We start from the raw sequence: 81035 nt of genomic DNA, 5'->3' as shown, positions 1-81035 counted from the left end.
CTTATCTAGATACTTTATGTCCCGGACTCATTTTGTGGTTATTTTACCTTAAAGAAAAATATTTAAAATCCAAAATATAATTGCTGCTAAAATAGCAGAAATTGGCAATGTAATAATCCATGTAATAATCATACGTTGAGCTGTATTCCACTTTACACCTTTTGCACGATTTGATGCACCTACACCTAAAATTGATGACGATACAACATGTGTTGTAGATAATGGAAAGTGTAATGATGAAGCAACGAAAATCGTTAATGCTGAAGATAAATCAGCAGCCGCCCCATTAGCAGGTCGTATTTTCATTATATTTCCGCCTACTGTTTTAATAATTTTCCAACCACCAATTGCAGTTCCTAGACCCATTGCTGTGGCACAAGCAATTTTAACCCATAATACTGGTTCTACATTCGATGGATCTTGTAAATTCGCTACAATCAAAGCAAGAGTAATAATACCCATTGATTTTTGAGCATCATTTGTACCATGTGAAAACGATTGAAGCGCTGCAGTAAACATTTGGAAAAAGCGGAAATTACGATTTGCTCTCGTAAGATTCGCATTTTTAAAAATAATTTTAACAATTGTATACATGATAAAACCAACACAAAATGCGATAATTGGTGAAATAATTAATACAATGATAATCTTAGTAAAACCTTGGTAATGTAATACTGTAAACCCCTGTGCAGCTATTGCAGCTCCAGCAATAGCGCCGATTAAGGCATGAGATGAAGAACTTGGTATACCATATAACCAAGTAACCAAATTCCAAACAATAGCAGCGATAATAGCCGCTAATACTACTACTAGACCATTTTGTAATTTAAATGGATCTACGATATCTTTAGTAATTGTTCCAGCTACCCCTGTAAAAGTAAGTGCACCTATAAAGTTCATAATTGCCGCTAGAAGAATAGCTGTTCTTGGTGTCAATGCACGTGTAGAAACCGCAGTAGCAATTGCATTTGCTGTATCATGAAAGCCATTGATAAAGTCAAAGACTAAAGAAAATGCAACGATAGCTATAGTGATGACTAATACATATTCCATAATTTAAAACTCCCTTAGCTATTTTTCATGATAATTGTTTCAAAGTTGTTAGCAACAGCTTGACATTTATCAGCGATATTTTCTAAGCTTTCGTAAATATCTTTAATTTTAATTAAAGTGATTGGATCGGTTTCACTATTAAAGATATGTTTAATTGATTGTCTTAATATACCATCACAATTTGTTTCAAATTCTTTAATATTAATTGAATGAATTCTCATGTGAGATAATTTTTTATCAACAAGTAAACCAACTGCTAATTTCATTTCAGCGACAGCTTTTTGAATATTGTCAACAAATTCAGCCATATATTCATCAGTATATTCAATTGAATACATTTCAAACATTCCAGATGTTTCTTCCATTGCATCAAGTACATCATCGATTGCATTACACAATGATAGAATGTCTTCTCGTTCAATAGGAGTGATAAATGTTTGATTTAAGTCGCTAATGACTTTGTGCATAAGTTCGTCACCATGTGACTCGTACGTTTTAATGTTATCAGAATAAGCTTTTAAATCTAAATGGGTATTAAAATCCATTTTCCCGAATTCTACAGCTGCACGGTCCAGATTAAATACCATTTCTTCTAATTGAACCATAAACTTATCCTTTTTCTTAGTGAACATTATAATGCCTCCATTTTAGCGATTGCTATCAATCACACGTTTATTATTTAATTTAAGACAATTTAAAAATGAGCTACATTTACAATAGCTTATTTTAAAACATTATTTAGAAAGCTTTTGTAAAATTTATGTAAATATAATGTTATACCAGTTACGATACACTTCTACTTAACGCCTAAGTTGTCTCTAATTGAAAATATCATAAATTTTTCATCTCTACAATAAATTTACAAATTCTTTACAAACTCGAAATATTCTCTCTTAAATTGAGTGATTGATCGTTCGCTTAGAATGATTATAAGCAATAAATGCAAACATACTATATACGATTGTATAAATAATCATAACGATAAAAATGGACGTTTGATTTGTAAATCCTATAAATTTCATAAATACAAGTGCTGCAAAATATGCATGAAGTAAAGCAATAGCTAAAGGTAGTCCAAAGTTAAACGCCACTTTCAATTTTAGACCTCTATCCATATCTTTTTGAGTAAAACCTAATTTACGTAATATTGAATAATTTTCTAATTCATCTTCAGTTTCATCAATTTGTTTAATATAGATAATACATCCAGTTGCTATAAGAAATGCAATACCTAAAAAAGAACTTATAAATAATAAAATTCCTGTTAAACTTGAAATTTCGCTTGCTATCTGACTTCTAGTTTTTAAATTCTGATTCATGTGATTGATAGTCTTTTCTAATCTAGGTATATCTTTTGTATGTTTTAAATCAAAACCATGTTGAGAAATGATGTCCTTATTTTTAACATGTTGTTTTATAAATTGATAATCCTCGTTATTAAGCACGAGTGTCGGTCCACCTAAATCTATACTCTCTTTAAAATAAACTTTATGAATCACTTTTCGCAGTTGAACTTTAGTATGATGTCGTTTCGTACCAATCAGTGTTGTCCCGTGTGGTCGATGTTTAGTTAATTCAGGAATAACATCTTCTGGGATAATTAAATCTGCTTGTCCTTTTTTCAAAGAAACATTTGAAAAGTAATCTTCACTTGTTACAGTCACCGAATAAGGTCTAGCTGCATTTACATCAAATAGATAATCTTTATATAAATGCGTGTACACTACTTGCTTATAATTATAGTTATATGCAATATGCTGTTGCTCTAATTGATATTTTAACTTTTCAGACAAGATGTCGTTGTTCGTTGTTACTTCATAAGGTGATTCTAATGAAATTTCTTTACTTAAAGATCCTCGACTAATTGCTGCAAAACATAGGACCGATACGGTAATAGCAGAAATAATAGAAATGATTGTTAAAGAGAAAGCATTCTTTCTAATCCTAAACATTAATGAAGAAGTGAAAATAACATCATTTACAGTTACATTTCCACTTTTAAATGATTTAATTATTTTTAATATAAGAGACACTGAACTTCTGAAAAAGAAATAAGCTCCGATCACAGTTAAAAATAAAATAATAAAAGGTAATACGATATCATCTAATAATTCAACAAATCGTGTGGATAAATAATATCCTGCCAAAATGAAAACAATACCTAAAATTCCTAGAATAATTTCTCCAAATGTAATATGTTTACCTGTTTCATCTATATATTCTTCAGACTCCATTAATTGCGTAACAGAATATTTATTTAAGAAAATGATAGCTTGAAGAATAATTAAAATATATGCAATGATTAAAATAAATAAGGTTTGAATTATAGCGTCTACACTAAAAACAAGCGAAACCGAGGTATGTATACCTAATAATTTCAATATAATCATAAGTAAAATTTTAGACCCAACAATCCCTATTATCACACCTAAAACTGCAGTGATTAAGAAAATAAACAATTGTTCTAACATAAACATATAAATAATACTTACTTTATTTAACCCCATAATCTGTAATAGTCCCAATTCGTAACTTCGTCTTTTAATAAAAAGAATATTGGTATACATAATAAAGACAACGATGATTATAAATAGAAAATAACTTCCTATTTTAGAACCCTCTCTAATCATAGATAAAGACTCATGTATATGGAGATGATGAACATATTTAATCGTAATAAAACTAAAATATAAAACGGTACTAATGACTAATGAAAACATATAAATAGCATAGTGCTTGATATTTCTTAGGAAATTTCTCCAAATAATATAGCTAAAACTCATAAATCTTGCCACCTAATATACTTTGGGCTCTTAATATTTCTTCATAAAATAATTGTTTATTATCTTGTCCTTGATAAATTTCAGTAAATATTAAGCCATCTTTCAACATTACAACACGATTAGAAAAACTTGCTGCAAGTGGATCGTGTGTAACCATAATAATAGTTACATCATAGATTTTATTTATTTTTTCAAAACGTGTGAGTAAATCCCTAGTGTTCTTAGAGTCTAAAGCGCCTGTTGGTTCATCCGCAAAAATGATTTTAGGATATGTAATAAATGCACGCGCTGCAGATGTTCGTTGACGTTGTCCCCCTGAAATTTCAGACGGATATTTGTCACTAATATCATATATATTAAGCGCTTCAGTAATTTGTCTATAACGTTTATTCATTTCTTCCTTATTTAATTTAAGTACTGATAAAGGCAACATAATATTTTCTTTTACAGTAAGTGTGTGTAATAAATTATATTCTTGAAAAATAAATCCAATATCTTTTTTTCTAATTTCTGATAGTTCCTTATTTGATAACTTTTCCAATTGTTTTCCATTTAGTATTACAGATCCTTGTGATAAATAATCAATTGAACTTAAAACATTAAGTAATGTTGTTTTACCAGATCCAGAAGGTCCCATAATTGAAACAAACTCTCCAGTTTCAATATTTAAATCAATGCCTCTTAACACTTCTTGTATCGTTTGTTTTGTCCCATATGTTTTAACAATTTGCTTTGCTTGTAATATTGTCAATTTAGAATGTCCCTCACTATCATATATTTTAACGATTGAATGATATAGATGAACCTGAGACGTCACTATAAAGTCCCAGGTTTCACTCAATGTTCTACTCACTTATTACACTAAAATGATATTTCCATAAGCTTAATTTATGTATTTACTTTAAATATTATATAAGTTTTAGTCCAAACTTTTTATAGTAAAGTCCAATATCTCCTTGCGATAAAGCGAACAATTGCACTTATATACTATTTTAACAACGTCTTTATGATAGACTTAATTTCTCTTGTGACATTCTTTCTATGACTTCGTTTTGCATAGGGAACGTTAAAATAAATGTTGTTCCTTCACCCACCGTCGACTCGACCTCTACTTCAATACCTAATGGATGTCTTACACTTTCTACTAAGTATAAACCAATTCCAGAAGAAGTTGTTTCATTACGATTTGCGGTAGAAGTATAGCCTCTTTCAAAAATACGTGGTAAATCTTTAGCACTAATCCCACGCCCATAATCAGTAATTTCTAAAGCGATATGGTCTTTTTTAGCAAACGACCGAATCACAATATCTTTTCCTTGAGAATATTTCAAAGAATTAGATAAAATCTGTCTAATCATCATGCGACACCATTTTATATCTGTAAATACTTCTGGATTCGTGTCAAATTCTAATTCATAGCCAATACCTTTAACTTGACTGATATGCCGCGTAAGTTGAATTTCTTCGATCACTAAACGTTTTAATGGTACTTTTTCGAAATACATATCTCTATTTTTAGATTCAAGACGTGTTAAATAAAGTTGCTTATCTAATAATTCATTCACTCTTGACCATTCATAAAGTAAGGCTTTCTTACGTTCCATATCTTCAACTTGATCAATTAATAATTTCATTGCTGTAACAGGTGTTTTAATATCGTGAACAAATTCAGTTAACGATTGTTCAGACGCTTGTATATGAATTTGTTGTTCAGTAGCTCTTTCTTTTTGAAACAATAATTTACGATATAAATAGTCCACCATTTCCTGTTGAAATGGATTCTCAGCTAATTCTTTATGTTTAATTTCTTCGATTTCCTTATTATTATAAAAATGTTGATATAATTTTACTTCTCTTAAAAAAGTAAAAATAAGAAATATACAAGTTAAACCTATATTTAATAAGACAATGTACGCTACACTTTCAATTGCCATATCATAGTCTATATATGCCATCCCTAAAAACACAAACTGCAAAAATATAATCCAAAATATCCAATTACTTCGTGTTTTAAGAAATAGCCAAAACCATTTCACATTACTCATGTGCCATATATCCTTTACCTACTTTTGTTTCAATTTCTGTTTCCATATCGATCTCAGATAATTTTTTTCGTAATCGATTTACATTGACTGTTAATGTGTTATCACTCACAAACGCTTCATCATCCCATAACGCTGTAATTAATGTATCTCTAGTCACAATTTGATTTTGTTTTTGAATTAACATTTCTAAAATAATCATTTCAGTTTTAGATAAATAAATGATTTTATCGCCTTTTTGAATACTATCTTTTGAAAGATCTACTAGTGCATCTTGCCAATTTAATGTACGTCTTTCTTCTGCGCCAAATTGATATACGCGTCGATAAATTGCTTGTAACTTCGCAATTAGTACGTTGGTATGAAAAGGCTTTTGCATATAATCATCTGCACCTAATTCCATACTCATCACTTGATCCATAGGATTATCACGTGACGATAAAAATAAAATAGGCACATTAGATACTTGTCTAATTTGACGACACCAATAGAATCCGTCATATTTAGGTAATTGCACATCCATTATAACGATTTCTGGTTGAACATTATGATATGTTTCCATTACGTTACTAAAATCATTGACACCATAAACAAAAAAATCCCAATTTTCTAATTCTTTCTTTAGTTGTTGAAAAAGCGTCTGATCATCTTCTACTAATAATATTTGCATGTGTTTTCATCCTATCACTTTGTATATTTCATTTTTTCTCCTGATTGCACACGTCCATTGAAATGCCTAATACGACAATCAATTTCAAACCCTCTCATAATTAAACCTTGTACGGGAGCTTGAAAAAAATAATAGAGTGGCCATAACAATTTAGGAATATAATCATATAGTTGAACAATTACTAAACGCGTTCCTTTAATTTGACGAAATTCCAATTTTCCTTGTTTTTTAGAACGTTTTTTTATAATTGAACCGCCTACTAAATTAAATGTAATTAAACTATTATCATTTACTTCTTTCTTCATTACTAATAGAGGCTTAAACTCATTACGAGTATATATTATATATCGATTTTCTATATATTTCGTGTGTAAAAATGTACCACGTGTATCATTCAGCCATTTAAAAAAATAAGCGACTAATTGTTCTAAAGACCATTTCCTAGGTAATATCATTCTTAATGCTGTCCGTATATCATTATATTTAGACACTTGTAACTCAACATTAATATGAGAGCGTTTGATATAGGTCTCAGTCGTTTCTACAGGAACACCATAGTTTTTTAAACATTGTATTGTCTCATTATCAAAGCGACTACCGCTTACGTACAAAATTTTATTTATTTTTTGTTGTGCTGCTGCTCTTGCAAAATTATCGGCTGCAATGAGATTTAAATCACGTGCAGTTGCTTGAGTAAGCTTGGCAGAATTTTTATTAGGATCTAAATAAAATACTGCAATATTCATACCTGACATTGCTGATTTAACATCTTCATAATTATAAATATCTTTTTTTAGCCATTTTATATTATGATTAAACTCTTTTTTTGTATTTGGATATTTAGATAAAGCAAACAAATTTGCATCATTTTCTATCGCACTGCTAATATTCTTACCTATATAACCACTACCACCCGCTAATAATACATTAGGTTTCATTATTCTGTTACTCCTTTTTAAAATTCTAAATATGTATATTTTTTAAATAATTGGTATAATATATGTTATATTACTATCTCAGGAGGAAGCCGAATGGCTCATATTATTCGTGAAATTAGTATAAAAGATACTGAAGCTTTGACAACATTATTAACTAAAATATATGATGAATCTGATTATACACTTTATAATCCTGGAGAATTTAACCCTAGTGTTTCTTCTATTAGTAATCTTCTAGAGCGTGTTATCACTTCTCCGAGAAATACCATATATGTAGCTGAAGAAGATGATCAACTCGTTGGATGTATATTCGTCACTACTGAAAAATACGAACGTACACAACACGAAGCAATCATTACACTTGGTGTTACTAAATTTTATCAAAAAAAAGGTATTGGACTTGCTTTAATTAATGCTGTTGAAGCTTGGGCTCTTAACCATAATATTAAACGTCTTCAAGCTTCAGTCGTTCCTGAAAATACACACGCACTCATGCTACTTAAAGGCGCTGGATTTAATATTGAAGGCGAACTTAAAAATAAATTACTGATCAACAATCAATATTTTAATAAATATATTATGGCTAAATTACTACTTTAATTACAATATGTATTATACGCTACGTTCAAAATGCAAAAAAGCAATTCGTGTTAATTACACGAATTGCTTTAGACTGTCTATGAGTTATTTAACTTTGTAGGCAGTTTTTTTATGGATTATTTATTTTATTAATTTTAAGCAATGTGGTCTTTGTTATCACTTTTACGTAAATAATATTTAATAAGCACTGCTACCACAATAAATAATCCAACTACGCCCATAATGTTATATAAGAAGTTGATTAAATCTGCAAAACCAACGAAACTTAAAATAAAGGCTGCAATCATCATAATAACAATAAATATATGATATTTTTTACTGTATGGCTCAGTGAAACGTGCAGCAAACGAATAAGTCAATCCTAAAATAGTATTATACATTACTGCTAACATAATCACTGTTAAAACTAATCCAAGCCATGGATGAATTTCGTTCGCCAATTTTAAAGTTGGAATTTGTTCATTTTTAATTTGTGGATATTCTGATTGTAGTGCAAAGTTAATCAGTGCAAGTAAAACAGTATACACTACACCACCAAATAAAGCACCGGCACCAGATACTTGACGTTTAGATGCATCTCCACCAATCGCCACAACCGTACTAAATCCTACAGCAAAAGCTAATCCACCGTACATTAACCCTCTAATAATACCTAAGAATAAACTTGGATGATCTACTGTACTATTAACTTTACTGATAGGGATACTTCCAGCGAATAGATAATATATAGCAATAAGAACTACCATGACAATTAAGAATGGTGTAACGACCCCTAACGCTCTTACGATCTTATTAAAGTCTAATAATAGTGTTAAATAAATAACGACCGTCATAATTAACGCGCCAAGCCATGTAGGTATACCAAAGCTCTCTTCGAACGTTGCGCCTGAACCTGCAATCATTGTTACAGCAATCCCAAATAAGAAAAAGACTAGAATATAATCAAAAATTTTACTGAATTTTTCACCAAATAAATATTGTAATGTTGATTCATGGTTTGTTGCTTCAAAAGCCGTTCCAATTTTAGCGACTTGTCGCCCTATAAATCCTAAAATTAATCCTGATATTAACACGCCAATATATGACCATAAACCATAAGGCGTGAAGAATTGCATTACTTCTTGCCCTGTAGAGAATCCTGCGCCTACTACAATCCCCACATAAGCAAAACCTATTTTTATAGATTCTTTATTCAACCCCATGTATTAATTAACCTCCTTATTTTTGACACATTCAAAATTATAACGTACTAATAATATTATGCAACAGTGCATAAACGTTGCGAGACAACGCTTATCGCTTCTAAATACTAGTGTTAATACCCTTACAAACAATTTAAAAAATTTAATATTTTTAATAATTTGTCACAAAAAATTATATTTGAGTTACTAAGTAAAATATTATTAAAAAAGAGTTAGATAAAATGAATAACTATGGTTATTCATTATCTAACTCTCTTATTTCACTATATTATTTTGAACTTCCAAATTTCTTTAATTCATCAAAATTTACTATAACATTATCCATGCGTTTAGCTGAATCTTTTAACACATTTCTTGCTACATGATTATTAGGATCTAATTTTAAAATTTGTTTAGCTACTTTAAACGCTTCAGAATCTGAAATAATTGGATCAGGTATAGCATATAATAATAGCATTTGAAGCAAACTTTTTATTTCTTTACCATTTGTTAACTGAATAGAAGCATCTGCATGATAATATGCCGCTTCTAAAGCACCTTCCACTTCACTCAAAGGATAGACTAATAATAAAAATGCTAAATCATGTAATTCTGCTGTTTCATTAGCCTTCATCATATCTAATATACAAGTATAAAACATAATGTTTTCTTGTTCATGAGCACAGGATATATATACTTCTTCGAATTCCATAAAATCAATATTGGACATTATATTTTTAATTTCTTCAAATTTACCGTTCAGAACGTAAAATTTAATATCTTCTTGTAGCATAATGTCCACCTACTTTCATCATCAATATCATGCTATTTATTTTACCATATTCATTTTGGATAATCATTTTATAACCTTTTTTTTATATAAAAAAAACATCAAAATTTATCATTACTTATTTAAATGCTGTAGACTTAAATGAAGAACGATTCACTTCTTGAATCGCTTCATTAGCAGTTTTACCAACACTTAAAGACATTGCTGCTGTAAAACTTCCTTCTACAATGGGTGCATTTACTTTGTAAATATGATACTTACCTTTATACATATCAATTGCTAAATCGATATTCATTTCTGATGATCCTAAATCATAAAAACATAATGCATCATCATCTAACTGATTAATCAATTGTTCAATATCATCATATGAAGTTCCAATTTCACCATTTACTCCACCATAAGCAATCACATTTATGTCATTTGTCATTTTATTTAATAAATTTTTAGTTCCCTTAGCTATTTCTTCACTATGACTAATAATAACTATAGTTGTCATCATTTCAACTCCAGTCAATCAATTAAATAACGAATTTGATTTTTTATTAAAGTGAACCTTAATCAACGTGTGTTTTCATTATAAAATAACTTATCTGAAAGCGCGAATATTTGTGTATTAGACAAAATATTAGTCATTGACTGCCTATACATTAAAAATGACTGAGATAGGTATCCAACATCATAATAATTGTAGCTATATTGCTGAAGTTATAATCAATCTTATCTTTTTTCAAGTAAATTGTAAGTGACTAAAAGTGGTTTCCCTGTTCTAGGATCTTTTCCTAATACTGCATCTATATTAAACACACTTTCTAATATCTCTTTAGATAATACTTGGTCAGTAGGTCCATTATCTATAATGTGTCCTTCTTTCATGATTAACAAATAATCCGAAAATCGAATTGCCTGATTGATGTCATGTAAGACCATAACGATCGTACACCCTAATTCTTTATTCAAATGTTGCACCAATTCTAAAATTTCTAACTGATGAGAAATATCTAAGTACGTTGTAGGTTCATCAAGAAAAATAATATCTGTTTTTTGTGCTAAAGCCATTGCTATCCATACACGTTGTCTTTGTCCCCCACTTAAATCATTAATCGATTGATGACGAAATTCTGTAATGCCTGTTACGTTTAATGACCATTCAATTTCATCTTTATCTTTTTTAGATAATCGTCCAAATCCTTTTTGATGAGGAAAACGTCCATATGAAACGAGTTCTTCAACTGTTATACTGTCAGTCACTGTTGGAGTTTGAGGTAAAATTGCAATTTTTTTAGCTACTTCTTTTGTAGATTGATGTTGAATGTTTTGATTATCAAGTAATACTTCTCCTTTTTTCACTTCAATCAGTCTTGAGAGTGCTTTCAATAATGTAGATTTCCCACAACCATTCGGTCCAATAATTGATGTGACTTTACCATCACGTATTTGAACATCTAATTCTTTTATAATTGTCGTATTTCTATATCCTATATCTACTTGAGATGCATTTAAACGATTCATATATAGGCCCTACCTTTGTACAAAAAATATTTACGACATCTATTGATAATCGTTCTCAATTAATTATTGCTATTATACCATTTATACACATTTTTGACTATTCTTTTTACTATGAGACGATTATAAAAAATAACCCTAAAAATCTGAGATATACATAAAACGCCTCAAATTTTTAGGGCCCTTTTTTATTCATCGATTAAAAAACCATTTCCATAAACATCACGCACGTCATGAATAACCAAGAAAGCATTCTTATCTATTTTTTTTATAATTCGTTTGGCACGAGTTACTTGCGTTTTAGCTACAACAACATACAAAACGTCTTTTTCTTCTCTACTATAATAACCATGTCCATTCAATATAGTAAGGCCTCTACCAACTTGTTCATCAATAGCCTTAGCTACCTCTTCAGGTTTGCTAGAAATAATTGTCATTGCTTTTTTTGTATTAAGTCCTTCTATAACATAATCCATTACTTTCGTGCCTATATAAAGTGAAATCACAGTTACCAATGCTTTACTTAACGGTAGTACTGTTAAAGAAATGGCTACTACGATTAAATCAAAAAATAATAATGCGTATGCTGTACTAACATCTAAGTATTTATTAGCTATTCTTGCTAATATTGTTGTTCCAGCTGTAGTGCCACCTGCTAAAACGATTATTCCAATACCTAGTCCAACACTTGTGCCGCCAAATACTGCATTGATGATGACATTACCTGTTTCTACGTGCCATGATTCTGTAAGACTTAAGAAAACAGAAATAAGTACAGTAGCAATAATTGTTAATATCGTACTTTTTTTACTTAAAAATTTATACCCAATAACAATCAATATTGCATTAGCAACGAAGTTAGTGAGCGCTGGTGAAATATGAAAAGCGTAATATAATACAATAGCAATACCTGTGACGCCACCTTCACCTAAATTACCTGATATAATAAATGCATTGACTCCTGCTGAAAAGATAAAAGAGCCTAGTATAACTAAAAGTATATTTTTTATATTTTTGTTCAAAAACACTCACTCCTTTTACGACTATAACGATTAAAATGTTAGCATAGTCTCATCATTCCCTACAATATGCTTTTTAAAAATAAATGTATTAATAAATTTTAAATATCTTAAAATATAAAGATTTAATTTAAATAAGATACATATTCATCTTTAAATCTAATGTACTAATAAAAAATACGTGGAAATTTTCTGAATTTTTCGTTTACTTATAAATATTAGTTTGCTATACTATGTATAACTTCTTAATTACAAGAAGTTATCTCCTTTGTGTTGTTTATAGTAACAAAACAAATTTTGCTCGAAGTACTGTGACAGTACCTAGTCCTTACCGTTACAAGTACATTAATATTCATTTCCCATAAAAACCAAGTATATAAAGTGTCTCCTCACTTTGCATGCTTGGTTTTTATCATGCAATAAAATGAATAATAAAAATAGGAGTGACATAGAATTCTTTTCGAATTCAATGTTCACTCCTAATGGTTGACTATAAAATGATTTAAATTTTAATACCTTACCATGCAAATAAACCAACAAATGCTGCAGTAAGTAGTGAAACTAAAATACCTGATAATAACATCATCGGTACATATTTTGAAACAAAATCTGATGTTTTCTTATCAACTATACCCTTTAATGTACCAACAATCATCCCAATTGTAGAGAAGTTTGCAAATGAAACTAAGAATGTTGATATCACTGCACGACGATGTGCGCTATATGTGTCAATTACTTTTGTAATTTCACCCATAACTACAAATTCGTTTGTAACGATTTTTTTGGACATCTGTTGTGCCACTATCCATGCCTCACCCCATGGTAAGCCAAGCAATAAAGCAAATGGATACATAAAGACGCCTAAGATTTGGTTTAAACCAAAACTACCTTTCATACCCATCCAACTGCCTACTAATCCAGTAATCAAATTAATAAAACGATCTAAAAAATCAGCCAACGCGACAAAACTAATAACAAAAGCGATAATAATTAATACTAATTTACCTGCATTTAATACTGAATCTCCTAAAAATGAGAAGAAAGGTTGACGTTCAATTTTTTCATCATTATTAATGCTATAGATAATATCTTCTTTTTCTTCAACAGTAACAGGATTTAAAATAGAAGCGACAATAATTGCATTAATAATATTTAAAGGAATCGCCGTTAACACTAATTCACCAGGAATCATTTGAACATAGGCACCTACAATAGCTCCAGAAATAGAACTCATTGACATCATTGCAACTGTTAATACACGCATTTCGTTCATACGCTTAAGTTGTTCATTAGAGACTGCAAGCGCCTCTGTATTTCCTAAAAACATCATTTCGATACCAAAGAATGATTCAAATTTAGGTTGACGTGTAATTTTCGCAAGTACAAAACCAATTCCTCCAATAATTTTAGGAAGAATATTAAAATACATAAGAATATCAAATAGTGGAACAACTAATAAAATTGGAAATAATGCACTCACTGCCATATCCATTTGTTTACCACTTGTAAAACTACTGAATGCAAAACCTGTTCCAGTATGAGCTGATTGAATAACCCAAGCAATGGCAGCTGCTAAACCTTCAACAATCGATCTTCCAATTTGGAAATATACAAAGAACCATGCTAAGAATACATTTAAAAGAACTAAGATTAATATAGACTTCCATTGAATATGTTTGCGATCTCTAGAAAATAAAACTGCTATTCCTAAAAACACAAGTAATCCAATGATATTTATTAGTAAAAACATAAGACACCTACCCACATTTTAAAATTAATATGTATCACATTACCCTTAAATAGAACCGTACTATTTTCATAAAATAACAACTAATGTTCTGTAAAAAATACATTTAACATTATACCACGAGAAAATGTTCGTTAAAATAACATATTTAATAAAATAATTGTCTATTTTTCTTTTTTGATGTTATTTATCATAAATACCATTTAAACTTAATACGGTTATATAGAAAAAGAATGGGAAAACGAATTCAAAGTAAATTTTTCCCATTCTTTATGTCATTTGATTTTATGATTCATTTTCATGAATATCAATATGAATATAGTCTGCTATAAATTTAGAAGATTGACCTTTTTCAATTGAACAAAAATCATTATAGAACGCTTCAATTTTATCTTTATATTTTTCTTTATGTGTATCTAAATGTTTTAATTCTTCAGCAAGTTTAAATTCATCTGTAATAATTTCTCCTGGTAAATCTTCCATATAATTCATATAGAAGCCACGAAGACCTTTATCGTATTTTTCGATATCATAAGCAAAGAAAAATTGAGGACGTTTTAAAATACCATAATCAAACATCACTGACGAGTAGTCAGTAATAAGCGCATCAGATATTAAATATAATTCTGAAATATCATTATAATTTGAAACATCAATAGCAAAGTCATCGTATCCAGTTAGATCTAATGCATTTGCAATAAGATAATGCATTCTTAGTAAAATGACATAGTCATCTCCAATTTGCTCTTTTAAATTAGCTAAATTTATTTTCAAATCAAATAAATATTGACCTTTTTTAACGAATTCATCATCTCTCCAAGTTGGCGCATACATAATGACTTTTTTATCTTTTGGTAAATTTAAATCTTTTTTAATTTGTTCTATATACTCAGTATCATTTTGTCTTGTAACTAATACATCATTTCTTGGATAGCCAATTTCCCAAATTCTTTCTTCATTCATCCAAAAAGCAGACTTAAAGATATCCGTAGAATAACGGTTTGGAGATACTAAATAATTCCAACGAGATGCTTCTGTATAAAAATTCTTTTTATAATTTGCTGTTGTTGTTCCTGGCATTCTTACCACTTTCATATCATTTGCTAAACGTTTTAACGGTGTACCGTGCCAAGTTTGAATATACATTTGATTCTCTTTTTTATTTAAATACAATGGTAATCGAGCATTCGAAATCCAGTATTTCGCTTTAGCATAAGCCTCATAATATTCTTTGGATCCTTTTTTCACTTTAGTTGCATTTCCAGGAATAATATTGTTATTAGGCTTAGAAAAGACCCAAATATATTTATATTGTGGATAGTGTTGTTGCATATATTCATATATATACTTTGGACTATCACTGTAATTTTTACCACCAAATGACTCAAATACAATCGTATGTGGATCTACCATATTTTCATTATCAGTAAGTTGATATTTAGCACGTTCTTTCATCTTACTGTTTGTAAGAATACTTTTAAATAAACGTGTTTTTTTACGTAATTCATTCACATATCTTGCATTCTCAATGTCGTCCATAGATAAAAACATGATTTCAAGATTATATAACAACTTACCATCTTTAATGATATTCCATTTTAGTGCTTTTACTACTTTAACTAGAGTGTGTTCTAAAGCAATATATCTTGCTTTAATATCTCTAAGCGAAGGATCAAAACCTTTTTTAATTTCATTTTTCATTCTTTGGACTAAAAATTTCTTAACTTCTTTATTTGTAGTTCTTTGTATAGCATCAAAGAAACTATTTGTATAGTCTTCAAATTTATCAATAAAATCTTGATCACTTAATGTATTACCATTAAATGGATCATATACTTCACCACGATAATAAAACGGAAAATTAACAATTCTAACAAAATGTTCAGCATATTTCAGATACTCTAATACAAATGAATTATCAATAAAAATGCTTAAATCTTCATTAAATTTAATGTCATGTGCTTTAATAATTGCATTTCTAAATAAAATATTACATGCAGTTTCTTTTCGTAAAATTGAATTAGGATATGAATGATGTGATCGATACTGCAAACGTATCTTATCTTTATCTACATATTGAGGACGTTGCATTGTAAATTTGTGTATCGGCGCAATTAATGTATCTAAACCATTGATATGATTTAAATAATATTCAATAGCATATGAGGCTAATTGATCATCCGCATCTAAAAACATCACGTATTGACCTTTTGCTAAGTCTAAAGCGATATTTCTAGCATGTGCATGACCAGTATTTGTTTCAAGTTGAATAAACGTCACATCTTTATCATAAGATGCTAACGTTTTATTTAAGATTTGTGTTGAATGATCCGTAGAACCATCATCTACAATAATGATCTCAAAATCTTGATTCCTTTGAGTTTTTAAGCTATTAATACAATCTTCAATATATTCTTCACTATTAAAATATGTAATAATTATTGATAGTTTATTCAATATCATTCTCTCCAATTTTATTTATGTTTATTCAATTAATTTTTAAGCAATGTGTTTGTGTACTAACTATATCTTATCAGTCTAAGATTTTTTCATCTACACTGTAAAATTATAGATTACTTTATCATCGTGATATTTGGATGTTCGACATCCATTATTTATTTATATTTTGTGTAGTCACAAATTGATGATATTTCTCATGATATTTCATTAATTCGTCATGTGTACCTTCACCTGTCACACGTCCTTGATCAATAAAAATAATTTGACCTGCCTTTTTAATCGTAGACAGACGGTGTGCAATCACTATTGTTGTTCTACCTTTCATCAATACTTCTAAAGCTTCTTGAATTTTTTGTTCACTTTCACTATCAAGATTTGCAGTAGCTTCATCAAGTAACAATATGTCTGGATTTTTCACAAAACTTCTAGCGATATCAATACGTTGTCGTTGCCCCCCGGACAGTTTTAATCCACGTTCGCCCACTAATGTATCGTATCCTTCATCAAATTGCATAATAAAGTCATGACAGTTTGCTAGTTTTGCATATTTAATTAGTTCTTCATCAGAGACATTACGGTTAATACCATATAAGATATTATCTCGAATTGTTCCTGTCATCATAGAGTTTGACTGCATGACATATCCAATTTTGCTACGCCAATTTGTAATTGGAATATCATAAATACTTTCATTGCCATATGTAATATCACCATTATCGATATCATACATACGTTCAATTAAATTAAAAATAGTACTTTTCCCAGAACCTGAAGGACCAACAAAAGCACTAATGTCACCCTGAGGTATACGAAATGATACATGATCAAGAATCGTTTTTACATCATATTTAAATTCTACGTTATTAAATTCAAGTGCTCCATTCTCAATGTTGATATTAGCAATGGGTTTTAACTGTTCCATCGGTTCAACGGGTTCTTGCATAATTTCATAAATACGTTGACTTGCACCTACAGCTTTTTTGTAATCAGTAACGAGTGTAGATAAGTTCATAAGCGGCATAGATAACTGCATCACATAAAAAATCATAGCTATTAAAGCACCTGCTGTAATAGCACCTGTAGCAATTCTAATGGCACCAAATCCTAAAATAATGGCTATCATTAATAACATAATTACACTTGAAATAGGTTGAATAATCGCTACTATTTTTGCTTGTCTTAAACCTAATTTATATATTTCATTTAAGTTATAATGTGCATTATTTAATTCTTTTTGTTCAGTATTAGAAATTTTTACTAAACGCATTTCTGTCAATACACGACCTAATAACCCACTAAAATTGGCAATTTCTGCTTGGGTATGTTTTGAAATTTTTTGCATACGTCTTCCAAGTGGAATCATAATACCCATAAATATTGGAATAGCTATGAAAGTCAGTAAAGTCATTTGCCAGTCCATAATAAACAGCATAATAATAGAACCAATCAATGTGATAATAGCTGGTAGTAATTGTGGTAATTTTTGAGAGATAAAATCGTTAATGACCTTAGTATCATCAGTTAAACGACTCATCAACTGACCACTTTCATTTTTGTCAAAAAATGGCATTTTCAGTTTAATCATGTGCTCCCACAATAATGAACGAATACCATAAATCATTTTTTCTCCAATTTTACTTAAGAGGTAAATACCTAAACCGCTAAGTAATGCATTAATGATAAATATACTTGCAAATAGAACGACAATATTCCAATTAATATTATTAGTAGAAAATTTATCTACTAAGCGACCTGTAAACAGTGGAATCAATAATCCGCTAAGACTTCCTAACGAAGAAATGATAACAGCAGTTATTATTAAACCATAAGGCCAAGACAATCGTTTAAATAGAAAAAATAATGGATTGTGTTGTTTCATAAATAAACCTCTTTAATCATCAATTTGTATTTGTATTTTTGATATTATATTTAGTGTTTATCCTAATTTAAATGTACATTAAAATGTATTTTAACTGGTAATTTGATTGATTGTTCTTAGTATAGCATTTTATTTAAAATGTTTTATTACATAAAAATAGGAGTGCCCTAGAATTCGTTTTGAATTCACTGTTCACTCCCAAAAGGATGAGTCAAATCAAACAAATTATTGTTATCTACTTGATTTAATCAAAGATTGAGACATAGCTAAACTTCTAAGGCGTTTATATATGCCTTCAATACATTATTATTTTGCATCTTTTCCGTATAGCTCTTGTTTAATTTTAGTTGTTGAAATACCCTCCGTGCGTTTTAGGTATACAACTTCACATTTGTCTTTTAGGAAGTCAAATTGACCTTCCCAGTCATGGCCCATAACAAACACATCAACATCATAACGATCAACGTCTGTTTCTTTTTGACCCCATCCATCTTCTGGAATCACTAAATCAACGTAACGAATAGATTCTAACATCATTTTACGTTGTTCAAAATCATAATAAGATTTTTTATTTTTAATTTGGTTAAATTCATCTGTAGATAAAGCTACAATTAAATAATCACCCATTTCACGAGCTCTTCTTAGTAATTCTATATGACCATAATGTAATAAATCATATGTACCATATGTAATGACTCTTCTCATATTTCCTTTCTCCTTTACAAATATTTAACATTAATTAATAATCTTAATTTAGCATAAATATATTTAACATACCATTAATTTTATATTGACCAGACCCTTTCTCATTTACTTATTCATTATACGTTTCAATGATTGCTTTCCACTGAATGCTAATTTTTTAGGCATTACCTGTGCTTGAAAACGTAAAAAACCAGGTCTCCCAATTCCTACATCAATAAGTGTATGTCTCCATAACTCATATGTCTCACGTGTCCAATGAGTCGCACTTTGCTCTACGGCTTGTACTATTCTAAACAACGCTTCTCCAGAATAATTTGTATGTTGCATATCTCTGATATATTGAGTGATTTTGTCTATAATTTGAAGTGTCACTTTACTGTATTTTATTAAATATGCTTGAATGAGATAGCTGACAATTAAGTCATCCATTCGATAACTATAATATGCTTTTTCGTTGACAAGTAATAACATATCCATGACTTCACATCGAACTTTTCTAGCATCTTCTAAGTAAGATATAAACGTATCTGCACGTTGATCTGTAATAGAACCTTCTCGCTCATTGTATCCATATACTATAAAAGGAACTAGTTGGATATCCCTTGCCATTAAATAAGCACGAGTGACAAATGTATGTTCTTCACAAAATACTACATCTTCATCGAATCTTAGTGTATTAAATTTAGCTTTGAATAACTTGCCACCTGGTCCAATAGATTGAAGTATTTCTGGCGCTTCTGCTAAAGAAACTATTGCTTCACGATGAATGTCTTCGTGTGTTGGAATAACTTTCCAGTCGCCATTCAATCCTCTACCGATTTGCCCAATCACAATATCTAGATGCTCATTTTTTTCATAATATTGAATCATTTGATCCATTTTTCCAGGTAAAAATTGATCATCTGCATCTAAGAACATAAACGCATCGATATCATCTGACATTGCAGAAAGACCCATATTTCTACTTTTTGCCGCTCCTTGATTGTCTTGATGATAAACAATGAGATGTTTAACTTCTTTTTGCAATTCAGTTAACACTTGTTTTGTACGATCTGTTGATCCATCGTTAATACAAATAATTTCTACGTCATGTGTTGTATCAATCGATTTAACTGCTTTTCGAATTGTATTTTCAGCATTGTATACTGGAATAATAACCGCTAATTTCATTCTTTCACCAACTTTTCAATAAATTTCAATACGTTTTCTAAGCTTTTTTCACTATTATATTTATGCCAATTTTTAAATAATGGTTTTATTTCTTTTTCATTATATTTAATCTTAGTCACTAATTCATCTATATGTTTCACTTTATAAAATGTTGGAATATCGCGATAAAATTGATTCAATCCACGTACCTCTTCATACTCTTCTTCGTCAAATACATAAAATAATGTAGGCTTATTGAGTAAACTAGCTTCTATTGGTAGAGAGCTATAATCACTAATAATAATATCAGCCATCATTATTAGTTCTGATGTTGGCGCAATATGCTCACTATTAGGGATTGATGGATGAAGTTGATTAATGAGAGTATAGTTGGGTAATTGCTTTTCAAAATATACTTTATCAATTTGACGATTATCCATTTGATTTTCACGATAAGTAGGCACATATAATGCTAATTTATTAGGAATATTATAATATTTTTTTAACTTTTTTTGCTCCGTCTTAAGGTCTAGTTTAAAATATTTGGTTAATCGAGGTAGACCCAACTTAAGCATTTGAGTGCGCTTAGCGTCAAAAGCACTTTCAAAACATTTACTCATCTCTTCTCCACCGACTAAATAATAATCAGTAGCCTTATAAACGCTTTTATATTGTTGAACCATTTTTTTATTATTTAAATCTACTTGATGATCCGTTAAACCAAAATTTTTTAAAGCACCTGAAGCATGCCATGTTTGGATGATGGTCTGTCCTTTTTTCTTATGATACCCTCCGAGCATAAGATAATATGTATCAATCACAATCACTTTTGCTGTACTTATCGTCTTGATATGTCTCACTATATGATTATTTCCTGCAGGAACAAAAGATACATTTTTAAATTGCTTTAGCTTAGCCCATTCTTTTTCTTTAGCAATGACTGTTAATTCATAACCTTTCTGATTTAATTGCTCAATTATTGGCATAACGTCTTCGGGAAATGTCATTAAAATCGCAATATGATTCGATTTTAGTCGTTTAAATCTAAAAATTTGGTTTACGATAGTAATAAGTGTCATATAAATATTTTTTATCACTACTCTTGTCATCATTTAATCCCCTTACTCGTTAATAAAATAATTTATAAAGAAAGAGTAGGACAGAAATACATTGATTTTGTCTCTACTCCTTATCCTTTTCACATACATCTCTATCGACATCGTCGATATTTTATATTTATTCATGATATATATACTAAAGAGCTTGAAATGCAATCTAATACATTTCAGGCTCTCTACTAATAAATGTAAGTATTGATTTATCTAGCACACATTTTATAAGAAATCTGCAAAATGATCTCGATATCTACGATGTAATATAGACCCTAATACAAAGAATACTAAAATAATAATAATATTATAAAGAAGTAATCTCCAATGTTCAATAAAGTACCATTGATGGAATAAAATTGCTGCACGGTAAGACTCAGCTAAAAAGTATACAGGGTTAAATTTCATAATGTCATTAATTACGCTACTAATTCCAGTATCTTTTGGTATCCATAAAATAGGAGACATATAGAATAAAATTCTTAGTAATGCTTGCATAATCATCTGTGTGTCACGAACAATGATTCCAAGTGTTGAAGTAAAAAGTGCTACAGAAGCCACAAAGAAAAATGTTAGTGGTACGTAAATTAACAATTGTACAATATGGATAGACGGCATAATACCATTTCCCATACAAATTGCAATAATAAGTGCTAATAAGCCAATATGGCCATAAAATTTACTTGTTACGATATAAGTTGGAATAATTGATAAAGGAAAATTCATTTTCGCTACTTGGTTAAACTTCATAGATACTGATTTCGTACCTTCAAGAATACCTTGGTTAACAAAGAACCACATGCTAATTCCTACTAGTAACCATAAAATAAATGGAATGCCATGTATCGGTTGATTACTACGAATTCCCATACCGAAGACAAACCAATACACCATAATTTGAAGTGCTGGGTTAAGTAATTCCCAAGCCATACCTAAGTAATTATTTGTATTTGTTATTTTAATTTGAAATTGTGCAAGTCGTTGCACTAAATAAAAGTTTTTTATATGTTCTTTAAAAACAGTTCCTACTGCCGACATTGAAATAAACCACACTTTCAATTGTAAATTCATAATGGCTTTTAATTTCTTTAACTACTGATTAAAATCGTTTTATTATAAAATTTCTAAATCAACGTTTAAAATGATTCATATAAATCCATTATATATTTACGCAACTTATTCGTCGAAAATTTTATTAGGATAGACTTAATTCAGAAAAGAAAGTAAAATTAATATATTGTTTACAAAAAAGATACAAAATCTCATATACACTTTACACTAGGTTAATAAATTTAACAACTATTGAGTGATGTATTATAATCTATATAATAAATCATAAGAAAGGAAAAATCATGAGCGTATCTGTTAACATAAATCATGTGACAAAAGAATATCGAATATATCGCAATAATAAAGAACGTATCAAAGATGCGTTAATTCCTAAAAATAAAAACAAAACCTTCTTTGCTTTAAATGATGTGTCTATTACTGCTTATGAAGGTGATGTGATTGGTTTAGTAGGTATAAATGGTTCAGGAAAATCCACGTTAAGCAATATGATTGGTGGTTCATTATCTCCAAGTTCTGGAAATATAGATCGTCATGGTGAAGTAAGTGTCATCGCCATTAATGCCGGTTTAAATGGGAGACTGACGGGCATTGAAAATATTGAATTTAAAATGCTTTGTATGGGGTTTAAAAAGAAAGAAATTAAAAGACTTATGCCTCAAGTTATTGAATTTAGTGAGCTTGGCGAATTCATTTATCAACCTGTTAAAAACTATTCAAGCGGTATGCGTGCGAAACTTGGTTTCTCTATCAATGTAACGATTAATCCTGACATTTTAGTTATCGATGAAGCACTATCTGTTGGCGATCAAACATTTACTCAAAAATGTTTAGATAAAATATATGAGTTTAAAGAAGCAAATAAAACGATTTTCTTTGTAAGTCATAATATCAGACAAGTGCGTGAATTCTGTACTAAAATCGCTTGGATTGAAGGTGGAAAGCTAAAAGAATTTGGTGAATTAGATACAGTGTTACCTAAATATGAGCAATTTTTAAAAGATTTTAAGAAAAAATCTAAAAAAGATCAAAAAGCATTTAGACAACAACTTGATGAAAAACGGTTTGTTGTAAAGTAAAAGAGGTAGAGACCTAAGCGATTCATAGGCTTAAGTCTCATCCTCTTTTATTTTTTCTTCTTATTCTGCAATTTCCAAACTTTAAACATAAATTTAGGAATACTTTTTATACGACCTATTCGCTTCCAGTCAATAAGTAATCGGTATACCCATTCAATATTTAAATTCCTAAAAAGACGGGGCGCTCTTTTTTTAGTACCACTAAACACTTCTAACGAGCCACCTACCCCCATCATTACTGTATGCTTAAAATTACTTTCATTTTTTTGAATCCATTCTTCTTGTTTTGGAAAGCCCATTCCAACAAACAAATAGTCAGGATTGAAACGTTGAATTCTTTTCACTACAGTTTCATCTGACAGATCAATATACCCATGATGATACTCAAAAGTAACATTAGGATATTTCTGTTGTAATTTATGTTGTGCTTGCGCAACAATTTCATTTTTTGATCCTAACAAGTATACCTTTTGACTTTGCTCGTGTGCAAATTTAATACATTCTTCCATAAGTTCAATACCTGGTACACGTCGCTTTAATGGTTGTTTTAATCTATTAGAAGCTTTAACTACACCTGTACCATCCGCAATGATATAACTTGCACTATTTATAAGCTTTCTATAGGTTACATGTTCAGAAGCATACACTACGATTTCAGGATTAGCAGTTACAATAAACAAGTTATCATTTGTATTATTTTCAAAAAAATGTTTAATATTTTCAACCATATCCAACATTGTCACATTATCGAATTGTACGCCTAATATATCTACTTTATCGTTTTTTTTCTTTTTTGAACTATACATTTACGTTAACTCCCTGCTTTCTTACCCTCTTTATATGTTGTAATGAATTTATAATAACCTCAACTTATTCATCATATATTATTTTTATCATTGTATTCAAAAATACGTCTAAAGTCTAAAGGTCCAGTTTATCTTAATGATTTATAATAGAAGTCATACTATTAACGTGAGGTTGATTATGGATTATTTGCAACAATTTTTAACTACGACTGTTATCTTAAATATTTATTTAGTCATTATTATAGCAATATTTTATATAATTATTCATCAAAATCGACATTGTTCTTTTAGTCAATATTTAGATATTTACTTAAATTATATTCCAGTACTGACTCATGAAATGGGTCACATTCTATTTAATAAGTTAAGTGGGGGGCATGCTAAAGATCTTGTCATTGTTGTACGCCCTAGTGAACGTAAAGAAACGTTACAACAAGGCTATGCAATAACACAATCTAAATCAGTTACTGGACAATGTATTACGACATTAGGTGGATATGTCATGCCACCAATCATGTTAATGATAGGTTTTTGGACCATTCATTTTAACTATCCAAGCTTATTTTTAATCTTATATAGTTTGATATTTGTGTATTACCTTAATTTAACATCTCGAAAATTGTCTCCCATTATCGTTTTAATCATTTTAATTTCATTATTGTATTTTTTATTGCAAGACAATAATCAATTTATGATTTTTTATATCGTAGTCCTCCTATGCCATCTTATCTTAGGTGTCCTATTAGGAGAAGTTTTGCAATCTAGTTGGACAATTATATTATTGACTTTCCAAAGAGTAAAAACACATTGGGATGGTAATACTTTAGCTGAATTGACACATTTACCAACATTATTTTATAGTCTATTTTGGATTATGATTAACGGTTTCTCTTTATATTTAATATACAAATTTATGATTTAAAAACGGCTCATCATATTCAAGTTGAATAGATGACGGTTTGTTTAATTTTTCTCCACAAATATATTCATTGCATTATCATAACTTAGAATCGTCATAGTTGTATTATTATTTATAATCATGACTTTATTGGTTTTATCTTTGGATACTATTTCAATGTTATCTCCAATTGAAATATGCTTACTGGATAGATAAACAAGTAAATCCGTTCTATCGCGAACACGTTTAATGTTTACTATGTCTCCTTCATCATATTCAAGTAATGAGTCATTATACTTTTCTTTATAAATATAATTTCTTGGAATAACTCCTCCATGCGGACAAGTTTCAGGATAATTTAACAGTTTATCTATCCTTTCTAAAAATAAGTCAGAAATTTTATGCTCTAAAATTTCCGCTTCTTGATGTACTTCTTCCCAATTATAATTTAACACTTCAATTAAAAATTGTTCTAATAAACGATGTCTTTTTATAATATCGAGTGTATGAGAGAGACCTTCTTCAGAGAGTTTTACCCCTTTATAATGTTTAGTTTCAACAAATCCAGCTTTTTCTAAACGATTTACCATCTCACTTACAGAAGGTGGTTTTATATCTAAATATTGAGATAGTATTTTATTTGAAACAAAAGCGCTATCACCACCATTAGTTAGAATTGCTTTGAGATAATCCTCTTTTTCTTCAGTTAACATGATTTCACCTCATAAACAGTTTCATCTTATTGTATCACGAATGGTTGAGTAATGTGGTTGTCTTCTATCATCTTACAATAAGAGGAATACATCTTAAATTTCAATTTTAAACCTTCCATTTATACTAAAAAAAACCTAAGACATAGCGAGGTATCTTAGGTTTAGTATTAATTATTATTAAATTAATCAGTTAAACTGTCTACAATAACCATTTCATCATAGTTAATTGCCTCACGTAATTTTAAAGCTGTCGCTTCTGTAATCTCTTCATCACTAATAAGTTCAGTTAAAATACGACGTTGCTCTCTTAAAGCATTCAACTTAATTTTAGTAATTGAATCTTCAGAACGTGTGTTAAAGAAGTTAGATGGTGATAAGTTGTCTATTCTCATTAAATATCCATCACATATCATACCCACTTCTAATTTATTATCTTCATTTGCCTCTTTAACAAGTCGGCTTACAACATTATAATGGACTCTTTTATTGATTTTAGAAAGTTCCATTAAGTTTTCAGTAACACTTAATGATGAAGCTGCATTTGTACGTGTACGAATATGACGTTTCAAAAGTAATCCTCTAATTCCAACAATAATACGACGACTGAGTGAAGCTTGTCTATAAACTTGTGTACGTTCAGCAAATCGCATATAGTTTTCTAACATGCTTTCCGTAATTTCGCCTTCATCTGCTAATTTTTCAAGCGTTTTTGTTTCTACGTTAAAAGCAATTCGTTGTAAACGTTCCAGCTCTTTTGAATTCTCGTCATCTTTTTCTACTGATTTTAGGAAAGTTAATTTATCATGATATTCTTTAATAACATTTCCATATCGATAGCTTGTTTCAAATGAGGAACGTTTGTTTAAATAATCAATCACGTGTTCTAAAATATAAATTCTTGCTTCTTTAAAATTCATACTTCCTATTTTAGGTTGAGGTGCATTTTTCGTAACAAAAGGTAAAATGATTTGTGCAATCACTAAGCTTAAGATAACCATACCTGAAGAAATAAAGAGTAAGTCATTACGATACTTAAATGACTCATGATTTTCTAAATAGTAAGGTAACGTTAATGCGATTGCGAGTGAAATTGTTCCATGAACACCACAAAAAGTCATAATTAACGCATACATACTTCGTTTAGGGGGTTTCTCTTTCGTATTTGTTCCATCATCATTCATTAATTTTTGGAATGGACTGACTGATAGATAAAATAAAGGATATAGTACATAAACCCAAATAAATCTAAATACATATACAGCCAATGCTACTAATAAAGTAATTCCTATTAAGAAAAGTAAGTTATGTGGTTCACTTTTAATAATTTTTACAATGACTTCCGGCACTAAGAAACCAAGTATCGAGAATACAAAACCATTTAACGCATAGCCTAAAATATTCCACGTATGGTTATAACTTAGTTGAAGGCGTGTACGTGTTTGAGCAATACGGTCACGTTCAAAACCATGAACAAGTCCAGCCACTACAGCAGCAATAATACCTGAAGCATGGAATAGTTCTGCCACAAGATAGGTTACAAATGGTGTTAACAATTGAAGAAATACAAACATATTAATATTTTCAATACCACGTCGTGTTAATGTTAGACGGAATCGAACAAGTAATATACCGATTAACAATCCTACAATGGCCCCTCCGATTGAAGCAATTAAGAATTGTTGAATCGCTTCAAATAATGAGAAAGCGCCAGTAACAAGTACCCCTACTGCTATTTTAAATGAAATGATACCTGCAGCATCATTTAATAAAGACTCACCTTCTAAAATCGTCATTGCACCTTTTGGTAATACTTTACCTTGAGTAATAGCTTGCACTGCCGGAGCATCGGTAGGACAGAGAATTGCGGCAATCGCAAACGCTGCACCAATTGGTAAATCTGGCCATACTAAGTGAATAAATAACCCTACACCTATGACGGTAGTAATTACTAAACCTAATGCCATTAACATGACAGGTTTAATATATCTTCGTAAATGTACCCTAGATACATTAACACCTTCAACAAATAATAAAGGTGCAATGGTAGCTAGCATAAAGAGTTCAGAATCAAAATTGAATTCAACTGGTACAGGCAATATAAAGAGGATCATTCCTAATATGATTTGAATAAATGCAAGAGGTACTTTAGGAATAAAAGTATGAACAAAGGAGCTTACAATAACAACAGCTAGAAATATGAGAATCGTTTCAAATATTTCCAAACTTTCACCCCATTATTTCATATTTAATTTGAGATATAAGATACATTATCATCTTATTTATTTTAAACGTATGTAGTTATTATCTACCGTTCTTATGCTCTCAATTTAATATCAATTTTATCATTAAAATATATTCAGATTAACTAACTTGCACTTTCAAAATAATTCACTTAAAAACTATTAAGATATGCAATTATTCTTCTAAATCTTCAATATTTTTATCACCATGTTGTTTTCTTTCTTCAGCTCTATAGTTTTTAATATCATAATACAGTTTTTCTCGTTGTTCTTCTCTTTTTTTAGCACGACTTTTTAACTCATCTGTTGTATTAAATTCTTTTGAACTTAATAAAATGGAAGATTGTCTTGGTGCATCATCTTTTCTATACATGTATGCTCCAGTTCGATAAGCTGCTCTAGCAACAAGGTGCATACCAACAGCAGATGTTAAATTAATAAAGACAATGGATAATAATAAACGAACACTAAAGAGACCTTGCGCCGTCGTAAAGTATATTAATACCCCGATTAAAGTAAGTAATACAGAAAGCGTTGAGCTTTTCGTAGAAGCATGACTTCGTAAAAAAACATCTTGAAATTTTACAATGCCTATTGCACTAATTACTGCAATAATACTTCCTAGAAAAATAAGAATAGACGCAATCAACTCAGTGACGCTTTTTATGAGTTCCATTGAATACCCGACCTCCTCCAATAAATCTAGAAATAGATACAGAGCTTACAAATGAAATGATCGCAATTAACATAATTGAATCTAAGTACGCATCAGTATCATAAATCACGCTAACTACCCCAACAATGCACATAATGACGGCACTAGCTGCATCAAATGCTACGACTCTGTCTGCTGTTGTAGGACCTTTAATCAAACGAAACAATCCAATAATAAATGCAATACCAAATAATATTAAAGCTCCTGTACTAAAAAAGTTAGTCATCGCTTGGATCATCGTGACACCTCCATAATTAAACGTTCATATTGTTTAATACTTTTTAACAAATTAGCTTTTTCATTTTCAGAAATGTCTATACTATGAATAAAAAATTTATTGGTTAATTTTGAAATTCTAATCACTGTCGATCCAGGCGTAATAATAATTAAAATGGTTAAAAATGTAATGGCCCAATCACTTTTTAACTCTGTTTCATATGTGAGAAGACCAGGATTCATATCTTTTGTTTTAAATAAAATATATTTAATGATACTAAGACTTGAAGTAATTAACTGATACAAATATATACCTAAAAACTTAATAGCTACCCATATTTTTACTAAATAAAATTCTTGACCAAAGAATCGGTGCAGTATATAAATCACAATTAATCCTATAAGATAGCCAGATACAAAGGTAGAGAATAAAAAAGAACCTTGGTCTTGAAAGAGTACCCATAGAAAAGCAATTAAGATATTCAATACAATTTGTCTCATTTATTCTCCTCCTTTAAATGTGGATTAACTAAGTGATGGAAGTAAGCATCATTTGTATTTAACTCTGTTGCATTTTTAGTAACATTCATAACAATTGGTGCTGCAAGACCCATAACTAGTACAGCTACAGTTAATATGCCAATCATACCTTTTCGATGAGCAGGCAATGGATTGTAATCAACTTGCTCGCCATCTGCATCTCCAAAGTACATAATAAATAGTATTCTAAATAGACTATACATTGCTAAAAGACTTGTTAAAATCATGAGTGCTAATCCGATATAATTACCATTTTGAACCGCACCTTGGAAAATAAGCACTTTACCAGGGAATCCACTAAATGGAGGAACCCCGCCAATCGCGAAAATCATAACGATAAATGCTACGCCAAAGAAAGGCTCTCTCTTTGCCAAACCATATAAATACTTATATTCTCTATAACCAGACATATAAACTAAACTACCAATAATAAAGAATAATAATGTTTTTACTACAATATCGTTTGTTAGATAAAAAATAGCACCATGAATTCCAGCAAATGTATTTGATCCTAAGCCTAAAATAATAAAACCAATTGATAAAATAACTTGATATGCTGCAATTTTCTTTATGTCTTTAAATGCAATGACTCCAAAAGCACCAATAATCATTGTAATACAAGACATAAATACAAGTATTGGGTGTGTAATATTTGGATGTTGATCAAATAATAAAGTGAAGAAACGAATTAAAGCATATGCTCCCACTTTCGTCATTAAAGCTGCAAATAAAGCTGCGAGCTCAGTATTTAATACTGCATAAGCTTTAGGTAACCACATAAATAACACTAACGATGCTTTTGAACCAAATGCAATCATAAATACAATTGCAATGACAACCACCATTTCATTATTGTGAACATCGTCTAAGCGTAAGGCAACTTGAGAAAAGTTTAATGTTCCTACTAATTTGTAAAGTAAGCCAATACCTAATAAAAATAACCAAGACCCAATAATATTTAAAACAACATAGACAATGGCTGCTCTTAATTGTTCTATTGATTGTCCTAATGTTACAAGCACAAATGATGCAAGTAACATAATTTCGAACATCACATAGAGGTTAAATAAATCAGAAGTTAAAAAAGCACCAATCACACCGGTAGTTAAAAATAAAATAAATGTTGGTAAATAATAGCGATTCACACGTTTTTCAGCAGGTCCAAATCCATACGCCATAATTAAAGTCACTACAAAAGAAGCGACTGTTACCATGAGTAAACTTAAAGTATCACCTAAAAATTGAATACCAAAAGGTGCTTTCCAACCACCAAAATCTAAAGTGATTGGTTTATGATTCATCACATAAATCAATAAAGCTAGCGAAATAAGCGTATTAACCGTCATTGTTCCAATATATAAAATCTTCGAAACTCTATTTTTATTCTTCGTAAATACAAGTAATAATGCACAAAGAAGTGGTAAGAGAATCGGAAGGATTAATAAGTTACTGTTCATCATCTTCATCCTCCCTAAGCACATCAATTTCTGATTCTTTTGTAACACGATATGTTCGATAAACTAATACAAGTAAGAAAGCTGTCATACCAAATCCAATAACAATTGCAGTTAAAACAAGTGCTTGCAATAATGGATCGACATAGTTGGTATTTGAACCACGAATAAGCGGTTCTGTTACGTGGTCACTATAGTGACCCATACTCATAATAATCAAATTACCCGCATGCGTATAAATCGAAATCCCTACAATAATACGAATTAAATTTAAAGATAATATCATGTATGTCGCTAAGAATACGAGAAATCCTATAATTAGTAATAAAATAAGATTCATGATTTACCTCCACTCAATGCCAACATAATTGTGACAATCACACCCACTACTGAAAGTACTATGCCTAATTCGAAAATCGTCACTGTAGTAATATGCATTTCATTAAATATTGGTAAATGAAGTGTAAATTCACTTTGATATAAAAATGATTTGCCAAAAAAGGTAGGCGCAATAGCTGTGATTAAAGAAATAAGCGCTCCAATAATCATTAATTTTCTAAAGTCGATAGGTAAACTATCCAATACTTTTTTTACGTCGAAAGCTAAAAACATCAAGATAAAAGCTGAGCTAAAGACGAGACCACCAATAAATCCTCCTCCTGGATTATTATGACCCGCTAAATAAATGTAGAAACCAAAAGTAAGTAAAATGAATACAACAATTTTAGTTACTGTTTTTAAGACTACGTCATTTTCTTTCATCTTGACCCCTCCGATCTTTGTAATTTAATAATGTATAAATACCTAAACCAGCAATAATTAATACCAAGCCTTCAAACATAGTATCAATTGCTCTAAAATCACCTAAAATGGCATTCACAATATTTTTACCACCTGTGAGTTCTTTTGCATTCATATAATATTTAGAAATAGTTTCTAAACCATCACCTTGTTGTGCCATAAATACAAGTGTTACCACTGCGCCTGCAAAAATGAATGCTACAACAATTTTCATCATTTCTTTTTTCTTATCTGCTTTCTTACGAGAAATATTTGGTAAGCGTGAAAAACTAACAATGAATAATATTGTAGTCATCGTCTCTACTACAAGTTGGGTTAAAGCTAAATCAGGTGCCCTCATGATTAAATAAAATAATGCAACTGAATAGCCAATAATTCCATTTAATATTACCATCGTTAAACGTTGTCTTATAAAGACAAGTGCTATACCAACAACACTGATTGAAATCGCAAGCAGCACTTCTAAAGGCCCAAAGTCAGTAACATGCATTAGATGTAGTTTAGGAAACCCTACTCTTAAAAAGCCATACGCTACAAATAGTGAAAACACTAAAAGCGTAATCACATTGTAGTAATTTAATCGGTTCGTCATTACACCACGAATACTACAACCAGCATAATGTTCAAATATGCTATAAGCTTTACGATAGGAATTTGTAATCGATGCTGTTTTGATTAAGCGGTGCGTTAACACTTTCCAATTTACTTTTGTTGCTAAAATAATTCCTAAAATAATAACAATGATACTAAAAATAAGCGGTAAATTAATACCATGCCACTGGGATACATGTGGTGCCATCTTATCAACTTGGATACCTAAGTTTGTGACATTTCTTAATGCCGGTAAAACAATTGGATGCGTAAAGGTATTTGGGATAAAGAAGATAACAGGTAGCATCACAGCAAAGATCATTGCTGGTAAACTGAACAACCATGGTTCATGAATATGCTTTTTAGGAACTTCTTTTTCGTTAAATTCTCCCCAATATGTTTCTTTTAGCATGTAAACTGCATAGACAAACGTGAATATACTTGCAATCACGCCTAATGCCACAATTATGATGGTTAAAGTTAAACTAAATTGCTCTAATTCAATAGATTTAACTAAAGAATCAAAAAACATTTCTTTACTTAAAAAACCATTTAAAAATGGTACTCCCGCCATTGATAATGCTGCAAGCGTCATACTCACGTGCATTTTAGGAAAGAATTTTCTCATACCATTTAATTTTCTAATATCTCTTGTGCCCGCTTCATGATCAATAATACCTACGCCCATAAATAACGTACATTTAAATAACGCATGATTCATGACATGGAACAACCCTGCAAATAAAACTAATGTGTAAATTTTAGCCATTGGTCCGCTTGGATGCTGCGCAATACCTCCACCTAAACCAACCATTGTCATAATCATCCCAAGTTGACTAACTGTAGAATAGGCAAGAATTCCTTTCAAATCATATTGTCTTAAAGCTGTAAGAGATCCAAACATCATTGTGATTAATCCTACAAAAGTAACAATATAAATATAACTATTACTTAAGCCTAATACAGGTGTGAATCTAAATAGTAAAAATATACCTGCTTTAACCATTGTTGCTGAATGTAGATAGGCACTTACAGGGGTTGGCGCAGCCATAGCTTTAGGTAACCAAATATGAAATGGAAATTGAGCTGATTTTGTGAAAGCTCCAATAAGCATCATAATGATCATTGGAATAAATAAAGGTTGCTCACTAATATGATGACTTTGCGATAAAATTTCAGTAATTGTATTCGTACCTGTCATTATGTACAACATAATAAAACCTGTTAATAATGCTAATCCGCCAAATACCGTAATCATAAATGACTGTATTGCACCTAGCTGACTATTTGCATTACTATACCAATACGAAATAAGTAAGAAAGATGAAACACTTGTGAGTTCCCAGAAGATATACATAAGAATGGTATTATTAGATATTACTATACCTAACATACTAAACATAAATAAAAGTAAGTATATGAAAAATCTAGGTAAGTTATCACCATTAGGCGTTAAATATTGAGTAGCGTAAAAGAAAACAGCTATCCCTATAATAGAAATAATTAAAGCAAACATTAATCCAAGTCCATCTAGTCTTAAATCTAAATTCAAATCGATAGCTGGCATCCAAGCTAGTTTAAAAGAAATCACTTTCTGATGAAGTACACTAGGAATTTGAGATAAGAAATAAACAGAAGCAATTACTGGAGCAAATAGGGAAATATATCCCGCATAGCGTCTTAGAGGTCTAATAAATAAAGTGATTAGAACCATACCTATGATTAGTAAAAGTGCCCCTAGTAAATAAATTAAACTCATCAAAACCCTCCTTTTTATAAATTCAAAGCAATAATTGTATGATGATCTTCTTTAGGTGACAAACCAATAAATTTCAAAGTTTCATGCGTAGTCTGGTGTCCTAAATATTTTTGAATAATCGCAATAGAAATACCCGATTTATAAGCATGATATGCAAAAGTTTTACGTAGAGTAGTTAAACCAATATGTAAAAGGCCTAATTCTTTAGCTGCGTGGTGAATAATTCGATAAGCTTGCTGACGTGAAAGTTCTTTATGTGTACGAAGAGACTGAAATAAAAGATGATCATCTTTCAACTGATTTTCATAGATATATGTATCAATTTCATTTCTTAAATCAGAAGGAATCATAATTTTGATAAATGGGGCACTTTGTTGAATCCAAGCTGTCTTTATTTCTTTATTTTCTTTATTCTTTATATCTTCAACTTTAAGATGTAATAAGTCAGTAAGTCGCATACCTGTATGTATAGCCAGTTTAAATAAAAGATAATCTCTGTCTGATTTCATTTGTAACACGTGATACATCTTCTTAATATCATTCTTTTTCTTAATAGGTTCTACATAATTCATTTATCCACCTCAAAAAAGTTTCTTATTTAATGATATATCATATTTTAGTAACATTAAAATATTTCGCTCAATTATTTTTGACTTCAAGTTACTTTTTTTAAAAATATTTTCGATATATAAAGTGTAAGGAGGTGAAAGTAAGATGAACGAAATTACTCAGTTATCTGTTATTTGTACTCACGTTACACATGATACAAATGGAAAAGCTAAAGAAATTAAACGTCGATTTAATAACATTAATACACGTGCTTCTGAAGCAGACATCAAATCATTTGTAACAACAATTTCAAATTTGATTGAAGAATCTTTCGATAAAGTTGAAGTTGTAAAAACTCAAGGATTAGTTTAATGAATGCTTTTATTAAAAAGGAGGTATGAACAATGTCAAAAACGTTAGAACTTATATTTAAGACAAACCTAAACAAAACAGCTAAGTTACAATTACCACAAATTTCAGCAACAATAACAGAAGCTAATGTACAATCAGCAATGGAAAATATCATTAAGTTAGATGTTTTAAGATTTACCAGTGGCGCTCCAAGTAAAGTCGCTTCAGCTCAGATTGTAGATAAAACAACAACTGTTTTATTTGAATTAAATTAATTGACATAGTAGACGTAAGTTACAATGTCAAATTTTACTTCACGTCTTCTAAACAGTAGATTGAGAATGGATAGAGAGTTCTAACAGAATTCTATCCGTTCTCTTTTTTAGTATAGAATTTTTTTATAAATTTACGTATAATAATCGTATTTGATAGTAAAAATAATGGAGGAATTAAGTTTGCTTTTTCTATTTGTACTTGGAATTATTTCTGGTATGATGGTGCCTATTCAAACATCGATTAATTCTAGATTAGGTCGATTTACAGAATCATCTTTTTATGCCTCTACGATTTCTTTTTTTGTAGGCACTCTATTTTTATTAATACTTAATATCATTTTTAATATCCAAATGTTCTCAAGCTCATTTTATGCTGGTCACTCTATTGATTATCATTGGTGGGTTGGTGGCTTGCTTGGTGTATGGTTCTTAACAGGTAACTTATTACTTCTTCCAAGATTAGGTGCAGCACTTACGGTTGTGATGACAGTTGCTGGTCAAATCATAATGGGTGTTATGATTGATACATTGGGATTACTTGGAGCCAATCAAACATCTTTTACCTTTTTAAAAGGTGTGGGAATTATTGTTTTATTATTCGGAATTCTTCTTATGAATCATATACCTAAAAATAAACTTAAAGATAAAAGAAATATCTCACTTTATATTTGGTTGTTCATTGGCTTTATTTTCGGATTTGCACCTCCACTACAAACTACAATCAATAGCGGACTTTCAAAGCAAATGCATTCTTCTTTATTCGCTGCACTAGTTTCTTTTACTGTTGGAACTATTGCGTTATTTATTCTAACAATCATATTTAATAGAAGTTTAAAAATTAAACTATCACAACATCATTTCGGTCGTATTAAACCGCTCTATTTTATTGGTGGAATTTTAGGTGTCGTATTCGTTACATCTAATATTATATTAATGCCCTATTTAGGTGCTGCTCTTACAACTATTGTCGCAATGCTTGGTCAAATGATAATGGGCGTCATTATTGATCACTTTGGCATTGGTGTACCTAAAAATGAAATGACTTTCCGTAAATTTATAGGATTAATCGCTATAGCAATTGGTATTGTTTTATTACGTTTATTTTAATGGCTAATAAAATTAAACTTTTATCTAAATCTTCGTCTTCTTAATGAAATAATTGAGAAGACTTTTTTGATGTCATCATTTAATTATGTTGTATTTAGCTCTAAACTTGTATAATAAATGCATATTAATGTTTAGAGGTGATTATATTTGAAAAAGTTTTTATCCCCTTTACCAATACTGGTAACCCTCCTCCTTCTCCTTATTATTTCGTTTGGATTTTATATTTATTCTAAGATTCCTAAAACTACTCATTTAAGCAAAATAGAAACGATGACTGTAAAACCACATTACTCTCTTTCTTTTCAAGGCGTTCAGCAAGCTAAACAAAGTTATACACTTTATTATGAGCCCTCATTAGGTATTAGTTCAGATATTCTAGTAAAAAATAACGAAACGATATCTAAAGATACACCTATATTTAAATATTATAATCCACACATTGAAAAACATATTCTTGCAAAAAAGAATCTTTTATCTTCAATACAACACTCAAATAAAATATCCTCCGATAACTTCAACCAACAAGTTCAATTATCTAATGATATACTCAACTTACAGCAACAACTTCAAACACGTATTTATGCTCCTATTAAAGGTCGAGTCACTGTACTTCACCCTTTCCCTTCAAAATCTCATACTGAAATTATGCAAATTAATAGTGATGAACGAATCATCCGTGCTAAAATCAATGAATCTCAACTCAAACAGCTTAAAAATAATCAACTTGTTCAAGTTTCTATTAAAGATACTAGGCAATTTGAAGGAAAAATTTTATCTATTTCTTCTATTCCTTATAAAACTGAGTCATCTTTCTCTTTTTATAACGTAGATATTTCTACAGATCCTTCCTACCCTATTGGATACCATTTTGATCTTCACTTAGGAACAACAGAATATGAATTACCCAATAAAGTCATTTACAATAAAAATTATGTTCTAGTTATACATAATAAAAAAATTATAAAAAGAAACATTAAATATATTAAAAGTAAAAAAAGTGGGTATATTATGGTATCCAATGGATTAAATATTGGTGATAAAATTATTACGCATCCTTCTACATCTTTATTAGAAAGTACCGAATAATCTTTTATTTTAGTATATTAAACTTTAATTTTATAATATGGAGTATCATAATAATTGTTCTTAATTAAATCTTTTATAAAATTTGCTTATTTTTATAAACAAAGTATTAATTAATCAAAATATTGTTTTATTAAGTGCATTTTCGTTTACTTTCTAATTTTATTTAGTTATAATTAACTAAATAAAATAGAATTAAATTAATTTATTTAATCTAAATTATTAATAGCTTTTTTAAACTAATAGTTGACGTTATATATAGATAAATTTAACGGATGCATAAAAAATAGAAAGAATATTAGTTGGGGAGGTCTTAAAATGGCTATTTCAAAAATTAATGACTGCTTTGAATTATTAGCAATGATTACTTATGCAGATAAATTAAAAAGCATTATTAAAAAAGAATTTTCAATTAGCTTTGAAGAATTTGCTGTTTTAACTTATATTAGTCAAAGTAAAGAAGAAGAATATTATTTAAAAGATATTATTAATCACTTAAACTACAAGCAACCTCAAGTAGTAAAAGCAGTGAAAAATTTATCTCAAGAAGATTACTTCGATAAAAAACGTAATGAGCATGATGAAAGAACAGTATTGATTCTTGTAAATGCAACGCAACGTACAAAAATTGATGAATTACTTAATAGAGTTAACAAACGAATCGAAGAAGCTAATAAAGAAACAGAATTATAATAGTAAACCCTAAAGAGACTAGAACTTTAAAAAACCTAGAATAATAGCCCGTAGATAACATTCGTCTACGGGCCTCTTTTATAGCCATAATTCATATTATATGATGTTGTTTTCTGTAGAATAACTTCATTCTAATATTTATAAACATTGTTTAATAATTTTTTTATATCTAGAACCCCACCCTTTAGGTTGTTCTGTTTCCTTAGATATTCTATTGTAGATAATTTTGACTCTATGCTTATAATTTTATATCAATAAATTTGTAGTATGAGATGCATCATTTTTTTCTACAAAATTTAAATATAATGTTAAAAATTTCTCTTCTTCTTCTATATGAGGTGCATGCCCTGAGTCATTAAATAAAACATAATTTATATTTTTAAATTGATTTTCAAATTGTTGATTCTCTTTATTGATAATAATTGGGTCATAACGTCCTTCTACTATCATAGTTGGAACATTGATTTCATGTGTGACTGTATTTGATTGATTCTCTGTATCTAATAAGGCTCTTGATGCTACTGCACTATCTTCATCGTCTTGTTTACTATATAAACGTTGACGTTGAAACCACTTCATTGCAACGTCACTTTTTTTGTAAATATATGGAAATAATATAAGTAACGCTTCAGATTTATTAAACCCCGCTACTTTATCTTGGTGCTCAATCATTAATTTTGTAAAACCATGGACAATATCTTCAGATTTAGAAGATATAATTGTTAAAGATCGCACTTTCTCTTTATATTTTTCGGTAAAAGCTTGTGCAATAATTCCACCCATATCATGTCCTAATAAATGTGCGCTTTTAATACCTAATTGTTGCATTAACATAATTAAATCTTTAATGTGATCATTTAAGTTATAACTCGTAGGATGTGTAGATTTCCCATGACCTCTCACATCATAAACAATGACTCTATAGTGTTTTTTCAACTCTTTTTTTAATGAGTAAAACCCAGCTAAATTACCATCTAAACCATGAATTAAAATAACGGGAATGCCTGTACCTGCATCTTGATAAGCTATCTTTATTTGATTAGACGTTTCAATTTTTTTCATATCGGCACCTCCCTTAGTATTTACTATACCCACTAAAACATATTTAACGCTATAAACATGTATACAATTAATTATTTTTTTATTTAAAAATTTTTATATAATTTAAATAAAAAAACTCAACCCTATTAATCAGGGTTGAGTTAAAATCATATATTTTATTAAATACTTCTTCTAGATGATAATCGTATAGTATATGTAACAATTAGTACGACGATAATAATCCAAATGATAAGTGAAACAGTTTGAGCGACATTTGAATTTACAATAACAGCATCAATCGTCTTTTGAGAGAATAATAAACCTACTGCTGTATATTCTAATCTTTTAAAAATAACCCCGCATAAACTCATTATAAGTCCCATAAAGAAAATAAATTGATGACTATACATAGTAATAGGAACAATGCCTATAGTGAGATTAAATGCACGCATAATAATAAGAATTAAAGCAATAATTGCAATCATATAGCCTATGATTATCTCTGTGCGATTACTATATAAATATTTTTTTCGAGCAATTTGTATATGAATAAAAATAGTAATCGGGAAAATAACAATACAATAAAACAAAGATAATATAGTTGCAGCTTGGAATGGAACGTATTGCTTATCATATAAATATGAAATTAAAATAAAATTGATAATAAAAAATATAATAGGATTCAATTGTAAACCAAATAAATTTCGTTGAATAATTAGGATAATTTGAGCCGTTGTTTTCCCTCTAAAATCAAGATAATCTTGCTTTTTTTCTTCAGATTTTTTAAAGTCATTACGTATATTTTCTTTAATGTCATCGATAAGTTTAGGGGGCATGCCTTTATGAGTAAAATAATCATTCACATTTTCAAGTAATACTTTATCGTTTGATCGCATATGTTGCTCCTTTATCAAATGTAAGTTTTAAAATACATTCAATTTATTCATTTCAACATTTTATCATAGATTTCAATTGATTTCTTTTCATAAAAAGAAGTAGGATAACGAATCCCAGATTGAATTCGTTATCCTACTTCTATATATTTCATTACCTTTTAAATGAAATGGATTATACGTCACTTTAACTAACTACTTCATTACATTATTTATTAATATCAATACGATATAATTTTAATACTTTGTCTTTAGGTGAGCTTGAACCAAATTGATAGCTTGTTTTACCGTTTTGAATATAAGCAAAATTGCCACTTACACTATTATATTGAACACGTTTAATGGCTCTTTTACCTACGCTTTGTGCTACTTTTTGATAAGTTGGACCATTGGCTTGATTATAAGTCATTGATACTCTAGTCACATAACCAGTATTTTTTTTACCGATGGCAGTAACAACTAATACGCCTTTATTTGTATGGAATTCATAATATTTTTCTTGATTATTTGGATTATATGAATAAATAGGTGTGCCATAGTGATTAATAACATTTTTAATTGATTCACCTATTGTCACATTTTCTAATGTTTTTTGACCTTGAGTTAATTGTTGTACAGTCTGAATCGAATTACCACTAGCTGCTTCAGCATGATTATAGCCTACTCCTGTCATTACTAGTCCTGAAACTAATAGGGCTGTTGCTAACTTTTTCATAAGCACTCGCTCCTTTTTCTTTTATGCTTAATTACAGTATACCCTATCCATTACAAAAATAACAGAAATATTACAAAAACATTACAAAATATTCCTTTTTTATAATCCATTCATTTTGGTAAATAATATTATTTAGTGTTGAGGCATATGTTTTTTTATAAAAGGTGTCACATCATGGATAAACTTCTCTTGTTCTTCTTCAAAAGGATACATGCTTGACTTCGAATACACTTCAAAATGTACATTTCCTATTAAATCTGCTACTTCTTTAGATTCAAGAGATGTTATTCTTTCTCCATACGCACTTGCAACTATAAATGTGGGTTTAGTGATGTACTCAAATACTTCTGCAATTCCTCTTTGTTTAAATACTTCATCTACTGCTTCTGTCTCTTCTTTAGTAGAAATTGAATTAGTATCTTCGACATTTTTTAAGAACTTATTCACTTTACGATGTTTATAATAGCGATGTTTATCTAAAAACTTCTCTTGTTTATCTTCATTCCAGTTACGGATTTTATGTGCATATTTTCTAAACAATCGTTCTTCTGGTAACTCTCCTTCAATAGATGTCGGATTGATCATTGTTAACGAAGAGACATACTCTGGATATTGCTTTGATAAATGCGCAATAATTGTAGCACCCATTTCATGGCCAATAAAAGCCGCTTGATCTATGTAGAGATAATCTAATAATAAAATAATATCATCTGCAAATTCATTGAATTTAATATGTCGTGGTTTATCTGAATATCCATGACCACGTAAATCCAATAATACGACTTGAAATGTTTTTGAAAGTGCATGAGCTAAATTTTGAAAAATTGAAGCATTTTCAAACGCAGTATGTACAAGCACTACTGGGTATCCTTGTCCCATAGTATTGTAATTTAATGTAAATCCACCTTTTCTTGTAAATAATTCCATTTAATTATCTCCTTTTTTTTGTTTATTTATGGATAAAATCGTTAAGAGCTCTTCTATTGTTGTAATGATATAATCTACTTCTTCTTCTAAAGGTTCTAATTCAGCATTTTCTTGTTTATACCAAACGCTTACCATTCCCATAGCACGTGCAGGAGCAACATCATTTAAGGCATCATCTCCAACATACATAATTTCTTCTGGTAAAACGCCGAGTTGATCAATCATATCTTCAAAAATACGTGGGTGAGGTTTGCGATAACCTACTGTTTCAGAAGTTGATAAATAATTAATCACGTGTTCTATTCCTAATGAATAAATCCGAAATTGTTTAATCTTTGATTTCCCGTTTGCAATTACACCGAGTAAATAATCATGCTCTGACAACTTTTCAAGTGTGTATAATGTATCGTAGTATGGAAATACATATCGATAGAAATGCATTTCGAAATCATGAAATAAATCTTTCCATTTCAATCTATCGATGTGAAATTGTTTTATTATCTCCTTATATACATAAGGTTTATCGTTATCTTCATCATCATCTAATTCTATAAATTTATGTTTAAAGTCAGCAAGTTGTACATGTACAAAATAATCATGAAAACGTTCATATTGTTCTTCTATAAATTTATCTCGAGACTTAGTTCTATCCAATAATGTGCCTTCTAAATCGAACACAACTGCTTTGATTTGGCTTAAGTCCATTTTTATTTACCTCTTATCACTATAATTATTCTTATTTTAATAATTTTTGTTCACTTCACTAACGTGTTGTATTAGATTGAGTGACTAAAATATAAAATAATATGGGTATCCCAACAAGTGATAAAATAATACTTGCTGGAATTTGCACTGGATTAATAACAATCTTCCCTACAACATCAGCGAATAGCATCGTTAATGCACCTATCAATATGTTTAATGTCATTTGTATAGCAAGACTATATTGAAAATAATATCGTCTAATTAATTGAGGTACAATGATACCAATAAAACCTATAACACCTATAAACGCTACTGCTATAGCTGTCATAATAGATGTTAACAAAAGTACAATAAATGTTATCCATTGCACATTTAACCCTAGAGACTTACTTTTAGCTTCTCCTAATTGCAAGAGCTTAATTGGTGTAACTAAACTATATATCACAATAATGATTGGCAAAGAAACCATTGTAATATAAACGAGCTCATTCATTTCGGCATTCGCAAATCCTCCGAAATAATAGGCTAACATACGATTCGTACGTTCTGGTTTAATGAGTGTAAGTATATATATTAATGCATTAAAAAAAGCGCCTACCATAAGTCCAGATATGATGAGTACTCTAATTGGAAAATTTCTAGACAATACGATTGTCATTATAACAACAAGTAAAAGTGTCGTGATACTAAAAATGATAGAAAAAATTGGAATAAATAGAAAAGATACACCTAAAAATATAGCTAAACTTGATCCAAAAGTCGCTCCACTCGCTAAACCAAGTGTAAAGCTATCTGCTAAAGGATTATTTAATACCGTTTGAAATAATTGACCCGTCAACGTTAATATGGCTCCTACCATAAGTGCCTCAAATGTTCTAGGAACTCTAACCTTAAAAAAAATCATTTGATTAAATGCTTGATGTAATGACCCTAAACCCCAAAAAAGACTTATAGCTATTATAATACATAAGCAAAGTGTCCAAACTGAAAATGTTAAATATAGATGTCGTTTCATTTCCACTCACATTTCAATTATTATTTATTTCTTATATTACAATGAATATATCCTTACTACTAATTAAAATAAGATTACAAAATGATTCTTTCTCTGCTTTGCTAAACTTACAAGAATATATGTTGTATAAAAAGCCTACAACATTGTCAATATCGTTGTAGGCTTTTGAAAAGTCTCTCATCTTAACGTTTTAACGTTTATAAATTGCATCACGTAATTCTTTCATACCCTCATCAATACGAGGTCCTGGTCGTGAAATTTCGTCACCATTGACTGTTTCCACACGTTCATTTTTTACTGCGTTGACTTCAGAGAAACCATCACGTTCTTTAATCACTTCATAATATTCTTCTTTTGAAATACCTTCAGTTGAAATTAAAATATCAGGATTTTTTCTAATAATACTTTCTTTATCTACTTCTTTCCATCCACTAACATTTGAAAATACATTTTTTGTATCTAGTTTTTCTATCATATCATTGAAAAAGGTTTCTTTTCCTGCTGTATATATTTCGGGTTTTGAAGACACTTCTATAAAAACACTCTGTTTTTTATGATGTGCTGGAATTGATTCAATTACTTTTTGAACATTATCTTTTGTTTCTTTGACTAACTGTTTCGCCTCTTTTTCACGATGCGTCACTTTACCTACTTGCTCAAATGAATCGTAGACTTGATTTAAAGACTGAGCGTCTTTAACATATACTACCTTCACACCACTATCAGCTAAACTATCAAGTGTTTTTTTAGCAGATGATTTTTGAGATTCATGAGCTAAAATCAAATCAGGTTTAGCTTTTAAGAGTGCTTCCTTATTTAAATTCATTGCATTAAATTGTTGCTTGCCTTTTTTCACGTTTTTTGGATAATCATCAACTGTTGATACACCTATAATATTTTTTCCAAGACCAAGTCTATATAATATTTCAGTATTACTTGGAATCAAAGATATAATACGATGATATGTATGAGTATTATTATTGTGATCCGTTGTTTTTTGCTCAGTTGAATGCGTAGAATGATGTCCTTTTTCACTCGATTGATTTTGTCCACATGCTGCTAAAACTAATACTAATGTAAATAAAATAATCCACAGCTTCTTATTGTTCATTTATAAACAATACCTTCCTTTCACAATTTTGTTTATTTCATATATTTATCATACCAAATTATTTATATCATTAATTTAATTCTATAAATTTTTATTGTGTAATTTTATATTATTGTTAAACTTAATGATTTAATTCTATTTCAAAATAAAAAAAGAAGGAAACAGATTTCAAAATACATTCTGTATCCTTCCTGTTTTCATACTATACAGTAGCTATTTTAGGATTTGGGCCATACTTATTTGTCCCCTCATCACTATCTTTTATTGTAAATGCAAAAGTAATCACAAGAATAATAAGTAAGACTAAAGACATCGCTGCCACCATAATTCCTAATTCAAGCGCAATCATTCCGTTGAAAAAACCATCAATTGAAATACCGTATGTTCTATCTACAATACTTGAAATTTTTCTGATTGATGTAAAAATTAAAATAATAAGAGGTAGAACCATTGTGTGCCCTGTATCATGTAAACGACGTACCGTCATCGTAAACGTTCCTATAAAAATAATGATATCAATGATTTCATACACAATATCAAAAAATGTATGCCCTCCATTTAACCCCAAAGTAATGATATTAAAAAGTAAACTCATAATCACTAAAATAATACAATTAGCTAAAATAGCAAACCAATAATGGCGTCTTCTAGTTCGACTTTTTATATTAAAATAATTTTGCCAAAATAATTTGAACGCTTCTATCATGTTTAAGCTCCTTTTATTCATCAGATATATTATATATATATCATCACATATTATAGAACTTAAAAACATCTTTTATTAAATATCATTTCGAATCGCATCAGCAATATACTGATTTAAATTATCGTGTCGTTTGTTATTAATTGTTTTAGCAAATCGCTCATCATTCTCATAAATCGAGGCAATATATTCTAAAAATTGTTCATCTACGTTAGGTACTTGTGTTTGAAGAATATCTTTTAGTTCAGAAATTGCTTGTTTAACCTGTACATGATTTATTTTATAGTTTGCAATGAATAATTCATTCATTTTATCAAAGAATAAATGTAACCTCTCCATTGTTTTCTTATTATTTTGTTGTTTTTCTGTAGAATTCAATCGTTTTTGATTCTCTTTAAAAGCTTGATAATAAGGAGTATGACTATATTTCATTTCAGCTTCTTTCTCATATTGATTCTGTATATTATCATTATTCCATTTACTCATATTAATTTCCTCTTTTCTATGATTAACGAGATGATGATTAAGAAAATGAATCATTTTGTTTAATTGATCTCTTTGTGCAACAATACACTGATAATTATTTTCTAATATTATATTTTTCTCTTCTATACTGTTACTAAAATAAAGTTGAATATCTGCTAATGATAAATTCAGTTCCCTTAGAAATTGAATGGTCTGTAATTTAGAGATATCCTTAGAAGAATAATAGCGATAACCATTAGATGCAATATAAGTTGGCACAAGCAACTCAATTTCATGGTAATAATGAAGTGTGCGTTTAGTTACTTCGGTAATATGACTCACGTCATTGGGTGTAAAGTATACCTGATTTTCCATTCTGACATCCTGCCTTTTTCTTAATCTATTTGATTCACTTCTCTTTTCATCTCTCTATAAAAGAGACTAAGCTATGACGTCACGTTAAGGTCAATCCATTTTTGTAAAATATTGATCTAAGAAATGATATCTTTGTTCAATGGAACCATTAAAATAATTTTTTCCAAAGTTATCTAGTAAAGCATGAAATTCATTTGCATCTTGATTTGTAAAGTTTGAAGGTAATTCTACATATCTTTTTAATTTATCGTAATTCTCAGTATTGGCATAACCGAGTTTTTTATATAATCGACGTGTATAATGATCAGGAATAAATTCGACCCTCTCAAAAATATAAACTAGCAATACATCTGCTGTTTCACTTCCAATACCGTGTAGCTTAAGTAATTCATTTCTTAAATGTTCTCCATATACTTCATTAATCTTGCAATAATCAAACTGATATTGATTTAACCAGTTGAATAATGTAGAAATTGCTTTTGATTTATTGTTATAGAAACCACTAGAGCGGATTAATATTTTTAGTTCTTCTATCGGCAGATTTAATATGTTTTGCGGTTCAAAATGGGTTGCTTCTTTCAGCCGTCTAAGAGAAAGTGCAGCATTATTCCAGTTTGTATTTTGAACTAATATAGCACCTAATATCATCTCTTCACGTGTATCTGCTGGCCACCATCCTTGAGGCCCCATATGTTTTAATAATGCTTTGTAAAGTTGTTCTGTAGTCATCATTGACATCTTTTTACCTTTCTATAAAAAATAAACACCTTCACAAATAAGTATTCGTAAAGGTGCTTTTTAACTTAAAAGTATCTATATTACATTGATTCTGGTGCTGATACACCCACTAATGCTAATGCATTGTGTAATGTAATTTTAACAGCTTCAATAAGAGCAACATGTGCTTTTGTTTTTTCAATATCATCAGATAATACCTTTTCAGCATTATAGAATTTATGGAATGCTGAAGCTAGGTCTTGAATATAATTAGTTAATCGATGTGGTGCACGACTTTCAGCAGCACTTTCAATTGTAGGCTCAAACTCTGCTACTTTCTTCAACAAATCAATCGCTTTTTCATTTGTAATGGTACTAAAATCAGCGTTTTTGTCTATTTCAATACCTTTTTCTTTAGCTTGTTTTAAAATTGAACAAATACGTGCATGTGCATATTGTGCATAATAAATTGGATTATCTTGCGATTGCTCTTTTGCAAGTTCCAAATCAAAATCAAAGTGCGAATCAGGACTACGCATTGTTAAGAAATAGCGCGCCGCATCAATGCCTACTTCATCCATAATTTCACGTAACGTAATTGCATTACCTGTACGTTTACTCATTTTAACTTCTTCGCCATTTTGCATTAAACGAACCATTTGCATAATTTGAATTTCTAAACGATCGCTATCTACACCAAATGTTTCTAAACTTGCTTTTAAACGATTAATATAACCATGATGATCTGCACCCATTAAATCAATTAAAATATCATTGCCACGATTAATTTTATTGTAGTGATACGCTGTATCAGGTGTAAAGTACGTATAGTTACCATCTTTTTTGATTAGTACTCTATCTTTATCATCCTTAAAGTCTGACGTACGTAACCAAGTGGCACCATCTGCTTCATACGTATAGCCTAACTCATGCATTTTTTCTAATGTATTATCAATCGCACCATTTTCGTATAGTGATGTTTCACTAAACCAATTATCAAAATGAACATTGAAATCTGATAAATCTTTTTTCAATTTATCCATTTCATAATCAACACCCAGTTGTCTAAATGTTTTTAAGCGTTCTTCATCAGAGTAATCTTTCATTTCTGGATGTTTTTTGGCTAAGTCTTTACCAATTTCGACTATGTCTTTACCATTATACCCATCAGCTGGCATTTCATGACTTGTATCCCCTAATGCCTCAAAGAAGCGTGTTTCAATTGAACGTGCTAAATTTGTAATTTGATTACCAGCATCATTAATATAATATTCACGTGTTACATCGTAACCTGCTGCAATTAAAATATTTGCTAGTGAATCACCTACAGCAGCATTTCGAGCATGTCCAATATGTAAGTCACCAGTTGGATTTGCTGATACATATTCTAATAATATTTTTTTGTTTTTTGGTTCTTCCGCATAACCAAATTTATCCCCTTTTTGAATTGCTTCTGAGATGACAGCTGTTAAATATTGATTATCTAAATAGAAGTTGATAAATCCTGGACCAGCGATATCTACTTGTTTTACGTTTGCTTTACTTGTATCTAAATTGTCTACAATAGCTTGAGCAATATCGCGTGGATTACGTTTAGCAATTTTAGTTAAGACCATTGCAATATTAGTAGAATAGTCTCCATTTTTAGTATCTTTAGGGATTTCAACTTTAATTTCAGGAATATCTTCTGCTAGATTTGCTTTTTTAATACTTGCTTCAATTTCTTGTATTAAAGTTTTCTTTACTTTTTCAATAATATTCATTCGCCTATCTCCTTATACTTAAGTTCATATTGATATGAGCCCATTTTTTCGTCATTTTGATGTAATTCGTATTGTATTTTTAATTTTCCACCATTTTCATTTACAAAATGTAAAATACTCTTAGTTCTTACTATTAATGGAATGCGTCCTGCTGGTATAGTGTAAAGTGTTGTAGTGTCCTTACCTTCAACGAAGTGTAAGTTCATATTGATATCACCTTTACGTATCAACTTCACGCCATTGTCTTCAATTTTAATTGTTACATTAACAACTGCACTTTCAATTTGTTCTTGATATCGAATATAATCGGCATGTTTTTGTTGCCATGATCCTTGAGAAGAAAATTCAAATGTTTGTTTTTCTCCATTTTGTTTTAAGACTTGTTTCGTTTGAATGTGTATATTCTTATCCAACGTCTGACTCACCTTAATCTTTAAAATATTACACCACATTATAGCATAAATCCTATAGCGCTTGAAGTTAACAAAATTCTATCAACATTAGTTCAATAGTTATCATAAAAACGAGAGTGGAACAAAAGTCATTTTGCGTTTATTGTCCCATTTAAGTCCTTTCCCCAACTTACGTTACCCGTTGACTTTCTCTTCGAAAGTCTTTGTGTTGGGGCCCCGCTACAATTAAAAAATCTTGGTATCCTATGTTTTTAATTTAATTATCTACCTCTATGTAATGAAAAAGAGTCTAAGACGCTTATATTTTAAGTCTCAGACTCTATTTTTCCAACCTATTATGTTTTGAATGTCACCATTAGTATCATGGTATTACTTTTTTCTTTCTAATATGTCTGCTTTTGATTCAAGTTCAACAATATCATAATGATACTTTTCTAAAAGTGTTCTATATTTATAGAAGAAAATGATGCCGAAACCGATTGATGCTACAAATAATAAGATATTTTTCATTTGTTGTCCTCTTTACTCCATAAATTAGCTATAATCTTTTAAATAATTATATCATTAAATAACATTTTTATACATTTCTTAATAACTAAATTTGATTAGCTGTACCTTATTTCCCAGAAATAAATACTTTTGCTTCATTATCTTCTGGATAATAATACCCATTAAGGATCGCTTGCAATCAATCAATGCCTTAAAAGGCGCTTTGATATAAACGCTTTTACTGTCTTTAGTACCTTCATAAGTTGAATTATCATGTGTTTCAGACAAAGGCTCGGCTCTTGCACGCTTGGCCTCTTCGAGTACATCTTCAATGTAATTTACCATTAATGATATATGATTAAAGTCTAAATCGTCGAATTTAAGCAGAAATTTTAATATGACGATTTAAGAGTTATTAGTAAACAAACTGAACAATCTCTTCAACAGATTTATCATAATGTAATGAAATCAGTTTATCAGTTTTATAATGTTGGAGATACTTTAAAAAAATAAAAACTCGAGATACTCAGTCATTGAATATGCACTGCTGAGTGTCTCAAGTTTTTTCTAATCAAATGCCTTAAATAACGCCTCGTTTGAGTTATTCCACATTGTTTCATTATGGGATATTAAAAAATCTTTTAATACTTTTTTATTTTCTCCACCAATTTGATCAATAATAACTTGATGTTTCATAGACTTATCCATCATATTGACATGTTCTGGCATACTCTTATAACCTCGACGAATACTTTTATTTACAAGTAAATAACATGCAGTGACGCCCGCGTAATAAGGACCATTTTCACCACGTTCAGTAGTCACCCAACATAACCAATATTCTTTAGCCTCTGGACCTTCCACTGATTCTTTATCAGTAATCCACTTTACGCCTTTTTCTACTTCCGCACGTGCATGCATACCGCCAATATCAACAAATGCTTCTTTATTTGCAACATCGATAAATACAGGTGCAATATTATCTAAACTAATCGCTCCTATATTTGTACCTTTATGACCATCTAGAGGATCATTTTTTATAATATTAAATTTAAACCCTTTATTTTCTGCCACGATGATTCCTCCAATACTTCTTTACCTTTTCACACTCGCTATTAAATCATAGCGTATATTATCATCAAATATTTAATTTAATTCATTCAATAAATTAATAATTGAACCTTTCACTTCCGAATCTTTAATATTAAGAATCATTTCTTTAGGATAGTATAGTTTATAGTCTTCTCGATTAATACCAGTAATACTTGAAATGACTAACGATTGGCTACTAATTTCTTTAATACTACCATTTCGTCTTAACAAATGGATGGGTTGTCGATTAGAACCAGGTCGATCATAATCATATGGTAAATCTGAAAATGCTTCACTAACAAAATAATATTCCGGGTCAATGCCACCTTCAATAAATAAATCCTGTAATTCAGTAATTGTAATAATCGAACCATCAAATGGAATATACTTAAAGAGATCACGATTAATAAATCGACGCGCTAAATCACTTAAGATCTCATCTTCTTCATGTATCCATTTCTTCAAATAAAATAATACAGTTACTTCATCTAATTCTACATACTGATCAATTGTCATTGTACCTTCAAAAAATGGAATAAATTCTTTTGGATACATTTTAAATTGATAGTCTTCCTTATAAAGCTGTTTGACTCGCTTAAGACAATTATTTAATAGTACTTCTCCACCACGACTTACGGGATGAAAATAGATTTGCCAATACATTTGGTAACGACTCATAATAAAATTTTCTACAGCATGCATACCACTTTCTTTAATAAGTACTTCATCTTTTGATGGTCTCATTAATCGAAGTATACGCTCCATATCAAATGTACCATAAGATACACCGGTGAAATAAGCATCACGTTGCAAATAGTCCATACGATCAGCATCAATTTGAGATGAAATCATGGAAATGACTAATTTATTTTTATGCGTTTTATTAATAACATCGGCTACTTCCTGAGGAAAGGTCTCAGACACTCTACTTAATACTTCGTTAACCTCAGTGTTTCCAGTAATAATTTCTTGAGTAAACGCTTCGTGATCCGTATTAAATATCTTCTCAAAACTATGTGAAAACGGCCCATGACCCAAATCATGTAATAAAGCTGCACATAAAGCAAGGGGGCGATCTTTATTATTCCATGCTTCACGCCCAACAAATGATTCATCAATCATACGTCTTACAATTTCATAGACTCCTAAAGAGTGTCCAAAACGACTGTGTTCTGCAGTATGAAAGGCAAGGTATAATGTACCTAATTGCTTAATACGACGCAAGCGCTGAAATTCTTTAGTTTTAATTAAATCCCATATTAGTTGATCTTTAACATGAACATACTTATGAATTGGATCTTTAAATACTTTTTCTTCAGCTAATTTTTTAGTTACATAAGATGATTGTGTCAAGTTCATCCTCCTCTTTCATACTTGCTTTCATCAGTAGTAATATGAATTTAAGTTGATTAATTCTTATAATACTTTCTTCATTAATGCTAAATCTAATTGTTCACCATACATTTCTGGTTGATATGAACGAACTATTTCAAAACCATGATGTTGATAATAATGAATAGCTTCTTTGTTCTTATTATCAACTTCTAAAAAGACCGTATCATATTCATTTTCAAATTCATGTAATCCTTCTTCAAGTAAACTTGTTCCATAACCTTTATGTTGTACACCTGGGTGAACATAATGTGCGGCTAAGTATAATTCTTTACCATAGATAAAGTTAGCAAATCCTACAATTTCATTATTTTCTTCAACAACTAAAAAAAGTTGATCTTCTAATCGCTTTTTTAAATGGTGTTCATTATACGAAGCTGCTAATAATTCATTAATTGTTGATACTGCATAAATATTTAAATACGTATTATACCAAGCTTTTGTAGCTACATCTCTTATTGCTATAACGTCATTAGTTGTCGCTTTTCTAACTGTATACATGCTTCATTCTCCTGACATTTTATTGTAATTTAATAACAAAATTATATCATAGTATATTAATAAACGCTTTCACTCAACTTTAAGATGCATCTTATTAAGACAGTACTGCATTCCATTCCTGTGCTCTTTCTAGAGCATATACATCTTTCATAACATCTCCAGGTCTTTCTGCTGTACCAATAATATAACCATTTAGTTTTGCTCCGAGAAAATCTAAACTATATTCTAACTGTTTAATGCAAGGTTTCGCTTTTACTTTCGGACAATCTCCCCCAACTAAGATTAATCTAAAATCAATGTTAGACATTTTAGTTTTAAAATCCTGATATTTAGGATCGATTAATGATTCTGACCAATGATCGATAAATGCTTTTACAGATGCTGACACACTATACCAATACACAGGTGATGCAAAAATAACTGTATCACTTTCAAGCACTTGGTCAATAATCAATTGATAATCATCTATGTATGACTCAATTTGCTTTGATTCATGTCTATAATCTCTTACAGGTTTAAAATGATATTGTGTTAAATCAATCCAATTATATTGTTTTCCTTCTAGAGCATATTGTGTTAATTGAGCAGTATTTCCTTGTGGACGACTTCCACCAAATAATACAGTAATCATGTATCTTACCTCTTTTTTAATTTATATTATTAATGTGTTTTTTCTATTTACTTATTATGTACCCCATCTTTTTACTTTTATTTATAATAAAAACTCCTACACCTATATAAACGGTGTAGGAGCCATTATTACTTTTATTTAACGTACTTTATTCAACTGGGAATAAATCATCTATTTTCTTAATTTCTTCTTCAGTCAGTTCAATATTTGCTGCTTCAATGTTTTCTACAACTTGATCAGCACGTTTCGCACCAGGAATAACAACATCAAGTGATGGACGTGTTAAGTAGAATGCTAATACAATATTAGCAATACTTGTATTATGAGTTTCAGCAATACTTGATAATTCTTTTACTCGACGTACGTTATCATTGAACACTTCTGGTTGGAAATCACGACGAGTTGCACGATGATCATCGAAAGTTTGATTTTCTTCATACTTACCAGCTAAAATACCAGAAGCTAATGGGAAATATGGTACAAAAGTAATATCATTTTCAGCTGCGTATTTCATTACTTCTTCATTTTCACGATGTAGTAAATTATATTCTAATTGAACAACATCCACATATCCGTCTTTATTCGCCTCTTTAAGTTGATCTAACGTAAAGTTTGAAACACCTATTGCTTTAATTTTTCCTTCTTTTTTAAGTTCTTGTAATGCTGCCACAGCTTCATCTTTTGGTGTATCCTCATCAGGAAAATGAATGTAATACAAGTCAATATAATCCACTTGCAAGCGTTCTAAGCTCTCTTCAACTTGTTGTTTTAAATAATCAGGTTGGTTATTTTGAACAACATCGCCATTATCTTTAATAACATGTGATCCTTTAGTTGCAATTTGAACTTTTTCACGAGGATATTCCTTTACAACTTCTCCTACAAGTTCTTCTGAGCGTTTAGGTCCATAAATAAACGCAGTATCAATTAAAGTAATACCATTATCAATAGCTTTTCTAACGACATCTTTTCCTTGCTCTTCATCTAAATTGGGATATAAATTATGTCCTCCGACTGCATTTGCACCTAATGCAACTGGAAATACATGAACATCAGATTTTCCTAATTGTACAAATTCTGCCATGATATTCACCACTCCTTAAAAATGTAGTTTCTATTTATAGTTTACCCGATTAGTAATGATAAATTCATTCAGTAGTGTTTAAAACATTAAATTTGACATATGTTTTATTTTATATTTAAATGTAACTAATAAAGTTACATTTAGGAGGTGCATCATTTGAATTTAGAATTTAACATTGCCGTTCACGTACTTAGTTTTTTAGTAAAGCACGACAACCAACAATTCAGTAGTCAATCTTTAGCAAAATTAACTTGCCTCAATCCAGTTCAATTACGTAGAGTGACTACTGTTTTAAATCAATACCAGTTTATTAATACTTCCCGTGGTAAAAATGGTGGATATAGTGCAAATCATTCAACTGCTAGCATTAAACTATCAGTACTATATCGTATATTTGTGCTTGAAAAAGATAGCCAACAGCGTATTTTCACAGGTCATGAGCAGAGCGATTGTGAAATATCAAGAAACATAGCAAAGACCATGTCACACTATAATCAAAAGGAACATCGTGTTATTTTAAATTTTTATGATACCCTCACAATTAATGATGTAATTAATGATACACTTCAGGAGGATACAACATATGACACATTATAATTTAATCGTTATTGGTTTTGGTAAAGCCGGAAAAACACTTGCCAAATATGCATCATCACAAGGACAACAGGTTGCTTTAATTGAACAGTTTACAGAAAGCTATGGCGGTACATGCATAAACCATGGCTGTATTCCATCTAAAGTGCTTGTTAATGATGGTATTAAACATGTCGATTTTTCAACTGCCTTTTCAAGAAAAAAAGAAGTAGTCAAAGCATTAAATCAAAAAAACTATTTAAACTTAGAAAATGATGAAAATATTACCTTGTTAAACTTTAAAGCACAATTTAAATCTAATACAGAAGTAGAATTAATTGATGAAAATGGTAAGTTAGTTCAAACACTGACAGCAGATAAAATTTTAATTAATACAGGTGCAAAATCTAATATTCCAAATATTGAAGGTATAGACTCAGCACAAAATGTATATGATTCAAAAGGACTATTAAATATTTCTTATCAACCTAAAGAATTAGTGATTATTGGTGGAGGATATATTGCATTAGAATTTGCCTCAATGTTTCAAAGCTTTGGTACAAACGTAACTGTACTAGAATATAATAAACAATTTATGGCCAGAGAAGATCAAGAAATAGTCACACACATGATTAATGATTTTAAAGATAAAGGCGTACGTTTAATTACTAATGTTGAAACAAAAGCATTAAAAAATGAAGGTGATTTGACAACAGTTGAAACCTCACAAGGAAACTTTACTGGTGATGCAATCTTACTTGCTACAGGACGTGTACCAAATACAGATTTAGCTCTGAACAATACAGATATTGAGTTAGGCACTCACGGAGAAATAAAAGTAAACAACCATCTACAAACCTCTGTATCACATATTTATGCTGCCGGAGATGTAAAAGGTGGATTACAATTCACTTATATTTCTTTAGATGACTTTAGAATCTTGAAATCTGAATTGTTCGGTGATCGTTCACGACATACTGAAAATCGTGGTATTATCCCTTATACAGTATTTATCGATCCACCACTTTCTCGTGTTGGTATCACCGCTTCAGAAGCACAACAATTAAATTATAATTACGTTGAAAACACTTTATTTATTAATACTATACCAAAACACAAAATTAATAACGATGGTCGCGGTCTTTTCAAAGTTGTAATCAATAAAGATAATAATGAAATATTAGGTGCTACTTTATATGGTAAAGGTTCTGAAGAAATTATTAATTTAATTAAACTTGCTATCGATCAACATATTCCTTATCAAGTATTACGCGATAATATTTATACTCATCCAACAATAGCTGAATCATTTAATGACTTATTTAATATTTAATAAAAAAGCTCGTAAACCCATTTTTAAATGAGTTTACGAGCTTCTTTATCATCGATATTTATTATTTATTTGCTTTACGCTTTGCTAATTTTTCTTTTAATTTTCTATCTTGTTCTTCTTTACGACGCTTACGTTCTTCATTACGTTTTCTCAAACGTTCTTCTTCTTCAGGATCACGTGGTTTTTTTAATTGTGCAGTCACTTTTTCCATAAGTTCATCTTCAGTCAATGCAGCAAGTGGGCGATTATTAACAAAAGCAAATGTCTTACGACGACCTGGACCACAGTATGACTGACAGCCTATTTCAATTTCAGCATCAGGATCTAATTTTTCTAATTTTTTCTTTAATGATTTTAAGTTAACTGCCTGACATTCGTCACAAATCAAAAATTTATTCTTCACTTCGCTACCCACCTTTACATTATTTTCTCTCATATTGACTTCCATTCATTTATTACAACTCTAATTATTTTACTCTTTTTAATTAAAAATTCAAGCACTAAAAAAGATTTGCTATAAATAAAAAGCAAGACATATATTTTCTTAATAAAATGTCTCGCATCATCATAATAGTAGTCTTATTGTCCGTGATATATTTTAAATTTCAAAGGTTTAATTCCCTCTTTTTCCCATACTTCATAAATAGAGTGCTTATCAACTCTATTATCGATAATTGTAATGCCACAATCTCCTCCACCAGCTCCAGAAGTTTTTGCTGCACCACCAAAACGTTCACCAATATCACATAATAATTTTAATTTTTTTGTTTCAATATCAACCGTAGCCTCTTTATCCATTTGCTGAATAATACTACGATTTTGACGAATCATTTTTTGTACACCTTTTATATTATTCGTTTTAAAAGCATAGATTAAATTTTCCACACACGTATTTGATTGATCAAGAAACTTACCATAAAAAATAGGGTCAGATTTTAAACGCTTGACTTCGCTTACTAAGTGAGGTGACGAAGCAGGAGAACCGGTCCATCCTATGAGAACTTCCATATTTTCAGGCGCTTGTAAAGGTTCTATATGAAGACCTGGCCAGTTTTTTTCTAATACTTCATCTACAGATGTTTCTTTCATTTGTTGTTTTACCCATTCGTGATCAAACGTACTATAGGCAAGCCATCCACTATAAACACTAACAGCAATATCTCCGCATGAACTTAAACTTTGTAATCTCATATTTGAAATAACCGCAAGCTTATAAATATAAAGATTGGATAACTCCATTTCATAAAATTCATTTAGAACCTTAATCACAGATACTAAAACTGCAGCACTAGAACCTAAACCATACTTTTGTCCTGATGCATCTGCAAGATTACTATCAATAGTAAGATGAAAATGTTTTAATTTTATATTACAACTTTTCGCATACTGCTCAAACACTTCAATAGCAGTAACTACATATTTGAGTTGATTGGCTGCATGTACATATGATATTTCTATTTTATCTTCATTACGATTAAATGTGACAGGTTTATAGTGTAATGTTTTAGAATGAATCGTACCTGTGATTTCATTTGAAGCTTCAATAGCAGCCGTGACAAAACGATCTACTGCAATTAACACTGATTTATATCCAGGTTCGGTTACAGCATATTCGCCCGCTATATAAAGTTTTCCTGGCGCTTTTGCCTGAATCATTATATCTCTTCCCTACTTAATTATTTCGACTCCTGCGTGTGTAATATCACTTGTTATAATTTGATCTTTATTAAATACTTCTAAAAATTGATTCACAATCGCTTGTTGATGTTTCTTTTCTATTAGAACTTTTACATTTGGTCCTGCATCCATAGTAAAATAACAAGGTAATCCTGCTTCTCTACATTCATGTACAATTCTCATAGCTTCGTAGCTTTCTGGCACAAGATATGTAAATGGTGGCTGTGCACCTAAATTTGTTGCGTGCATTCTCAAACCGTTTGCCTCAATCACTTCACCCATTCGTTTAAAATCTTTTTGGGCAATCGCTTGTTTTGTGACTTTTAAATCTTCCTCTACATGATCTAACCAGTATTGATAAAAACGTGAAGTCTCACGAGTTAAAGACATACCTGAACGACTTGATACTTTCTTTGATTTATTGTTAATAACTACAAAAATCATAGCTAAGTCATTCTCGAAACCATCTGACTCAATTTGATGGGCGTAAGACGTTTTATCATCATGACCTTTTTCCCATTCAGCAAAACCACCATAAATACTTCTTGATGCTGATCCAGAACCACGACGAGCAAGGCGAGATAAATCTTTATCTGATAGGTTTAAATCAAGCGCTTCATTGCAAGCACCAGCTAAAGCTGCATATGCACTAGCTGAAGAAGCTAAACCGGCAGCAGTAGGTACAAAATTATCACTTTCTATGAGTGCATACGTTGAAATACCAGCTTCTTTTCGAATCATATCCATATAACGTTGAATTTTGGCGCTTTCTTTAGCGTTAACAGCTTCCTTATTTAAAATAAGTTGATCTTCTGTTAATGAAGCATCAAACGTTACACGTGTTTCTGTATAGAAACGCTCTAATGTCACTGATAAACTATTATTCATAGGAATAATTAGATCTTCATCTGCTTTTCCCCAATATTTTATTAGAGCAATATTCGTATGAGCGCGTGCTTTACCACTTTTTTTCAAAGATTTATCCTCCTAACTTTTCAATCCAAGTATGTTGCGCTCCAGCTTTTTCGGCTGCTGCAACAATAGTTTTAGCAGTCACTTCTTCTTTAGTTAGAATTAACATGCTACCTCCTCGTCCACCGCCAGTTAATTTCCCAGCTACTGCACCATGTTGTCTTCCAATTTCGAGTAATGTTTCGATTTTATCATGACTGACTGTCAATGTTCTTAAATCGTCTTGACATTGATTAAATATATTAGCAAGCTGATCAAAGCTGTGATGGTTAATTGCATCACTAGCTAAATAAACAAGAGAGCCAATATGTTCAATGACATTCATATATGACTCATCGTTATCACATAAACGATGTACATCTTCAACTGCTTGTTTTGTAGAGCCTTTAACTCCTGTATCAATAACAACCATATAGCCATCTAAATCAAGAGACTTTAAAATTTCAACTTCTCCTTTTTGATACCAAACGGGTTGATTCGTTACAATCGTTTTTGTATCAATACCACTTGGTTTACCATGAGCAATGCGTTCAGCCCAGTCTGCATTTTCTAGTAATTCTTTATCAGATAGCGGCAATTCTAAATAATCATAACTTGCTCTTATAAAAGCTACTGCTACTGCTGCACTCGAACCTAAACCTCGAGAAGGTGGTAAATTAGCTTGAATTTTAATCAACAATGGTTCTTCAACATGTTTGCTTTCTACGAAGTGTGTAATAAGTGATTTCAAATGATCAGGTGCATCGTATAAAGGACCATCATAAACATCACTCTGAATTGCTGAATAATTACCTTTTTCTAAGCTTTCAATAAGCACTTTTACTTTTCCTGAAGTAAATGGAATGGCGATTGCTGGCTGGCCAAAAGTTACAGCATGCTCACCAATCAATATAATTTTTCCGTTAGATTCTCCATAGCCACGTCGTACCATGATCTCTCACCTTTAATATTCTTTCTAAAATGATTTCAACATTCATTAATGTTGTTTTAAAATTGAACATATTTATACATTTGTACATGTCATGTCACACATATGTTTATACTCATTTACTTCAAATCTTGCATTTGTGTTAATACATCAATAAATAGTATAAAACTTTGTCAAAAATAGTTCAAAACTTTGAAATATTTATATCCTAAAAAATGTTATAATCAACATAATTATGGTTAAATTATCGTTCTTAAATGAATCCACCTCATCTATATTACTATAAAAAATAATAAGAATGTAGCAATTTTTATATTTTTGAAGGTAAATATATACTTTAGTTGTATGATTGCATGCTAAAAAGGGAGTAAGCTAAAATTCACTTAGAATTTTTCTTACTCCCTTTTATCTTATTTTAATCTAAGGAACGATTCATTTTCTCATTACGTTCAATCATTTTATCGAAATATCCTTCATAACGTTGCCACTCATCCTCTGTAATTGGATCCATATTTAGCTGACCACCTAAGTCTTTAATCGCATAAAGTAATTGGAACATCACATCTTGAACTTTAATGTCTCGATGAAGTAATGTCTCCAAAGATGCCATACATTCTGGTTTAATATCCGGATATTTAAATTTTGTAACTTCACCTTTCAAGGCACGTTGATAAAATTCATGCATCATTTCAGCTCTTTCTTCACCAGAGCCTTCAACACATAAATAAATTTGAACTGCAATACCTCCACGTACCCGTCGTTGTGAAATACCAGCAAATTTTTTTCCATCAATACTTAGATCAAATCTTCCAGGACAATATGAATGTTCTATTTCTTTAGTATCTATATCTACATTTTCATTTTCGAACATTTTACAAATAAGTAAATACATCACTGTGAATGCTTCATCAATGGTTGTCTCAGTTTGTCCTTTAAAAATAAGCGAAATATTTAAAACACCTTGGTCTAATACAACCCCAAGACCACCAGAATTTCTAACGATTGCATTATAACCGATCTCGTCAGTTAAGTATTGAATACCGTCTTTTAAAAATGGCAAACGTGAATCATGTATACCTAAAATGACAGTGTGTTGGTGAATCCATGTTCTTACAACGTTACAAGATATATCTTTTCCTACACTTTCTGAAAACGTGTCATCAAATGCAAATGACTGCATTGGCGCTAAACCTGAAGAATGGTCTATATAGCGCCAATGAATGTCATTAAAATACTTACTCGCTAAATCCATTATTGTAATGTTTGAGCAGCAGTAATAATTGATAAGTTATAAACGTCTTCAGTAGAACAACCACGAGATAAATCATTTACAGGTGAATTAAGACCTTGTAAAACTGGACCAATCGCTTCAAATCCACCTAAACGTTGTGCAATTTTGTAGCCAATATTACCTGCTTCTAAACTTGGGAATACAAATACATTTGCGTCACCTTGAATTTTTGCTCCAGGTGCTTTTTTCTCTGCAACTGCAGGTACAATCGCAGCATCAAATTGAAATTCTCCATCAACCACTACATTATCTAAACCTTCAGATTTCACTTTTTCTTGTGCTAATTTTACTGCGTTAGCGACTTTTTCTACATCATCTGATTTAGCTGAACCTTTAGTTGAGAAACTTAACATAGCAACACGTGGGTCCATACCAAAACTTTTTGCTGATTTTGCACTTTCTACGGCAATTTCTGCTAAATCAGAAGATTCTAATGTTGGATTGATAGCGCAATCACCAAATATATATTGTTTATCTTCTTTAATCATAAAGAAGATACCAGATGTTCTAGATACGCCAGGTTTTGTTTTAATAATTTGTAAGGCAGGACGGACAGTATCTCCAGTTGAATGTGCAGCACCACTTACTAATCCATCAGCATGACCAGCGTATACTAACATTGTTCCGAAATAGTTGACATTGTTTAATAATTCTTGAGCTTGTTCTTCAGTAGCTTTACCTTTACGACGTTCTACGAAAGATTTGACTAATTCAGGTTTCAAATCACTTTTAGAAGGATCGATAACTTGAATATTAGAGACATCTAATCCTTTATCTTGAGCTAAAGTATTTACTTTTTCTTCATTACCTAATACTAAAGGTGTAACATAGTCAGTTGCTTGTAACTTTGTAGCCGCTGTTAATACTCGTTCATCTTCACCTTCCGGTAATACAATTCTAACGTTTTTTCCTGAAAGTTTTTCTTGTAATACATCTAATAAACTAGACATAATGCCCTCCTCAAATTTTTTAAATAATAGTATGTTCACCTTAATTATACTTTATTTCTTTTAATATTTCTATTTCATTAATTTGTAATCTTTTAAGTATGTGTGACAATTCTCTTTATGATAAAATTTAATCTGTATTGATAAAAAATATATTTAAAGGAGCGATAGATATGAGTGAAGCAGCTGAAACATTAGATGGTTGGTATAGCCTTCATTTATTTTACGCTGTAGATTGGGCAACGTTTAGATTGGTGCCAGAAGATGAGCGCGAAGCAATGATTAATGAATTTAAAGTATTTATCGAAAATAAAGCAACTGCCAGAGAAAAACAAGCTGGAGATTATGCTTTATATAATATTACAGGCCAAAAAGCAGATATTTTATTATGGTATTTACGTCCAGAAATGAAAGAATTGAATGAAATTGAAAATGAATTAAATAAATTAAGAATTGCTGATTTCTTCATTCAAACTTATTCATATGTATCTGTGATTGAGTTAGGTAACTATTTAGCTGGTAAATCAGACGAAGATCCTTATGAAAATCCACATATTAAAGCAAGATTATATCCAGAATTGCCTAGAACAGAATATATTTGTTTCTATCCAATGGATAAACGTCGTAATGAAACATATAACTGGTATATGTTACCAATGGAAGATCGTAAAAAATTAATGTATAACCATGGCATGATTGGACGCAAATTCGCTGGTAAAATTAAACAATTCATTACTGGTTCAGTAGGTTTTGATGATTTTGAATGGGGCGTCACATTATTCTCAGATGATGTTCTACAATTCAAGAAAATTGTTTATGAAATGCGTTTTGATGAAACAACTGCTCGCTATGGCGACTTTGGTAGTTTCTATATCGGCCATATTTTAACTACTGATCATTTCGATCAATTTTTTGCAATTTAATATATAAATGGAGCAAAGACTAGCATAATAAACGCTAGTCTTTGCTCCATTTTTCAATAAATTAATATATCTATATAAGACAATTAGTTTCCGAGATAAAGTACACTTTTTACAAAGTGTACTTCAAGTAGTATGGTTTGGGAGAACTTCATTACTACTCTGAACATTAACAAATCACAAAAGTGCTGTCGCTACCCAGCACAATTTTGATTTGTTAACCATTATTATTTAACCGAATTGTAATGTTCTGAAACATTATTGTTATAAATCAATTGTTTTTTAACATTAAATTTTATTTTCATTAAAATATATTTACCTACTATTGAGATATAAATGAATGATCATCATATTATGATTATTAAGTTTTATAATGTAAGGTAGTTATTTTCATGTACTTCTACTATAATAATGATTACATCTTAACGAATGGTGATGAAATGGAAAATACAAATAAACAAGAACATATAGATGAAACTTTAATCAAAGACGTCGTCATGATGGCTGGACGTATATTACTTGAATCTGGTGCGGAAGGAACACGTGTAGAAGATACAATGACCCGTATTGCCCGAAAGCTAGGATATCCTGAAAGCAATAGCTTCGTTACAAATACAGTCATTCAATTTACTTTACATAATGAATCTTACCCCCGAATATTTAGAATTAATTCCCGTGATACTAATCTCATTAAAATTTCACAAGCAAATGAAATATCACGATTAATCACAAAAGGGGATATCTCTTTAGAAGATGCAAAAGAGCGATTAGAAAAAATATATATTGCAAAACGAGATAGTAGCTTAACATTTAAAGGGATTGCTGCTGCCATTATTGCAATTAGTTTCCTATATTTGCAAGGTGGCCAATTTATCGATGTGATTACTGCTCTACTTGCAGGTAGTATTGGATATCTGGTTGTTGAAATTCTGGATCGCCGATTACACGCACAATTTATTCCAGAATTCGTCGGATCCTTAGTTATTGGTATTATTGCAGTATTCGGTCATTGGTTAGCGCCAAGTGGTGATTTAGCTACTATTATTATTGCTGCAGTCATGCCTATTGTACCTGGAGTACTGATTACGAATGCTATACAAGATTTATTTGGTGGTCATATGATGATGTTTACCACTAAGTCTTTAGAAGCACTTGTAACCGCATTTGGTATAGGTGCCGGTGTAGGTTCGATATTAATATTAGTTTAGGAGTACGCATAAATGTTTTGGTTATTTAATTTTATATTTAGTTATACAGCTTCTCTCTTTTTCTGTGTAATCTTTGACGCTCCTAGAAAGCTGTATTTATCGTGTGGTTTTGTTGGAGCTTGTGGATGGATGGTATATATTTTATTCTACCAAGGTTTGAATATACATACGATTTATTCAAGTTTTTTCGGTAGCTTTACATTGGGGTTAATCAGTCATTACATGGCTCGTAAAAAACGTGAACCTGCAATCATTTTCATGGTTACTGGTATTATTCCATTAGTTCCTGGTGGACTTGCTTTTGATGCAACTAAAAATCTAGTCTTATTACAATTTGGTAAAGCAATCAACACAATGCTCGAAGTCACACTTATCGCTGGTGCGATTGCATTAGGATTATTATTTGCAGACCAAATTTCAAAAATCATCGTTTCTGGTTTCGCTCGACGACGTAAACGTATATAACAATAAAACGCGAGAGATTGTTGGTAATTAACCCTCATCTCTCGCGTTTACGTATATTATTTTTTATCTTGTATCATTTCTTTAACTTCTCGTTCTGATTGATTTAAAATCAGACGACTTAATTCGTCATTATTCATATTTTTTAATTTAGGGTATCGAACTACAAAGAAAATAAGACCAATCACTAACCAACTACCCAATGCAATATATGAAGGCATTGAAAGTGAAGCTGGTGATCCTGGAACTAATAATAAAAGTAAAAAGATAAATGAAACAATAGAACCCAAAATAGCAAAGGTCTTATAAATAGGACCATACGTGTTACTTTGTTTATTGTAACTAAATAGCTTAGCAGCAGATAAACAAGTAATAAAATAAGCAATAGATACACCTGTTGAAGACATATCAACAATCCATGTTAATGCGGTACGTCCTAACCATGGCGCAATTAAAGTAATAGCTACTAAAAAGATAATGGCTACATATGGTGTTTTATATTTTGGATGTAATTTACTAAACGCTTTAGGCATGATACCAGCACGTCCCATTGAGAATAGTAATCGACTTGAACTCATTAAGAATCCGTTTAATCCAGTAAAAATCCCCATAATAATAGCAATCGCTAATACTCCTAAACCAATATAACCAAAAGCAGTTTGTGTTTCAGCGCCTGTTAACCATAAATTTCCGTTAAAATTCGCATTATTCGTACCCAACCACCCTGTGTATAAAATCATAATGACATAAGTTAAAGCTGCCGCTAATAAACTGTATACAATCAGTTTGAACGTTTTATTTGGCGAGAAATTAAACTCTTCTGCTGTTTGTGGAATATTATCAAATCCCACATAAGCCCATGGTGCAATAGCTACAATCATAATAATGGAATTAAACCATCCAAGTTCTTTACTTGCTAAAGGTTGTAAGTTACTTAACGAAAAGTTATTTCCGAAAAATGAACCTACAAACATAAGCACAACAACAATGACCATTGCTATACAAAAATAATATTGGAGTGTACCAGAAACACTTGCACCACGAATTGCAATAAACATAAATACTAATAATAATACCGTAGCAATAACTATTTCTGTTATGTAAACATCCCATCCAGCAATCGTATATAACCTTCCATTATTCAAAATGTTTGGCAGTAAAAACTTAATTAATAAACTAAATGCTGTCGCATTTAACGCTACTACACAAACATAACCGAATGTTAAGAACCATGATGAAAAGAAACTCACATATCTTCCAAAACTTAAATAACTAAACGCGAATGCACCGCCTGACACAGGAAAACGTTCGACTAATGCGCCATAACTTACAGCAATTAATATCATCAATAAAGCACCAATGACAATACCAATAGATGAAGCAATCGGACCTGATTGTTTAATCCAATCACCGGGTAGTATAAATGCTCCCCATCCGATACACGAGCCATAAGCAATCGCCCAAACAAATTTTTCAGAGAGATTTTGTTTTAAATCTCCTCTATCTATCTCTCGATTTTTATTATTCATAAAATAAACTCACCTCAGGTACTTAACATACCCAAAAAGGTGAGTTTACTAACCAAAATATAAAATATTATTATCCAGCAAATTTAAATGTTGCAATAATTAACATTAACCATCCCACAATAAAGAGTACGCCCCCTATTGGTGTAATAGCTCCTAAAATACGAATTTGAGTCAATGCAAGAATATATAATGAGCCACTAAATAGAACAATACCAAAGAACAGAAGCCATCCTGCCCAATTCACATTAATAGAAGTTGTACCACTAATAATGCCAATCATAATTAATCCTAGACCATGATACATTTGATAATTCACTGCTTTTTCCCATACTGACATATATTTATCAGAGAGTTTTCCTTCAAGTCCATGTGCACCAAATGCGCCCGTACCAACAGACATCATCGTACACAATGCACCTAAAATTATAAATACTTTCATCATAATATTTTAGTTCTCCTAACTTAATTTTAATTAAAAATCAAATATTGATTCACCATTTCCAATTTCATCATCCGTCACCATCATATTAGACGATTTAGTTTGATGCTTCATTGTTTGTGGAACTTTACCACCCATCGCTTCAATTTCTGCAGCAGTAATCGCTGAATGATTTGAAGGCTTATTTGAAAACGAAGATTCAGAAGTTACAATATTAGTAAAATCATGTTTTGATTTTTTAGAAGGTCGTTTTGAAACATCGGAATAAAGAGATGTTAAAGTATGAATCGCATACATATGCTTTTCAAACTGTTGTTCATCTTGAGCTTCATCTGCTTGCACTAATTCTTGTTCTATAAGTTGAATTAATTGTTCTTTGTTCAATTAAGATTCCCCACTTTCACACCATTGTATTGGCGTTTTACCTTTAGATTCTAAATAATCATTTGTACGAGAATAAGGTTTAGACCCAAAGAAACCTCGATAAGCAGATAATGGACTTGGATGAACAGATTTAATGATATGATGCTTTGCTGTATCAATTAATTTTATCTTTTGCTGCGCAGGTTTTCCCCATAAGATAAAGACAACATCTTCGCGATAATCTGAAATAGCTTTAATGACTTCATCTGTAAATATTTCCCATCCAATGTCCTTATGGGAATGTGCTTCACCTTTACGTACAGTTAATACAGTATTTAATAACAGAACACCTTCACGTGCCCAGTCCTGTAGATGTGGAGAAGTTCTATGACAGCCGATATCATCTTCTAATTCTTGATACATATTTCTTAAAGATGGTGGGAATTTAGCATTGGGTTGAACTGAAAATGCTAACCCATGTGCTTGGTTAGGTCCATGATATGGATCTTGACCCAAAATAACAACTTTAATATCTTCAAATGGTGTTAAATCAAAAGCTTGATAAATATTTTCTCTATCTGGATAGACGATTTGTGTCGTATATTCTTTTTCTAAAAAATCATGCATTGCTTTAAAATCATGTTTTGTTGTAATGTCATGAAAAATGTCTGACCATTCCATCGTTTTCACCTCACTTCTATTTTAACATATGACCCCTTTGGAACGTGATATAAATCGCCTTACTATCTTCATGCTAGAACAATAGTTGAGTTACATGATATGATAAATAAAGATGTAAATAATTGACAGGAGTGATAATACATGGCATTAAAAAAAGTATTAACAATTGCCGGTTCTGATACAAGCGCTGGCGCAGGTATGCAAGCCGACCTTAAAACATTTCAAGAACTAAACACTTACGGTATGGTGGCTTTAACAGCTGTTGTAACAATGGACAAAGAAACTTGGTCTCACGATGTGACACCACTTCCAATGGATGTATTCGAAAAACAATTAGAAACAGTCATTTCAATTGGTCCAGATGCTGTTAAAACAGGTATGCTTGGAACTGAAGAAATCATTAAACGTGCTGGCGAAGCATTTGAACAATCAGGTGCAAAATATTTCGTAGTAGATCCAGTTATGGTATGTAAAGGGGAAGACGAAGTACTTAACCCAGGAAATACAGATGCAATGATTAAATATTTATTACCTAAAGCAACGGTCGTAACACCTAATTTATTTGAAGCTGGTCAATTATCTGGATTAGGTAAATTAACGTCAATTGAAGATATGAAAAAAGCTGCAAAAATCATTTATGATCAAGGTGCTCAACATATTATTATTAAAGGTGGTAAAGCATTAGATCAAGATAAATCTTATGACTTATATTATGATGGTCAAACATATTATCAATTAACAACTGATATGTTCCAACAAAGTTATAACCACGGTGCAGGTTGTACATTTGCAGCAGCTACAACAGCTTACTTGGCAAATGGTAAATCACCTAAAGAAGCTGTTATTAGCGCTAAAGCATTTGTGGCATCAGCAATTAAAAATGGTTGGAAAATGAATGACTTTGTAGGCCCAGTTGATCACGGCGCATACAACCGCGTAGAACACATCGACGTCGACGTCAAAGAAGTTTAAAGAAGTACTGCATTTTTGAAAAAAATGCTAGTACTTCTTATGCAAAAGACACTAGTCTTTTGTAATCCTTAATTAGATTTCATTGTCCTTCCCCGACGCCCCAACTTGCGTTGATCGTTGATTTTCATTTTGAAAGTCTCTTTGTCGGGGCCCCAGCATTAGAGTTGAAAGAAGCTAATCAGCGCACTTTCAATTCAATCAGCTACTGTCTGTACTGCATTTTTGAAAAAAATGCTATTACTTCTTATGCAAAAGACACTAGTCTTTTGTAATCCTTAATTAGATTTCATTGTCCTTCCCCGACGCCCCAACTCGCGTTCATCGTTGACTTTCTTTTTGAAAGTCTCTTTGTCGGGGCCCCAGCATTAGAGTTGAAAGAAGCTAATCAGCGCACTTTCAATTCAATCAGCTACTGTCTATGCTGTATTTTTTAAAGAAATATAAGCACTTCTAAAGCTTTTAATCTTGTGTATAATAGTTTGGTCACACTAAGATTAAAAGCTTTTCTTATATCTTCTAGGCATTTAGTCGTAGTATGCTCTACACAGTCCGTTGCAATAAAAGTTAGTACCATAGACTCATGTTTTTTATAATCAAATCCATTACTATATTAAGTGTAGAGAGACAAAGGAGGAATTAACAACATGATTATCTACAAGCAAAATATAGAAAACGGTATCCCAATATACGAAATCATTACAAAGACCTTCAAGACGATTACGGTAAAATTCGATGAAACGTTTAGTAAAAATGACATCTATAAATTGCTCTCTCTACTAGAAAGTGACGTTGATAACATGAATTAAGTTATTCATCACATTTCAAAAATTAAAAAGTGTTTTTCGTAATTGAATACGAAAACAAACGAATATTTCAAAATCTTTTTTAAAGTTAAGATGCCCCTAATACTCAAAACTTTAAAAGGTCATTAATTATTCAAAAGCTCACCCTAATAAAATAGCGTTAATGTTAGCCAAGAATGTCCCCTTTTGGAAACTTAGAGAGAAACTTTAAGTTATACTAACATTAACGCTATATCTTTATAATATTGTTTCTTTTTTAACACCTATGATGGGTTATCAACGATTAAATAAATAATTATAAATCAGTATGATTACTTTTTTTAGTAATAACTATTTTTTCTTCACCATTTAAACCAAAGACGTTTATTTCATTATGACTCACTTTTTTGAAGGTCACTTCTTCATCTATATCTATAGTCCTTTTATACTTAACATTAAATTGTGTCCACTCTATTTGAAAATACGCTAATACACAATCCACTACCAGTTGACCAGGAACAATGGTTGAATGAAGCTCATTTTTATCATTAACAAGTCGAAGGTAATGACTTACTTTATCATGACTAAACTTCATCATTTACCTCCTTTTTTATAAATGTTTGCCTAATAAATATACATTGTCTATTATCTTTATATATTTTTAAATCGTAGATATATTGGATATATGTTTTAAACTTTTTCGTACTTTTATGTGTTAAGTACCCCTCATATTTTAGCCTACATTTTAATGATTCAAATTCTTCACATGTTGTTCGCACAAGAAGAATATTTTCTTGTTGAAACTTTTGGAACAACTTAAATTTTGGCCAAACGTTTGCACACATGAGTGAAGGCACCACACCTTTATACGTTCTTTCAACTACTTCGCAATACGCTCTTACTTCTTGTTCATTAAAATATATTTCTATTTTCTCACAAGCTCCATCGTTCGAAGAGTATCGCATTCCCCATTCCTCCTCCAATCCCCATCGTAGCAACTCCCCGCTTCCAATGTGTCATATTTAATAACCTAGTGATTAATGCTACGCCACTTGCGCTATAAGGATGACCAGACGCAATGGCTCCCCCCCACTGATTGACTTGATTAATATTTAATTTTAACTCTTGAATTGAAGCTAAAACTTGTGAACTAAATGCCTCATTAAGTTCTATTGCATCAATGTCACTTATTTTTAAATTTTGTTTTTTTAGTAATTTTGTTACAGCAGGTACTGGTCCAATACCTAGTCGTTTCGGATTGACACCTATTGTCACTGCATCTGTAAACATCATTCCCTCTGATATTCCGTATTGTAATGCCGTTTCTTGATTCATAACGAGTGCAAGCGCAGCGCCGTCATTTTTCATACAACTATTTCCAACCGTTACTGTTCCGTTAGCTAGTAAAGGACGTAATCGATTTAATCGTTGTTCAGTAAGTGTTGGCTTAATACTTTCATCTTTATCAAATAAATGACCTTTGATGTTTAAAGATACAATTTCATTACTTATACTTCCATTCTTATAATATTGATGTGTGAGATGATGACTACGTATCGCAAAGGCATCTTGTTGTTTACGCGTAATATGATAATATTGCGCAACATTTTCAGCTGCCTCTATCATACTTGGATCTTGACCTTTTGGTGCAAAAGAGGCACGCTCATAAAATTCTGGTAATTGTGTATCATACACTGATTGAGGGCGTTTAATCTTCCAAGGAGCACGACTCGTGCTTTCTACTCCTCCAGCTATATAAATATGACCTGCACCAGCTTGAACCATTCGACATGCATATATAATACTTTCTAACCCTGACCCACATTGACGGTCCATTGTAACACCTGGAATACTCTCAGCTAGACCTGCTTCTAATAAGGCTTTACGAGCAATATTTCCACCATTACCTACGATATTTCCAATCACTACATCATCTATATCAGGTATTATTTTAGGAAAAATTGAATTCATTTCTTCAAATAAGGGCATGAGTAATGTTTCAGGTTCTAAATGTTTCAATTCCCCACCATATTTGCCAAAAGGTGTACGCTTCGCCCATACAATAACCGGTTGGTTCATAATTTAAAGTCTCCTTTTACATAGGCAGTACGCATTTTATTTCGAGCAACTTTGCCACTTTGGGTATATTGCATACTGTCTACTTTTATAAATTTGGAAGGTACATCATATCGTGATAGAACTTTCATAATATGTTGTCTCACAGTTTGGTACTCAAGTTCTATCGATCCTGTATATAGTAAAACCGCTATTTCCCCAAAACGTGGATGCGGTTCTCCTATAACAATTGCTTCTTCTACTCCATCAATATTTTTTATCATTTGTTCAATAACTTGAGGATAAACATTTTTACCTCCAATAATTAATCGTTCATTTTGACGACTCACTAAATATAATTGATTATCTTTAATATAAGCGTAATCGCCTGTTTTAATCCATGTTTCAGGTAATACGACAGATTGATTTACATATCCAGAGAATATCATATTACTTTTTACATTTAATAACCCTATATGATTCTTGTCTTTTTCCTCTAAACCAATCGTTACATTTTGAAATATGTATCCCACTGAATCAACAGAAGCTTTACGGTTAATGTTATAACTAATAAAACTTGCTTCTGACGTTCCAAAAAATTCAATAATATTAGCATGCTGAAATGTTTCGGCTATACGCTTAAACAACGAAGAAGAGAGTTTCGCCCCACTACTTAAAATAGTCGTTAAATGTAGGTGATCGTGATTTATTTTTGTTATTGCATGTAGCATTGTTGGAACAAGAAATAATGCACTATTTGTTGTTTGTTGTTTCATTTTGCTAACGAGCTTAGTCGCATTAAAACGGGTTTGTCCAATAAATGTTCTCCCTGTATATAACGCATAAATACAAGTGTATAAAGACAATGAATGTGCAAGTGGTCCCGGTGCTACAAGTATGTTTTCTTTATGACGAAGTAGCTTTTCATTTTCTTTGTATGACGCAAGCCAAGATGGTTCATTTCGATAATATGCTTTAGGTAACCCTGTTGTCCCAGATGTAAAACCAATATGTAATAGTTGATGGACTTGTGACTGCTCATTTAAATATGTTGGATATGTTTCAGAAGACGTTGTCTTTATCAGTCTATGCTGTTCATCAACAAGATAGTCAATATGATACGTTTCAATCAGTTGATGAATTGTTACTTCAGACCATTGATCATCTAAAAAACATGGAATACTTCCTTGCTCTAATATTGCAAAATAATTCAACATATTATGTAAAGGACTTTTACTTAACAATCCTACTCGGGACCCTTTCGGTAAATGCATGAAGACTGATTTTAATTGCTGTATTGCTGTATAAAGTTCTTGATATGTCAATACATCTTCTTCGAACGATAGTGCAATCATATCTGGTTGTTCTACTGAATAGTGATTTAATTTATTTAGTATTTCTAACATATGACCCTCTCTGAATGTTAACTGAATTAATTATTATATTAACATTATATGAAAAATAACACATAAAAAAATCACTCTAACTATTAGTTCTTTTAACTAACAATTAGAGTGTTTTTTCATCAAAGCGGTATATCGTAATAATAATGTTGGTCATAACCTTTTTTAATAGTTTCAATTGAACCGTATTGTTTAAGCATTTGACTACAATGTTTAAACTCATCTTCAGTTAAAAAACGTGGTTGCCAAAATGTTTCTTTATTATTGCTATAAATTGGATAAAGTTTCAAGGATAAGTCATTTTCAGGAGTGATAGTAAGACGTGCAATAAAACTGTATGGAGGTACAAAACGTTGATTATATTCTCCATTACTATTGAATATTCCATTGCCGATACTATACACCACAGTAGTTCGATTAATTTTCTCAATACTTTGCATCATATGTGCACCGTGACCAATAATTAAATCTGCTCCCGCTTCTTCCAATAACTGTGCATATTCACGTTGTTTTATCTGAACTTTACCAAAATCGACACCCCAGTGAGCAATAACAATCACTTTAGCACCTTCTTCTTTCACTTTAGAAATTTGCTTATACAAAGAAGGATTGATACAAGCAACACCAGGTTTATTTCCTATTGCATAAAAATCGTATTCTCTATACATAGGACGTCGATACCAATATGCATTAAATATTGTATATTTTTGACCATTATAGTTAAGTACAAAAGGTTTTTCTGCTTCTTCTTGAGTATTTCCAGCACCTATTGTATATATGTTCTCTGTTTCAAACTGTTTAATTGTTCGATTTAACCCTTCTATGTTGCAGTCCATTAAATGATTATTAGCAAGCGTGGCTAAATGAATATATTCTTTTTTTAAAGCACGAGCTGTTTCTTCCTCAGAAGCATGTAAAACATAAGGTTTACGCTGTCTTAAATAAGCATTATCATCATCAGAAATAGCTGCCTCAAAATTACATATGTTAAGATCTCCTGTTTTTAAGAAATCACGAATACCATCGAAACTGTAATATCGACCTTTAGATGTTAATGCATCATCGATATCTTTTGCTTGACGTTTTCGAGTATAATATTCACCAAAATAAGTATCCCCAATAATGTTCATTTCAAATGGTGATTTCCGTTTCTTACGAATCGAATCACGTTTAGTATGTTTAGGCTTACCCTGTGTCACTTGCATAATTGAATTATAAATTAATTCATCTCTATGAAACGCATTTTTAGCACCTAACACGACCGTAATATATTCTTCACCATTTATTTTAGACAGTACTGTACCGATAGAGTGATTTTGACCGTAGAAGAAACCATGTGTAATCATTCCATAATTAAACAAATTAGATTCAGATTTATAAAACTTATCTTTGAACACATAATTATTCTTTGTTAGCATATCTTTAATAAAGGGATATTTGTTAAATAATAATTTACTTGCTAAATATAAATCATTCAAACTTAATTCTTGTATCTTATTACTTATTCTTCTTCCCGTTATATTCAGTGCACTTCTCGGATTTGCCCCTATTTCTTTAGTAGTTTCTTTTATATATTTCAAACTATCACTATTACTACCTATAACTGTATTTGCTAGCATTAAAATAGCATTCGGTGAGGAAGTAACAATAGCTGAAGTCAATAGTTGATTTAAAGTAATTTCATCTTTTTTATTTAATGGAATTGATCTTGGATTTTTACTTTCTCTAATTGCTTGTTTGTCAGGCTTATATATATCACTAAGTGATAATTGTTTTGAGAAAATTAAATCAAGAATATGATGAATAATTAAAACACCACCTAATCCTTGGTTTTGAATTACATCTTGATTCCCGATATAAGAAACTTTCTCATTTGTTTTTACACTAAAAGTTGCTACTCCATAACCTTTACTAGAAACTTTATGCGCATTAACTTTATGGGTAGCATTTGAATTAGCATATAAAATAAGATGTTTTTTTACATTTTTAAAATTACTATTTCTTACTGATCCTTTAATTAATATCAAATCATCATCTTCTATAATATTAGCAACTTCGTATGCTAGTAGCTCTGCACTTTCATAATATCCACCTATCATACGTTTAGGTAATTTTTTCATAGTATACTTCATTTCTTTACCATGCCCATAAACTAAATCAATATTTGAATTAATTAGTTCTTCCGCAATAAGCTCATGCTGGCGTTTTGCTTCTTTTTCATTCTTATTTAATCCAATTATTCTACCTAAAATCGCAATAGTTTTACCTTTATAAAAACGAGATTTAGTTTTTAAAACTTTAATACCTTCAAGCATTGATATTCCCATTGCATTCCATGAATCATTAATTAACGTATATGTAACACCATTATTTTTTTTGTAATGCTCAAAATTTTGTACACCATTGTTAGGTTGATAATTTTCTAATTTGTACATAATACTTTCAAGTGGGATATCTAATAATTTTATTATCGTCAAAACACCAATAATATTCTCAATCATTGCTTTACCAGATAGAAACGTGTTAAATGATACTGGTTCACCTAATATAGAAGCTTCAACATGAGTATAGTCTTTATACTCCTCAAACCTTTCAATAATCGAGTCTGACTCATTATTAAAACCATAAGTCACTATATTCTTATTATATTTTTCTATCGCATTTTTAACAGTGAAATATTCATTCATATCTCTATTTAATATTACTTTCCCATTATGATGCATACCTTCAGCGATTTTAGACTTTAGAATAGCTGTTTCATATGGTGTTTTATTTTGTCCACCATCTATTGAAGTTATTAATGCTAAATCTGGAATATATGTTTTGGCTATTCCTCCGCTTTTCATCCATAAACTCGATATTGCCATTTCAAGAACTAAATAATCAGGATTGTTAATCGCATTAGCAACCGTAAGAGGCACTCCAGTTCTTGTGTTATGGTTCCCTCTAGTAGAATTAACTGTATGATTTACTTCTAACAATTCATTTAGTAAAGTTTTACATGTGGATTTACCAGCGGTGCCAGTAATTCCTATCATTTTTCCTTTAAATAAGAAAAATGAAAATTCCCCTAATTTTTTAATGGCACTATAGGTATTTTTCATAATAAATTGTGGGATATCTTCATCTAAATATTCAATCGGTTTACTGGCTATCACGCCACTCATAAAATATTTGTATTCTTCTAAATTTTTATGAGTATCTTCCCATCCAGCATAAATGCCAGTATTTCCTGATCCTTTATGCCACGTTTCTGAATCCATAGCTATAAATAAAGTTTTATAACCTTTTTGATGATATCTTTTCATTTGTTGTTTATTAATATCTATATTATCAACATACCAGTCTTCTTTTGGTTCTCGATACCAGTAACCTTCTAGTAATTGTTCAATTTGTTCTTTATCATAAACCATAAGTTCTCTCCTATTTAAATTTTACAATTTTATTTATAATAAAATACCAAAATAATACTGTTTATCATGTTGCATTGATACGTTAGGTAATGTTCCAAATTTTTTTAGTAGAGTATAACAATGATTAAATTCTCTTTCATCAACAAATCTTGGTTGCCATAGTGTTGCATGATTATTCGTATAAATCGGATAAAGTTTCAATTCAATTGTATGATTAGGGTTCACATTAACTTGCGGTATTAAACTATACGGGTGTTGTATAGTTTCTCTTGTATCATCATCACTATTAAAAATACTCACACCTATATCATAAAGCACTGTTGTTTGGTTTATTTGTTCAATACCTTTCATATTACGACCACCATGTCCAATGATAATATCTGCACCTGCTTTACTTAATCGTTGAGCAAGAATACGTTGTCTTATATCGTTTTCCTTAGTCTGAGTTTTTACTCCCCAATGAGCAATAACAATGATTTTGGTTGCTTCATCTTCTCTTTTTGCTATGCTCATCCGCTCATAGATAAATGGATTTAAACATGCAATACCACTCTCATTTATTATAGCATAACGACTAAAAAACAATAATTATCAGACTGATAAAAATGCGCATTAAAAATCATATACCTTTGATTATTAACATAAATAACGAATGGGTTTTCAGCATTAATTTGTTTATTTCCTGCACCAATACTATAAATATCATACGCCTCTAATAACTCTAATGTACGATTCAATCCTTCTTCGTCACTATCCATTATATGTGGACTTGCTAATGAAACTAAATCAATATCCTCTTGTTTTAATATTTCAGACGTATTTTTTCATTAGAATATCTTACATCTTTTAAATGCTGCTCTAAGCATGTGTTTTCAATATTAAATATTGATGATTCTAACATACATATATTGAAGTCCGCTTCTTCTAGTAATGGTCTAATCTCCTTAAAACTATGCGATGGCGTCCCATGTATTAAAAAGTTATTTAAACTTTCATCATTTGTACGATTCACATATGAATCACTAAAATAAGTATTGTCTAATAAATTATTTTATAAGTCGATTTTCTTATTTTTCTAATATTTTCTAATTTTGTTTTTTGAATATCAGAATTCATTATTTTAGATAATGTTTGATATATCATAGCATCTCTATGGAATGCACTTCTAACTCCTAAAGCAACAGTAATATAGGTTTCTCCATTAATTTTTGAACGAACAATACTAATAGAATCATTGACACCATAGAATAATCCATGCGTAATTAATCCATAATCATATAAATTACTTTTTGTTCTATATATGCTATCTTTAAATGTATAACTAGAAAGAGATAGCATATTTCTTACAGCTGGACAATTCGTAAACAACAAGTTACCTATCATAAACAAGTTATCTAAAGTTAATTTCTGAAGTCTACCTTCTACCGGTTCACCAGTAATATTTTCTGCAATAGAACTGTTTATACCTAAATCATTTACTATGCTTTTAACCATTTTCAAACTATTTTCACTAGACCCTAATACACTATTTGCCAACATAATTAATGCATTAGAAGCGTCATTAATGATTGCTGCTGATAAAAGTAAAAGGTGTTCCAAAATAACTTCATCATTTTTTAAGCGGAATAGCATTTTTTAGTTGGCTTGCAGTAATCGCTTCATTATCTGGTGTGAAGGTTTGACTTCGGTGTGATTTTTCAGCAAATAATAAGTTTAAAACACGATGCATAATTAATAAACTATCTGCACCTTGATTTTGAGTCACATATTGATTACCATATTGAGCAACCTTTCTTCCTACTTTCATATTAAAAGTCGTTGCACCATATCCCTCACTAGGAGGCATAACATCTTTAATATTTAAAGATTCAATAGGCTGTGCCGCATATTTAATAATTAAATCTTGTAATAATGACCATTCTTTTGAAGACTCATTACCTTTAATTAAAATATTATCCTCATTTTTTAAAATAGCTGCTGTTACTTGTGCCAATTGATTAACAGATGTATATACTCCTAATACTTTTATTTCAGACAAATGTTTTAAGCAGTATGACATTTTCTCCCCAAATCCAATGACTAAATCAATATCAGCTTGAAGTATTTCTCCTGCTAATACTTGATATTAACTCTCTTCATTTTTCATAGTTAGTCCGGAAATACCCCCAATAATGACAATAGTTCTCCATTTGAAATAATACGTTGTTTATGTAACGTGCTTAATAAATCAACCATTCCCTCTATAGTTGGTAGAGCATCGCTGTCTACAATATTATAAATATCTCCATTAAATGTGTTGTACTGAGTAGCTTGTTGATGATCTTCTAATGGTATAAAATTTTTCAAATGATTTACTACCATATAAAGAGGTATATGATATTTTTAGAGTGGCAAGTCCACTAAGTATGTACCGTAAATTATCTAGACCGCTAGTTTAGTTTGAAAATCTAAATTTTCTCCTATAATCTTTGCTTTAATTTGTGAATGTTCTCCTAACTGTCTATTTCTCATGCTAAAAACATCTGAATTAGGAATAATTCCATAAGTAATTTTATTTAATTTTAATCTTTCTATTTTAGAATAAATTTTTTCAACACCGTCACTATCACCATCTAAAACAACAATGCTATCAACAAACGTATTTTCAAGGAGTCAAGTATATAATTCTACATTATTATCTATTGTTTGATTTTTTATTTCTTCTATAGAAGAAATAATAGCAATATCTGGAATATACTTATCAAATTACTATGTATTTGCTATTAATGCACGATTGCTTGCATTAGAAGTAATATACTCTGTGTGTTCAGATGCGCTTGCTAAAGCTATTAACATGTTAAGACTTACAAGCTCTTTTTTTCTTAATTACTATTTGATTCTTATTTTTTAATAGTAGTTCTTCAAATAATGCATTAATCATATAAACACCCTTATTATTCGTACCAACAGTAGCGATTAAAGTAGTATCAGACGTATCATATGAAGTAAGTGCTAATTTATTTAGTGCATCATAAGTATCTTGTACCATAAATTGAAGAATGTCTTCGTTAAGCTAAGGAATTGGAGTTTTTACGATAATACCTAAAATATATGGCAAAACATGTAAAATGGTATTATGCGTATCACTTCAATCTTCTGTATTTTTGATATGCGTATTCCAAGTATCATTATCTATTGCAATAAATAATAATTGTCGTTGATGACGATAATCTTCACGTGCTTAATCATAACTTGCTACAACATTATTAACTTGCCAGCTTTCTGAAGGTTCATTAACCCAATGACCTTCTAATATCTCCTCAATACGCTTTTTATTAAACACTATCATAAAACTCCTACCTTATAAAATTAAAATGTGTCATTAATATTTAATGTAATTAGTATATTTTAACATAATATGTATTATGTTATGGTTAATTTTATTAAAATGATACACAAAAATAGGGATTTCTAAATTAGAAATCCCTACTCTCTTAATCATACTAATTTATTCTAAATTAGCATGATTGTCTTGCATTGCTTCTTCATTAATATTAAAGGCATCCATTAATCCAATCACGACACTATCTAAAAAGATGAGTGAAGATTGTTCAAATAGACTACCTAACGGCTGTTCAGAGCCTTCTGCTTCATGTTTCGTTCCTGCAGGTAAAGTAATCACTGTATCAGCGACATCGCCAATTTTAGATTCTGTTTTAGTTGTTATTAAAGCAATTTTAGCACCAACTGAATGTGCCTTTTCAGCTAATAATCTTAAGTGCTCTGTTGATCCAGAACCGGAAATAATAATTAATAAATCATGCTCTTTAATAGATGGCGTTGTTGCTTCACCTATTGCAGATGCATCTTTTCCTAGTTGATTCAAACGCATTGCAAAGCTATTAGCAACATATCCAGAGCGACCTTTACCAGCTGTAAAGATACGAGATGCGCCAACCACTTCATTTGCAAAACGTCCATAATCATTATCCTCTAGATGTGATAACGTGTTATCTATTTCTTCAAGAATTAAATGATAATTGTTAAAAGTTGGCATTTTATTTACCTTCAATCGCTTCACGACATTGTTTAGCTGCTTCTACAGGATCATCTGCATTAGCAATACCGCCACCAACAATAACTAAGTCAGGTTCTTCTGCTACAATTTCTTTAATTGTCTCAGGTTTAATACCACCAGCTACGGCTACTTTAGAATTTTTAATGACTGATTTAACTGTACGTAAGCTTTCTAATGGAGATTGTCCTTCAGCTTGTAAATCATAACCAGTATGAACAGCGATATAATCAGCGCCCATTTCATCTAATTCTTTCGCACGTTTTTCTAAATCTTGTACAGCAATCATATCAACTAACAATTGTTTACCATGTTTGTGTGCTTCTTCAACCGCACCTTTAATTGAAGCATCTTCTGCAACACCTAAGATAGTCACAACATCTGCACCAAATTTAATAGCTTGGCTTACTTCATAGTCTGCTGCATCCA

At 30.5% G+C, this 81035-nt stretch carries 87 protein-coding genes; 15 read left to right on the top strand and 72 right to left on the bottom strand.

Going from position 1 to position 81035, the window contains the following annotated elements; all coding sequences use genetic code 11:
• Positions 1-48 precede the first annotated feature (48 nt).
• The 7 genes from HMPREF2930_RS11125 to HMPREF2930_RS11095 all read right to left on the bottom strand — a co-directional run bounded on the left by HMPREF2930_RS11125 (position 49) and on the right by HMPREF2930_RS11095 (position 7486).
• Complete coding sequence (locus tag HMPREF2930_RS11125; protein ID WP_017175997.1) at positions 49-1053, bottom strand: inorganic phosphate transporter; 1005 nt, start codon at positions 1051-1053, stop codon at positions 49-51.
• A gap of 14 nt (positions 1054-1067) precedes the next feature.
• Complete coding sequence (locus HMPREF2930_RS11120) at positions 1068-1685, bottom strand: DUF47 domain-containing protein (protein ID WP_002449132.1); 618 nt, start codon at positions 1683-1685, stop codon at positions 1068-1070.
• 261 nt (positions 1686-1946) lie between these two features.
• Positions 1947-3836 (bottom strand): FtsX-like permease family protein, encoded by a 1890-nt coding sequence (locus tag HMPREF2930_RS11115; protein WP_017175998.1) that lies wholly within the window; start codon positions 3834-3836, stop codon positions 1947-1949.
• Positions 3826-4587, bottom strand: a complete 762-nt coding sequence (locus tag HMPREF2930_RS11110; RefSeq protein ID WP_017175999.1) for an ABC transporter ATP-binding protein — start codon at positions 4585-4587, stop codon at positions 3826-3828. Before HMPREF2930_RS11110 ends, HMPREF2930_RS11115 begins: the two co-directional genes overlap by 11 nt.
• A gap of 253 nt (positions 4588-4840) precedes the next feature.
• Positions 4841-5881: a sensor histidine kinase gene (locus tag HMPREF2930_RS11105; protein WP_017176000.1), complete on the bottom strand. Its 1041-nt coding sequence runs from the start codon at positions 5879-5881 to the stop codon at positions 4841-4843.
• Entirely contained in the window at positions 5874-6548 is a 675-nt protein-coding gene (graR, locus tag HMPREF2930_RS11100) for a response regulator transcription factor GraR/ApsR (protein WP_017176001.1), read from the bottom strand. Before graR ends, HMPREF2930_RS11105 begins: the two co-directional genes overlap by 8 nt.
• 14 nt (positions 6549-6562) lie before the next feature.
• Entirely contained in the window at positions 6563-7486 is a 924-nt protein-coding gene (locus tag HMPREF2930_RS11095) for an NAD(P)H-binding protein (protein WP_017176002.1), read from the bottom strand.
• Between the two features lie 93 nt (positions 7487-7579).
• On the opposite strand from HMPREF2930_RS11095, the gene HMPREF2930_RS11090 reads away from it, so the two are divergent.
• Positions 7580-8086: a GNAT family N-acetyltransferase gene (locus HMPREF2930_RS11090; RefSeq protein WP_017176003.1), complete on the top strand. Its 507-nt coding sequence runs from the start codon at positions 7580-7582 to the stop codon at positions 8084-8086.
• 134 nt (positions 8087-8220) lie between these two features.
• Here the strand turns inward: HMPREF2930_RS11090 and HMPREF2930_RS11085 are convergent, their stop codons facing one another.
• The 12 genes from HMPREF2930_RS11085 to HMPREF2930_RS11030 form a co-directional block, all read right to left on the bottom strand.
• A complete protein-coding gene (locus HMPREF2930_RS11085; protein WP_017176004.1) occupies positions 8221-9288 on the bottom strand; it encodes a YkvI family membrane protein in 1068 nt (355 codons plus the stop codon).
• 268 nt (positions 9289-9556) lie between these two features.
• On the bottom strand, positions 9557-10060 hold the full coding sequence (locus tag HMPREF2930_RS11080) for a hypothetical protein (protein ID WP_017176005.1): 504 nt from the start codon (positions 10058-10060) through the stop codon (positions 9557-9559).
• A 115-nt stretch (positions 10061-10175) separates the two neighbouring features.
• Positions 10176-10556, bottom strand: coding sequence for a dihydroxyacetone kinase phosphoryl donor subunit DhaM (gene dhaM, locus HMPREF2930_RS11075; RefSeq protein WP_017176006.1), 381 nt, complete (start codon positions 10554-10556; stop codon positions 10176-10178).
• Between the two features lie 221 nt (positions 10557-10777).
• Positions 10778-11569: an ABC transporter ATP-binding protein gene (locus tag HMPREF2930_RS11070; RefSeq protein WP_017176007.1), complete on the bottom strand. Its 792-nt coding sequence runs from the start codon at positions 11567-11569 to the stop codon at positions 10778-10780.
• Between the two features lie 185 nt (positions 11570-11754).
• A complete protein-coding gene (locus HMPREF2930_RS11065) occupies positions 11755-12588 on the bottom strand; it encodes a YitT family protein (protein ID WP_017176008.1) in 834 nt (277 codons plus the stop codon).
• A 514-nt stretch (positions 12589-13102) separates the two neighbouring features.
• Positions 13103-14335: a NupC/NupG family nucleoside CNT transporter gene (locus tag HMPREF2930_RS11060; protein WP_017176009.1), complete on the bottom strand. Its 1233-nt coding sequence runs from the start codon at positions 14333-14335 to the stop codon at positions 13103-13105.
• Between the two features lie 282 nt (positions 14336-14617).
• Positions 14618-16789, bottom strand: coding sequence for a bifunctional glycosyltransferase/CDP-glycerol:glycerophosphate glycerophosphotransferase (locus HMPREF2930_RS11330; RefSeq protein WP_017176010.1), 2172 nt, complete (start codon positions 16787-16789; stop codon positions 14618-14620).
• A gap of 154 nt (positions 16790-16943) precedes the next feature.
• Positions 16944-18671 (bottom strand): ABC transporter ATP-binding protein, encoded by a 1728-nt coding sequence (locus HMPREF2930_RS11050; protein WP_017176011.1) that lies wholly within the window; start codon positions 18669-18671, stop codon positions 16944-16946.
• Positions 18672-18977: 306 nt separating this feature from the next.
• Positions 18978-19376, bottom strand: coding sequence for a glycerol-3-phosphate cytidylyltransferase (gene tagD / locus HMPREF2930_RS11045; RefSeq protein WP_017176012.1), 399 nt, complete (start codon positions 19374-19376; stop codon positions 18978-18980).
• Between the two features lie 105 nt (positions 19377-19481).
• A complete protein-coding gene (locus HMPREF2930_RS11040) occupies positions 19482-20546 on the bottom strand; it encodes a glycosyltransferase family 2 protein (protein ID WP_017176013.1) in 1065 nt (354 codons plus the stop codon).
• Positions 20543-21637, bottom strand: a complete 1095-nt coding sequence (tarB, locus tag HMPREF2930_RS11035; RefSeq protein WP_025987151.1) for a teichoic acid glycerol-phosphate primase TarB — start codon at positions 21635-21637, stop codon at positions 20543-20545. Before tarB ends, HMPREF2930_RS11040 begins: the two co-directional genes overlap by 4 nt.
• Positions 21638-21859: 222 nt before the next feature.
• A complete protein-coding gene (locus HMPREF2930_RS11030) occupies positions 21860-22672 on the bottom strand; it encodes an ABC transporter permease (RefSeq protein ID WP_017176015.1) in 813 nt (270 codons plus the stop codon).
• Between the two features lie 314 nt (positions 22673-22986).
• Between HMPREF2930_RS11030 and tagH the strand changes: the two genes are divergently transcribed.
• Positions 22987-23781 carry a teichoic acids export ABC transporter ATP-binding subunit TagH gene (tagH, locus tag HMPREF2930_RS11025; protein ID WP_017176016.1) on the top strand — a complete coding sequence of 265 codons (795 nt, stop codon included), beginning with the start codon at positions 22987-22989 and terminating at the stop codon, positions 23779-23781.
• Positions 23782-23828: 47 nt separating this feature from the next.
• Here the strand turns inward: tagH and tarA are convergent, their stop codons facing one another.
• A complete protein-coding gene (tarA, locus tag HMPREF2930_RS11020; protein WP_017176017.1) occupies positions 23829-24587 on the bottom strand; it encodes an N-acetylglucosaminyldiphosphoundecaprenol N-acetyl-beta-D-mannosaminyltransferase TarA in 759 nt (252 codons plus the stop codon).
• Positions 24588-24765: 178 nt separating this feature from the next.
• Here tarA and HMPREF2930_RS11015 point away from each other — a divergent pair, with 178 nt between their 5' ends.
• Positions 24766-25509, top strand: coding sequence for a M50 family metallopeptidase (locus HMPREF2930_RS11015; protein ID WP_017176018.1), 744 nt, complete (start codon positions 24766-24768; stop codon positions 25507-25509).
• 41 nt (positions 25510-25550) lie between these two features.
• On the opposite strand, the gene HMPREF2930_RS11010 is transcribed toward HMPREF2930_RS11015, so the two are convergent.
• The 10 genes from HMPREF2930_RS11010 to HMPREF2930_RS10965 form a co-directional block, all read right to left on the bottom strand.
• A complete protein-coding gene (locus HMPREF2930_RS11010; RefSeq protein ID WP_017176019.1) occupies positions 25551-26198 on the bottom strand; it encodes a metal-dependent transcriptional regulator in 648 nt (215 codons plus the stop codon).
• Between the two features lie 182 nt (positions 26199-26380).
• Positions 26381-28420: a cation:proton antiporter gene (locus HMPREF2930_RS11005; protein WP_017176020.1), complete on the bottom strand. Its 2040-nt coding sequence runs from the start codon at positions 28418-28420 to the stop codon at positions 26381-26383.
• Between the two features lie 193 nt (positions 28421-28613).
• Positions 28614-29114, bottom strand: a complete 501-nt coding sequence (locus HMPREF2930_RS11000) for a Na+/H+ antiporter subunit G (protein ID WP_017176021.1) — start codon at positions 29112-29114, stop codon at positions 28614-28616.
• Positions 29089-29391: a Na+/H+ antiporter Mnh2 subunit F gene (gene mnhF2 / locus HMPREF2930_RS10995; protein ID WP_017176022.1), complete on the bottom strand. Its 303-nt coding sequence runs from the start codon at positions 29389-29391 to the stop codon at positions 29089-29091. Before mnhF2 ends, HMPREF2930_RS11000 begins: the two co-directional genes overlap by 26 nt.
• The gene (gene mnhE2 / locus HMPREF2930_RS10990) at positions 29388-29870 is read right to left on the bottom strand and encodes a Na+/H+ antiporter Mnh2 subunit E (protein WP_017176023.1); all 483 of its coding nucleotides are present in this window, start codon (positions 29868-29870) and stop codon (positions 29388-29390) included. Before mnhE2 ends, mnhF2 begins: the two co-directional genes overlap by 4 nt.
• Positions 29867-31366 carry a Na+/H+ antiporter Mnh2 subunit D gene (gene mnhD2 / locus HMPREF2930_RS10985; protein WP_029376811.1) on the bottom strand — a complete coding sequence of 500 codons (1500 nt, stop codon included), beginning with the start codon at positions 31364-31366 and terminating at the stop codon, positions 29867-29869. The genes mnhE2 and mnhD2 overlap by 4 nt, the downstream gene beginning before the upstream one ends.
• On the bottom strand, positions 31356-31703 hold the full coding sequence (gene mnhC2 / locus HMPREF2930_RS10980) for a Na+/H+ antiporter Mnh2 subunit C (RefSeq protein ID WP_002448875.1): 348 nt from the start codon (positions 31701-31703) through the stop codon (positions 31356-31358). The genes mnhD2 and mnhC2 overlap by 11 nt, the downstream gene beginning before the upstream one ends.
• On the bottom strand, positions 31700-32125 hold the full coding sequence (gene mnhB2 / locus HMPREF2930_RS10975) for a Na+/H+ antiporter Mnh2 subunit B (RefSeq protein WP_002455676.1): 426 nt from the start codon (positions 32123-32125) through the stop codon (positions 31700-31702). The genes mnhC2 and mnhB2 overlap by 4 nt, the downstream gene beginning before the upstream one ends.
• On the bottom strand, positions 32112-34514 hold the full coding sequence (locus tag HMPREF2930_RS10970; protein WP_037541564.1) for a DUF4040 family protein: 2403 nt from the start codon (positions 34512-34514) through the stop codon (positions 32112-32114). Before HMPREF2930_RS10970 ends, mnhB2 begins: the two co-directional genes overlap by 14 nt.
• Positions 34515-34528: 14 nt before the next feature.
• On the bottom strand, positions 34529-35086 hold the full coding sequence (locus HMPREF2930_RS10965; RefSeq protein WP_017176026.1) for a tyrosine-type recombinase/integrase: 558 nt from the start codon (positions 35084-35086) through the stop codon (positions 34529-34531).
• A 142-nt stretch (positions 35087-35228) separates the two neighbouring features.
• On the opposite strand from HMPREF2930_RS10965, the gene HMPREF2930_RS10960 reads away from it, so the two are divergent.
• The 5 genes from HMPREF2930_RS10960 (at position 35229) to sarA (ending at position 38572) form a co-directional block, all read left to right on the top strand.
• Positions 35229-35435, top strand: coding sequence for a sigS mRNA-stabilizing protein SroA (locus HMPREF2930_RS10960; protein ID WP_002448893.1), 207 nt, complete (start codon positions 35229-35231; stop codon positions 35433-35435).
• Positions 35436-35467: 32 nt separating this feature from the next.
• Positions 35468-35689 carry a DUF2922 domain-containing protein gene (locus HMPREF2930_RS10955; protein WP_017176027.1) on the top strand — a complete coding sequence of 74 codons (222 nt, stop codon included), beginning with the start codon at positions 35468-35470 and terminating at the stop codon, positions 35687-35689.
• 180 nt (positions 35690-35869) lie between these two features.
• Positions 35870-36796: a DMT family transporter gene (locus tag HMPREF2930_RS10950; protein ID WP_017176028.1), complete on the top strand. Its 927-nt coding sequence runs from the start codon at positions 35870-35872 to the stop codon at positions 36794-36796.
• Between the two features lie 270 nt (positions 36797-37066).
• Entirely contained in the window at positions 37067-37882 is an 816-nt protein-coding gene (locus HMPREF2930_RS10945) for an efflux RND transporter periplasmic adaptor subunit (RefSeq protein WP_231451783.1), read from the top strand.
• 315 nt (positions 37883-38197) lie between these two features.
• The gene (gene sarA, locus HMPREF2930_RS10940) at positions 38198-38572 is read left to right on the top strand and encodes a global transcriptional regulator SarA (RefSeq protein WP_002448898.1); all 375 of its coding nucleotides are present in this window, start codon (positions 38198-38200) and stop codon (positions 38570-38572) included.
• 246 nt (positions 38573-38818) lie between these two features.
• Here sarA and HMPREF2930_RS10935 read toward each other — a convergent pair whose 3' ends face one another.
• From HMPREF2930_RS10935 to HMPREF2930_RS10850, 18 genes are all read right to left on the bottom strand, one after another.
• On the bottom strand, positions 38819-39634 hold the full coding sequence (locus HMPREF2930_RS10935; RefSeq protein WP_017176030.1) for an alpha/beta fold hydrolase: 816 nt from the start codon (positions 39632-39634) through the stop codon (positions 38819-38821).
• Between the two features lie 158 nt (positions 39635-39792).
• A complete protein-coding gene (locus tag HMPREF2930_RS10930) occupies positions 39793-40509 on the bottom strand; it encodes a hypothetical protein (protein WP_017176031.1) in 717 nt (238 codons plus the stop codon).
• 205 nt (positions 40510-40714) lie between these two features.
• Entirely contained in the window at positions 40715-41221 is a 507-nt protein-coding gene (locus HMPREF2930_RS10925) for an SA0570 family protein (RefSeq protein ID WP_017176032.1), read from the bottom strand.
• A 132-nt stretch (positions 41222-41353) separates the two neighbouring features.
• Positions 41354-42148 carry an alpha/beta fold hydrolase gene (locus tag HMPREF2930_RS10920; protein WP_017176033.1) on the bottom strand — a complete coding sequence of 265 codons (795 nt, stop codon included), beginning with the start codon at positions 42146-42148 and terminating at the stop codon, positions 41354-41356.
• The gene (locus tag HMPREF2930_RS10915) at positions 42149-42853 is read right to left on the bottom strand and encodes an HAD family hydrolase (protein ID WP_017176034.1); all 705 of its coding nucleotides are present in this window, start codon (positions 42851-42853) and stop codon (positions 42149-42151) included.
• A 58-nt stretch (positions 42854-42911) separates the two neighbouring features.
• Positions 42912-43868 (bottom strand): FecCD family ABC transporter permease, encoded by a 957-nt coding sequence (locus tag HMPREF2930_RS10910; protein ID WP_017176035.1) that lies wholly within the window; start codon positions 43866-43868, stop codon positions 42912-42914.
• A gap of 190 nt (positions 43869-44058) precedes the next feature.
• Positions 44059-44979, bottom strand: coding sequence for an ABC transporter substrate-binding protein (locus tag HMPREF2930_RS10905; protein ID WP_017176036.1), 921 nt, complete (start codon positions 44977-44979; stop codon positions 44059-44061).
• 202 nt (positions 44980-45181) lie between these two features.
• Complete coding sequence (locus HMPREF2930_RS10900; RefSeq protein ID WP_017176037.1) at positions 45182-45685, bottom strand: DUF805 domain-containing protein; 504 nt, start codon at positions 45683-45685, stop codon at positions 45182-45184.
• 75 nt (positions 45686-45760) lie between these two features.
• Positions 45761-46522, bottom strand: coding sequence for a MerR family transcriptional regulator (locus HMPREF2930_RS10895; protein ID WP_017176038.1), 762 nt, complete (start codon positions 46520-46522; stop codon positions 45761-45763).
• Positions 46523-46612: 90 nt separating this feature from the next.
• Entirely contained in the window at positions 46613-47260 is a 648-nt protein-coding gene (locus tag HMPREF2930_RS10890) for an endonuclease III domain-containing protein (protein WP_017176039.1), read from the bottom strand.
• Between the two features lie 80 nt (positions 47261-47340).
• Positions 47341-49002: an arginine--tRNA ligase gene (argS, locus tag HMPREF2930_RS10885; protein WP_002448884.1), complete on the bottom strand. Its 1662-nt coding sequence runs from the start codon at positions 49000-49002 to the stop codon at positions 47341-47343.
• Positions 48999-49415, bottom strand: a complete 417-nt coding sequence (locus tag HMPREF2930_RS10880; protein WP_017176040.1) for a YwiB family protein — start codon at positions 49413-49415, stop codon at positions 48999-49001. Before HMPREF2930_RS10880 ends, argS begins: the two co-directional genes overlap by 4 nt.
• Positions 49416-49784: 369 nt before the next feature.
• Complete coding sequence (locus HMPREF2930_RS11630; protein ID WP_017176041.1) at positions 49785-49925, bottom strand: hypothetical protein; 141 nt, start codon at positions 49923-49925, stop codon at positions 49785-49787.
• A 546-nt stretch (positions 49926-50471) separates the two neighbouring features.
• Positions 50472-50978, bottom strand: coding sequence for a YwhD family protein (locus HMPREF2930_RS10870; protein ID WP_017176043.1), 507 nt, complete (start codon positions 50976-50978; stop codon positions 50472-50474).
• 72 nt (positions 50979-51050) lie between these two features.
• Complete coding sequence (locus HMPREF2930_RS10865; RefSeq protein ID WP_172952303.1) at positions 51051-52355, bottom strand: HD domain-containing protein; 1305 nt, start codon at positions 52353-52355, stop codon at positions 51051-51053.
• Between the two features lie 57 nt (positions 52356-52412).
• On the bottom strand, positions 52413-52889 hold the full coding sequence (locus tag HMPREF2930_RS10860) for a GNAT family N-acetyltransferase (RefSeq protein ID WP_002488589.1): 477 nt from the start codon (positions 52887-52889) through the stop codon (positions 52413-52415).
• A gap of 94 nt (positions 52890-52983) precedes the next feature.
• Positions 52984-53520, bottom strand: coding sequence for a flavodoxin family protein (locus HMPREF2930_RS10855; protein ID WP_017176045.1), 537 nt, complete (start codon positions 53518-53520; stop codon positions 52984-52986).
• 148 nt (positions 53521-53668) lie between these two features.
• A complete protein-coding gene (locus tag HMPREF2930_RS10850; protein ID WP_017176046.1) occupies positions 53669-54604 on the bottom strand; it encodes an aldo/keto reductase in 936 nt (311 codons plus the stop codon).
• A 156-nt stretch (positions 54605-54760) separates the two neighbouring features.
• Here HMPREF2930_RS10850 and hypR point away from each other — a divergent pair, with 156 nt between their 5' ends.
• The gene (hypR, locus tag HMPREF2930_RS10845) at positions 54761-55201 is read left to right on the top strand and encodes a redox-sensitive transcriptional regulator HypR (protein ID WP_002488600.1); all 441 of its coding nucleotides are present in this window, start codon (positions 54761-54763) and stop codon (positions 55199-55201) included.
• Positions 55188-56510 (top strand): hypothiocyanous acid reductase MerA, encoded by a 1323-nt coding sequence (gene merA / locus HMPREF2930_RS10840; RefSeq protein WP_017176047.1) that lies wholly within the window; start codon positions 55188-55190, stop codon positions 56508-56510. Before hypR ends, merA begins: the two co-directional genes overlap by 14 nt.
• Before the next feature lie 61 nt (positions 56511-56571).
• Here the strand turns inward: merA and HMPREF2930_RS10835 are convergent, their stop codons facing one another.
• The 6 genes from HMPREF2930_RS10835 to pta form a co-directional block, all read right to left on the bottom strand.
• Positions 56572-56913, bottom strand: coding sequence for a YuzB family protein (locus HMPREF2930_RS10835; protein WP_017176048.1), 342 nt, complete (start codon positions 56911-56913; stop codon positions 56572-56574).
• Positions 56914-57089: 176 nt separating this feature from the next.
• A complete protein-coding gene (locus tag HMPREF2930_RS10830) occupies positions 57090-58166 on the bottom strand; it encodes a phosphomevalonate kinase (RefSeq protein ID WP_070597415.1) in 1077 nt (358 codons plus the stop codon).
• 12 nt (positions 58167-58178) lie between these two features.
• Entirely contained in the window at positions 58179-59162 is a 984-nt protein-coding gene (gene mvaD, locus HMPREF2930_RS10825; RefSeq protein WP_017176050.1) for a diphosphomevalonate decarboxylase, read from the bottom strand.
• 4 nt (positions 59163-59166) lie between these two features.
• Positions 59167-60090, bottom strand: a complete 924-nt coding sequence (mvk, locus tag HMPREF2930_RS10820; protein WP_002488601.1) for a mevalonate kinase — start codon at positions 60088-60090, stop codon at positions 59167-59169.
• Between the two features lie 412 nt (positions 60091-60502).
• A complete protein-coding gene (locus tag HMPREF2930_RS10815; protein ID WP_029376812.1) occupies positions 60503-61339 on the bottom strand; it encodes a lipoate--protein ligase family protein in 837 nt (278 codons plus the stop codon).
• Positions 61339-62328 (bottom strand): phosphate acetyltransferase, encoded by a 990-nt coding sequence (pta, locus tag HMPREF2930_RS10810; RefSeq protein ID WP_017176052.1) that lies wholly within the window; start codon positions 62326-62328, stop codon positions 61339-61341. The genes HMPREF2930_RS10815 and pta overlap by 1 nt, the downstream gene beginning before the upstream one ends.
• Before the next feature lie 170 nt (positions 62329-62498).
• Between pta and hemQ the strand changes: the two genes are divergently transcribed.
• From hemQ to HMPREF2930_RS10795, 3 genes are all read left to right on the top strand, one after another.
• The gene (hemQ, locus tag HMPREF2930_RS10805) at positions 62499-63248 is read left to right on the top strand and encodes a hydrogen peroxide-dependent heme synthase (RefSeq protein WP_002455697.1); all 750 of its coding nucleotides are present in this window, start codon (positions 62499-62501) and stop codon (positions 63246-63248) included.
• Between the two features lie 437 nt (positions 63249-63685).
• Complete coding sequence (locus HMPREF2930_RS10800) at positions 63686-64453, top strand: threonine/serine exporter family protein (RefSeq protein ID WP_029376813.1); 768 nt, start codon at positions 63686-63688, stop codon at positions 64451-64453.
• Positions 64454-64465: 12 nt separating this feature from the next.
• A complete protein-coding gene (locus HMPREF2930_RS10795) occupies positions 64466-64918 on the top strand; it encodes a threonine/serine exporter family protein (RefSeq protein ID WP_002448879.1) in 453 nt (150 codons plus the stop codon).
• A gap of 56 nt (positions 64919-64974) precedes the next feature.
• On the opposite strand, the gene HMPREF2930_RS10790 is transcribed toward HMPREF2930_RS10795, so the two are convergent.
• From HMPREF2930_RS10790 to HMPREF2930_RS10775, 4 genes are all read right to left on the bottom strand, one after another.
• A complete protein-coding gene (locus HMPREF2930_RS10790) occupies positions 64975-66444 on the bottom strand; it encodes an APC family permease (RefSeq protein WP_002488598.1) in 1470 nt (489 codons plus the stop codon).
• Positions 66445-66514: 70 nt separating this feature from the next.
• Positions 66515-66883, bottom strand: coding sequence for a DUF423 domain-containing protein (locus HMPREF2930_RS10785; protein WP_095324338.1), 369 nt, complete (start codon positions 66881-66883; stop codon positions 66515-66517).
• 33 nt (positions 66884-66916) lie between these two features.
• A complete protein-coding gene (locus HMPREF2930_RS10780; protein ID WP_002488584.1) occupies positions 66917-67267 on the bottom strand; it encodes a DUF5327 family protein in 351 nt (116 codons plus the stop codon).
• Positions 67268-67927 (bottom strand): uracil-DNA glycosylase, encoded by a 660-nt coding sequence (locus HMPREF2930_RS10775; protein ID WP_002488583.1) that lies wholly within the window; start codon positions 67925-67927, stop codon positions 67268-67270. It lies immediately after the preceding gene.
• Positions 67928-68068: 141 nt separating this feature from the next.
• Here HMPREF2930_RS10775 and thiD point away from each other — a divergent pair, with 141 nt between their 5' ends.
• Together thiD and vraX are read left to right on the top strand one after the other, a co-directional pair.
• The gene (gene thiD, locus HMPREF2930_RS10770; protein WP_002455702.1) at positions 68069-68899 is read left to right on the top strand and encodes a bifunctional hydroxymethylpyrimidine kinase/phosphomethylpyrimidine kinase; all 831 of its coding nucleotides are present in this window, start codon (positions 68069-68071) and stop codon (positions 68897-68899) included.
• 644 nt (positions 68900-69543) lie between these two features.
• Positions 69544-69705, top strand: a complete 162-nt coding sequence (gene vraX / locus HMPREF2930_RS11625) for a C1q-binding complement inhibitor VraX (RefSeq protein ID WP_017176053.1) — start codon at positions 69544-69546, stop codon at positions 69703-69705.
• A gap of 292 nt (positions 69706-69997) precedes the next feature.
• Here the strand turns inward: vraX and HMPREF2930_RS10765 are convergent, their stop codons facing one another.
• The 14 genes from HMPREF2930_RS10765 to HMPREF2930_RS10705 all read right to left on the bottom strand — a co-directional run.
• Complete coding sequence (locus HMPREF2930_RS10765; protein ID WP_002488040.1) at positions 69998-70276, bottom strand: hypothetical protein; 279 nt, start codon at positions 70274-70276, stop codon at positions 69998-70000.
• On the bottom strand, positions 70266-70646 hold the full coding sequence (locus tag HMPREF2930_RS11675) for a hypothetical protein (RefSeq protein ID WP_017176054.1): 381 nt from the start codon (positions 70644-70646) through the stop codon (positions 70266-70268). The genes HMPREF2930_RS10765 and HMPREF2930_RS11675 overlap by 11 nt, the downstream gene beginning before the upstream one ends.
• A complete protein-coding gene (locus tag HMPREF2930_RS10755; RefSeq protein WP_017176055.1) occupies positions 70615-71760 on the bottom strand; it encodes a thiolase family protein in 1146 nt (381 codons plus the stop codon). The genes HMPREF2930_RS11675 and HMPREF2930_RS10755 overlap by 32 nt, the downstream gene beginning before the upstream one ends.
• The gene (locus tag HMPREF2930_RS10750) at positions 71757-73142 is read right to left on the bottom strand and encodes an AMP-binding protein (RefSeq protein ID WP_017176056.1); all 1386 of its coding nucleotides are present in this window, start codon (positions 73140-73142) and stop codon (positions 71757-71759) included. The genes HMPREF2930_RS10755 and HMPREF2930_RS10750 overlap by 4 nt, the downstream gene beginning before the upstream one ends.
• Before the next feature lie 119 nt (positions 73143-73261).
• Entirely contained in the window at positions 73262-76552 is a 3291-nt protein-coding gene (locus HMPREF2930_RS10745; protein ID WP_070597413.1) for a CapA family protein, read from the bottom strand.
• 33 nt (positions 76553-76585) lie between these two features.
• Entirely contained in the window at positions 76586-77065 is a 480-nt protein-coding gene (locus HMPREF2930_RS10740) for a CapA family protein (protein WP_017176058.1), read from the bottom strand.
• A gap of 47 nt (positions 77066-77112) precedes the next feature.
• Positions 77113-77310, bottom strand: a complete 198-nt coding sequence (locus HMPREF2930_RS10735; protein WP_017176059.1) for a CapA family protein — start codon at positions 77308-77310, stop codon at positions 77113-77115.
• Between the two features lie 44 nt (positions 77311-77354).
• Positions 77355-77564 (bottom strand): hypothetical protein, encoded by a 210-nt coding sequence (locus tag HMPREF2930_RS11470; protein ID WP_141744268.1) that lies wholly within the window; start codon positions 77562-77564, stop codon positions 77355-77357.
• Positions 77565-77590: 26 nt separating this feature from the next.
• Positions 77591-78184 (bottom strand): hypothetical protein, encoded by a 594-nt coding sequence (locus tag HMPREF2930_RS10730; protein WP_141744267.1) that lies wholly within the window; start codon positions 78182-78184, stop codon positions 77591-77593.
• On the bottom strand, positions 78162-78590 hold the full coding sequence (locus tag HMPREF2930_RS10725) for a hypothetical protein (RefSeq protein ID WP_231451781.1): 429 nt from the start codon (positions 78588-78590) through the stop codon (positions 78162-78164). The genes HMPREF2930_RS10730 and HMPREF2930_RS10725 overlap by 23 nt, the downstream gene beginning before the upstream one ends.
• A 110-nt stretch (positions 78591-78700) precedes the next feature.
• A complete protein-coding gene (locus tag HMPREF2930_RS10720; protein ID WP_232132837.1) occupies positions 78701-78913 on the bottom strand; it encodes a hypothetical protein in 213 nt (70 codons plus the stop codon).
• Positions 78914-79388: 475 nt separating this feature from the next.
• On the bottom strand, positions 79389-79580 hold the full coding sequence (locus HMPREF2930_RS10715; RefSeq protein WP_017176063.1) for a hypothetical protein: 192 nt from the start codon (positions 79578-79580) through the stop codon (positions 79389-79391).
• A 459-nt stretch (positions 79581-80039) separates the two neighbouring features.
• On the bottom strand, positions 80040-80588 hold the full coding sequence (hxlB, locus tag HMPREF2930_RS10710) for a 6-phospho-3-hexuloisomerase (protein ID WP_017176065.1): 549 nt from the start codon (positions 80586-80588) through the stop codon (positions 80040-80042).
• A gap of 1 nt (position 80589) precedes the next feature.
• Positions 80590-81035, bottom strand: a 446-nt coding sequence (locus HMPREF2930_RS10705) for an orotidine 5'-phosphate decarboxylase / HUMPS family protein (RefSeq protein WP_070597411.1), incomplete at its 5' end; no start/stop codon positions are given.

The organism is Staphylococcus sp. HMSC068C09, from assembly GCF_001813735.1.
Lineage (GTDB): Bacteria > Bacillota > Bacilli > Staphylococcales > Staphylococcaceae > Staphylococcus > Staphylococcus hominis.
Note: the sequence above shows the minus strand (reverse complement) of the source record. Positions and strands in the feature narration are given on the sequence as shown.

Excerpts from the sequence above, each read along its gene's own strand:
- graR (WP_017176001.1), bottom strand. The coding sequence starts at position 6,548 with ATGCAAATATTATTAGTAGAAGATGATCAGACGCTTTTTCAACAACTA.
- HMPREF2930_RS11115 (WP_017175998.1), bottom strand. The coding sequence starts at position 3,836 with ATGAGTTTTAGCTATATTATTTGGAGAAATTTCCTAAGAAATATCAAG.
- mnhD2 (WP_029376811.1), bottom strand. The coding sequence starts at position 31,366 with ATGAACAGTAACTTATTAATCCTTCCGATTCTCTTACCACTTCTTTGT.
- HMPREF2930_RS10900 (WP_017176037.1), bottom strand. The coding sequence starts at position 45,685 with ATGATAGAAGCGTTCAAATTATTTTGGCAAAATTATTTTAATATAAAA.
- HMPREF2930_RS11120 (WP_002449132.1), bottom strand. The coding sequence starts at position 1,685 with ATGTTCACTAAGAAAAAGGATAAGTTTATGGTTCAATTAGAAGAAATG.
- HMPREF2930_RS11630 (WP_017176041.1), bottom strand. The coding sequence starts at position 49,925 with ATGAAAAATATCTTATTATTTGTAGCATCAATCGGTTTCGGCATCATT.
- HMPREF2930_RS10910 (WP_017176035.1), bottom strand. The coding sequence starts at position 43,868 with ATGAAACGACATCTATATTTAACATTTTCAGTTTGGACACTTTGCTTA.
- HMPREF2930_RS10815 (WP_029376812.1), bottom strand. The coding sequence starts at position 61,339 with ATGGATTTAGCGAGTAAGTATTTTAATGACATTCATTGGCGCTATATA.
- HMPREF2930_RS11095 (WP_017176002.1), bottom strand. The coding sequence starts at position 7,486 with ATGAAACCTAATGTATTATTAGCGGGTGGTAGTGGTTATATAGGTAAG.
- HMPREF2930_RS10775 (WP_002488583.1), bottom strand. The coding sequence starts at position 67,927 with ATGGAATGGTCAGACATTTTTCATGACATTACAACAAAACATGATTTT.
- HMPREF2930_RS11050 (WP_017176011.1), bottom strand. The coding sequence starts at position 18,671 with ATGAAACAACACAATCCATTATTTTTTCTATTTAAACGATTGTCTTGG.
- thiD (WP_002455702.1), top strand. The coding sequence starts at position 68,069 with ATGGCATTAAAAAAAGTATTAACAATTGCCGGTTCTGATACAAGCGCT.
- HMPREF2930_RS10745 (WP_070597413.1), bottom strand. The coding sequence starts at position 76,552 with ATGGTTTATGATAAAGAACAAATTGAACAATTACTAGAAGGTTACTGG.
- HMPREF2930_RS11125 (WP_017175997.1), bottom strand. The coding sequence starts at position 1,053 with ATGGAATATGTATTAGTCATCACTATAGCTATCGTTGCATTTTCTTTA.
- HMPREF2930_RS10905 (WP_017176036.1), bottom strand. The coding sequence starts at position 44,979 with ATGAACAATAAGAAGCTGTGGATTATTTTATTTACATTAGTATTAGTT.
- HMPREF2930_RS11105 (WP_017176000.1), bottom strand. The coding sequence starts at position 5,881 with ATGAGTAATGTGAAATGGTTTTGGCTATTTCTTAAAACACGAAGTAAT.
- HMPREF2930_RS11675 (WP_017176054.1), bottom strand. The coding sequence starts at position 70,646 with ATGCGATACTCTTCGAACGATGGAGCTTGTGAGAAAATAGAAATATAT.
- HMPREF2930_RS10960 (WP_002448893.1), top strand. The coding sequence starts at position 35,229 with ATGAACGAAATTACTCAGTTATCTGTTATTTGTACTCACGTTACACAT.
- HMPREF2930_RS10830 (WP_070597415.1), bottom strand. The coding sequence starts at position 58,166 with ATGATTCAGGCAAAAGCGCCAGGAAAACTTTATATAGCGGGCGAATAT.
- HMPREF2930_RS11000 (WP_017176021.1), bottom strand. The coding sequence starts at position 29,114 with ATGGAACTCATAAAAAGCGTCACTGAGTTGATTGCGTCTATTCTTATT.
- HMPREF2930_RS10855 (WP_017176045.1), bottom strand. The coding sequence starts at position 53,520 with ATGATTACTGTATTATTTGGTGGAAGTCGTCCACAAGGAAATACTGCT.
- mnhF2 (WP_017176022.1), bottom strand. The coding sequence starts at position 29,391 with ATGATCCAAGCGATGACTAACTTTTTTAGTACAGGAGCTTTAATATTA.
- HMPREF2930_RS10765 (WP_002488040.1), bottom strand. The coding sequence starts at position 70,276 with ATGAAGTTTAGTCATGATAAAGTAAGTCATTACCTTCGACTTGTTAAT.
- HMPREF2930_RS10930 (WP_017176031.1), bottom strand. The coding sequence starts at position 40,509 with ATGCGATCAAACGATAAAGTATTACTTGAAAATGTGAATGATTATTTT.
- HMPREF2930_RS10915 (WP_017176034.1), bottom strand. The coding sequence starts at position 42,853 with ATGGACTTAAGCCAAATCAAAGCAGTTGTGTTCGATTTAGAAGGCACA.
- HMPREF2930_RS10865 (WP_172952303.1), bottom strand. The coding sequence starts at position 52,355 with ATGAACTTGACACAATCATCTTATGTAACTAAAAAATTAGCTGAAGAA.
- merA (WP_017176047.1), top strand. The coding sequence starts at position 55,188 with ATGACACATTATAATTTAATCGTTATTGGTTTTGGTAAAGCCGGAAAA.
- tagD (WP_017176012.1), bottom strand. The coding sequence starts at position 19,376 with ATGAGAAGAGTCATTACATATGGTACATATGATTTATTACATTATGGT.
- vraX (WP_017176053.1), top strand. The coding sequence starts at position 69,544 with ATGATTATCTACAAGCAAAATATAGAAAACGGTATCCCAATATACGAA.
- dhaM (WP_017176006.1), bottom strand. The coding sequence starts at position 10,556 with ATGACAACTATAGTTATTATTAGTCATAGTGAAGAAATAGCTAAGGGA.
- HMPREF2930_RS10945 (WP_231451783.1), top strand. The coding sequence starts at position 37,067 with ATGACTGTAAAACCACATTACTCTCTTTCTTTTCAAGGCGTTCAGCAA.
- HMPREF2930_RS10955 (WP_017176027.1), top strand. The coding sequence starts at position 35,468 with ATGTCAAAAACGTTAGAACTTATATTTAAGACAAACCTAAACAAAACA.
- mnhB2 (WP_002455676.1), bottom strand. The coding sequence starts at position 32,125 with ATGAAAGAAAATGACGTAGTCTTAAAAACAGTAACTAAAATTGTTGTA.
- HMPREF2930_RS10740 (WP_017176058.1), bottom strand. The coding sequence starts at position 77,065 with ATGAGCATAGCAAAAAGAGAAGATGAAGCAACCAAAATCATTGTTATT.
- tagH (WP_017176016.1), top strand. The coding sequence starts at position 22,987 with ATGAGCGTATCTGTTAACATAAATCATGTGACAAAAGAATATCGAATA.
- HMPREF2930_RS10850 (WP_017176046.1), bottom strand. The coding sequence starts at position 54,604 with ATGGCAGAATTTGTACAATTAGGAAAATCTGATGTTCATGTATTTCCA.
- HMPREF2930_RS11085 (WP_017176004.1), bottom strand. The coding sequence starts at position 9,288 with ATGGGGTTGAATAAAGAATCTATAAAAATAGGTTTTGCTTATGTGGGG.
- HMPREF2930_RS10895 (WP_017176038.1), bottom strand. The coding sequence starts at position 46,522 with ATGGAAAATCAGGTATACTTTACACCCAATGACGTGAGTCATATTACC.
- HMPREF2930_RS11010 (WP_017176019.1), bottom strand. The coding sequence starts at position 26,198 with ATGTTAACTGAAGAAAAAGAGGATTATCTCAAAGCAATTCTAACTAAT.
- HMPREF2930_RS11030 (WP_017176015.1), bottom strand. The coding sequence starts at position 22,672 with ATGTCGGCAGTAGGAACTGTTTTTAAAGAACATATAAAAAACTTTTAT.
- HMPREF2930_RS10965 (WP_017176026.1), bottom strand. The coding sequence starts at position 35,086 with ATGAATTATGTAGAACCTATTAAGAAAAAGAATGATATTAAGAAGATG.
- hxlB (WP_017176065.1), bottom strand. The coding sequence starts at position 80,588 with ATGCCAACTTTTAACAATTATCATTTAATTCTTGAAGAAATAGATAAC.
- tarB (WP_025987151.1), bottom strand. The coding sequence starts at position 21,637 with ATGATGACAAGAGTAGTGATAAAAAATATTTATATGACACTTATTACT.
- HMPREF2930_RS10720 (WP_232132837.1), bottom strand. The coding sequence starts at position 78,913 with ATGGTAGTAAATCATTTGAAAAATTTTATACCATTAGAAGATCATCAA.
- mvk (WP_002488601.1), bottom strand. The coding sequence starts at position 60,090 with ATGGTACGACGTGGCTATGGAGAATCTAACGGAAAAATTATATTGATT.
- mnhE2 (WP_017176023.1), bottom strand. The coding sequence starts at position 29,870 with ATGAGACAAATTGTATTGAATATCTTAATTGCTTTTCTATGGGTACTC.
- HMPREF2930_RS10790 (WP_002488598.1), bottom strand. The coding sequence starts at position 66,444 with ATGAATAATAAAAATCGAGAGATAGATAGAGGAGATTTAAAACAAAAT.
- HMPREF2930_RS10795 (WP_002448879.1), top strand. The coding sequence starts at position 64,466 with ATGTTTTGGTTATTTAATTTTATATTTAGTTATACAGCTTCTCTCTTT.
- HMPREF2930_RS10935 (WP_017176030.1), bottom strand. The coding sequence starts at position 39,634 with ATGAAAAAAATTGAAACGTCTAATCAAATAAAGATAGCTTATCAAGAT.
- HMPREF2930_RS11080 (WP_017176005.1), bottom strand. The coding sequence starts at position 10,060 with ATGCTACAAGAAGATATTAAATTTTACGTTCTGAACGGTAAATTTGAA.
- HMPREF2930_RS10750 (WP_017176056.1), bottom strand. The coding sequence starts at position 73,142 with ATGTTAGAAATACTAAATAAATTAAATCACTATTCAGTAGAACAACCA.
- HMPREF2930_RS10785 (WP_095324338.1), bottom strand. The coding sequence starts at position 66,883 with ATGAAAGTATTTATAATTTTAGGTGCATTGTGTACGATGATGTCTGTT.
- HMPREF2930_RS10890 (WP_017176039.1), bottom strand. The coding sequence starts at position 47,260 with ATGTCAATGATGACTACAGAACAACTTTACAAAGCATTATTAAAACAT.
- argS (WP_002448884.1), bottom strand. The coding sequence starts at position 49,002 with ATGAATATTATTGAAAAAGTAAAGAAAACTTTAATACAAGAAATTGAA.
- HMPREF2930_RS10735 (WP_017176059.1), bottom strand. The coding sequence starts at position 77,310 with ATGGATAGTGACGAAGAAGGATTGAATCGTACATTAGAGTTATTAGAG.
- HMPREF2930_RS10755 (WP_017176055.1), bottom strand. The coding sequence starts at position 71,760 with ATGAACCAACCGGTTATTGTATGGGCGAAGCGTACACCTTTTGGCAAA.
- tarA (WP_017176017.1), bottom strand. The coding sequence starts at position 24,587 with ATGTATAGTTCAAAAAAGAAAAAAAACGATAAAGTAGATATATTAGGC.
- HMPREF2930_RS10970 (WP_037541564.1), bottom strand. The coding sequence starts at position 34,514 with ATGAGTTTAATTTATTTACTAGGGGCACTTTTACTAATCATAGGTATG.
- HMPREF2930_RS10800 (WP_029376813.1), top strand. The coding sequence starts at position 63,686 with ATGGAAAATACAAATAAACAAGAACATATAGATGAAACTTTAATCAAA.
- HMPREF2930_RS11090 (WP_017176003.1), top strand. The coding sequence starts at position 7,580 with ATGGCTCATATTATTCGTGAAATTAGTATAAAAGATACTGAAGCTTTG.
- HMPREF2930_RS11015 (WP_017176018.1), top strand. The coding sequence starts at position 24,766 with ATGGATTATTTGCAACAATTTTTAACTACGACTGTTATCTTAAATATT.
- HMPREF2930_RS11040 (WP_017176013.1), bottom strand. The coding sequence starts at position 20,546 with ATGAAATTAGCGGTTATTATTCCAGTATACAATGCTGAAAATACAATT.
- sarA (WP_002448898.1), top strand. The coding sequence starts at position 38,198 with ATGGCTATTTCAAAAATTAATGACTGCTTTGAATTATTAGCAATGATT.
- HMPREF2930_RS10920 (WP_017176033.1), bottom strand. The coding sequence starts at position 42,148 with ATGGAATTATTTACAAGAAAAGGTGGATTTACATTAAATTACAATACT.
- HMPREF2930_RS10715 (WP_017176063.1), bottom strand. The coding sequence starts at position 79,580 with ATGGTACAAGATACTTATGATGCACTAAATAAATTAGCACTTACTTCA.
- HMPREF2930_RS10860 (WP_002488589.1), bottom strand. The coding sequence starts at position 52,889 with ATGTATACAGTTAGAAAAGCGACAACTAATGACGTTATAGCAATAAGA.
- HMPREF2930_RS10730 (WP_141744267.1), bottom strand. The coding sequence starts at position 78,184 with ATGCTATTCCGCTTAAAAAATGATGAAGTTATTTTGGAACACCTTTTA.
- pta (WP_017176052.1), bottom strand. The coding sequence starts at position 62,328 with ATGTCTAGTTTATTAGATGTATTACAAGAAAAACTTTCAGGAAAAAAC.
- HMPREF2930_RS10925 (WP_017176032.1), bottom strand. The coding sequence starts at position 41,221 with ATGAAAAAGTTAGCAACAGCCCTATTAGTTTCAGGACTAGTAATGACA.
- HMPREF2930_RS11060 (WP_017176009.1), bottom strand. The coding sequence starts at position 14,335 with ATGTTTTTACTAATAAATATCATTGGATTACTTGTGTTTTTAGGAATA.
- mnhC2 (WP_002448875.1), bottom strand. The coding sequence starts at position 31,703 with ATGAATCTTATTTTATTACTAATTATAGGATTTCTCGTATTCTTAGCG.
- HMPREF2930_RS11070 (WP_017176007.1), bottom strand. The coding sequence starts at position 11,569 with ATGAATCGTTTAAATGCATCTCAAGTAGATATAGGATATAGAAATACG.
- hemQ (WP_002455697.1), top strand. The coding sequence starts at position 62,499 with ATGAGTGAAGCAGCTGAAACATTAGATGGTTGGTATAGCCTTCATTTA.